The organism is Vibrio sp. 10N.222.55.C7 (assembly GCF_041473335.1).
GTDB lineage: Bacteria > Pseudomonadota > Gammaproteobacteria > Enterobacterales > Vibrionaceae > Vibrio > Vibrio crassostreae_C.
Genome location: NZ_JBFRSC010000015.1, coordinates 1,062 through 116,404 on the forward strand (window position 1 = coordinate 1,062; position 115,343 = coordinate 116,404).

89 protein-coding genes (1 of these 89 only partly in view) are annotated in these 115,343 nt (G+C 43.7%); 48 read left to right on the plus strand and 41 right to left on the minus strand.

The window, feature by feature from the left end:
• Window positions 1–17: 17 nt before the first annotated feature.
• Window positions 18–10,487: a tandem-95 repeat protein gene (locus tag AB4482_RS04700; RefSeq protein WP_372180598.1), complete on the plus strand. Its 10,470-nt coding sequence runs from the start codon at window positions 18–20 to the stop codon at window positions 10,485–10,487.
• Between the two features lie 87 nt (window positions 10,488–10,574).
• Here AB4482_RS04700 and AB4482_RS04705 read toward each other — a convergent pair whose 3' ends face one another.
• Both AB4482_RS04705 and AB4482_RS04710 read right to left on the minus strand, forming a co-directional pair.
• Window positions 10,575–11,768: a class I SAM-dependent methyltransferase gene (locus tag AB4482_RS04705; protein ID WP_017059708.1), complete on the minus strand. Its 1,194-nt coding sequence runs from the start codon at window positions 11,766–11,768 to the stop codon at window positions 10,575–10,577.
• 128 nt (window positions 11,769–11,896) lie between these two features.
• Complete coding sequence (locus AB4482_RS04710) at window positions 11,897–13,300, minus strand: methyl-accepting chemotaxis protein (protein WP_372115342.1); 1,404 nt, start codon at window positions 13,298–13,300, stop codon at window positions 11,897–11,899.
• Window positions 13,301–13,388: 88 nt separating this feature from the next.
• On the opposite strand from AB4482_RS04710, the gene yccX reads away from it, so the two are divergent.
• Window positions 13,389–13,676, plus strand: a complete 288-nt coding sequence (gene yccX, locus AB4482_RS04715; protein WP_372180600.1) for an acylphosphatase — start codon at window positions 13,389–13,391, stop codon at window positions 13,674–13,676.
• Window positions 13,677–13,735: 59 nt separating this feature from the next.
• On the opposite strand, the gene AB4482_RS04720 is transcribed toward yccX, so the two are convergent.
• The 6 genes from AB4482_RS04720 to AB4482_RS04745 all read right to left on the minus strand — a co-directional run bounded on the left by AB4482_RS04720 (window position 13,736) and on the right by AB4482_RS04745 (window position 19,365).
• Entirely contained in the window at window positions 13,736–14,065 is a 330-nt protein-coding gene (locus tag AB4482_RS04720; RefSeq protein WP_017057205.1) for a TusE/DsrC/DsvC family sulfur relay protein, read from the minus strand.
• 160 nt (window positions 14,066–14,225) lie between these two features.
• Window positions 14,226–14,891, minus strand: coding sequence for a Bax inhibitor-1/YccA family protein (locus AB4482_RS04725; RefSeq protein ID WP_017057206.1), 666 nt, complete (start codon window positions 14,889–14,891; stop codon window positions 14,226–14,228).
• A gap of 282 nt (window positions 14,892–15,173) precedes the next feature.
• Window positions 15,174–15,938: an amino acid ABC transporter ATP-binding protein gene (locus AB4482_RS04730; protein ID WP_017059704.1), complete on the minus strand. Its 765-nt coding sequence runs from the start codon at window positions 15,936–15,938 to the stop codon at window positions 15,174–15,176.
• Window positions 15,939–15,960: 22 nt separating this feature from the next.
• Window positions 15,961–17,058 (minus strand): amino acid ABC transporter permease, encoded by a 1,098-nt coding sequence (locus AB4482_RS04735; protein ID WP_017066317.1) that lies wholly within the window; start codon window positions 17,056–17,058, stop codon window positions 15,961–15,963.
• A 1-nt stretch (window position 17,059) separates the two neighbouring features.
• Window positions 17,060–18,265, minus strand: a complete 1,206-nt coding sequence (locus AB4482_RS04740) for an amino acid ABC transporter permease (protein ID WP_017063829.1) — start codon at window positions 18,263–18,265, stop codon at window positions 17,060–17,062.
• Between the two features lie 71 nt (window positions 18,266–18,336).
• Window positions 18,337–19,365 (minus strand): amino acid ABC transporter substrate-binding protein, encoded by a 1,029-nt coding sequence (locus tag AB4482_RS04745; RefSeq protein WP_017059701.1) that lies wholly within the window; start codon window positions 19,363–19,365, stop codon window positions 18,337–18,339.
• Window positions 19,366–19,845: 480 nt separating this feature from the next.
• Here AB4482_RS04745 and AB4482_RS04750 point away from each other — a divergent pair, with 480 nt between their 5' ends.
• On the plus strand, window positions 19,846–20,787 hold the full coding sequence (locus AB4482_RS04750) for a bifunctional precorrin-2 dehydrogenase/sirohydrochlorin ferrochelatase (protein ID WP_017059700.1): 942 nt from the start codon (window positions 19,846–19,848) through the stop codon (window positions 20,785–20,787).
• Between the two features lie 187 nt (window positions 20,788–20,974).
• Here the strand turns inward: AB4482_RS04750 and AB4482_RS04755 are convergent, their stop codons facing one another.
• Complete coding sequence (locus AB4482_RS04755; protein WP_017063832.1) at window positions 20,975–21,457, minus strand: YajQ family cyclic di-GMP-binding protein; 483 nt, start codon at window positions 21,455–21,457, stop codon at window positions 20,975–20,977.
• 12 nt (window positions 21,458–21,469) lie between these two features.
• Window positions 21,470–22,528 (minus strand): 3-deoxy-7-phosphoheptulonate synthase, encoded by a 1,059-nt coding sequence (locus tag AB4482_RS04760; RefSeq protein ID WP_102394015.1) that lies wholly within the window; start codon window positions 22,526–22,528, stop codon window positions 21,470–21,472.
• 207 nt (window positions 22,529–22,735) lie between these two features.
• On the opposite strand from AB4482_RS04760, the gene AB4482_RS04765 reads away from it, so the two are divergent.
• Complete coding sequence (locus AB4482_RS04765) at window positions 22,736–23,623, plus strand: putative PEP-binding protein (protein WP_017066315.1); 888 nt, start codon at window positions 22,736–22,738, stop codon at window positions 23,621–23,623.
• A gap of 159 nt (window positions 23,624–23,782) precedes the next feature.
• A complete protein-coding gene (locus AB4482_RS04770; protein ID WP_017059696.1) occupies window positions 23,783–24,268 on the plus strand; it encodes a PaaI family thioesterase in 486 nt (161 codons plus the stop codon).
• Between the two features lie 108 nt (window positions 24,269–24,376).
• Here AB4482_RS04770 and AB4482_RS04775 read toward each other — a convergent pair whose 3' ends face one another.
• The gene (locus AB4482_RS04775; RefSeq protein ID WP_017063834.1) at window positions 24,377–25,732 is read right to left on the minus strand and encodes a hypothetical protein; all 1,356 of its coding nucleotides are present in this window, start codon (window positions 25,730–25,732) and stop codon (window positions 24,377–24,379) included.
• A 28-nt stretch (window positions 25,733–25,760) separates the two neighbouring features.
• Between AB4482_RS04775 and AB4482_RS04780 the strand changes: the two genes are divergently transcribed.
• On the plus strand, window positions 25,761–26,669 hold the full coding sequence (locus AB4482_RS04780; RefSeq protein ID WP_017059694.1) for a S1 RNA-binding domain-containing protein: 909 nt from the start codon (window positions 25,761–25,763) through the stop codon (window positions 26,667–26,669).
• A gap of 299 nt (window positions 26,670–26,968) precedes the next feature.
• On the opposite strand, the gene rsmF is transcribed toward AB4482_RS04780, so the two are convergent.
• The 4 genes from rsmF to AB4482_RS04800 all read right to left on the minus strand — a co-directional run bounded on the left by rsmF (window position 26,969) and on the right by AB4482_RS04800 (window position 34,318).
• Complete coding sequence (gene rsmF / locus AB4482_RS04785) at window positions 26,969–28,390, minus strand: 16S rRNA (cytosine(1407)-C(5))-methyltransferase RsmF (protein ID WP_017063836.1); 1,422 nt, start codon at window positions 28,388–28,390, stop codon at window positions 26,969–26,971.
• Window positions 28,391–28,539: 149 nt separating this feature from the next.
• Complete coding sequence (locus AB4482_RS04790; protein ID WP_372180602.1) at window positions 28,540–31,197, minus strand: MlaD family protein; 2,658 nt, start codon at window positions 31,195–31,197, stop codon at window positions 28,540–28,542.
• Window positions 31,184–32,467, minus strand: a complete 1,284-nt coding sequence (locus tag AB4482_RS04795) for a PqiA/YebS family transporter subunit (protein ID WP_372156946.1) — start codon at window positions 32,465–32,467, stop codon at window positions 31,184–31,186. The genes AB4482_RS04790 and AB4482_RS04795 overlap by 14 nt, the downstream gene beginning before the upstream one ends.
• A gap of 54 nt (window positions 32,468–32,521) precedes the next feature.
• A complete protein-coding gene (locus AB4482_RS04800; protein WP_017059690.1) occupies window positions 32,522–34,318 on the minus strand; it encodes an ABC transporter ATP-binding protein in 1,797 nt (598 codons plus the stop codon).
• 89 nt (window positions 34,319–34,407) lie between these two features.
• Here AB4482_RS04800 and AB4482_RS04805 point away from each other — a divergent pair, with 89 nt between their 5' ends.
• The 14 genes from AB4482_RS04805 (at window position 34,408) to rmf (ending at window position 55,867) form a co-directional block, all read left to right on the plus strand.
• Window positions 34,408–34,899 (plus strand): GAF domain-containing protein, encoded by a 492-nt coding sequence (locus AB4482_RS04805; protein WP_017059689.1) that lies wholly within the window; start codon window positions 34,408–34,410, stop codon window positions 34,897–34,899.
• Between the two features lie 97 nt (window positions 34,900–34,996).
• Window positions 34,997–35,620 carry an RNA chaperone ProQ gene (proQ, locus tag AB4482_RS04810; protein WP_017057223.1) on the plus strand — a complete coding sequence of 208 codons (624 nt, stop codon included), beginning with the start codon at window positions 34,997–34,999 and terminating at the stop codon, window positions 35,618–35,620.
• Between the two features lie 17 nt (window positions 35,621–35,637).
• Window positions 35,638–37,632, plus strand: a complete 1,995-nt coding sequence (gene prc / locus AB4482_RS04815; protein WP_372146890.1) for a carboxy terminal-processing peptidase — start codon at window positions 35,638–35,640, stop codon at window positions 37,630–37,632.
• Between the two features lie 275 nt (window positions 37,633–37,907).
• On the plus strand, window positions 37,908–38,591 hold the full coding sequence (locus tag AB4482_RS04820) for a hypothetical protein (RefSeq protein WP_017630022.1): 684 nt from the start codon (window positions 37,908–37,910) through the stop codon (window positions 38,589–38,591).
• A gap of 218 nt (window positions 38,592–38,809) precedes the next feature.
• Entirely contained in the window at window positions 38,810–41,416 is a 2,607-nt protein-coding gene (gene pepN / locus AB4482_RS04825) for an aminopeptidase N (protein ID WP_102333354.1), read from the plus strand.
• Window positions 41,417–41,605: 189 nt separating this feature from the next.
• Window positions 41,606–41,824 (plus strand): DUF2835 domain-containing protein, encoded by a 219-nt coding sequence (locus AB4482_RS04830; RefSeq protein WP_004733645.1) that lies wholly within the window; start codon window positions 41,606–41,608, stop codon window positions 41,822–41,824.
• 228 nt (window positions 41,825–42,052) lie between these two features.
• Window positions 42,053–46,894 (plus strand): NAD-glutamate dehydrogenase, encoded by a 4,842-nt coding sequence (locus AB4482_RS04835; protein ID WP_372180603.1) that lies wholly within the window; start codon window positions 42,053–42,055, stop codon window positions 46,892–46,894.
• A 330-nt stretch (window positions 46,895–47,224) separates the two neighbouring features.
• On the plus strand, window positions 47,225–48,235 hold the full coding sequence (gene pyrD / locus AB4482_RS04840) for a quinone-dependent dihydroorotate dehydrogenase (protein ID WP_372132547.1): 1,011 nt from the start codon (window positions 47,225–47,227) through the stop codon (window positions 48,233–48,235).
• Window positions 48,236–48,441: 206 nt separating this feature from the next.
• The gene (locus tag AB4482_RS04845) at window positions 48,442–48,990 is read left to right on the plus strand and encodes a cell division protein ZapC (RefSeq protein ID WP_017063848.1); all 549 of its coding nucleotides are present in this window, start codon (window positions 48,442–48,444) and stop codon (window positions 48,988–48,990) included.
• 507 nt (window positions 48,991–49,497) lie between these two features.
• Window positions 49,498–51,618, plus strand: a complete 2,121-nt coding sequence (gene rlmKL, locus AB4482_RS04850) for a bifunctional 23S rRNA (guanine(2069)-N(7))-methyltransferase RlmK/23S rRNA (guanine(2445)-N(2))-methyltransferase RlmL (RefSeq protein WP_372180604.1) — start codon at window positions 49,498–49,500, stop codon at window positions 51,616–51,618.
• Window positions 51,619–51,643: 25 nt separating this feature from the next.
• Window positions 51,644–51,904 carry a glutaredoxin family protein gene (locus tag AB4482_RS04855; RefSeq protein WP_019823251.1) on the plus strand — a complete coding sequence of 87 codons (261 nt, stop codon included), beginning with the start codon at window positions 51,644–51,646 and terminating at the stop codon, window positions 51,902–51,904.
• On the plus strand, window positions 51,882–53,798 hold the full coding sequence (locus tag AB4482_RS04860; protein ID WP_108020679.1) for an ABC transporter ATP-binding protein: 1,917 nt from the start codon (window positions 51,882–51,884) through the stop codon (window positions 53,796–53,798). Before AB4482_RS04855 ends, AB4482_RS04860 begins: the two co-directional genes overlap by 23 nt.
• Window positions 53,799–53,807: 9 nt before the next feature.
• A complete protein-coding gene (locus AB4482_RS04865) occupies window positions 53,808–55,532 on the plus strand; it encodes a DUF3466 family protein (RefSeq protein WP_372180605.1) in 1,725 nt (574 codons plus the stop codon).
• A 161-nt stretch (window positions 55,533–55,693) separates the two neighbouring features.
• Window positions 55,694–55,867 carry a ribosome modulation factor gene (rmf, locus tag AB4482_RS04870; protein WP_017059676.1) on the plus strand — a complete coding sequence of 58 codons (174 nt, stop codon included), beginning with the start codon at window positions 55,694–55,696 and terminating at the stop codon, window positions 55,865–55,867.
• 252 nt (window positions 55,868–56,119) lie between these two features.
• On the opposite strand, the gene fabA is transcribed toward rmf, so the two are convergent.
• Both fabA and AB4482_RS04880 read right to left on the minus strand, forming a co-directional pair.
• Entirely contained in the window at window positions 56,120–56,635 is a 516-nt protein-coding gene (fabA, locus tag AB4482_RS04875; RefSeq protein ID WP_017059675.1) for a bifunctional 3-hydroxydecanoyl-ACP dehydratase/trans-2-decenoyl-ACP isomerase, read from the minus strand.
• 70 nt (window positions 56,636–56,705) lie between these two features.
• Window positions 56,706–58,358 (minus strand): AAA family ATPase, encoded by a 1,653-nt coding sequence (locus AB4482_RS04880; RefSeq protein ID WP_371724606.1) that lies wholly within the window; start codon window positions 58,356–58,358, stop codon window positions 56,706–56,708.
• A gap of 189 nt (window positions 58,359–58,547) precedes the next feature.
• On the opposite strand from AB4482_RS04880, the gene matP reads away from it, so the two are divergent.
• The 4 genes from matP (at window position 58,548) to AB4482_RS04900 (ending at window position 61,117) form a co-directional block, all read left to right on the plus strand.
• On the plus strand, window positions 58,548–59,003 hold the full coding sequence (gene matP, locus AB4482_RS04885) for a macrodomain Ter protein MatP (RefSeq protein WP_017059673.1): 456 nt from the start codon (window positions 58,548–58,550) through the stop codon (window positions 59,001–59,003).
• A 23-nt stretch (window positions 59,004–59,026) separates the two neighbouring features.
• Entirely contained in the window at window positions 59,027–59,335 is a 309-nt protein-coding gene (locus tag AB4482_RS04890; protein WP_017059672.1) for a DUF3634 family protein, read from the plus strand.
• Window positions 59,336–59,440: 105 nt separating this feature from the next.
• Entirely contained in the window at window positions 59,441–59,752 is a 312-nt protein-coding gene (locus AB4482_RS04895) for a hypothetical protein (RefSeq protein ID WP_017059671.1), read from the plus strand.
• Window positions 59,753–59,896: 144 nt separating this feature from the next.
• Window positions 59,897–61,117, plus strand: coding sequence for a hypothetical protein (locus AB4482_RS04900; RefSeq protein WP_372180606.1), 1,221 nt, complete (start codon window positions 59,897–59,899; stop codon window positions 61,115–61,117).
• Window positions 61,118–61,217: 100 nt separating this feature from the next.
• Here AB4482_RS04900 and AB4482_RS04905 read toward each other — a convergent pair whose 3' ends face one another.
• The 5 genes from AB4482_RS04905 to AB4482_RS04925 all read right to left on the minus strand — a co-directional run bounded on the left by AB4482_RS04905 (window position 61,218) and on the right by AB4482_RS04925 (window position 67,085).
• Window positions 61,218–61,820 (minus strand): DUF2971 domain-containing protein, encoded by a 603-nt coding sequence (locus tag AB4482_RS04905; RefSeq protein WP_372180607.1) that lies wholly within the window; start codon window positions 61,818–61,820, stop codon window positions 61,218–61,220.
• 338 nt (window positions 61,821–62,158) lie between these two features.
• Window positions 62,159–62,761, minus strand: a complete 603-nt coding sequence (locus AB4482_RS04910; protein WP_372180608.1) for a porin family protein — start codon at window positions 62,759–62,761, stop codon at window positions 62,159–62,161.
• Window positions 62,762–63,699: 938 nt separating this feature from the next.
• A complete protein-coding gene (locus AB4482_RS04915) occupies window positions 63,700–65,421 on the minus strand; it encodes an ATP-binding protein (protein ID WP_017059647.1) in 1,722 nt (573 codons plus the stop codon).
• Window positions 65,421–66,605, minus strand: a complete 1,185-nt coding sequence (locus tag AB4482_RS04920; protein ID WP_017059646.1) for an FIST signal transduction protein — start codon at window positions 66,603–66,605, stop codon at window positions 65,421–65,423. Before AB4482_RS04920 ends, AB4482_RS04915 begins: the two co-directional genes overlap by 1 nt.
• A 114-nt stretch (window positions 66,606–66,719) precedes the next feature.
• Window positions 66,720–67,085 (minus strand): hypothetical protein, encoded by a 366-nt coding sequence (locus tag AB4482_RS04925; protein ID WP_017059645.1) that lies wholly within the window; start codon window positions 67,083–67,085, stop codon window positions 66,720–66,722.
• A gap of 252 nt (window positions 67,086–67,337) precedes the next feature.
• Between AB4482_RS04925 and ccoN the strand changes: the two genes are divergently transcribed.
• The 10 genes from ccoN to uspE all read left to right on the plus strand — a co-directional run bounded on the left by ccoN (window position 67,338) and on the right by uspE (window position 76,342).
• Window positions 67,338–68,771: a cytochrome-c oxidase, cbb3-type subunit I gene (gene ccoN / locus AB4482_RS04930; RefSeq protein WP_009846707.1), complete on the plus strand. Its 1,434-nt coding sequence runs from the start codon at window positions 67,338–67,340 to the stop codon at window positions 68,769–68,771.
• An 11-nt stretch (window positions 68,772–68,782) separates the two neighbouring features.
• Window positions 68,783–69,403, plus strand: coding sequence for a cytochrome-c oxidase, cbb3-type subunit II (gene ccoO / locus AB4482_RS04935; RefSeq protein ID WP_017059643.1), 621 nt, complete (start codon window positions 68,783–68,785; stop codon window positions 69,401–69,403).
• 9 nt (window positions 69,404–69,412) lie between these two features.
• The gene (locus AB4482_RS04940) at window positions 69,413–69,586 is read left to right on the plus strand and encodes a CcoQ/FixQ family Cbb3-type cytochrome c oxidase assembly chaperone (RefSeq protein WP_004733679.1); all 174 of its coding nucleotides are present in this window, start codon (window positions 69,413–69,415) and stop codon (window positions 69,584–69,586) included.
• Window positions 69,586–70,560, plus strand: a complete 975-nt coding sequence (gene ccoP / locus AB4482_RS04945; protein ID WP_017063857.1) for a cytochrome-c oxidase, cbb3-type subunit III — start codon at window positions 69,586–69,588, stop codon at window positions 70,558–70,560. The genes AB4482_RS04940 and ccoP overlap by 1 nt, the downstream gene beginning before the upstream one ends.
• Before the next feature lie 108 nt (window positions 70,561–70,668).
• On the plus strand, window positions 70,669–71,148 hold the full coding sequence (locus tag AB4482_RS04950) for a FixH family protein (protein WP_017059641.1): 480 nt from the start codon (window positions 70,669–70,671) through the stop codon (window positions 71,146–71,148).
• Window positions 71,149–71,153: 5 nt separating this feature from the next.
• Window positions 71,154–73,526 carry a heavy metal translocating P-type ATPase metal-binding domain-containing protein gene (locus AB4482_RS04955; protein ID WP_029235846.1) on the plus strand — a complete coding sequence of 791 codons (2,373 nt, stop codon included), beginning with the start codon at window positions 71,154–71,156 and terminating at the stop codon, window positions 73,524–73,526.
• Window positions 73,526–73,762, plus strand: coding sequence for a cbb3-type cytochrome oxidase assembly protein CcoS (gene ccoS / locus AB4482_RS04960; protein ID WP_372132561.1), 237 nt, complete (start codon window positions 73,526–73,528; stop codon window positions 73,760–73,762). Before AB4482_RS04955 ends, ccoS begins: the two co-directional genes overlap by 1 nt.
• On the plus strand, window positions 73,752–74,426 hold the full coding sequence (locus AB4482_RS04965) for a sulfite exporter TauE/SafE family protein (protein ID WP_372132564.1): 675 nt from the start codon (window positions 73,752–73,754) through the stop codon (window positions 74,424–74,426). The genes ccoS and AB4482_RS04965 overlap by 11 nt, the downstream gene beginning before the upstream one ends.
• 86 nt (window positions 74,427–74,512) lie before the next feature.
• Entirely contained in the window at window positions 74,513–75,259 is a 747-nt protein-coding gene (locus tag AB4482_RS04970; RefSeq protein WP_017059637.1) for an FNR family transcription factor, read from the plus strand.
• Between the two features lie 132 nt (window positions 75,260–75,391).
• A complete protein-coding gene (gene uspE / locus AB4482_RS04975) occupies window positions 75,392–76,342 on the plus strand; it encodes a universal stress protein UspE (RefSeq protein WP_372132567.1) in 951 nt (316 codons plus the stop codon).
• Between the two features lie 103 nt (window positions 76,343–76,445).
• On the opposite strand, the gene ttcA is transcribed toward uspE, so the two are convergent.
• From ttcA to AB4482_RS04995, 4 genes are all read right to left on the minus strand, one after another.
• Entirely contained in the window at window positions 76,446–77,339 is an 894-nt protein-coding gene (gene ttcA, locus AB4482_RS04980) for a tRNA 2-thiocytidine(32) synthetase TtcA (protein WP_017059635.1), read from the minus strand.
• A 319-nt stretch (window positions 77,340–77,658) separates the two neighbouring features.
• On the minus strand, window positions 77,659–78,309 hold the full coding sequence (locus AB4482_RS04985; RefSeq protein WP_102427720.1) for a DUF2987 domain-containing protein: 651 nt from the start codon (window positions 78,307–78,309) through the stop codon (window positions 77,659–77,661).
• 122 nt (window positions 78,310–78,431) lie between these two features.
• Window positions 78,432–79,283: a glucosaminidase domain-containing protein gene (locus tag AB4482_RS04990; protein WP_102393736.1), complete on the minus strand. Its 852-nt coding sequence runs from the start codon at window positions 79,281–79,283 to the stop codon at window positions 78,432–78,434.
• Window positions 79,276–80,091 carry a membrane protein gene (locus tag AB4482_RS04995; RefSeq protein WP_017068198.1) on the minus strand — a complete coding sequence of 272 codons (816 nt, stop codon included), beginning with the start codon at window positions 80,089–80,091 and terminating at the stop codon, window positions 79,276–79,278. Before AB4482_RS04995 ends, AB4482_RS04990 begins: the two co-directional genes overlap by 8 nt.
• 329 nt (window positions 80,092–80,420) lie before the next feature.
• Between AB4482_RS04995 and potA the strand changes: the two genes are divergently transcribed.
• From potA to AB4482_RS05020, 5 genes are all read left to right on the plus strand, one after another.
• The gene (gene potA, locus AB4482_RS05000; protein WP_017059631.1) at window positions 80,421–81,536 is read left to right on the plus strand and encodes a spermidine/putrescine ABC transporter ATP-binding protein PotA; all 1,116 of its coding nucleotides are present in this window, start codon (window positions 80,421–80,423) and stop codon (window positions 81,534–81,536) included.
• A complete protein-coding gene (potB, locus tag AB4482_RS05005) occupies window positions 81,520–82,377 on the plus strand; it encodes a spermidine/putrescine ABC transporter permease PotB (protein WP_017059630.1) in 858 nt (285 codons plus the stop codon). The genes potA and potB overlap by 17 nt, the downstream gene beginning before the upstream one ends.
• On the plus strand, window positions 82,377–83,147 hold the full coding sequence (potC, locus tag AB4482_RS05010; protein WP_017059629.1) for a spermidine/putrescine ABC transporter permease PotC: 771 nt from the start codon (window positions 82,377–82,379) through the stop codon (window positions 83,145–83,147). The genes potB and potC overlap by 1 nt, the downstream gene beginning before the upstream one ends.
• 149 nt (window positions 83,148–83,296) lie before the next feature.
• Window positions 83,297–84,331: an extracellular solute-binding protein gene (locus tag AB4482_RS05015; RefSeq protein WP_017059628.1), complete on the plus strand. Its 1,035-nt coding sequence runs from the start codon at window positions 83,297–83,299 to the stop codon at window positions 84,329–84,331.
• 210 nt (window positions 84,332–84,541) lie between these two features.
• Window positions 84,542–85,579 (plus strand): extracellular solute-binding protein, encoded by a 1,038-nt coding sequence (locus AB4482_RS05020; RefSeq protein ID WP_017059627.1) that lies wholly within the window; start codon window positions 84,542–84,544, stop codon window positions 85,577–85,579.
• A 94-nt stretch (window positions 85,580–85,673) separates the two neighbouring features.
• Here AB4482_RS05020 and cobB read toward each other — a convergent pair whose 3' ends face one another.
• From cobB to AB4482_RS05075, 11 genes are all read right to left on the minus strand, one after another.
• On the minus strand, window positions 85,674–86,408 hold the full coding sequence (gene cobB / locus AB4482_RS05025) for a Sir2 family NAD+-dependent deacetylase (protein WP_372180609.1): 735 nt from the start codon (window positions 86,406–86,408) through the stop codon (window positions 85,674–85,676).
• 257 nt (window positions 86,409–86,665) lie between these two features.
• Window positions 86,666–87,886, minus strand: a complete 1,221-nt coding sequence (locus AB4482_RS05030) for an ammonium transporter (protein ID WP_137001778.1) — start codon at window positions 87,884–87,886, stop codon at window positions 86,666–86,668.
• A gap of 377 nt (window positions 87,887–88,263) precedes the next feature.
• Window positions 88,264–88,680: a hypothetical protein gene (locus AB4482_RS05035; protein ID WP_004742273.1), complete on the minus strand. Its 417-nt coding sequence runs from the start codon at window positions 88,678–88,680 to the stop codon at window positions 88,264–88,266.
• Entirely contained in the window at window positions 88,664–89,737 is a 1,074-nt protein-coding gene (locus tag AB4482_RS05040; protein ID WP_012603931.1) for a formate dehydrogenase subunit gamma, read from the minus strand. Before AB4482_RS05040 ends, AB4482_RS05035 begins: the two co-directional genes overlap by 17 nt.
• A gap of 13 nt (window positions 89,738–89,750) precedes the next feature.
• Window positions 89,751–90,359, minus strand: a complete 609-nt coding sequence (gene fdh3B / locus AB4482_RS05045) for a formate dehydrogenase FDH3 subunit beta (protein WP_004742271.1) — start codon at window positions 90,357–90,359, stop codon at window positions 89,751–89,753.
• 11 nt (window positions 90,360–90,370) lie between these two features.
• Window positions 90,371–93,226 carry a formate dehydrogenase subunit alpha gene (locus AB4482_RS05050; RefSeq protein ID WP_017063869.1) on the minus strand — a complete coding sequence of 952 codons (2,856 nt, stop codon included), beginning with the start codon at window positions 93,224–93,226 and terminating at the stop codon, window positions 90,371–90,373.
• 10 nt (window positions 93,227–93,236) lie between these two features.
• Window positions 93,237–93,437 (minus strand): twin-arginine translocation signal domain-containing protein, encoded by a 201-nt coding sequence (locus AB4482_RS05055; protein WP_008217926.1) that lies wholly within the window; start codon window positions 93,435–93,437, stop codon window positions 93,237–93,239.
• A gap of 78 nt (window positions 93,438–93,515) precedes the next feature.
• Window positions 93,516–94,154 carry a molecular chaperone gene (locus AB4482_RS05060; RefSeq protein WP_017059621.1) on the minus strand — a complete coding sequence of 213 codons (639 nt, stop codon included), beginning with the start codon at window positions 94,152–94,154 and terminating at the stop codon, window positions 93,516–93,518.
• A gap of 9 nt (window positions 94,155–94,163) precedes the next feature.
• A complete protein-coding gene (locus AB4482_RS05065) occupies window positions 94,164–95,831 on the minus strand; it encodes a 4Fe-4S dicluster domain-containing protein (protein ID WP_372180610.1) in 1,668 nt (555 codons plus the stop codon).
• A gap of 299 nt (window positions 95,832–96,130) precedes the next feature.
• Window positions 96,131–96,814 (minus strand): DUF3306 domain-containing protein, encoded by a 684-nt coding sequence (locus tag AB4482_RS05070; protein WP_102320204.1) that lies wholly within the window; start codon window positions 96,812–96,814, stop codon window positions 96,131–96,133.
• Window positions 96,804–97,265: a DUF3305 domain-containing protein gene (locus AB4482_RS05075; protein ID WP_372180611.1), complete on the minus strand. Its 462-nt coding sequence runs from the start codon at window positions 97,263–97,265 to the stop codon at window positions 96,804–96,806. Before AB4482_RS05075 ends, AB4482_RS05070 begins: the two co-directional genes overlap by 11 nt.
• A 397-nt stretch (window positions 97,266–97,662) precedes the next feature.
• On the opposite strand from AB4482_RS05075, the gene AB4482_RS05080 reads away from it, so the two are divergent.
• Both AB4482_RS05080 and AB4482_RS05085 read left to right on the plus strand, forming a co-directional pair.
• Complete coding sequence (locus AB4482_RS05080) at window positions 97,663–98,487, plus strand: formate dehydrogenase accessory sulfurtransferase FdhD (RefSeq protein WP_017063873.1); 825 nt, start codon at window positions 97,663–97,665, stop codon at window positions 98,485–98,487.
• 280 nt (window positions 98,488–98,767) lie between these two features.
• The gene (locus tag AB4482_RS05085; protein ID WP_372180613.1) at window positions 98,768–100,657 is read left to right on the plus strand and encodes a methyl-accepting chemotaxis protein; all 1,890 of its coding nucleotides are present in this window, start codon (window positions 98,768–98,770) and stop codon (window positions 100,655–100,657) included.
• A gap of 140 nt (window positions 100,658–100,797) precedes the next feature.
• On the opposite strand, the gene AB4482_RS05090 is transcribed toward AB4482_RS05085, so the two are convergent.
• Window positions 100,798–102,381, minus strand: a complete 1,584-nt coding sequence (locus tag AB4482_RS05090) for an ABC-F family ATPase (RefSeq protein ID WP_009846736.1) — start codon at window positions 102,379–102,381, stop codon at window positions 100,798–100,800.
• Window positions 102,382–102,843: 462 nt separating this feature from the next.
• On the opposite strand from AB4482_RS05090, the gene AB4482_RS05095 reads away from it, so the two are divergent.
• Together AB4482_RS05095 and AB4482_RS05100 are read left to right on the plus strand one after the other, a co-directional pair.
• On the plus strand, window positions 102,844–105,189 hold the full coding sequence (locus tag AB4482_RS05095; RefSeq protein ID WP_372180614.1) for an ATP-binding protein: 2,346 nt from the start codon (window positions 102,844–102,846) through the stop codon (window positions 105,187–105,189).
• 1 nt (window position 105,190) lies between these two features.
• Window positions 105,191–106,078, plus strand: a complete 888-nt coding sequence (locus tag AB4482_RS05100) for a mechanosensitive ion channel family protein (protein ID WP_048612067.1) — start codon at window positions 105,191–105,193, stop codon at window positions 106,076–106,078.
• A gap of 130 nt (window positions 106,079–106,208) precedes the next feature.
• Here the strand turns inward: AB4482_RS05100 and AB4482_RS05105 are convergent, their stop codons facing one another.
• The 3 genes from AB4482_RS05105 to AB4482_RS05115 all read right to left on the minus strand — a co-directional run bounded on the left by AB4482_RS05105 (window position 106,209) and on the right by AB4482_RS05115 (window position 111,582).
• On the minus strand, window positions 106,209–107,828 hold the full coding sequence (locus AB4482_RS05105; RefSeq protein ID WP_372132207.1) for a methyl-accepting chemotaxis protein: 1,620 nt from the start codon (window positions 107,826–107,828) through the stop codon (window positions 106,209–106,211).
• Window positions 107,829–108,101: 273 nt separating this feature from the next.
• On the minus strand, window positions 108,102–110,129 hold the full coding sequence (locus AB4482_RS05110; RefSeq protein WP_017059613.1) for a cache domain-containing protein: 2,028 nt from the start codon (window positions 110,127–110,129) through the stop codon (window positions 108,102–108,104).
• A complete protein-coding gene (locus AB4482_RS05115) occupies window positions 110,119–111,582 on the minus strand; it encodes a sigma-54-dependent transcriptional regulator (RefSeq protein WP_372074969.1) in 1,464 nt (487 codons plus the stop codon). Before AB4482_RS05115 ends, AB4482_RS05110 begins: the two co-directional genes overlap by 11 nt.
• Before the next feature lie 302 nt (window positions 111,583–111,884).
• Here AB4482_RS05115 and AB4482_RS05120 point away from each other — a divergent pair, with 302 nt between their 5' ends.
• The 5 genes from AB4482_RS05120 to AB4482_RS05140 form a co-directional block, all read left to right on the plus strand.
• Complete coding sequence (locus AB4482_RS05120) at window positions 111,885–112,691, plus strand: substrate-binding domain-containing protein (RefSeq protein ID WP_017071481.1); 807 nt, start codon at window positions 111,885–111,887, stop codon at window positions 112,689–112,691.
• Between the two features lie 190 nt (window positions 112,692–112,881).
• The gene (locus AB4482_RS05125; RefSeq protein ID WP_009846742.1) at window positions 112,882–113,580 is read left to right on the plus strand and encodes an ABC transporter permease; all 699 of its coding nucleotides are present in this window, start codon (window positions 112,882–112,884) and stop codon (window positions 113,578–113,580) included.
• A gap of 10 nt (window positions 113,581–113,590) precedes the next feature.
• Window positions 113,591–114,310, plus strand: a complete 720-nt coding sequence (locus AB4482_RS05130) for an energy-coupling factor ABC transporter ATP-binding protein (protein WP_017059609.1) — start codon at window positions 113,591–113,593, stop codon at window positions 114,308–114,310.
• Window positions 114,288–114,872, plus strand: coding sequence for a molybdenum cofactor guanylyltransferase MobA (gene mobA, locus AB4482_RS05135; protein WP_050634342.1), 585 nt, complete (start codon window positions 114,288–114,290; stop codon window positions 114,870–114,872). The genes AB4482_RS05130 and mobA overlap by 23 nt, the downstream gene beginning before the upstream one ends.
• Window positions 114,872–115,343, plus strand: partial view of a bifunctional molybdopterin-guanine dinucleotide biosynthesis adaptor protein MobB/molybdopterin molybdotransferase MoeA gene (locus AB4482_RS05140; protein WP_017071478.1) — the start only. Its footprint extends 1,346 nt past the window's final position; the window shows 472 of its 1,818 coding nt (coding positions 1–472); the start codon lies at window positions 114,872–114,874; its stop codon lies off the right edge, out of view. Before mobA ends, AB4482_RS05140 begins: the two co-directional genes overlap by 1 nt.

Consider the following 115,343-nt stretch of genomic DNA (forward strand, 5'->3'; position numbering starts at 1 on the left):
CCCTGAAAGAGAGCAACGTGAACGAGGGCCCAGTAGCGATTGATGACACATATGAAACTCATAGTGAGACGCTGCTCTTCTCTGAGTCCTTTGAAAACATGACAAACACAGGTCGTTGGACAGTAGTAACTGGCGACGAACTGGGTGATTGGGAAGCAACAAATGGTCTAGAGATTCAGCGTGACGGTCTCATAGCTGAAGCGACAGACGGTGACTACCTCGCTGAGCTTGATGCTCATCAAAACACCGCGATCACAACAAGTATTAATACGTCAGACCAAGATAGCGTTCGTGTTGAATTTGATTACAACCCTCGACGAGACGGTAATTCATCTTCTGACATGACGTTTAAAGTCGGTGACACGTTAGTTACTGTTCACGCCGATGGAACTCTATCGGGTGCCGACGGACTTAATGTCCAAATAGGGCAACCTGACGCAAATGGTTGGTATAAGATCACGGCTGAGTTCGAAGTCCAAGGGGACGTTACGGACCTTACATTTGCAGGCGCTGGTGCTTCAGATAGCTACGGTGCGTTGTTAGATAACATTACAGTGACAGGTATTAATCAATCTAAACTTGTTACTGCTGAAGACACGTCTATCACGATTTCTTTTGATGAATTGTTGGCGAATGATACTGACATTGATGGTGATGAGCTCTCAATTGTTGTGGGTTCAATTACCTCCGCGACTAATGGTGAGCTGTTTGTCGACTACACAAACAATACAATTACATTCACACCGGATACCGACTATAACGGGGAGGCAACTTTTAAATATAAAGTGACCGATGGGAACGGTGGGGAAGACGAAGCAGAAGTTACGCTTAATATCACTCCTGTGAACGATGCACCAGTGCTGATAGGTGATTTGTTGGGTGAAGTGGATGAAGAAGGCAGCTACACCATTACGGCTGAGGACCTAGGCTACACGGACGTTGATGATACTGACACAGGTGTGACCTTCACGGTCGGCAACGCGAGTGACGGCATAATCTTAGTCGGTGGTGTTCCGTCGAACCATTTCACTGTGGCGCAGTTGGCGGCGGGTGAAGTGACGTTCAAACATGACGGCAGTGAAACCACGTCAGCGTCGTTCGATGTGAACGTTGAAGACGGCAACGAAGATGGTAGCACACCGGTAGACAGCACTTTCAACTTGACGGTGACGCCAGTGAATGATGCGCCGGAACTAACAGGCGATTTGGCGGCGGAAGTGGATGAGGCAGGCAGCTACACGATCTCGGCAGCTGACTTGGGTTATACAGACGTTGACGATACAGACACAGGCGTGACCTTCACGGTCGGCAACGCGAGCAACGGCACAATCTTAGTGAACGGCGTCGCGTCTAGTAGTTTCACGGTGGCGCAGTTGGCGGCGGGTGAAGTGGCGTTCAAGCATGACGGCAGCGAAACCACGTCGGCGTCGTTCGATGTTAACGTTGAAGACGGCAACGAAGATGGCAGCACACCGGTAGACAGCACGTTCAACTTGACGGTGACGCCAGTGAATGATGCGCCGGAGCTGACAGGCGATCTGTTGGGTGAAATGGATGAAGCAGGCAGCTACACGATCACGGCGGCAGATCTTGGCTATACGGACGTTGACGATACGGACACAGGCGTGAGCTTCACGGTCAGCAACGAGAGTAACGGCACAATCTTAGTGAACGGCGTCGAGTCGAGCAGCTTTACGGTGGCGCAGTTGGCGGCGGGTAAAGTGACGTTTAAACATGACGGCAGCGAAACCACGTCGGCGTCTTTCGATATTAACGTTGAAGACGGCAACGAAGATGGCAGCACACCGGTAGACAGCACGTTCAACTTGACGGTGACGCCAGTCAACGATGCGCCTGTAGCCATCAGTGATTCTTACAAAAACGTTCAAGAAACCATATTGCTCACTGAGTCATTCGAAAATATGGCAAACCCAGCGGGTTGGACGGTTGTTTCTAAAGACCCATCAGAGGTATGGGACTTTACTAATGGTATAGAGATTGAGCGAGACGGCTTAATTGTTGATGCTACCGACGGTGATTTTTACGCAGAGCTAGACCCACATAAAAACACGGTGATGACGACATCAATTGATACGTCGGATCAAGACTCTTTGAGGGTAGAGTTCGATTATAACCCTCGCCAAGACGGCAACTCGTCGTCTGATATGACTTTTACTGTTGGGAATACAACTATTACGCTGCATGCGGATGGAACAGTGACTGCTCCAGAAGGCATTTCTGTAACACTAGATGGTCCGGATAACAAAGGTTGGTATCAAGCAAATGCTGAGTTTGATGTTAGTAGTGATGCTACTTTAATCGCTTTTGCTGGTGCGGGTAAATCTGATTCGCTTGGTGCGTTCATCGATAACATTACAGTTACCGGAATAGATGCACCCAAACTCATAACGGAAGAAGATCAGGCTCTTACTATTAGTGGTAGTGAGCTGCTAGCCAATGATTTCGATGTTGATGGGGATGACATAACCATTTTTTCTGTCAACGCAACCGATGCTACAAACGGTTCTGTTCAGCTGATAGATGGCAATGTCGTGTTTGAACCTAACCAAGACTTCAATGGTGAAGCGACTTTCGAATACACCATTGTTGATACTCATGGTGAAAAAAGCACTACGACAGTGACCGTTAATGTAACACCAGTAAATGATGACCCTATCGCGAACGATGATTCAAGAGAATTAGGTGATAACCTGATCGTCAATGGTAGCTTTGAAGACTATGAATCGGTATCAAATGCCGGTTGGGGTTCTCGAATCGACCAACTAGATGGTTGGTCCTACGATGCAAGAACTGGTGCTTTAGATTCAGTTCAAGAAGGCTATGCTGTTGATGAAACAGACGGCGATCGTATGATTGATATGGAAGGTAACGGTGACAATGTAACCCTTACCCAACAAATTCAAGGTGTGGAAAGCGGTACCCTATACCAACTGTCTTTTGATACGGCAATGTACGAAAGATTGCCGAGTGCTGAGCTTGAGGTCATTTGGAACGGCGAAGTCATTGCTACGATCACCCCTGAAAGCAACATAATGCAAACTCAGTTATTGGAATTATTAGGTGGTAGTGGAGATGGTTCAAATAACCTTTCATTTAGAGAAGTTGGTACTGAAGGCGACAAGAGTGGGACTTATCTAGACAATATCAAATTTCAAGAAGTGATTAAAAGCCTTCAGACACAAGAAGATATAACTCTCGATATCCCTAGTAGCGAGTTACTTTCGAATGATTCTGACGTTGATGGTGATACGTTAATTATTTTAGATAGTTTAGTGATTGATCCAACATACGGTCAGGTTGAGTTAATTGAGCTACAAGATGGTTCTCAAACCGTTCGTTACACTCCAGCGGATGACTTCAATGGTATCGCTACGTTTACTTACACAGTTTCTGACGGTAAAGGTGGTACTGATACCGCCGTGGTTACGATTAATGTCACTCCAGAAAATGATGCCCCAATATTTGTCAAAGATGGAGTGCCGATTGGCGATACTGATCAAATAAGTGTATCGACTAAAGAGGATAATTCTGTATCTGGTAAGGTTACTGCAACTGATATTGACGACACTGACCTGACTTACACGGTGAGCCAACCTACAAACGGTAGTGTTGAGATCGACCCTGAAACTGGCGAGTGGAAGTACACTCCGAACAACGAGTTTGATGGAGATGATTCATTTGTTGTTACCGTGTCGGACGGTAACGGTGGTACAGATACGGTTGTAGTGAATGTTGATGTATTACCTGTCGCCGAGCTAACTGTTAAGGCAGGCCAACCAGTGACAGAAGCAGAAGAAGCGTTCCTATCTTTTGAAATCAACCTAGATGAGCTTGTCTCTGAGAACGTTGGTCTTGCTCTTACACTAGGGGCTGCAGGGGATTCTGCAACTAAAGGTGTCGATTACGAAGACAATATTTACGTTAAAGATGGACAAGATTATAAAGCGCTTTCAGAGCAGGAGCTTGCCGATCTAATTATTGCTAGCGGCTCGGGTAGCTTAGAAGTCTTCATCAAGGTTCTTGATGATAAATTGCTTGAGGGTGAAGAGACTGTAACCCTAAAAGCTAGCTCAACTAGTGAGTTTGTTGAAAATGACAAACAGGACTCAGGTACAGCTAAGATTGTCGATGAGACAGACACAAACGACAAAGATACCGTTACAGTTGGGCTGACTGGTCCCGATTCAGTTATTGAGGGTGATAAGACAAGTCCATTTACGATTACGCTAAGTGAGCAAGTGCCTGAAGATAGTGTGGTTACTCTTCAGTACTCTTACACAAATGCGAGCAATGAAGATATTGTTGAAGTTATAACTGTAAACGTAGACGCAAATACAAATACAGCGACCTTTGAGATTCAAACTGAACAAGACAACGAATACGAAGTTGGACAAGAGTTTAACGTTAGTGTTGTATCCGTAACCCAAGATGGTACCGATGTATTTGAGAAGCTAGATACTTCTAGTGCTGATAAAAATGTAGCTATTGACGATAGCCATGATAACCCGCCAAAAGCTGAAGACTTCTCTATTTCTCTCAATGCAGATGGCTCTTCGCAAGTTATTTTCGATACCGGGATGGGGACTATCGAAGGTGATGGTACAGACCATATTTCTGATAATGAAGATGATAACGATAATGACGCAGATACAAATCTCGGCGTGATCATCACAGAGCTGCCTGATTCAGGAACTCTTTACTATGTCGATGGTAATAACAAGGTTGAAGTGGTAGTTGGGCAGACGTATGCAGATCCTAACAACATCGTTTATGAAGATGACCAAGAATCAACAGGCTTCTTCTTAGGTGTTGATGATACATCCACATTAGATAAAGGCCCTCATAGCACTGCAGAGTTTCATAACTGGGGTGATGAAGTAGATGCGTATACTCGCGAACTGAAGTTTGATAATGGTGATGTCGTCACCATTACCTCGGAAGGTCGAAATAACGTTGACGCCAAGCCTTTAGTACAGAACAACAGCCAGCAAGGCCATATGGGTTTCGGTATTGCATCGACTAATCGCGGTATTCACCAAGATGAGGTAATCAACATTGATTTCTCTTCTCGTCCAGCGGACTCAGTAACGGTTGGTCTAAGCGGTTTGGGTGGCTGGTTTGCCCCAAATGCTGATGATAGTGTTCAATCAAGAGCCGAGATTACAGTCACCTTTGATTATGGTAATGGTGTCACAGAAGACAAAACCTTCCTTTATGATGACACCCACAATAATCAAAATGTCACGATTGTCGCTCCTGAAGGTGCTGAGATTGTTTCGGTGGAAGCAAGCACACAAGGACCAGGTAACTGGGAGCTGACTTCTCTTGAAGCTAAGGCGTCAGATTCATTCGAATATAAAGCGGTAGACAGTGATGGTAACGAAAGTGAAGTTAAGACAGTTACTATCGATAAGTCTGGTGACCTGAATGCGAATAACGATCCGCAAGGCTTCGAAGTTAAACTGGGTGAGTTCAGTGAAGACAACGACTCTCCATGGTCAGCCGAAGGCGCTGAGCTAAATGCTAGCTTCAATGGCCAAGATAAAGACTTCGCACACAGCGGCATTAAGATTGGTGTTGCCGGCAAAGTAGGTGGATTGGGTGCTCAGATTGAATATGATCGTGCAGAGCAGCAATCTGAGAAGTTTGAAATCAACTTAGATAGCCCTGCTACTCAGTTTACATTTTCAGTATCTAACTTGTTTAAAAACGAAGGTAATGACGGTGATTTCACTGATAACCATGAACAAGGCAGTTGGGTAGCGTACCTCAATGGCGTAGCGGTTGCAGGTGATACGTTTATTGCTGAAGACGGTAACAATAAAGGTACTTACGAAATAACACCGCTTGGTCCTGATGGTACTCCAATCGCGTTTGATACTGTGGTATTTGAAGCAACTGAGTATTCCAACCAAGCAACGAATGATAATGATGCGTCAGATTACTTCCTAACTGGTTTTAAAGCCTCTAGTGAAGGCGCGTATGCAGTGAATCAAGGCGGCATTCTTGAGATTCCAACATCGAAGCTTGCTGGCATTATCGGTTCTGAGCTTCTAAATAACGATATCGATTCAGATGGCGACAATCTACGTATTACCTATGTATACGGTGAAACGGAAGGTAATGCGTATATCAAAGACGGCATCGTATACTTTGATTTAACTGGCGATGATTTTGTCGGTGAAACAACGTTTAAATATCAGGTTACTGATGATAATGGCCAAATCGCGAGTGCTGAAGTTAATGTTATCGTCAACCCTTTACCGACTCCTTCTAGTGTTGCGTCTGTAGACCTGCTAGCAGACTCAGTAGTTGAAGGTGATGATCTTGGCTTTAAAGTAATTCTGGATTCAAGTGCACTTGTTGAGTCTGTATTGGACGTTACTTTTGGTAAGAACACGGATGCTGCGAATGATTCGGGTGAAGAAAAAGATCTCGACTTGAGTCAGGTTCGTTTTACTAATGGCGTCACCTATGATCAGCAAAGTGGAAAACTGATTGTCCCAATTGGAGTGAAGGACTTTGCAATCTTGATTCCGACAATTGATGACAGTCTCCATGAGATCGCTGAAACCTACACCGTGACTGTTGGTGGTGAATCCTCTGTGGGTAGCATTACTGATAACGATGAAGCTCCAATTATCGATACAGTGAGCAACGCGGTTAATCTAAATAATGAACAAGTAATTGAAGGCGATATAGCCGTCTTCACCGTGAACCTAGTTAACACAAGCAGCCAAGAGACTCGATTCGACTGGTCGTTAAACTCAGGTTCTGCCGAGCTCGGTGATAACAAAGATTTCACCGACAACGTAGAGTTCACTGAGGGCGTGACGCTTGTTAATGGTCAGCTTGTTGTGCCTGCGGGAGTAACGTCGTTTGACATCAAGGTACCAACTAACGAAGACGGCATTGATGAGTTAAATGAGAACTTCACGCTCGAAGTGGATGGTAAGCAAGGTATTGCGACGATCATTGATAACGATGAAGCACCGCAAGCACAGGACTCACATGTCATTGGCGATGAGGCACAAGCCCAAGGTTCATCGATTACGTTTAAGTGGGCCGATTTCAACGTTTCTGATGCAGATTCCAGCGAATTGTCGATTGTTATCACTAGTGCTCCAGGTGCGGGTGATATGTATCTGTACAACGAATCTACTGATGAATGGGTTCTGTTAAATACTGAAACGATTGGTACAGGTGTATCAGTAAGCCAAGAGCAGGTAGAACAAGGTTTCTTGATATTCAACCCAGTAAGCTATGAATCTAGTACATCAATGTTTGATGAAGATAATGTAGTAACTGGTAATAATCAGCAAGATTATGCGGAGTTTAACTACCACAGTTCTGATGGCATCAACACCAGCTCTAGTACGACGATGTCGATTGATATTCGCCCTGATACGACACTTGCCAAGTTAGTTGTAGAATCACCAAATGTAGATTTAGATGAAGGTTTTAAGTTAGAGCAATGGGAGAACCTAGACTTTGATTACAACAATGGTAGCGGTGTCGCTCCGGACGTTGTTGAACAAGCAATCGAGTCTGCAGGTGTTGCCAACACTTCAGAAGTTACACAGACGCCAGACTTTGGCACTCAGAACTCTCCAGCTATCGAAAACATTTCGAGCAAACTTACTGGTTTGGTATTCCTAGTTGCTGGTGAGTCATACGTGTTTAGCGGTCATGCAGATGATTCATTTAGACTTGAAGTCGGTGGTGAAACCATGGCCTCTCAAACTTGGGGCGGAGGCGGTACCTATGAGTCTTCAGCCTTTGTACCATCGGCATCTGGTTGGTACACAATTACTGCATTCCACGACAACGAGGCTGGTCCAGGTAATGCCACTATCAGTGTCGCAGTTGGTGGTAATGAACCCGTAGACTTTAACACGGACAACTTCGATATTGTTCCGGATGTAAGTTCGCTTGAGGATAAAGTTAATATCGGGGCACAGGTTGAACATGAATCCTTAGAGGGTGGTTATTACCCAGCGTTCGATATTAATGAAGGGCTGGAAGATACCTTTATCAATGTCTCTAAGATCACTACGCAGCTTGTTGATACCGATGGTTCAGAGACATTGAGACTCGTCGTGTCCGGTTTGCCTGAAGGTTCAATTGTTAAACTTGGAGATCAGGAGCTTGTTGTTAATGCTGATGGTGAAGTTGATATATCTGCTTGGTTAACATCAAATGGTACTGCCGAAACAGTGCTCACTGATCTGATGATTCAGGTTGATGAGCCAGGCACTTATAGCGTTAAGATTGAAGCTATTTCAGACGAGATTGTCGGCGATACCAGTGAGATTTCGAGCGGGGCCTTCGACTTGATTGTTCATCCAGTGTCTGTTGGACCGGATGCTGAGAGTAAGGAAGCCTTTGGACAAGAAGATACTATTTTAGTGCTATCGATTGATGATTTTGGGATTGAGTCTGGCAACGATATAGTGATAACTCATCAACCACTCGATGGAGCGTTGGTGATTAACCTTGGTACTGTTCAAGAGCCAAATTGGCAGCCACTAAACTCGAGTCAGATTACATCGGCTCAATTAATTTCAGGCGTGATCGGCTTTAATCCAGATGCTAACGAATCTGGTTATGACGGCTTTAATGTTGATGGTGTAGGCAATAAATCGAATGACTACGCTGAAATTAAGTTCAAGGCTGTAAACGAGAATGGTACGTCAGAAGAGCATACGCTTACGGTAGATATTACGCCTGTGGCTGATGCCCCATTAGTAGCTGTTTCCATTGGGGATATTACCTTTTCCAACGGTATCGACGTATATCAAGAACTTGTTGGGTTCTCCCAGTTGACTACTACAGAGAAAAACACACTACTTACAGAACTTAAATTAGATGGTTTTGAGGAAGGCAGAGTACTTAACGCGGATATTCATGAGCACTTACATCAAGGCGGATCTAAGGACAAGCTTTATGTTGGTGACCAAAGTCAGGACTCGGACCACTATATAGGTGGTGCGGGCAACGATTGGTTCGTATCAGGCGCTGGAAATGACAAAATTGAAGGTGATGAAACTACCAGTGATATAGGTGTCGATGGGTATGACACTGTAATTTACTCAGGTCCAGTTTCTCAGTACATAATCACAGATCTAGGCGATCATGGTGGAGGTGTCGGCCACTGGCTAGTGCGAGATACGAAGGGGACCGATACACCTAATGATCAATATACTCCTTCTGATGAAAATGGAGACCACTTATATGAAATTGAACGATTGATTTTCTCTGATGCTATCGTTGAACTAAACAACATAGATGGAAGCTATCGTATTGTTCAACAACAGGAAATCCCTGTCGATATAAAGGTTTCTTTGCAAGATGCGGATGGCAGTGAAATCATTAAAGGTGATTCGGTTACGGTGAGTGGTATTCCGTCAGGGGCGAAACTGTATGTAGATGGAGTACTGCAAACGCCAGTCAATGGTACAAGTAATTACATACTTGCACTTGCTGTTGATGCAGCTGGAGTTGTGGGGACGGTAAGTGCTCAATTAGTATTCCCGGCGGATTATACTGGAAATCGTGATTTTGGTATTACAGTTGAAGCAGTTAGTGAAGAGCAATATGTTACGGGAGCGGACAAATTTGCAAGCTCTACGGCAACTGCAGAAATCGAGGTTCCTGAGCCCGTAACACCAACCGCGATTAGTTCTTCTGGAGATGTCACCGACACGATTACCGTAGATGGAGCTGACCTTCAATGGCAGAAGCATCAATTCTCTGCTGGGAATACAGAAAATGAGAGAACATCAACGTTTGATAATACAAACACCGATTACCTTGTTGATGTTGGCAAAGGTGGTGACTACGTTCAACTAGGAGGTGGAAACGACACGGTTTACCTTGGGGGGAGTGAGTCATTAGCCAAGAACCCTAAAGACGGTGCGGCTGAGCGTGATGATTTTGTATCGGAAGGCGATAGTTATAGACCAAGTATGAATAAGAATGACAGCATCGATATTGCTTTCACTGGTGACGGTAACGATACAGTTTACGGACAAGCAGGTATCGACGCTATCGATGGTGGTACTGGTAATGACTACTTAGATGGTGGGAGTGGTGATGACGCACTTAAAGGTGGAGTTGGTCAAGATACGCTGATTGGTGGTCTCGGAAACGATATCCTTATTGGTGGTGATGACGCTGATATATTCAAGTGGGTTGATGGTGATTTAGATGGAAGTACCGATCGAATCTCCGATTTTAGCATCGCGGAAGGAGATAAGGTTGATTTGTCTGACTTATTTGCTGATGCGCCAACTCAACAACAAGTCACTGAGTTGTTAGACAACATCGAGGTTGAAGGAGGCGAAGTTAACTCCGCCATGGTTGTAGAAAAAGATGGGCAGCAAGTTAAAATTGAATTTGATGGCCTCTCCGCTGCAGACTTGACGAATAGTTTGTCTGACATCCTAGTTATTAAAGACGATTGAGTTTGCTGATACTAATAAAAAACCGAGATTGAAGAATCTCGGTTTTTTATGAACTGTAACGCTGTTTCTTAGACTGGTAATTTGTATTTAAAGAACCTTACAAGCAAAACCTTTTAGGTAGAAGCCTTCTGGGTAAGCAGTGTCAGTTAGATGGTCAGCTGCTTGCTCGAAGCGTTCTACGAACTTAACAGTGCGGCCTGCATCTAATGCTGCATCAGCAATGATTTTTTGGAACAAATCAGTACCCATTAAGCCAGAGCAAGAGTAGGTGAGTAGAGTGCCGCCTGGTTTCAGGATTTGCATTGCAAGCATGTTAACGTCTTTATAGCCGTTGGCGCCTGAAGTTAGGTTATTCTTGCTTGAAACAAATTTTGGCGGATCCATAATCACTACGTCAAACTTAGTGCCTTGATCACGGTACTCACGAAGCAGTTTGAAAACGTCAGCGTTTAGGAATACAGCGCGCTTTTTCGAGATATCAAACTCATTAAGTTCAGCGTTGAATTTAGCGGTATCAAGAGCAAGTTGAGATACGTCAGCGTTGATAACACGCTTCGCGTCGCCTTTAAGTGCGTAAAGGCCAAAGCCACCTGTATATGAGAAACAGTTAAGGACATCTTTGCCTTTAACGTACTTCATCGATTCTTTGCGGCTATCACGTTGGTCCATGTAGAAGCCTGTTTTGTGGCCTTCCATAATGTTCACGCTGATTTTAACGCCATTTTCTTCAATCACGATAGATTTTGGTGGCTCTTCACCATGAAGAACGCCGACAACTTGTTCTAGGCCTTCTTTCTTACGAACTGCCACGTCTGAACGCTCGTAGATGTTGCAGTCAGGGAAACACTCGATTAACGCTTCAACCAATACGCTTTTGTTAAACTCAGCGCCAGCACTTAGCAGTTGGCAAACAAGAAAGTCTTGGTATTTGTCGATTGTGATACCTGGTAAGCCATCAGACTCTGCGGCCGTTAGGCGGTAGCCCGTTAGACCATCACGTTCGATAATGTCTTCTCGTAAAGACTGTGCGTCTTGAATTCGTTTTACGAAGAACGCCTTGTTGATCTCTTCTTTTTCAAATGTCCAAACACGAGCTCGAATTTGAGATTCTGGTGAGTAAGCCGCTTTTGCAAGCCACTGACCATTTTGAGCATATACGTCTACAGTTTCACCTTGTTTTGGTTCGCCTTCGACCTTATCGATACCGCGTGAAAATACCCAAGGGTGTTTGCGGCGTAGTGATTTATCTCGGCCTTTAGCTAGATGAATTGAAGGAGTCATAATTTACTCTGTTTGTTGAATTTGAAGGAGGGGTATTGTCGGGGAAGTGCAGGTGAAAAGCAAATAAGAAAGGGCTGCAGAAGCAGCCCTAGTAATGATTAATCAACACATTGTGGTGGATATCAGTATTAAGCTTTAAGACCTGTCAGCAAACCTTCCATCGTATCGCTTTGTTTACGAAGTTGGTCAACATTGGAATTACTCTTACTGATCATCTCGCAGATACTGTCTGACTGATGACGAATCTCTTCAACACTCTGTGCAATGTTGTCAGCGACTACGCCTTGTTCTTCAGCCGCGGTAGCAATTTGAGTGCTGCTATCTGAAATAGACTGGTTTTTTTCCGCTAATGAACCGATCTCGACGTTCACTTCTGACATCAGTGTTTGGCCTTCGTTAGCATTGTTCACCGTGACTTCCATCAGCTTGGTCAGTGATTGACTGTTACGTTGTAATGATTCAATCATGCTTTGGATTTCAACCGTTGCTTGCTGAGTACGACCGGCAAGGGCACGAACTTCATCGGCAACAACAGCAAATCCACGACCTTGCTCGCCAGCACGTGCGGCTTCGATAGCTGCGTTCAACGCTAACAGGTTAGTCTGTTCAGAAATACCGTTGATGGTTGTGACTACTTCATCGATCTGCGCCGCGTTGGCATCCAGTTCTTCTACTGCTTGTGAAGCGGACTGGATCTCTTGAGATAGGCTAGAGATAGACTCCAGTGTATTTGAAACCTTGACTTGACCGCTCTGAGCAACGCCGCGAGCGTCCATCGTTTGTGAGCTAGACGCATGAGCAAGGGTAGCGACTTCGCGAATGGTAGCCGCCATTTGTTCCGTTGCACTTGCTAAGCTATTCAGGTGTTCTTGTTGGTTACCTGAGATGTCTGAACTTTGTTGTGTTGACTGGTTCAAGTCCGAGCTGATCTGCTGCATGAGAGCGACAGACTCTTGGATTGATAGAACCATGTTTTGTTCACGCTCCGCAACTTTATCGATTGTAATCGCGATTTCACTGAACTCGTCACGAACTAAGAAGTAGTTCATGCGGCAAGTTAAGTCGCCATTCGCAAGCGTGTTCAGAGCTTTGTTCATAGAGAACATCGCGCCGCCAATAAAGGTCATGATGTAGTAAACACCTAGTGCGATAAGCGTTAGGGTTACAGCGATGATAGAAACCTGAGTCGTCGATAGAGCAGACCAAAGGTTTTGGTCATGGTTAGCAACTAGGCTGAACGCTCCATTCATCACTGAAACAGAACCAGCACCGTAGCCTAAAGAGATGGTTTCAGAGCTGCTGACAAGCTGAGCTACTTGATCTTTAGTGAGTTGACCCGCTTCGATAAGCCCTTTCATCAAGAGCATTTCTTCTTGATAAAGGTGAGCAAGTAAAGAGTCCGCGGCATTATCTAAAACGAGAGTTAATATAACCAGGGCGAGAAGTGGCAATAAGAAGAGTAGATAGAACTTTTCTTGGATTTTTAGGTGAATGAGATATTTGTCAATCCAACGAAATGGGATTTCTTTCATAATCGTTATACTCGAAGTAAGTCCACCAATAAGCGGTGAATGAATAGAAACTCGACTATATCATTCATATAATTTATGAGGCAACGTTATGGAAAGTTCACAATATATTTTTGTCGTGTCAGGCGTAGTTCAATGTATTGGGTTCCGTTACCACACCAGTAGGCAGGCGCAAGCTATGGGTCTCTCAGGTTATGCAAAGAACTTAAATGATGGTCGAGTTGAAGTGTTAGTTGTCGGAGAGAGTCAGCAAATTGAGAAGTTACATGCTTGGCTCTATATTGGCCCTTCGAGCGCAACAGTAGACAACGTTGTGATGCATCAAGTTAAAGATAGTGAGCGCCAAGACGTACGCATAGGGGCGTTTAAAATACTGTAGTTGTAGCACTACAGTATTTTATATTGAACGTAACTTAATGACCTAAAGCGGGTTAGGTTTTACAAGCACTTTGCTGGTTTAGGTAAACCGGCGAGCTTGGTCGCTTGTTTTGCAGGGCCTTTTTTGAATAACTTGAAAAGGTACTTACTATTGCCTTTTTCTGGGCCATGAGCTTTTTCCATTGCTTTAACGAGCATGCGAACCGCTGGTGAGGTGTTGAACTCTTCGTAAAAGCTCCTTACAAAATGTACGACTTCTAAGTGTGCATCTGTAAGTTCAATCGCCTCGTCTTGAGCAAGAATTTCAATCATGCCTTCTTCCCATTGCGTGTAATCCAATAGGTAGCCTTGAGCGTCGGTTTCGATTTGCTTGCCGTTATATTCAAACATGTTTAATCCAGAATCCAATTAACTATGCGGATAGGGTACATGACCAAGTTTGTCTTTCTCAACAGAAATTGTAGCTATCCAATGAAATATCGTACTTATAGATACAAAAAAGCCCAAGAGGTAGGCTCTTGGGCTAGATATTCTTCAATGATGGGAACGATTAGTCGTCGCTGCCCATGATGCCTAGGATGCTTAGTAGGCTGATGAAGATGTTGTAGATCGATACGTACAAGCTGATCGTTGCAGAGATGTAGTTTGTTTCACCGCCACGAATGATGTTTTGCGTTGTAAGCAAGATAACACCAGTCGAGAACAGGATGAACATACCGCTCATTGCCAATGATAGTAGAGGCATTTGTAGGAAGATGTTTGCAACCATACCTACAAGTAGTACTACGAAACCCGCTAATAGCATGCCATTAAGGAACGACAGGTCACGCTTAGTTGTTAGTGCGTAAGCTGATGCGCCCATAAACGCCAGTGCTGTACCGCCAAGTGCAGTTAGGATGACATCACCCATGCCTGCGCCAACGTACATGTTTAAGATTGGACCGATGGTGTAGCCTAAGAAACCTGTAAATAGGAATGTGAAGACTAGACCCATGCTGTTGTCACGGTTCTTTTCTGTTAGGAAAAGTAGGCCGTAGAAGCCAACTAGCATGATAATAAGACCCGGGCGAGGAAGGTTCATCGCCATGGATACGCCTGCTACAACAGCAGACCAAAGTAGTGTCATAGACAGTAATGCGTAGGTGTTACGCAACACTTTATTGGTTTGCAGAGCACTTTCTTGAGATGCTGTGCGTGAAAACATAGGGCTGTTCATAATCTTCCTCGTAAGGTGACTTCAATAGTTATTAGTACATTTATGGGGGTGAAAGTTCGAAAAATCAAGTCTCTCATTCCTCTTGTATACGTAAAATAATAATCAAAATAGTCGGTTAAGTGTTTCTGAAGGTGTAACAAAGTATTTCTTAAAGTGCAGTTAAGGTTCGTTGTTCAATTTTAATCGCACTGAATCGCTGTTTATAATCTTGAAAAACTAATTATAACACTGAAAACAAAGAGGCGACCTAAGCCGCCTCTGTAGTTTATGCATCATAACACATTAGTGGTGTAAGATTTGGCTTAAGAAGTTCTGCGTTCTGTCTGATTGTGGGTTTTCAAAGAAATCGACAGGGTTGTTCTCTTCTATGATTTCACCGGCATCCATGAAGATAACGCGATCCGCGACCTCTTTAGCAAAGCCCATCTCGTGCGTTACACAAAGCATCGTCATGCCTTCTTCTGCAAGCTCAACCATTACGTCTAACACCTCACGAACCATTTCTGGATCGAGCGCCGACGTTGGCTCATCAAACAGCATCACTTGAGGGTTCATACACAAAGAGCGAGCGATAGCTACACGCTGCTGTTGACCACCTGAAAGCTGACCTGGGAACTTGTCCGCTTGCTCAGGGATTTTTACGCGCTCTAGGTACTTCATTGCAATCGCTTCGGCTTCTTCTTTTGGCATCTTTTTGACCCAGATTGGAGCCAGAGTACAGTTCTCTAATACCGTCAGATGTGGAAACAGATTGAAGTGTTGGAAACACATGCCGACATCTCTACGCACGGCTTCGATGTTCTTTAGGTCTTCCGTTAATTCATTACCTGAAACGAAGATATGACCTTTTTGGTGCTCTTCTAATCGGTTGATGCAGCGGATCATCGTTGATTTACCAGAGCCTGAAGGGCCACAGATAACGATTTTCTCGCCTTTTTTAACTTCTAAATTGATGTTCTTAAGTACGTGGAATTCACCGTACCACTTGTTCATGTCTTTCAACTCGATCATAAGACCTTGAGAGTTGTTTTCTGTCTGCTGCGTCATAATACGTCCTTGATCTTGTTAATTATCGTTTGTGACCGGTGTGAAGTCTGTTTTCTAGCCATATCGAATATCTCGACATGCCAAAACAAAACACCCAGAACACTAACGCGACAAATACATAACTTTCTGTTGAATACCCAAGCCATTCAGGGTCGGTATTCGCGGCTTGGCCAATTCCTAGTACATCAAACATACCAATAATCAAAACAAGACTGGTATCTTTAAACAAACCAATGAAGGTGTTCACAATTGAAGGAATCGTGATTTTAAGAGCTTGAGGTAGAATGATAAGCCCAGTCTTTTTCCAGTAGCTTAACCCCAGAGCATCAGCTGCTTCGTATTGGCCTTTTGGTATTGCTTGTAGACCACCTCGAATTACTTCGGCCATGTAGGCTGCACTGAATAGAACTACCCCTACAAGTGCTCGAATGAGCTTATCGGTTTCTGTCCCTTCTGATAAAAAGAGTGGCAGCATTACTGAAGCCATGAATAGAACTGTAATGAGCGGTACGCCACGCCAAATTTCGATGTATACGGTACACATACTGCGAATGATCGGCATCTCTGAGCGGCGCCCAAGAGCAAGTGCAACACCAATAGGGAGTGACACTACAATACCAACAAGTGCGATGACCAGTGTAACCAGTAGGCCGCCCCATTTATGGGTATCAACAACTTCTAACCCAAAGACGCCACCGTATAGCAAGCCAGCAATGATAAATGGGTAGATGTTGACGAAGAACAACCAAATCCACGTACGTTTAGGTGTTTTTTCATAAGCCAGTAAGGCTACAAAAATGGCCAACGTTGCATAGAAGAGGCGAGGTCGCCACAGTTCAGCTTCTGGGTAGAAGCCATACATGAATTGGTCCCAACGAACGCTGATAAAAACCCAACAAGCGCCTTCGCTAGTACAGGCATCACGTGTGGTTCCTATCCAGTCGGCACTGATGAATGCCCAATCCGCTATTGCCCATAATAGGGTGAAAGCAAAGTAAGCAAGAATCACAGTGACGACGCTGTTAACAGGTCCATTAAATAGATTTTTTCTTAACCAACCGACTGGCCCAACGGTATTCGCTGGAGGCGGAAGATCAGGTTGAAATTGATGTGTACTCATCTTATCTCTCCACCAATGCTACTTTGCGGTTGTATATGTTCATTAGAGCGGACGTTAATAGGCTCAAGGTTAGGTAGACGCCCATTGTCATCGCGATTACTTCGATAGCTTGTCCAGTTTGGTTAAGTGTTGTTCCTGCAAATACAGAGACAAGATCAGGATAACCAATGGCCATCGCAAGTGATGAGTTTTTGGTCAGGTTTAGATACTGACTGGTTAGTGGTGGGATAATGATTCTTAATGCTTGTGGAATAATGACAAGCTTTAGAGTTCTAGAACGTGGGATGCCTAGAGACATCGCAGCCTCAGTTTGCCCATGGTTTACCGCGTTAATACCTGAACGAACAATCTCAGCAATGAACGCTGCTGTATAGATACTTAAAGCGAGCATCAATGCAGCAAGCTCAGGGATTATCGTAACACCACCCTTGAAGTTAAACCCTTTCAACACAGGGTAATCTGCAGAGATAGGCATGCCCATAACAAAGTAAGTTATCAACGGTAAGCCTAAAATCAACGCAGCGGCAATTCGCAACATCGGTGTTTGTTGGCCGGTCAGTTTCTGTCTGTTCTTAGCCCAGATGTTGATAATAAACGTAGCGATAATACCGACAATCAATGATGCGATGACAATGCTACTGCCTTGCTCAAAGACTGGAGCAGGGAAGTACAACCCGCGTACGTTCAAGAAAATTGCTTCACCTAGACTCATACTTTGACGAGCAGAAGGCAAGGCTTGTAGAACGGCGAAATACCAGAAAAAGATTTGTAATAGCAGAGGGATATTTCGGAATATCTCAATGTAGACAGCTGCAAATCGGCTAACTAGCCAGTTTGAAGAGAGCCTAGCGATACCCATACTAAAGCCCAGCACTGTCGCTAGCATGATGCCGAGTACTGAAACCAAAGCGGTATTGAGAAGACCGATAAAGAATGTACGACCGTATGAGTAGGTCTCGTCGTATTCAATCAGTGTTAAGCCGATACCAAAACCAGCTTCTTGTGAGAGAAAATCAAAACCAGTGGTGATACCACGGGAATCTAAGTTTGTGAGTGCATTATTTACAATCGTGTAAAAGAAAGCACAAAGCGCCCCGACGGCGATAATTTGGAAAATGATGGAGCGAAAAGTGGGGTTGTAAAATAAGTTGGCACTTTTGGGCTGTGGCTTTGCCTGAGCTGGAGAAATAGTTTCATTAGGTTTCATACTACTATAACCTCAAATCCATTTAATAAATAGGGCGGAAAACTCCGCCCTAATTGATGCTTGAAAATTTATTAACGGATTGGTGGAGCGTACATAAAGCCGCCCGCATTCCATAATGCATTTACACCACGAGAGATTTGAAGTGGAGAACCTGTACCAACAGTACGCTCAAAACTCTCACCGTAGTTACCAACTTGCTTAATTACTTGGTAACCCCAGTCGTCGCGAATGCCAAGGCCTTTACCTTTAGGACCGTCTACACCAAGAATACGTTTGATGTTTGGATCTTTTGACTTAAGCATTTCGTCTGCATTTTTAGAAGAGATGCCGTATTCTTCCGCGTTAATCATTGCTGAAAGTGTCCACTTAGCAACGTTAAACCATTGATCATCATCTTGACGAACAACAGGGCCTAGAGGCTCTTTAGAGATGATTTCAGGAAGTACTTCTGCAGATTTAGGATCAGCTAGGTTTAGGCGAAGTGCGTATAGACCAGATTGGTCAGTTGTTAGTACGTCACAACGACCTGCGTCGAAACCTTTCGATGTTTGTGCTGCCGTATCGAATACCACTGGCTTGTAAGACATGCCACTGTTACGGAAGTAATCGGCTAGGTTAAGTTCAGTTGTTGTACCTGATTGAACACATACAGAAGCGCCATCAAGCTCTTGAGCACTTGTTAGGCCAAGTTCTTTCTTAACCATGAAGCCTTGACCATCGTAGTAGTTAACGCCTACGAAGTTCAGACCTAGAGCAGTGTCACGATGTAATGTCCATGTTGTGTTACGAGATAGTACGTCGATTTCGCCAGATTGAAGCGCAGTAAAACGCTCTTTTGCTGTTAGAGGTACATACTTAACTTTAGTCTTGTCACCGAGTACAGCCGCTGCAAGAGCTTGACAATACTCAACATCAATTCCTTCCCATTCACCTTTTGAGTTAGGGTTAGAGAACCCTGGAAGACCGGTACTTACACCACAAGTTAGAAAACCTTGAGATGTGACTTTGTCCAGAGTGCTTTCTGCCGCTGATGCCGATGTTGCCATCATCGCAGTTGATGCAGCTACTACTGAAGCAAGAAGTGTTAGTTTATTTGTCATTTGTATCCTTCCTTGTTAACCAGGTGACACCTGATACTCGTGCTCGTTTGAGTTTCTCTTATGTGTTGCGTTTTCTATGACCTTGTTGTTCAAATTAAACGAGTTGCATTTTGCAAATGAAACTGTGTGCGATTTAAACAACTGTTTATAAGGTTAGGAAAGGATCCGTAGTTTCACAAATGTATAATTTAAAAAGAATTTTGAATGAAATCACAAATCCGAACACAATTAGAATGACCAAATGTTAAGTGAATGTAAATAGTGCAACGGTTCACACTGTTGGTGCAACGAGATTTAGATTTTTATATTGATAATCGACTAGATAAATATTCTGAATAAACATCACAATGATGAAATATTAAACTTAAGAAATGTTGAAATTTGGTCAATAAATATTTTTATTACACTTCGATAGTTATGAATATGCTCCAAATTTGGTAGCATGGCTGAATAGTTATTGAAGTAGTCTCAAGGAAGAACATGCGTTATTTCCCAATGTTTTTGGATGTAGAAAATAAGCCAATCTTAGTGGTTGGTGGGGGTGAGGTTGCTTGCCGTAAAGTCGATAGCTTACTACGAGCGGGAGCGGATGTGACTTTGGTGTCTCCCAAGGTAGCGCCTTACTTAAAGCAGCTTGTGGACGAGAACAAGCTTCACTGGGTTCAAAACTTTTACTCGTCACAGATCATATCGAAAAATTACTTGCAGGTTTGGGCCACAACAGACAACCCAAGCTTGAATCACCAAGTGTATAATGATGCGAAAAAACTGGGCATTTTAGTCAATGTGGTTGACGATCTTCCTTACTGCGACTTCATCACACCTTCGATGATAAATCGCGGCAGAATCCAAATTGCCATCTCTAGTGGCGGGGCATCACCTGTTTTAGTAAGAAATATCAGAGAAAAACTCGAAACGGTATTGCCACAAAACATAGGTTTGATAGCAGACTTCGGTGCATCAAAACGCAATTCAATCAAAGAGTCATTCCCAACCGTCGACGAGCGTCGTAAATTTTGGGAGCGTTTCTTGTCATCCAGCTTTATCGAGCAGGTGAATGACAGAGAGCAGTTAGAGTCTTACTACCAGCAAGCGCTAACCGAAGGCATTGATAGCGAAGGGCAGGTCACTTGGATTGAATTCGAGCAAGATGTCGAGCTGTTGTCTATGAAGGCTTTACGTTTGATGCAGGAGGCAGAGCTCGTACTTTCACCGAGCGATTGTCCATTTGAATTTATCGACCTGTGCCGCCGAGATGCAGAAAGAGAGAGCTACGCCAACAGCGGAGAGCTATCAACAAAGCTTGAGCAAGCAAGAGCAGAGAAATTACGAGTGTGTGTGTTTATTCCACCAGCAAGCGTAGAGTTTAATCTGTTGGTCGGCAAAGACCTAAAATTGTCAGCAGCCCAAGTACTCAGTTGAGGCTGTTGCTTCTAGTTGAAATGAGAGCTTTCTGGTTGTTTTAAATCGGCTAGAGGCTCGGAATAAAACTAAAGCTGGACCAGATAAATAAAAAGCCACTTCAAAAGAAGTGGCTTTTTGCTATTTCAAACACGACATTGTGCTGATGAATGAGCAACCCAAATAGGCGGTCACTCAAACTCAAAAATTAGTCGCGGAAGTTGTCAAACTGGAAAGGTTGGCCAAGTTCACCGCCGCGAACTAGAGCCATAACAGCTTGTAGGTCATCACGCTTCTTACCAGTAACACGAACTTTGTCGCCTTGGATAGAAGCTTGAACTTTAACTTTGTTGTCTTTGATTAGCTTAACGATCTTCTTAGCGACATCAGTTTCAATGCCTTGCTTAAAGATAACCGTTTGGTGCCAAGTGCGACCTGTTTGGTCTGCCGCTTTCGCTTCCATCGCGTTAGGATCAACATTACGCTTCGTTAGGTTGCTGCGAAGGATATCGCGCATTTGCTTCAGTTGAAAATCGTCTTGAGCAGTCAATTTTACTGATTCATCTTTGTAATCAAAGCTTGCGTCAACGCCGCGGAAATCGAAACGAGTCGATAGTTCACGGTTTGCGTTGTCTACTGCGTTACGCAGTTCTACTGCTTCTACTTCAGAGATAATGTCAAATGATGGCATTGTGTTGTTTCCTTAAGCTAAGTTTCTATCTTTAATTGCTGTTGCAAGCATGTCTAGCATTGTTGCAGTATCTTCCCAGCTTAGGCATGGGTCAGTAATCGACTTGCCATATTCTAGGTTGTTAATGTCTGTCATTGGCTGGTTGCCTTCAATAATGAAGCTCTCTGCCATAATGCCTGCAATTTGGTTCTTGTTAGATTTAATTTGCTCACAAATGTCTTGTGCAACTTCTAACTGCTTACGGTGTTGCTTCTGACAGTTAGCGTGGCTAAAGTCTACAACCAAACGTTGAGGTAGATCGAATTCAGCCAGTTGCTTACATGCAGTATCTACAGATTCAGCGTCGAAGTTAGGGCCTTTATCGCCACCACGTAGAATAACGTGACCGTATGGGTTGCCAGAAGTACGGTAAACCGTCATGCGGCCGTTCTTATCTGGAGAGTAGAAGTAGTGTGAAGCATGTGCTGCACGAATTGCATCGATAGCAATCTTGATGTTGCCGTTGGTCGCGTTCTTGAAGCCAACAGGGCAAGACAGTGCAGAAGCCATTTCACGGTGAATCTGAGATTCAGTTGTACGAGCGCCAATCGCACCCCAAGTGATAAGGTCTGCAATGTACTGACCTGTGATCATATCAAGGAATTCAGTCGCGGTAGCGAGGCCAAGCTTGTTGATATCTAGCAGAAGCTTACGAGCTTTGCTCAAGCCTGTTTCAAGTGCGTATGAACCATCAAGGTTAGGATCTGTAATCAAACCCTTCCAACCTACAACAGTACGAGGCTTCTCGAAGTAGGTTCTCATTACAACGAACAGTTCATCTTTGTACTGGTCTTGAATTTTGCTTAGGCGCTCAGCGTAATCAAGTGCCGCATCTGTATCGTGAACAGAGCAAGGGCCTACGATAACTAATAGGCGGTTATCACGACCAGTTAGGATATCTTCGATTTGGCGGCGAGAATTTTTAATGCGCTCAGCAACGTCGTCAGTAATAGGGTGTGCATTGCCTAGTTCGGCAGGAGTTGGCATAGGACCCAGAGCTTGGGTTCTCAACTCATCAGTTTTTAATGGCATGTGATAGCTTTTTTATTCTATTGCGGAGTGGTTAAGATAACGGAATTGAACAGAGGAATAAACTCTATTGAGTCAAAGTTATCTCAGTTATTGCTAATATTCTTATTTTTATCAGCAGGCCAGCGTCAAATAAGGGATTTTCACTTGTATTAACAGGCAGCTATCGGTATTTTCGTTTGAACACAACATAAAAATGCTGGAGCAGCAATGACTCAAGAAAATCAAAGCACTTTGCACCCAGAACTCGTCTTAGGTGATGTGCTGCCTTCTTACAACGATAATAATAATTCTAACCACTTATACGTTTCATTATCAGAATTAGTGATGGATCGTGTCTTCTACCACCCAAGTATCGAGAGTCACTTAGATACTTTGACTGATATTGAAAAAACGTCTTTAGAAGCGATCCTTGGCGATAAAACAGTCGATGAGCATTTTGTTTCGACCTTAGTGATTGCCATTCAAGCTGCCGTTCAGCCAAATCACACTTCTGTTCGTATCGCATTAAGCAGTGCAGACAGCTATGGATTCCGTTCGCTGCTTGGCGGGAACTGTGAAGCAGAAGAGATTAACCCTGCACTAGGTGTTCGTGGCGTTGCTCGTTACGCGACACCAGAATACAGCAAGGCTTTCGCTTTAGAATGTCAGGTTATTAAGGCATTACGTGAGCAGGGCATCAACGTTGAAGTAGTTGTGCCTTACGTTCGTGCGTTAAGCGATGCCGCTAAGATTATTGACCTGCTTGCCGAGCAAGGGCTACCACGCGGCCTTAACGGTTTGAAAGTACTGTTCTCGTGCGATGTGCCGTCTGCAGTGCTACTGAGCGAACGTTTACTGCATTACTTCGATGGTGTAGTGGTAAACGTTGATAGCTTAGCGTCTTTCACTTTAGGCGTAGACAAACACAATGAAGCTCAGCAGCACGCTTTTGATCCACAAAACGAAGCGGTTATTACCTTGTTGGATATGATTGTTAAAGCAACCCTGAACGCGAAGAAGCCAGTGCTGCTAGTAACTCAAGGCTTAGTGGATTACCCACGTCTACAAGGTTACATAGCTGATCTTGAATGCGTAGAAACGGTCGTGACTGCGTAAATCGATTAGCTTGCCTGATAAGCCGACTTAAGGCGCTAATGCTTTGAGAATGAAAGAGATATCATTGTGCGATGATATCTCTTTTTTGTAACATTTTTTTGACATTCTTATCGCTAGTCGATTAACTGGTCTGATGACTAACTTGGCTAGGTAATTCGAATGTTGACCCCTCTACAAAAAGCAAATTTCTACTTAAGCATGTTTGGCTTTTTCAAAGTCCCACTTATCTGGTTGTGCCGACCAAAACTACTCGCGTTGGACAACCAACATGTTGAAGTGAAAATCCCGCTTAGAAGGCGTACTAAGAATCACCTTAACAGTATGTACTTTGGCGTTTTGGCTGTAGGTGCGGATGTCGCGGGTGGGTTTCTTGCGATGAGCAAATCTCAGCAGCAAGGTGAAAAGATCTCGTTGGCTTTTAAAGAGGTGACGGGTAACTTTTTGAAGCGCCCTGAAGGTGATGTGCATTTCACTTGTAACGACGGTGAGCTGATCAACACTATGCTGGCAGAAACCATGTCGACCGGAGAACGGGTCAATCAACCCGTAACCATTATCGCGACTTGCCCATCTTTACATGGTGACGAGCCGATGGCGGAGTTCACGCTTACGCTTTCAATTAAGAAAGTCCCTTCAAGAAAATAGCGATTAAATAATAGATTTTGGTTTAGAAGTCATGGGTAACGTTGAAGAGATAAAACAACGGTATGTGAATGGTTTCCACATACCGTTATAGAGAACTTTATAACGGCTCTATGACTCTTGAGTGATCTGCTCAATATCAACTATTTTTGAACGGTTCATAACGATCTTCCAACGGTAGTAGGTTGGTTCGTTATCATGGTTGTTCTCTTTAATGATCAGGTTGAGAAGATGACGCTTTTCTACTGATTCGCGGCTCACTTGTCCTTCATTCAAGCGGTAGATCTTGTTTGAGCCTTTATCCATCAACCGTGTCAGCGCTCTTAGGCTGATCGATAACGTTTCACGAGTCTCCTCATAACCACTCATAAAGGTCGATGTCGACATCTCAGTATGAGAGCGGTAATGCAAGATTTGCTCTTCACGTTGTACCACACGCTTTTTACGGATCGACTGAATGCGATCTGCAAGCTTAGAAAAATTTGCGTAGTCCAACCATTCCAGTTTATGGCCTACTGACTTGTTGGTCGTTGGATCATAGTAACGACGCTTCCATTTTGGCTTGCCTTTACGCAGCCAGCGCCAAAGGATGTCTCTCAAGTCATCTTTAAAGATCTCACGCAGTGCGTAAATGAAAGACATTGCCACGATGAAAGAGGCGGTAATCTCACCAAGAAAGTCACGAGCCAAGATCACAGTAGTGGTCACGACAACCATCACCAAACCGGTCGCGATGCCTTTCACGGCACGCTTAACGTTCTTACCCATCGACGTTGTCTTTTCTTTAAGCACGATAGGGTGTTCAATCAAACGACGCAGCAAACGCATCTTGTTACTCAAGCGGGTAACGTCCTCTCGAACTCTTGCTGAGTTGTAGCGGTTCAGTTTACGGTGCGCGGTCTCTTTATCACAAAGCGTTAAGAGTCGTTCTTTAATCGTTGAATACTCACTACCTCGTGGCATGTGTGAAACTAGCGATAGGAACTTTTGCTCGGTATACCAAGATAGGTAGTTATCGATATTAGCGTAGTAGCGCTTGAGATTTTCTTCGTAAGGGATGCTTCGGCGTAGCTTCTTCAAGATATCTAAAGCCAATTCAATGACTTCATCTACTTCATCAGCCGTTACGTCGTCACTATCAGTTTTATTTAAGCTGCTGACTGCTTTATCTAACGCGATAACATATTGGTAGGCAAACAGACTCAAACTGACACGATACTGTGTTGTAGATAAGCGTCCACGTTTTGCCAAGCGACTGTGTACCAAAGGTAAAAGTGTTTTGTCACTATAGTAGGCACGTTTTTGAGTGATTGAGCTGTAGAAAAAGGCACTTTCAGAAAGCACTTCAGGAGTCAGTCCAAGTTCACCGGGAATGAATAGATAAACGTCCATGTCGAGCTTTTTGGTCTTAGCCATGGCATGGTTAATTTTAAGTGTTATCGCATCTTGTTTATCAACGGTGATCAACGATGTCTCCTAGAATGTAAAAATATGAATGAAACTAGCGAAAGCATATCAGAGATCACGTATAATCTCCGCCAAATTTAAAGTAGAGACAACCTTGATGATTAATATTGGTCAAATAAACAACTTAGAAGTAGTAAAACAAGCAGACTTCGGTGTATTCCTTGACGCGAGCGACTATGGAACCGTGTTGCTGCCGAAACGATTTACTCCTGAAGGTGTTGAAATTGGTCAAAAGCTAGATGTTTTCTTATACATAGATTCTGACAACCAGATCGCTGCAACGACTGAAAAACCAATAGCTCAAGTAGGCCAGTTTGGTTTGATGACGGTTGAAGGTGTTAACAGCACTGGTGCATTCATGAGCTGGGGCGTGAAAGGTAAAGACCTTCTTGTTCCTTTCAGCGAGCAGCGTGGCCGTTTAAACGAAGGTCAGTCAATCTTAGTATATGTGTATATCGATAAAGCATCGAGCCGTATCGTTGGTACAACGAAGTTCAACAAATGGTTAGACAACACGCCTGCGACTTATAAGCAAAATGAGCAAGTCGATCTCATTATCGCTGAGCGCAGCCAGTTAGGTTACAAAGCGATCGTGAACGGTGAACACTGGGGTATGATTTTCCCATCTGACATCATCGGTAAGCTGTTCATTGGTAAAACACTAAAAGGCTACATTAAAAACGTTCGTGAAGAAGACGGTAAGATTGATTTGTCTCTTCAGAAGGTTGGTGTGGCTAAGATGGATGACCTAAGCACTAAGGTTCTTGACCTGCTTGAGAAGAAAGGCGGTTACCTGCCTTTGAATGATAAGTCTTCTCCTGAAGTTATTTTCTCTGCATTCAGAACCAGCAAAGGTACGTTCAAGAAGACAATTGGTGGTCTATACAAATCTGGCAAGATCACTATCGACAAAGAAGGTATCAGCTTAGTTAAGTAAGCGGTCCTTTCGGTCAAAAAAAAGCCCAAACCTTCCTGTTTGGGCTTAGGGGAAAGGGCTCCGAAGAGCCTACGCTAATCGTTTTAATCTTTTGACTGTTAGATTGAAGTCTAGTTTAGATTCTCTAAAATGCGATTTTTCTTTTTGGAAATAGTGACTTGAATTGATATTTATATAATTAGCTGTTGATTTACAAGCGCTCGCACACTGACTTATATGGCCGATAGAATAGAAAAAGCCCAAACAATTAACGTTGTTTGGGCTTTTTGTTTATTAAGGTGTACTCAGTGCGAACGCTTTTAGAAAAGGTTCTTATCGCGCACGAGTTCGCGTGGTAAACCGTTCTTCACTCGGTTGCCAACCCACTTACCAAGGCCGATGATTGCACCATTGTACTTCACTAGTACTTCACCTTTTCCTGACAAGTTTTCAGGGCGAACATCGCGGCCCATGAACCATTCACGAGCATCTTCAATACTAAGCTCTACAACATTAGCTTCATTACCTGTTGCGAGCGTTGTCGCTACTTGGTGCTGCCAGCGGTAACCTTTTTTATGGGTTTCAGCGATCTTGATTCCCATGCGAGAAAAACGGAACTCACCGATCATCGGCTCTAGCGCTTCTGGGAATAGCCAAACGTCTTTGTCGCGAATCCAAACCTGAGTATCGCTTGGCAATTCGATATCGAGAGTACTCATTAGTTGTTCAGCGACTTCTTGCTGAGTTTTCTTTGATGCTTTTTCAAATGGGAATTTACCCATACGTTTTTTAACTTCTGGTGGAGTAACAGACGCTAGTTTACGGATACGTGCAACAAAGAAACCTTCAGAGTCATAGACCTGTGGGAAGATGTGAAGAAAGCCTTCTTCTGTCGTGGTTGCTTTTGCGTTGTCGAATAGTGATTCCAGAGATTCGAATTCAACCGCATCACCAAAGGTTTCTTTTAGGTGATGACACACTTGTTGGTTCTCTTCGGTGCTAAGCGTACACGTTGAGTAAACCAAAACACCATTAGGTTTAAGAGCATGGAATGCACTTTCAATCAGATCTTTTTGCGTGTCGGCAATATCGACCACAGATTGATACGTCCAGTTCTTCATCGCATCGGCGTCTTTACGAATGGTACCTTCGCCAGAGCAGGGTGCGTCTAGCAACACAGCATCAAACTGTTCTGGTAACCAACCACCAAAAACTCGACCGTCAAAGTTACTTAGAGCGGCATTACGAACGCCACAACGTTCGATGTTAGCGTGAAGGACTTTCACACGGCTTGCTGCATACTCATTGGCAACCAATACACCGCGATTATTCATTAGCGCAGCGATTTGCGTTGTTTTAGAGCCGGGTGCAGCCGCAGTGTCTAGCACCGCTTGGTAATCAGCTTCGCCTTGGAAAAGTGCCGAGGGTGGCATCATCGAGCTGGCTTCTTGGATGTAGAAAAGACCAGACATGTGTTCTGCCGTATTACCTAGTGGCGCTTCACTTTCGTCCGCTGTAATCCAAAAGCCCGTTTCACACCAAGGTACAGGTTCCAGTTCCCAGCCTTTCTCTTTTGCTCGTACTAGGAAGTCTTCAACACTGATTTTCAATGTGTTGATTCGAATACTTTTACGAAGTGGTTTTTGGCATGACGCAACAAAAGAAGCCATATCTAGATGACTAGGCATGATTGCTTCGATGTGCGTTAGGAATTCTTCAGGAATATATACGTTAGCGTGCAAAAGAGTATCTCGATTTATTGCATTAATGCGGGGAGTTTAAAGCAAAATGAGGCCGTCCTAAACCATATTTGCAGCAAACAACAAAAATGCAGCCTAATGGCTGCATTTTGATGAAGAATTAATCTTCCAGAAACGTCAGAGAGTTCACTCTATGGACGAGGAATTGCGGTTCTCCATGATTTCCACTCATCTTCGGCTTGAGGATAGAGGTAGAAAGACTGATCTTCGCTTGCTACTGGTTGAAGTTCATTTGTCGGTGGCGTTGAGAATGTAATACCACCTCTTAACAAGCTGTCTACCGTTCCGGCTTTGATGTTTGCGCCTGACAGGCCGATAGAGACATCGACGCCCGACACGTTCCAGAACACGGTGTTTGCGCGGATTAGATACGCGTAGTCAGGTTCTATTTGAATCGTAGATATGATGCGATCAGCAAACTCGCCCAGCTGAACATCTATAACACTGCCAATTTCTAGTTCACGGAATAGGATAGGTGTACCTTCAGATACTGAGCCGCGCGTTTCGCTTTGCAGTTGGAATATCTTGCCTTCAGGCTGCACAGGTCCTTTGCTAAGCTCAAATTTCGTGTTTCTTTCACCTTTGCCCGGGTCTACGTTGATGTGTTTAGAGAGCAGCGCAGAGACGTTTTTGATGCCATTAAGGCCAATCTCAGGTTCTGCCAACCAGAAGTGACTGTTCGTCACGGCAATCTTGTCGACGTACTCAGGTAAAATACGCGCAGTAATTTCAATGCCGCCCTTGTTGAAGTTCGGAATCACCAAAGTAACCTCACCAACAGTGACACCTTGATATTTGATCGCCATGCCCTTGTTGACTTCTTGATCGCCAGAAGAGGTGATAGTAATCGCGCGGCCAAATTTTCGAGCAGATTTTGAATCTTTGTAAAGCTTCCACACGTCACCAAGTTTGTTGTCGATTCCCGGCAGAGAGTCAAAAGCAATACCGCCTTGGATAAGGGTTTTAACTGGTGCCGCTTTAATGCTGATACCCGATAGCGACGCATCAACCTCAACGCCTGATCGGTTCCAGAAAACAGTGTGCTTGTTGAGTAAGTGCGTGTAACGATTTTCGATTGTGACTTTGATTCTTACGCCACCGTCGGCAAGCTGAAAATCAGAAATACTACCCACTTGTAGGTTGCGGTAGAGGAGTGGACTGCCTTTAGAAATTGAAGGTAACTCACTGGCAAACAAAGAAAGTGTCTTTGAACCAGACTGATTAAACTTAGCAATTTCTGCTAACGACTTACTTTGGAAAAGTTGGTAGTCCGTTCGAGCTTCAGATTTACCTTCACTCACAAAGCTAATCGAGCCGGTAAGAAGCTGTTTTGCTGGTGGGACCGTAACACTCAAGCCTGATTCGGTTAGCTCTGCAGTCGCACTACCTGTCACAAAGAAACGGTTGTGGCTTTTGATAAGGTGCGCGTACTCATTATCGATAAGTGCATCCATGAAGACTTCGTGTTTATCAGAGCCCGTACCAACACCATCAACTAATCCCACATGGATAATAGAGCCAACGGCAATGCCTTTGTAGAGAAGTTGTGTACCGACATCTAACCCGAACGAATTGTTCGACGTTAAGCGAATCGCAACGGATTTCTGTTGTTCCTGACTGAATTCATTTTTTCGGATTGCAGTAAATCGACGCGCCTTTTCACCTTCACCCGGTACCAAGGTTAAAAAGTTACCTGTCACTAAATTGGCAATGTTTTTCATGCCAGTAAGCGACAGTTCAGCCTCTTCTAGAACGAATTTACTGCCGCTGTTTAAAAAGTCACTGAATGCCGGTTGGATAGCGGCAGATGCAACGACGTTTTCACGCCCTTCACTTAGCGATAAATCAGTGATTTGACCGATTTCAATGCCGCGATACATGATCGGAGCACCCGTTGCACTGATTTTATTATCATCGGGAACGGCGATCTTGATAGAGATACCTCGACCCGCTGTCTTCAAATCTGGGTAGAGCTTGAACTTGGTATTCATCTCTACGGGTTGGCCTTCTCCCGGAGAGTCGACCGCAATTGAACCGCCAAGCAATGCACTTAGGCTCTCTAAGCGAACATCAACACCAGAAAAACCAATACTGGCACCTAAACCACTGACATTCCAAAAACGGCTTTGGTCGGTAATGATATGGCTGTATTCATCTTTAATTGACGCTTGAATCGTAACGGATTTCGCGTTGTCGTTTAACTGGTAGTTGTAAACCTCACCAATTGGGATTTTACGGTAAACGATTTGAGAGCCAACAGACACGCCGCCCAGATCTTTGGTCGTCAGTGAAATATTCAAACCTTCAGAAGCCAGTAAATCAGAAGGGGAGGATTCTAACGCTTGGAAAATGGTTTCTGGGTCTTGTTTGGTTTCGCTCGGGTGGATAGCAATATAGTTACCTGAAACAAGTGCGTCTAATCCTGAGATACCCGACAAACTTGCTGTCGGTTTTACAAGCCAGAAACGAGTGCCTTTTGAGAGTAGCTTCTTCGCTTCAGGGTAGATGTCTGCATCGACATAGATGCTCGATAGATCTTTGGATAAAGTGATGTCGCGCACCATACCCACCTCTAAGCCTTGGTAACGAATCGTTGTTCGACCTGCGACTAAACCAGCGGCATCTGAGAAGTATATTTGCACACGTTGCCCAGCATCGTGTATTGATTTCATGACCAACCAACCGGCTAAGGCGACGGTTAATATCGGCAGAATCCACAAAGGGGAGATGCCTTTGTTTTTCCTTACTTCTGGTGAATATGACGTTTGTGATTGGTTATCGTTGTTCATTCACTGACTCATCTTTAGAGGTGTAGTTATCCCAAATTAGCCTAGGATCTAAGCTTTCCGCTGCTAGCATCGTGAGAACAACTACGACGCCAAAAGCGACTGCACCATAACCTGGTGTAAAGTTTAAAATTTGCCCGCGGTCGACCAAGGTCATCATGATCGAAATAACGAACAGATCCATCACCGACCATTTCCCCACCCATTTCACAATGAAATAGATGGTCATGCGTTGTCTGTGGTAAACGGCGCGCTTCATCTTGATACAGATTAAGATGTACGCGAGGCCGAGTATTTTCGCGACGGGCACGACGATACTGGCAATAAAAATGATCGCTGCAATGCCGTACATATCGCTATTTATCAGCGACGCGACACCAGAAATTATGGTGTCTTCTAGCCTTTGTCCGTTTGTTATAAGGATAGAAATCGGAATAACGTTGGCTGGCACAATAGCCACTGATGCGGCAAACAGCAGAGCCCATGTCTTCTGTATAGAGTAGGGCTTGCGGTGGTATAAGTCATGGTGACAACGCACGCAAGTATGTCCATCCGGTTGAGATAGGTGGCAGTTGTGACAGTGTATGTTCTTACTTTCAGCAAAAGAGTAGTCAGATTCTTTTGCCCAAGCTTCCCAGTAGCGACGCACACTGATACGGCTTACCAATAATACGCTGAAAAGTTGCAGAAGAATCAAGCCAACCAATCCTGGGCCTACAAAAATATCTGAGTAATCTTGCAGTTTGAAACATGAGACCGCCAAACTTACCAGAAACACATCCAACATCATCCAATGTTTGAGGGTCTGAATAATGGCTAATGCATAGCGAAAGGGTGTGAAGATCTTAAGACGCAGTGATGCATGAGTGATGAGTACCGAGGTGCACACGAGCAACGGAGCGATCGAACTGCAGAACAGGATCAGCAAACCAAGTAGAGGAAAGCCTTCGCCCATTAAGGTAAAAACACCCGATGGTAACGTCGCGGGTATCATGACGCCAATCAGGCGAATACTGATGAATTCAAAAAAGTGCGATGGGATAAACAGCAATAAGCAGGTAATTGCGATTGCTAGGTTTCCAGAGAGGCTAGGGGTACCGCCTCTATAAAGCTGAGTTCCGCATCTTGGGCAGTAAGCTGATTTCCCTAAAGGGATGTCCATTTTATCTACGGGAAGTTCGCAGCCCTGGCAAAGACGCACTGAGCTGCTGTCGCATTGGTGTTTTGTTGATAAAGGGTTGGTTACGGATGGGGAGGTCACGCGACCTCCCAAGTTGAAACGTAAGTTAGGTTAGCAACCCGACTTAAAGACTCAGAGCCACAAACATCAGGCGTGCGATTGCACACTGCCGTAGAGTGTTTGATAGAGTCCTTGTTGTTCAACCAATTCACCATGTGTTCCCGTCTGTGTGACTTGTCCATCTTCTAAAACATAGATTAGATCGGCTTGTTTCACCGCTGATAATCGATGAGCCACTATCAAAGTTGTGCGATCTTTCAAAAACTCGCTCAACGCTTTATGCAGTGCTGACTCTGTTGCTGTATCGAGTGCAGATGTCGCTTCATCAAGAATAACAAACTTAGGATTGCTCAGCACCATACGAGCTATTGCTAAGCGTTGTCGTTGACCACCAGACAGTCGAACGCCATTCCTACCAATTTGTGTATCTAAGCCATTGCTCAGTTGCTTGATGACATCTTGCATTTGAGCGACTTCAAGCGCACGCCACAACGACATTTCGTCGTATTCAGCACCAAGGGTCAGATTATGCCTTAATGTATCGTTAAAGAGTATAGGTTGTTGTAAAACAACGGCAATTTGATTGCGTATTACATCAAAGCTGATGTCATCGGTTGTTTCACCGTTATAGCGAATGCAACCTGAGTCTGCTTGGTAAACCCCAATCAGCAACTGGATTAACGTAGATTTACCCCCTCCACTCGCACCGACCAAAGCGACTTTTTTACCTGCAGGGATGTGCAGCGATAGCCTATTTAAAACAGTGTTTTCTAATGTGTAAGAGAATGTAACGTCTTCGATGTCAACTGTCACTTCTTGATCTTCAGTAAATGGGTTCACTTTACTGATAGGGCGCTTCTCTTCTTCTAACTGAAGAAGATCGTTGATGCGTTGCAGTGCCGCTTTCGCGCTATACCAAGAGAATTGAATCCCTAGTAGCTCTTGAACTGGGCCTAACATGAACCACAAGTAGCCAAATACCGCGAAAATCTGACCAATGGTTAAGTCACTGAATAACACCATTAGCATCGCGACGGCACGGAAAAGCTCGAAACCTAATAAGAAGAGTAGAAACGAAACACGGCCAGCAGCTTCAGATTGCCAAGCGTATTTGTCGGCATCGATTCTTACTTGGTTTGCTTGAACCTTAAGCTCATCGAGAAAGATACGCTCTTTATTCGCCGCGCGCAGTTGGTAAATGCCATCTAAGGTTTCCACCAAACGGTTTTGAAAGCGCTCAAAAGATTGGTTTTCGTATTTCTTAAGGTGTTTGACCCTGCTGCCTAGTTTACGGGAGAAATAAATCACAACAGGATTGACCAGTAAAATGAACAACCCTAAACGCCACTCTAGCCACAACAGCACGATCGCTGTACCGAACACGGTCAGGAAGCTGATGATAAATTTAGAAAGAGTCGAGCCAATGAACTTATCTATTGTCTCTATGTCTGTTATTAGGTGGGCGTTGATACCGCCGCTGCCTTTGGTTTCGTATTGTCGAATACTGATTCGGCCAAGCTTATCTATCATCTTGCTGCGCATTTGATAGGTAATTGTTTTGGACACAAGCGTAAACTGGCGCCCTTGCAGAATGTTCAGCGCTTGGCTAACGGAGCGCATGATAATCACTAACAACAAAGTTAGTGCTATATAGCCAGTCGGTGTTTGTAATGAAGATGGAAGTAGGTGGTTCATCATCTCTAAGCCTGAAGCGGGCTTATCAAGTAATACTTCATCAACCATTAATGGCATGAGCAACGGGATAGGGACACTAATGAGAGTTGCAAATATGGCAATAATGTTAGCAAACAGTAATTTGGACTTGTGTTTTTTTACTTGAGTTATTAACCAAGAACGGCTAATAGTGTCTTCTGAATTGTTCATTGTAATGAGAATAAGTCCTATTTAGTTTGATGGCCGCATTCTACTGCGTTCTCTTGATAATGGAAGTCTCAATTTAATTGGAAGTTAATATGAAAATAGAACATTACCAACGCTTAACCAAACAAGCCGTTGCATTAATTGAATCAGAAACCGATCTAACTGCTAATCTTGCTAATATCAGTTCATTATTATTCATGGAATTGGATGACTTGAATTGGGCGGGTTTCTATTTAATGAAGCAGGATTTAGCTAAGGAAAAAGACGAACTTGTACTGGGCCCTTTCCAAGGTCAACCTGCTTGTGTGCGAATTCCGGTCGGGCGTGGTGTGTGTGGAACTGCGGTTGCGACGAATACAGTTCAGCGCATTCATGATGTTCATGAGTTCGAAGGTCACATCGCTTGTGACGCTGCAAGTAACTCAGAAATCGTTATTCCGTTCTCTATTGGCGGAAAAATCGCGGGCGTTCTTGATATTGATAGCCCAAATGTTGGTCGTTTTTCTCAAATTGACGAGGACGGATTGACATTTTTCATGGCAGAAGTGGAAAAGCTGCTTAATTCGCACGCGAACAAGGCATAAATTATTCTCTTACTGTGGTTTTTCCCAAGCATCTCTCTATAATACGTAAAAATATTTTCTTAATGCTCGCGGAAAACCGCAAAAACCAGGAACCCACATGGAAAACACTGAAAAGTTAAAAAACAGCAAAGAAGTTATCGCATATATTGCTGAATGTTTCCCTAAATGCTTTACTCTAGAAGGTGAAGCGAAGCCACTTAAAATTGGTATTTTTCAAGATCTTGCTGAACGTCTAAATGAAGACGAAAAAGTAAGTAAGACTCAGCTTCGTGCAGCGTTAAGACAGTACACATCATCATGGCGTTACCTGCACGGCGTAAAAGCTGGCGCAGAACGTGTTGACCTAGACGGCAACGCGTGTGGCACACTAGAAGAAGAGCACGTTGAACACGCTAAAGCTACACTTGCAGAAAGCAAAGCGAAAGTTCAGGCTCGTCGTAAAGAACAAGCACAAAAAGCTCGTGAAGAAGGCAAAGCGAAACCTAAGGCGAAGAAAGCTCAACAGCCTCGTCGTCAAGCGCCTAAAGCACCAAAAGTAGAAAAGCCTGTAGAAACACGCGCTTTGAACGCTGACGAATTCATCGCTGGCAAAGAAGTAAATGTGAACATGGGTAAAGGAAACATGGCTGCGACCATTGTTGAAATCAATAAGGAAGATGTGCGTGTTCAGTTAGCAAACGGCCTACAAATGGTTGTTAAAGCGGAGCACTTGCGCGCTTAAAGGAGATACTCCTACGCATGAAATGCCGTTCAAAATTGACACTGATTGCTGCTAGCTTTTGGCTAGCAGCTTCAGCTCAGGCTCTTGAAGCCAAATTAGATCAGGACGATTTACCTCTACTCGCTCCTGAGGTCCAACACGAAACTGCTAGTAAACGTGTTACTTCTCGATTTACTCGTTCTCACTATAAACACTTCAATCTCAACGATGATTTCTCTCAAGCTATCTTTAATCGTTACTTAGAGATGCTGGATTATAATCGTAATATCTTCACTCAAGCTGATATTGACTCTTTCGCTGCGTCATCTACACAAATTGATGATCAACTGAAAGCAGGCAATAACCAGATTGCATTCGATGTTTATAATTTGTCTATGCAGAAGCGTTTTGAACGTTTTCAATATGCATTGTCTTTGCTAGATACAGAGATTAAGTTTGATACCGATGAAAGTATTGAGCTCAATCGTAGTGAAGCGGAATGGCCAAAAGATATCGCTGAAGTGAATGAGCTTTGGAGAAAACGCGTTAAATACGATGCGTTGAATCTAAAACTTACTGGTAAAGAGTGGCCAGAGATTCAAGAAGTTTTGGAAAAGCGTTACAACAATGCGATGAAGCGTATTACGCAATCGCACAACGAAGATGCTTTCCAAATCTACATGAACGCATTCGCGCGTGAAGTTGATCCGCACACCAGTTACCTTTCTCCAAGAAATGCAGAACAATTCCAATCTGAGATGAATCTATCTCTAGAAGGTATTGGCGCTGTACTTCAGATGACAGACGACTACACCGTTATTCGTTCTTTAGTGGCTGGTGGCCCTGCTTCAAATAGCAAACAATTGAGCGATGGCGACCGTATTGTTGGCGTTGGTCAAGATGGCGAAGAGATTGTTGATGTTATCGGCTGGCGTTTAGACGATGTAGTGCAATTAATTAAAGGACCGAAAGGGACTAAAGTTAAGCTACAGATCTTGCCAGACGGTAAAGATGCAAAAAGTCACGTTGTCACAATTGTACGTGATAAGATTCGTTTAGAAGACCGCGCTGTTAAATCAGAAGTTATCGAGAAAGATGGCAAGAAGATTGGTGTACTCGAAGTACCTAGTTTCTATGTTGGTCTTTCTAAAGATACCGATAAACTGATCACCGAGCTTAAAGAGCAAGGTGTTGAAGGTATTATTGTTGATCTGCGAAACAATGGCGGTGGTGCACTCACTGAAGCAACTGAACTCTCTGGTTTGTTTATCAAAGAGGGACCCGTTGTTCAGGTGCGTGATAGCTACGGTCGTGTCAAAGTGAACAGTGATACTGATGGCGAAATTAGTTACCAAGGTCCACTAACGGTATTGGTGAATCGCTACAGTGCTTCAGCGTCTGAAATCTTTGCAGCAGCGATGCAAGATTATGGCCGTGCAATCATCCTAGGTGAAAACTCTTTCGGTAAAGGTACGGTGCAACAGCATCGCTCTTTGAATCATATTTATGATTTGTTCGATAAAGAGTTAGGCTACGTTCAATACACAATCCAAAAATTCTACCGAATCAATGGTGGTAGTACGCAAAACAAGGGTGTAGTACCTGATATTGCTTACCCAACGCCAATTGATCCTGCAGATACTGGTGAAAGTGTTGAAGACAACGCTCTTCCTTGGGACAGCATCGACAAAGCGAAGTACTCAGTGTTACAGCGTAACGATGAGCAGATCGCAGCGTTGACGGCTAAACACGAAGCTCGTATCGCAACAGACATGGAATTTGGCTTTATCGCGCAAGATATTGAAAAATATAAGGCAGATAAAGACGACAATGACCTTTCTCTTAATGAAAAGGTTCGTCAACAAGAGAGTGATGATGCGGATGCGCTTCGTCTAGAGCGTATTAACCAACGTCAAAAAGCCGCTAAGTTAGAGGCATTTAAAACGTTGGATGATATTCCAAAAGACTACGAAGCCCCGGATGCTTATCTTGATGAATCAGTTGCTATCATGCTGGATATGATCAAGAAATAAACAAAATACCTGTTATAAGGTGATTGTTTAAAGACGTACTATTTGAAAAGCGAGCTTAGGCTCGCTTTTTTTGTGTCTATGATTTGACAGGAATATCTGATTGTAACCGTTTAGGTTGGCGCAAATAACACTCAATATTCAGGGTAATTTAGCTCTGTTTTGTGTTGAATAATGACACTTAAGTTACTTCGCACTTAAAATTTAGTGACTTAGATCATATTTTTTCGCTTTCTATTCATTACGTGCCTAAGCTTAAAGAAAACGAGGGGACGCTTATGAAATGGATTCTACTATTTTTATCTTGTTTAAGTTTTGTGGCTTTTGGGAGCGAGGTCGCTTCTAGCAGCCAACAATCAAAAAGTGATAGTAATCTATCTCATTTTGACCTTCCTCTGTTGCTTGGTGATTGGTATTTGATGAATCCAGATCCTGAGCAAGGTACTGAAAACTTTAGAGCAATCAAACTTACTCTCGATTCAAATTACTCATTCACTATCGATATCCAAAAGAAAGACTACAGTGTGGATCATTGGGAAGGTTTGTATAACGCCAATGAAGACACGATTATTTTGGGTTTGAATACTTCTGAGCCTCAGGTTTACGCGTACAGTAGTAATCATAATATGCTGAATCTTAACGGTGTTATGTTCACCAAAGCCTTGCCTAACGCCCTAGCTGGAATATGGTCAAGCGCCGAACTGTCTGGAAGCGATTTGCGTGCCAGCAACATTCAAAAAATGGATTTAGTGCTTCAACCAGATTTTATCTTCATGTTCCGAGTGTCCGATGAAGAAGGCGGAGAAGTCATTCGTCGCGGTGTGTATTACACAGAAGGCGATCAACTAGTGTTACTTTATGAGAACGGTGAACACGGCACTCGATATACACTGAACAGCGATGTGTTAACGCTGCAAGGTGAAGAGGGAGATATGTTTGCGGTACTCAATCGCATTCGATAATCGTGAGTTTTAGCAGTAACGGCGTACTCGTTGATAATATTGTGCACAGTTCATTTCTTAGGCGTTCCTGTCTGATTTGATTGATAAAATAGCAAAACATGGAGGCATTTTCTTACAATGCCTCCTTTTTTTAATATTCCCCTTGTTTTATTGGCGCTCAACCTTTAGATATATACAGTTAAAAAATAATTACGTATAACGATCAAAAGGAACCCGTCATGGCACATACACCTCAAGCCAAGTATCGTAAAGATTATCAATCACCATCTCACACGATTTCTGAAATCGATCTTACTTTCGATTTGTACGACTCAGCATCCATTGTTACGGCTGTTTCTAGTGTTAAGCAGGAGAAAGACAGCACGACATTAGTACTTGATGGTGAAGGCTTGAAGTTGGTTTCTGTTTTGGTTGAAGGCAACGAATGGACTCAGTACGAGCAGTCTGAAACTCAACTTACGCTGAATGACCTTCCAAAAGAATTTACTCTAACCATCGTTACCGAAGTTAACCCTGAAGGGAACAGTGCACTTGAAGGCTTGTACAAGTCGGGTGGCGCGTTCTGTACTCAATGTGAAGCTGAAGGTTTCCGCCGTATCACTTACTACATGGATCGCCCAGATGTGTTGGCGAAATTCACTACAACGGTAATTGCAGATAAAGCAGAGAACCCATTCTTATTAAGTAATGGTAACCGTGTAGATGAAGGTGAAGCTGAAAACGGTCGTCATTGGGTGAAGTGGCAAGACCCACATCCAAAACCAGCGTACTTGTTTGCTTTAGTAGCGGGTGACTTTGATGTACTTCGTGACGCATACACTACACAATCGGGTCGTAAAGTTGACCTAGAAATCTTTGTTGATAAAGGCAATCTAGACCGTGCGAGCCACGCGATGGTTTCTTTGATTAACTCAATGAAGTGGGACGAAGAACGTTTCAATCTTGAATACGACTTAGACATCTACATGATCGTAGCCGTTGATTTCTTCAACATGGGTGCGATGGAAAACAAAGGCTTGAACGTATTCAATTCGAAGTTCGTTCTAGCAAACGACCAAACTGCAACGGATACAGATTACCTAGGTATTGAAGCAGTAATCGGCCATGAATATTTCCATAACTGGACCGGTAACCGAGTGACTTGTCGCGATTGGTTCCAGCTGAGCTTGAAAGAAGGCTTAACCGTATTCCGCGATCAAGAGTTCTCATCTGATCTTGGCTCTCGCGCAGTAAACCGAATCAACAATGTTCGTATTATTCGCGGGCCACAATTCGCTGAAGACGCAAGTCCGATGTCTCACCCAATTCGTCCAGAAAAAGTGATAGAAATGAATAACTTCTATACTTTGACCGTGTACGAAAAGGGCAGTGAAGTGATCCGTATGATCCACACATTGTTGGGCGAAGATGGTTTCCAAAAAGGCATGAAGCTGTACTTCGAACGTCACGATGGTACGGCTGCAACATGTGAAGACTTCGTCGCGGCAATGGAAGATGCGTCGGGCGTTGACTTATCTCAGTTCCGCTTATGGTACAGCCAGTCTGGTACGCCGACGCTGTCTGTTGAAAGTAAGTACGACGCAGAGAAGAAACAGTACACGTTAACAACTCGCCAAGTAACAGCGCCAACTCATGAGCAAACGGAAAAGCAGGCTCTGCATATTCCTCTTGATATCGAGCTGTACACAGCTGCGGGTGAAGTTGTTGAGTTACAATGTAACGGTAAGCCAGTTCATAATGTATTAGATGTGAAAGAAGCAGAGCAAACGTTCGTGTTTGAAAACGTTTCTGAGCAACCGATCCCATCATTACTTCGTGAATTTTCTGCGCCAGTGAAATTGGAATATGACTACTCAGATGAAGAACTGATCTTCTTGATGGTGAATGCTCGCAATGAATTCTCTCGTTGGGATGCGGGTCAAATGCTATTAGCGAAGTACATCCGCAGTAACGTGGAGAAAGTTCAGCAGGGTCAAGCGTTTGAGCTTTCTGATTCTGTTGTTGATGCATTCCGTGGCGTACTGCTGAGTGATTCACTAGAGCCTGCGTTTATTGCAGAAATGCTTTCTCTACCAAGCCACAATGAAGTATCGGGTTGGTACGAGCGCGTTGATATTGATGCGGTCGCATCGGTTCTTAACTCAATGAAAGTCACACTAGCTGCAGAACTTGAAGACGAGTTAGCGGCGGTTTATCACAGCCACGCACTAACAGAATACACGGTCGATCACGATTCGATTGGTAAGCGTACTCTACGTAAAGTTTGCCTAAGTTACTTAGCACATACAGAGCAGGGTAATGACTTGGTTGTTGCGATGTACCAGCAAGCAAACAACATGACAGATACGATGGCAGCAATGGGCGCGGCAAACAGTGCACAACTACCATGTCGTGAAACCTTGATGGTGGATTACAGTGACAAGTGGAAACACGATGGTCTTGTTATGGATAAGTGGTTTGCATTGCAAGGTACAAACCCAAGTTCAAACGCACTTGAAGTGATCAAAGCGTCGATGTCGCACCAGGCGTTCAGTTTGAAGAACCCGAACCGTACCCGTAACTTGGTCGGTTCATTCTTAAACATGAACCCGGTTCAATTCCACGACAAGTCTGGTCAAGGCTATGCATTTGCAGGCGAGATCTTACGTGAACTGAACAGCAGCAACCCGCAAGTGGCTTCACGTCTGATTGATCCACTTCTTAAATTCCGTAAGTACGACGATGAACGCCAAGCTCTGATCAAAAAAGAACTAGAGACGTTAAAGAACATGGACAACCTAGCAAAAGACTTGTTTGAGAAAGTGACGAAAGCACTAGAGGCTTAAGTCAGCGCGCATTCAGGTAACTGTTTGCTACAACGAAAGGTCATCAGTGGTAGAGAATATCTGCCACTGATTTTTTGTTTCTGGTTCATCGAATTTTCGATAAGCTAGAGCAGCTTCAAGTTCAGTTTCACCGTCAGACATCTAAAAGTGCCAAAAAACACTGGAACTGTATATTTATACAGGTATCGTATGAATCGCTATATTTTCCAACTTAACATCTCATATCAGCAGTTTTTGGCCAGCTATTCTGGCGCCGCAAGTAAAGTTCAAGTGATAACAACAACAGGTTTACGCTTACAGTTACCTGCAACTCGGTTCAGACCATTTCTTACACAAATAGGGGTTAGAGGGCAGTTTAGGCTGACAACTGACCAAAAAAATAAGTTTATTAAGTTAGAAGCTCTGTAAACCTTGGCGTGCCTAGTGAGTTAAAAGGAATCTTAATCACATAATCAAACATTTCACCTCTTACCACCTCCAAAACAATTAACTATTTTTCAATAATGCTTTTACAATAAATGAATGCATTACCTTTGCTTAACTCGTTAGTAGAAAAGAGCTCAACGGCACGTTTCAAACACCAGATTAAGTGATCCCCCTAATAATAAAATACAATTCTAATTGTGGAGTGTGACTATGACCGCACGTGAAACTGTGGTTCCAGTTTTACTTGAAAAAGTTTACAAGCTGATTCAAGACAAACTTGACCTTGCTCATCGACCTCTCGTAACTCAACTTGCTCAACACTTGTTTAGTAACGTTTCTCACGACGATCTGACTCAGAGAAACGAATCCGATTTATACGGTGCTGTAGTTAGCTTATGGCATCACATCAATGAAAAGAAAGCCGACGAAATCTCTGTACGCGTTTTCAACCCGACGGTAAGTCGTCAAGGTTGGCAGTCTACTCATACTATCGTTGAGATAGTCGTTCCAGACAGCCCATTCCTTGTTGATTCCGTAAAAATGGCACTTACTCGCCTAGACCTTTCTTCTCACCTTATGCTTCATAACCCAACACAAATCTCTCGCTCAGATAAGGGCAGTGTTGTCGGTGTAAGCAATAACGAAGGTGCATTCCAATCGCTTTTCCATATTGAGGTTGACCGTCTGAGCAGTAAAGCTGAAATGACAGCTCTTAAAACGGAGCTACTGGATATCTTTACTGATACTGGCCTTGTTGTTAATGACTGGCTAAAAATGGTTGAAAGACTGAAAGAAGTCACCAACCAAGTTGAAAAGCAAAAAGAGACGATTCCGGTAGACGCTCAACGCTTCGATGAAACGCTGGCTTTCCTTCGTTGGTTAGGCGAACACAACTTTACGTTTATGGGTTACAAGGAATACGATCTTGTGTCTGTAAATGGTGACACTGAACTGCAACCGACCAAGGAGCAAGGTCTTGGTTTGTTTGCGAACTCAGATCGTGTACGTAACGTTAAGCTATCTGAGTTTTCTGATTCGGCACGTCTTGAAGCGAAAAAGCCTTATGTGCTTATCGTAACCAAGGGCAACACGGCTTCACGCATTCACCGCCCAGCTTACAACGATTACATTGGTATTAAGAAGTTCGATAAGAACGGTAAGGTCATTGGTGAGCACCGCTTTACTGGTCTTTACACATCTGCCGTTTATAACCAAACCGTTGAAACGATTCCTCTTGTTCGCGAGAAAGTAGAACGTATTTTGGATGCGAGTGGTTACCGTGAAGGTTCATACTCTTACAAAGCGCTGCACAACATTCTTGAAAACTACCCACGTGATGAACTGCTGCAAGCTCGAGAAGAAGAGCTACTAGAAGTCGGTACGGGCGTAGTACAAATGCAAGATCGCGATCTCCTGCGTTTGTTTGTTCGCAAAGACCCGTTTGGTCGTTTCTTTAGCTGCATGGTTTACGTAACAAAAGATCGTTACAACACTGAGCTTCGTCGCCAAACACAGCGCATCTTGAAACAGTACTTTGGTTGTGAAGAAGAGGTTGAATTTACAACGTACTTCTCTGAAAGCCCGCTAGCAAGAACGCACTATATTGTTCGTGTTGATAACAACAACATGGATGTGGACGTGAAAACAATTGAGCAAAATTTAATGGAAGTATCGTCTACGTGGGATGACCGTCTGTCTGAATCTATCATTGCAAACTTCGGTGAAAGCAAAGGTCTTCCATTGTCGAAAGAGTACATGCGTGCATTCCCACGTTCGTACAAAGAAGACATGATGCCAGGTTCTGCTGTTGCCGACATTGAACGTTTAGAAGCGCTAAGTGAAGACAACAAACTGGGTATGCTTTTCTACCGTCCTCAAGAAGAAGCGGCAGATTCAAAAGCCGTTCGTTTGAAGTTGTTCTATCACAGCGATGAGCCAATTCACCTTTCTGATGTTATGCCAATGCTTGAAAACTTTGGCCTACGCGTTATCGGTGAATCTCCATATGAAGTGCGTAAAACCAACGGTGTGACCTATTGGATCCTTGATTTCTCTATGCTGCACAAGAGCGATAAGACCATTGATCTTCGTGAAGCTCGCGATCTTTTCCAACAAGCCTTTGCGGCAATCTGGGCGGGTGAGTTAGACAGCGATGGTTTCAACCGCTTAGTACTTGGCGCTGGTCTTTCTGGCCGTGAAATCTCAATCTTACGTGCTTATGCTCGTTACATGCGTCAAGTTGGTTTCCCATTCAGCCAACAATACATTGAAGACACATTGTCTCATTACCCAGAATTAGCGAAAGGGCTAGTGAGCCTATTCGGCAAGCGTTTTAACCCGAAACTGAAGGGCAGCGTAAAAGGCCAACAAGATCTTATTAAGAATATCACTGAACAGTTGGATCATGTAGAAAGCTTGGATGATGATCGTATCATTCGTCGCTACATGGAAATGATCACTGCAACGCTTCGTACTAACTACTACCAAGTAGACGAGAATAAGCAGTCTAAACCTTGGTTGGCTCTGAAAATGAGACCAAGCGAGATTCCAGATATCCCTGCGCCGGTTCCTGCGTTTGAGATCTTCGTTTACGCACCAGACATTGAAGGTGTGCATTTACGTGGCGGTAAAGTAGCACGCGGTGGTTTACGTTGGTCAGACCGTCAAGAGGACTTCCGTACTGAGATTCTAGGCCTAGTTAAAGCGCAACAAGTTAAGAACACGGTTATCGTACCGGTTGGTGCTAAAGGTGGTTTCGTTTGTAAGCGTCAACACATGATGTCTGGCCGAGACGAGATCTTTGCTGAAGGTCAACGTTGTTACAAGCGCTTCATCCGTGCATTGCTAGACGTTTCAGACAACATCATTGAAGGTGAGGTTATCCCACCTAAGAGCGTTGTTCGTCACGATGAAGATGACCCATACTTGGTTGTTGCAGCCGATAAAGGCACCGCGACATTCTCAGATCTAGCGAACTCAGTAGCTGAAGAGTACAACTTCTGGCTAGGTGATGCGTTTGCATCGGGTGGCTCTAACGGTTACGACCACAAAGCCATGGGTATCACGGCGAAAGGTGGCTGGGAATCGGTTAAACGTCACTTCCGCGAAATGGGTATTAACTGTCAAAGCACAGACTTCACTGCCATTGGTGTGGGTGATATGGCGGGTGACGTATTTGGTAACGGTATGCTGCTATCTAAGCACATTCGCTTGCAAGCTGCGTTTAACCACATGCACATCTTCATTGACCCGAATCCAGAATCAGCATCAAGCTGGGTAGAGCGTGACCGTCTGTTTAATCTGCCTCGTTCAAGTTGGGAAGATTACAATAAAGACCTGATTTCTCAAGGTGGTGGCATCTTCTCTCGCCGAGCGAAGTCTATCTCTTTGACACCTGAAATTCAGAAAATGCTGGGTACCAAGAAAGCATCAATGGCACCAAACGACTTGATCAAAGCGATCTTGTCTATGAAAGTTGATCTACTTTGGAACGGCGGTATTGGTACTTACGTTAAGTCTTCTAGTGAGACTCATACCGATGTGGGTGACCGTGCAAATGACGTGCTACGTATCGATGGCCGTGACCTGAAAGCTAAGGTTGTTGGTGAAGGCGGTAACTTGGGTATGACTCAATTGGGTCGTATTGAATACGCTCTAACGGGCGGTCGAGTTAATACTGACTTTGTCGATAACGTTGGTGGTGTAGATTGCTCGGATAACGAAGTTAACATTAAGATCTTCTTGAATGGCTTGGTGTCTAATGGTGATCTTACCGTTAAGCAACGTAACCAAGTTCTTGAATCTATGGAAGATGAAGTAGGTGAAATCGTACTAGACGACGCTTACTGCCAAGCTGAGTCTATCTCTGTTACTGAGCATCAAGGTGTAGGCTTAGTGAAAGAGCAAATCCGCTTTATCCACACAATGGAAAAAGCCGGGTACTTAGACCGTGGTTTGGAATACATCCCAGATGACGAAACGCTGCTAGAACGTGAGAAGCAGGGCCAAGCACTAACAAGACCAGAGCTATCAGTATTGATCGCTTACGGTAAAATGGTTCTAAAAGAAGATCTTGTGAGTGATGACATTGCGAATGATGAGTTCCATACTCAACAACTGATGCAATACTTCCCAACAGAGTTACGCCGTAACTACTCTCAGCACATGGATAACCATCCACTTCGTGCAGAGATCATTGCGACTGCGCTTGCTAACCAAATGGTTAACGAGATGGGCTGTAACTTCGTGACTCGCTTGCAAGAAGAGACGGGCGCGAACATTGTTGATATTGCGAATGCTTACGCGGCATCACGTGAAATCTACGGCCTGGGTAAGGTATTGAAGAGCATCCGTGAACTGGACAACATCTCAAGTTCTGAAGCTCAATACGAATTGCTTTACCATGTACGTCGTACGCTTCGTCGTCTAGCACGCTGGTTGCTAAGAAACCGTACCGGTAAACAGTCAGTGAATGCATTGATTGAGCTTTACCAAGGTGATGTCGTCGCAATTACTGAGAAGCTGGATGAAAACCTAGTGGCTTCAGAAGTAGAAGAGCATCAAGCAATGGCTCAAGTATGGATTGACCAAGGTGTAAACGCTGAGCTGGCTAATTCAGTGGCTCGTTTGTCTAGCCTGTACTCAGCACTGGATATATCTACAGTGGCTCGTGAAACAGGTAAAACAGTACAGCAAGCGTCTAAGCTTTACTTCAACCTAGGCGACCGTTTGTCACTGCACTGGTTCTTGAAGCAAATCAATGGCCAAGCTATAGACAACAACTGGCAAGCACTGGCGCGTGCAGCATTCAGAGAAGATCTGGATTGGCAGCAACGCCAGTTAACTGGTCAAGTACTTAACTGTGGTTGTGCTTCAGATATCGATGTGATTAAAGCGCTTGATGACTGGATGGAAAGTAACTCTGTTTCTCTACATCGTTGGGAAAGCATCCTAAACGAATTCAAAGTAGGTTCTGTTCATGAGTTTGCTAAATTCTCAGTAGCACTGCGTGAATTGATGCTGTTGAATCTAAACTGCATGTCAAAAGACTAGTTACTAGATAAGACGAAAAAGTATAAGGGCAGGCCAAAAGGTCTGCCTTTTTCGTTTCGGTAAAGTGGAAACAATAGGCCTAACGACTTTTGAAGAACAAACTTCGACGCAAACGTTGTTTGTTGTTAAGTGACCTGATGGCTGTACTAAGGTTGAGATTAGAAATGGCTTAATAACTTGAAGAAACGATAACGTTTGCTTAATAATGAACCTCATTCGTTAGCAAACTTGATTATCTTACCCTTACAGACAGTAATAGATTGAATAGTTGGGTAAATAAGTAAATAATAGCGCCCCGTTTACACGGGGCTTTTTTCTATCGGAGGCACAATGCTTTACCGTCTAGCCAGAACTGGCTTTTTCCAACTTGATGCCGAAAAGGCACATGATCTTGCAATTCAAAATTTCAAGCGCTTCACAGGCACACCTATTGATCTTTTGTATCGCCAACAATTACCTCACCGACCTGTAGAGTGCATGGGTCTTACTTTTAAAAACCCAGTTGGCCTTGCTGCTGGCCTAGATAAAAACGGCGAATGTATTGATGCATTTGGCGCAATGGGTTTTGGTTTCGTAGAAGTAGGAACAGTGACTCCACGCCCGCAAGCGGGTAACGACAAACCTCGTTTATTCCGTCTTGTTGAAGCTGAAGGTATCATCAACCGCATGGGTTTTAACAACCTAGGCGTCGACAACCTTGTTGAGAATGTTAAGAAGTCGAACTACGATGGCATCTTAGGCATTAACATTGGTAAGAATAAAGACACACCAATTGAAAAGGGCGCTGAAGATTACTTGATCTGTATGGAGAAGGTATATCAATACGCTGGTTACATTGCTGTGAACATCTCTTCACCAAACACTCCAGGACTTCGTTCTCTACAATACGGCGAAGCTCTAGACGATCTATTGTCTGAACTTAAAACGAAACAATCTGAACTGGAAGAGAAGCATGGTAAATATGTTCCTCTTGCTCTTAAGATTGCTCCGGATCTAAGCGACGACGAAATTCGCCAAATTTGTGAATCATTGATCAAAAATAAGATCGATGGTGTGATCGCAACAAACACGACATTGGATCGTTCAATCGTTGAAGGTATGAAACATTATGATGAAGCGGGTGGCCTAAGTGGACGTCCTGTTCAATCTCGTAGTACTGAAGTAGTTCGTAAACTTTATCAAGAGCTTGGTGACCAACTGCCGATCATCGGGGTAGGTGGTGTTGATTCGTATGTTGCTGCAAAAGAGAAAATGATGGCAGGCGCTAAGCTTGTACAAGTTTACTCTGGTTTCATTTACAAAGGTCCAGGCCTTGTAGGTGACATCGTTAAAAATCTTTAAACGGCAAGACGCTTTTATTTCTGAAAAGCGACAATCTGGCATCGTCTTAATAAAAGAGACACTGTAGCTCACTGAGTTGTAGAGAAAAGCGACAAGAAAGAGGAATTCATTTCCTCTTTTTTTTTGCCTATTGCTCAGTAAAATTACTGTAATTGAAGGTAATTTTGCGTTTTACCTAATGGAATGGTTCAACAGTGTGAGACGAAATGATGCTTAAACCTAGCGATACATGGAGTTGGTATTACGATGAGCAGCAATGTTCATTAATGCTAAACCTCGGAGAGGATATGATTTTCAAAACGAATCTGGTCCGCAATAAGCTGGTGGACTGCGCGTTTCGAGATAATGAATTCACCGTTGATGACGCATCTTCATACCAAACCTTCAAAGAACAAATTTCTGGCTTAGAACTGTCTGAGCCTCGTCAAGCTGAATTAGCACTCTATTGTGTGGCAGCAAAGCGTTTCCATAAGCCTGTACAGCCTAAGAGTTGGTTCTTCGACTCACAAGGTACTGGCCATGAATACCCTCAAGAAGGGGATATTGTACAAATGAATAACGAGCATAGCTTAGGGTATTTCATTGTATTAGAAGTGGGAGAGTGTGCGAGCCTATGTGCATTTGTTGACCTAGAAGAGTTCCTGTTAACGCCTTCAAAAGGACTGCGATTTGGAGACTCAATCAAGGTGATGCACGATAGAATGGTAGACGCGAACGCTATCCTTCATCAGACACACATAGCGATGGTAGGTTAACCTCTAATCTAGCACATCATTTCAACCACGCATCGCAGCACACAAACGTATAAACCTTCCTCAGAATCGGCTCATTAGCCGATTTTTTTGTGCCTAAAAAACCTCATCCTGATAAATACATCACGGCTTAACCATTTAAATAGTGAACTTACGACTATTTTTTCACCTTAATTTCTGCCCGTTTTCATCGCCAGAAGAGTAAATCTACCGTCTTTATTCCCTGTTTTTGGTCTTTTGTAGTTAAATTTCATCAATAAATCTCATTTGGTGTATACCAGTTTTGAGGTGAATATAAATTCACATTGCTACTTTGGTTAATAAGTGGTCAGAAATGAAGTTGGTTTGATAGGTCTTATGTTCTAAGGGGATGTGGGTAAGCGATCGCTTCAAGACTGTGCATTTGCTAGCCAGTTAGTCGAAAGATTCAATGAAAAGACGTGTTTAGTGTGATGCTCTAGTTACAAATTCAGGTATAATCGAACTCATTTTTATCAATAAAAGAACACTATGAATCAATATCTAGCGGTTACCTCAAACGGCCTTGAGAATTTATTAGTTGAAGAACTAACCCAACTAGGGATTACAAACGCAAAACCTGTTCAAGCAGGTGTTAAATTCAAAGCGACCAATGAGCAAATTTATCGTTGTTGTTTGTGGAGCCGTTTGGCTTCTCGATTTGTACGTGTCCTTTCTGAATTCACTTGTATGGACGACATGGATTTGTACCTATCAACCACTGCGGTTAACTGGGTAAATCAATTCCATAGCTCTAAGCGTTTTGTTGTTGACTTCAATGGTACGAACAACGAAATCCGTAATAGCCAATACGGTGCGATGAAAGTAAAAGATGCCGTTGTTGATTGCTTTGAGAAGAAGTCTTTACCTCGTCCTTCTATTAGCAAAGAGAACCCAGACATTCGTATCCACGTTCGTTTACACCGTGATAAAGCGATTCTTGGTGTTGATATGGTAGGTAGCGGTCTTCACCAACGTGGTTACCGTCCTGAATCAGGTCGAGCACCACTACGTGAAACTCTTGCTGCCGCGATTCTTCTTCGTAGTGGTTGGGACGCAACTAAGCCTTTCCTAGATCCAATGTGTGGTTCAGGTACGTTAGTGATTGAAGCGGCGATGATGGCTGCAAACATGGCTCCAGGTGTTAAACGTCAGAAGTGGTGTTTTGAATCACTAGAAGATTTCGAGCCTGAGCTTTGGGCTGAAGTTAAAGCAGAAGCGAACGTCCAAGGCCGTCGTGGCGTTAAGAAAGTAGAATGTAAGTTCTATGGTTACGACAACGATGAGCGCATGATCAAAACAGCGCGCGATAATGCTCGCCGTGCTGGTGTAGAAGATTTGATTGAATTCGAAGTAGGTGATGCAGCAAAACTTAAACGCCCTACGGAATTTACGGATGGTGTGATTGTGTCTAACCCACCTTATGGTGAGCGTTTAGGGACAGAGCCTGGTCTTATTGCACTTTACACCGCATTCGGTGCACAGCTTAAAGCTGAATTTGGTGGCTGTAACGCATCTATCTTCTCTAGCTCAGACGAGCTACTAAGCTGCTTACGCATGCGTGCAGATAAACAGTTCAAGTTGAACAACGGTGCGTTACCGTGTCACCAAAAGAACTACTCAATTTCAGATCGTCCGATGTCAGAGCGTCCATCAGGCGAGCAAGAACAATTGATTGCACCTGATTTCGCGAACCGTCTTAAAAAGAACATCGGTAAAATTGGCAAGTGGGCTAAGAAAGAGCAATTAGATTGCTACCGTATCTACGACGCTGACCTACCAGAATACAATGTAGCGATTGATGTATACCCAGGTCACCTTGTGATTCAAGAATACGCAGCGCCTAAAGATGTACCGGAAGAGAAGGCAAAACGTCGCTTAACCGATATCATCCGTGCTTCTATTCAAGTAACAGGCGTAGAAGCAAACAACGTTGTGCTTAAAGTTCGTCAGAAACAGAAAGGCCGTTCTCAATACCAGAAATTGGCTCAAGACTCATCGAACTTAGAAGTGAACGAGTATGGCGTTAAGCTGATTGTTAATCTTCATGATTACCTAGATACCGGGTTGTTCCTAGATCATAAGATCACTCGTCGTCGTATCGGTGAGATGGCCGCAGGTAAGGATTTCCTAAACTTGTTTGCTTATACAGGAAGTGCATCTGTTCATGCTGCTGTGGGTGGTGCTCGTTCTACAACTACTGTTGATATGTCTAATACCTACCTAGAGTGGGCGAAAGAGAACATGGAGCTTAACGGTCGTGTTGGTCGTCAACATCAGTTTGTTCAAGCTGACTGTCTACAATGGCTAGCTAAAGAGCAGGGTTCTTATGATCTGATCTTTATCGATCCACCTACGTTCTCTAACTCAAAGCGTATGGATCAATCTTTCGATGTTCAACGTGATCACATTCAGCTGATGGAAAACCTTAAACGTCTTCTTCGTGAAGAAGGCACGATTGTGTTCTCTAACAACAAGCGTCACTTCAAAATGGACTTGGAAGCTCTAGATGAGTTAGGTCTTAAGGCTCAGAATATCTCAGCGAAGACACTTCCATTGGACTTCTCTCGCAATAAGCACATTCATAACTGCTGGTTGATTACACATAAGTAGTTAAGAGATCGTATAAGGATATATAGTGCTGACTCTCTACAGTACAGAAGGGTGCCATCTATGTGAGATGGCATTCCAACTCACGGAACAGTTAAACATTAGCCATCACGTCAACGTTGTTGACATTGCATTTGATGATGAGCTCTTTTCCCGTTACGGGGTCACTATTCCGGTGCTCAAATTTGAAAGCTCTGACCTTTCTCAAAGCTCAGAGCTTAACTGGCCATTTGGCTTGTTAGAACTTAATGATTGGTTAAAGAAGAATGGCATTACTTACAATTCATAATGGGCAATTAGCGTTTGGCGATCACCCGTTATTAGATCGTGCGGACTTCGCACTGCAAGAAAACGAACGTGTGTGTTTAGTAGGGCGCAATGGCGCTGGTAAGTCTACGTTGATGAAAATCCTGTCTGGGAACATCATCATGGACGACGGCAAGATGCAAATCACACAAGATGTGGTTGTATCTCGCCTTGAGCAAGATCCACCGCGCAATGAGCAAGGTACCGTTTATGATTACGTTGCTGGTGGCCTAGCGGAAATCGGTGAACAGCTGAAGATCTATCATGATCTTCTGGATCTCATCGGTACTGACCCTAGTGAAAAGAACCTAAATCGTCTTACTCGTGTTCAAGAGCAATTGGATCATGCGAATGCATGGCGCTTTGAAGATCGCGTAAGCAACGTATTGGCTGCACTTAAGTTGACAGCTGAAACAAAGCTGACTGATTTATCTGGTGGTTGGCAACGTAAAGCGGCGCTTGCTCGTGCGCTTGTATGTGACCCTGACGTGCTTCTACTTGACGAACCGACTAACCACTTGGATGTTGCGACCATTGAATGGTTAGAGGGTTTCCTGAAAGACTTCCGCGGTTCAATCATCTTTATCTCGCATGACCGTGCGTTCATTAAATCGATGGCAACACGTATTGTCGATCTTGATCGCGGTAAATTGAGCTCTTTCCCGGGTGATTACGAAAACTATCTTGTTGAGAAAGAAGAAGCGCTTCGTGTTGAAGAGATGCAGAACGCTGAATTTGATAAAAAGCTCGCTCAGGAAGAAGTATGGATTCGTCAAGGCATTAAAGCTCGTCGAACTCGTAACGAAGGCCGTGTACGTGCGCTTAAGAAGCTACGTGAAGAACGTTTGAACCGTCGTGAAGTGCAGGGTAAAGCTGTTATCCAAATCGACGATGGCCAGCGTTCAGGCAAGATTGTATTTGAAGCTGAGAACATTAACTTTGGCTTCGAAGGCAAAGAGATTGTTAAAGACTTCAGCTTCAACATCATGCGTGGTGATCGTATCGCTCTGATTGGTCCTAACGGTTGTGGTAAGAGTACGGTACTTAAGCTGCTGCTTGACCAGCTTAAGCCTGATTCAGGTCGTCTACATTGCGGTACTAAGCTTGAAGTCGCTTACTTTGACCAATATCGTGAAATTCTAGATCCTGAGAAGTCTGTAATCGATAACTTAGCGGATGGTAAGCAAGAAGTCACTGTAGGTGGCCGTGAGCGTCATGCACTAAGCTACTTACAAGATTTCTTATTCTCTCCAAAACGTGCTCGTACTCCTGTTAAAGCACTATCTGGTGGTGAGAAAAACCGTCTGTTACTAGCTCGTATCTTCCTTAAGTCGAACAACTTATTGATTCTCGATGAGCCAACCAACGATCTAGATATCGAAACTTTGGAACTTTTAGAAGATTTGCTTGCCAACTATCAGGGTACGCTTCTTTTAGTGAGCCACGATCGTCAGTTTGTTGATAACACGGTTATGACAAGTTGGATCTTTGAAGGTAATGGCGTTATTGAAGAATTTGTTGGTGGTTACCACGATGCTCAGCAGCAAAGAAAACAAGCATTAGAGTACCGACAGGTTGAAAAGCCATCAAAGCCTGAGAAAGTAGTTGAGGAAACTCCCAAAACTGCGCCAGTTAAGGCTAAACCTAAGAAGTTATCGTATAAGCTACAACGAGAACTAGAAGCGCTACCAATGCGTTTAGAAGAATTGGAAACTCAAATTGAAACTCTTCAGGAAGAAGTCAACGATCCAAGCTTCTTTTCAAAATCTGTAGAGCAGACACAACCAGTATTAGATAAGCTATCTGCAGCAGAGCAGGAGCTTGAAGTTGCTTTTGAGCGCTGGGAAGAGCTCGAGGCACTACAACAGGAAAGTTAAGAAGTAATAATGACTTGTACTAAATTCAAATTAACAACTGTTGCAGCCCTAGTTTTGGCTGCAACTAATGCCAACGCTGCGCTTTACAAGGTAGTTGAAGTAACGCCTTCAATTACTGGTGCGTCAGAGATATTTGGTGTCGCGATTCAGCCTGGTGTTGCAAAGGATGCTGGTGGTGTAGTACTTGCGAAAGGGTGTTTTGACGCTACCGCAACTAACTGTGCTGATACGACATTTAAATTAGCTGGTGAAACTCGCAATACGGTCGAGGCTGTAAGTTATCGCGAAGAAGTGCCTTTTGCCATGGATGCTCCGTTCCAATACATTCAAGAGTTCGATGATTTCGAAAACTATTGCTACCGAGAACTAGGATATTCTACATGTGAAAGCTGGGCGCAAAACCGTTGGAACGATACTTGGAGTAAGGAAAGAAATGACCTTACTTACGTCAATGCAAAAGCATTTGTAGAAGGTGGTGATACTTTTGACACTCGTAATACGGTAATTAACTCTCTAGATGATAATGCTCAACCGCTAGGTGTTAAATCTGAAGGCGACATTCGCAATAACGCGTTGTTTACGACGACAGCGAAACCTACCGGATCTTCTGAAACGCGTGCATGGCGAGCGATAACGGTAAGCGGTACTGTTTATAACGTAGGTAGTGTATCTACGGAAGGGCCTAAGACAGGCACATCGGATACAACATTTAGTTCAAAAGCAGCAATCTGGGATGGAACTGATACAAAGGAAATCGATTGGGTTAGAGGTGGCAACGCCCAACAAGGTGACTACTTTGCCCAAGGCAGCATGCGGTCAATTGCAATTGATACGTCAAGCTCTGTTTTTTATGGTGTAGGCTATAACACAGTTGATGGTAGTGGCGATCTTCAAGACATGAACGCTAGTGTCTTTGTGAGTGACTCATTAGATATTTCAGGTTCTTGGACAACGAAAGTTATTAGTGGTGCAGAAGTTAAGTCAGGCTCGTCTAACGATGATGCTAGATACAGTAACTCAGTAGCAACCGATATTAACGACAACTTGTTTGCAGTTGGATATTCAAAACGTAACGGTTATGTTCCTGAAAATGGTAGTGCCGGTAATAAGCCTTTTATTGTAACGGATGCTAAAAACCCAACAGCAACGTATTTGTCTGGCGGTATCTTCTTCAGTGGCTCAAGCGGTGAAGCTAAAGCGGTAAATAATTACAATGAACTTGTTGGCCAGATCGATGCGGAAACGACGCGTGAAGTCGATGGCAGCGAAAGAAGACACAGAGGCTTTATTTACCCTTACGATCTCCCGTCTTCAACTGATGAACGCCGTGTTGATATTTTTGGTGGTAAAGCATGGTGGTTAGATGACTTAACAAATGATGGTGATGCGTCTAGTCACAATAACCAATTTAGAATCATTGATGCGACGGATATCAATGATGCTGGCGTGATTTCAGCAACGGCTATCAAATGTACAGTCGACGGTAATGATAAGCCTTATGACACAACATCACACAACTCATACTGTGGTGGTGCCTCATCTAACGCAGTCGAAAAGGTTGTAGCTGTTAAGCTTATCCCAATCAAGGGAGCAAGGTATGACACTGGCTCTGACATTGATAGCGTAGTAACTCGTAGCACCGACACCGAGAAAGTTGAGCGCCAAGGTGGTAGCCTAGGTTGGTTAACTTTGACTGTGCTTGGTCTATTAGGGTTCCGCAGAAAATTTAAATAATTTTATCTCCTGAGCCCGAGTTCACAATTCTGAACTCGGGCTTTTTTTCACCTTGAGAAAAGTGAAAATTTGACCGATTCTTAAAGTTGGAGTCACAAAAACTCCGTAAAGTTGTAATCATTGTATGTTAGTAAATGTAACACCCGTATGAGGACTGCACTATGAAGAGACAAAAGCGTGATCGACTAGAACGAGCACAATCTCAAGGCTACAAGGCTGGTTTAAATGGACGGTCGCAAGAAGCTTGCCCATATAGCCAAATGGATTCTCGGTCTTATTGGTTAGGTGGATGGCGTGACGCCAAAGATGACAAGCAATCAGGTCTCTATAAGTAGATAGGGCGTAAAGAATTCAAGGTCAGGGCTCCATTGTCTGTTGATTACAACGGCTGGAGCCTTGTTAGTTTCAGAACAACACAAAGACTCCCAGAGCTATGTAGCATTCTAGTTTCGCTATCATAAGCGTATCGCTGGTGGATTTATCCTGTTTCAAGCTTAATACGGGATACTTTAATGCACTATAACTAAATTTATTGGAACGAAAATAAAGCAGCCATGGGCTGCTTTACTAAAAATCTAACTATTAGATTAGAATGCTGACGTATCTTGGAAAAGGCCAACTTTCAAATCTTTAGCAACGTAGATCTCTTTACCATCAACAAGTACGCGACCATCCGCAAGGCCCATAACTAGACGACGGTTAACAACACGCTTCATGTGGATCTCGTAAGTTACTTTTTTCGCAGTAGGTAGAATTTGACCAGTGAATTTCACTTCGCCAACACCTAGAGCACGGCCTTTACCTTCGCCGCCAACCCAACCAAGGTAGAAGCCAACAAGCTGCCACATTGCGTCAAGACCTAGACAACCAGGCATTACTGGGTCACCCGGGAAGTGACAATCGAAGAACCATAGGTCAGGAGTAATATCCAGCTCAGCAAGAACTAAACCTTTACCGTAATCACCTTCAGTTTCAGACATCTTAGTGATGCGATCCATCATTAGCATGTTCGGTGCTGGTAGTTGAGGGCCTTGTGGCCATAGTTCGCCTTGGCTTGATGCTAGAAGCTCTTCGCGAGTGTAAGAATCACGTTTGTTTTGCATTATCAATTACTCCGATTTTTGATAGGTGCATATTAGTGAACAGGTGTACGCTAAACAAGTCCGATCAGTACTAGACAAACCAGTTTTTAATGCGTCCAACGATTCCAATAGGGTGCTCATGTCTTTCAAAGTTTTCAATACGTTCCGCGATTTTACTCAGAACGCTTTCTTGTTCATCGTCTCTAAATGGTTTGTTCATAATGAGAGGAATTGCTTCGTCTACATTAGACACAGACCAAATATGGAATTCTTCATTCTTAATGCTTTCAATAAGGTCAGGCTTTAGTGCAAGATGCCTTAAGTTCGATCTTGGAAGGATCACACCTTGTTCGCCTGTTAAGCCGTTGTGCTTACACACATGGTAGAAGCCTTCGATTTTCTCGTTTAGCCCGCCAACAGCTTGCACACGTCCAAATTGGTCAACTGCACCTGTAACCGCAATTTGTTGATTGATAGGGTATTCAGACAAAGCACTAACCAGAGAACACAACTCCGCAAGAGAAGCACTATCGCCATCTACTTCGCAGTAAGACTGCTCAAATACTACGGAAGCTGCGTATGGTAATGGATCTTCAAGGTTTAGTGCGCTGCTCACAAATGCTTGCATGATCATCATGCCTTTAGCATGAAGATTACCACCCAGCTCGGCTTTGCGCTCAACATCGGCAATATCACCATCACCAAAGTGAATAACACAGGAAATTCGTGCAGGTTCACCATACGATATTGGGTGTCCCGGTACATCGATGACCGTCAATCCATTAACTTGACCAACTTGTTCACCTTCAGTTTCGATAATGACTTGGCCATCACGAATATCATCAAGGGCGCGTTCTGGTAGATAAGATTCACGGTTGTATTTGTGCTGTTGAGCTTGCTGGATATGGTGAATATCAATCTCACCATTGTCGGCTTCAATCAAAGCTTCGTTCAATAACGCGTTGTGCCAAATAGGGCACAGTGGGATATAGCTTTGATCTTCGGTTTCTCTTGCTCCGGCAGTAAGAATGCCAGTCAACGCTTGTTGCGTGATGTTTGGTAATTCATAGCGTTGTTGAAGCCACTTAAGGTAACCAAGATATTGAGTCAGAGTGTCTTCTGAGAGCTTAATGTCCTGTTCAATTTCGCTGAATAGGCAAAAACCGGTTTGAATATCGCTGTCTAGGTAATCAAGGTCACCTAGTTGAGCTCTGTCTCCAACCACAATCAACTTAATGTTGTAAGTCAAAGGCAAAGTCGGGGATTGGTTCAAGTGCTCTGGATTACTGCTGATTGGTTCTACGGCTTCACCAAGCAGTGCTGATTTAAGCAGTAACCAGCTTCCTGGGTTGGCCAAGATCAAGTTTGCTGAAACGATCAGATAGCCGTTGTTTGCTCTAGCCAGTAGGCCGGGCTTTGTCGCTACAACCTTACCGTCTTTTGACTGAACTTGGTCAAACAGAGAGACAGCATTTAAAGACTCAGTTTTTATAACCGGTAGAGTGTGATCATCTAAAGCAGTGACTAGAGATTCAACAATCATTTGACGATAGATCGAATTGTCTGGAGCGTTTACCAGTAAAACGCGCGAAAGGTTAGACAAGCGAACAAAGCGGGTTAGCGCATCTTTGAATCTATGTTGAATATCTGAAAACGGGAAAGGCGAGATGTCAGGGAATTGCTCTAATTGAGCGCTATATTCGTCGTACTGAGGCGTAACATGTCGCCAATCTACTTGAGTCATTTAAGTTTCTGATTATGATAATGAGGTAGGGAGTATATAGAAAAACCGATCTCGCTTGTAGCTCTATGTTGTAGTTACTAATCACTAAGCTAATATAAGTATGATCTTGGTCTATTCTTTCAAGATCATAATTGTTAAATAGCCTATTTTGGGTTACGCTGTCACTAGGATTAACTCTCGAGATTAGACATGAAATATCAGCAACTTGAAAACTTGGAATGTGGTTGGAAATGGAACTATCTGGTCAAAAAATGGAAAGAAGGCGAGTCGATCACCTGCCACATAGATTCAAGTGAAGCTGATGTTGCTGTTAAAGCCTTATTGAAGCTTGAACACCAACCTACAGGTGTCCTTGAGTGGATATCTAACAACATGTCTCCTGAGCTCGATAACAAGCTTAAACAAGCGATCAGAGCTAAGCGAAAACGCCACTTCAATGCTGAACAAGTTCATACAAAGAAGAAATCAATCGACCTTGATTACCGTGTATGGGAAAAGCTATCTCAACGTGCGAACGAGCTAGGTTGTACGCTCTCAGATGCCATCGAGTATTTGGTTAGCGAAGCGTCTCGTAGTGAGCAGGCCAGCAAGACGGTGACTAGCCTCAAAGAAGACTTAAGCAAGCTCCTTTCTGACGATAAATAACCATCAACAGTAGTGGTGACATTATGATGTACGTAATCTTAATCGGTGCGGTATTAGTTTTTTGGTTAGTAGCAGTCGACCGACCGGTATTGAAAATTAAATTTAGCGACGGGGCGATCGAACAAGTTAAAGGGCATCTTCCACCGAGCTTTAAGCACAACCTTCAAGAGATTGGTCATAACAATACCTTTAAAGGCGAGCTAAAAGTGTATGCAAAACGTTCTGGTTACAATCTCAAGTTCACTAAAGATGTTCCTAAAAACGTACAGCAACGTATTCGTAACGTGTTCCCGCATAATGGTTTTAAGTCTAAAGGCTCAAAGAAAGCGTAATCGTTGAGAGTTACGCGTTAGCTGGTCAATCCTCATACTAAGTTAATCCTTCATTTCTCTTAAATCTCCGCATACTGTTCTCACCCTCAACAAAGAGAGAGCAGTATGAGATATCTAGTATTACTATTATGTTTTTTATCCCCAGTCGCTTTTCCCGACGATGCATTGGTTAATCCTGTAGCTAAAAAGATAAAAGTCACCGTCATGAAAGGGCTCAACAAGAGTAATGTTGATTTCGAGGGTTATTGCGATCTGATGATTGAGATGAAGCACTCTAAAGGTTACGCAAGAATCAAAAAGGTGAGAACGTCTGGAGATAGTAAAGTTTGCAAGCAGGCGAAAAAACACCTACCGACGAAGAAAAGGTTCAAATACAGCTTTCCAGAAAAGTATATCCGGCTACATATCACACACTAGCCACTCTCAACGCACTATAACTAAATATCCTTAATTTTATTGAAACAATTTCGTGAACCAATCTCTAATTTCTATTAATATTAGTTTTGTTATAAAGGCAGGATATGCCGATACAAGAGCATTTACGGCAAAGGAAAGTCACGGTTGTTGTTAGCAAATAAAAGTTATACCTCTGAAGTAGTTGAGATCTCAAGGAAGGTCTCAATCAATGTTGAAGCTCGCTTTAATCGATGGTTAATCTCACCTGAATATAAGCTCGCACAATCTACAGTAGACACGTTACTAAGTTTGGAAAATAGGTATTGTGATAGTGTCATATTTGATGAATCTGACCGCATATCTCACAATCAACGTATTTTATTGCGCTGCGAGCAGGATAGAGTCAATGCTCATCGTGAAAAAGTCGACGCGAAGCAACAAACCTTACGATACGTTATCGATGATGTCAGCAATGCCGCTTCTGCGCTAATGCTTGAGAAGCTTCAAGGTACCTTAATAAGTTCGTTGTTTTCAGACTTACCCGATTACAATCAGTTCGCTAGTGTTGCGTATTCGCCATCTTTAAACTTTTCCAAACTCCATGAAATATCCGCGAAAAGTAGGCCATTGAGCTCAAGTTTAATCGAGTTTGTTTCCAATCAAGAGTTTTCAGAGAAATATGGAAAGAAATCTAAGGTAATTCTCGATCCAAAAGTTGCAGCACGACAAATAGGAATAGAAAATTGTCGTTTATTGTTCCCATTGTTAATGAGTCAACAGCTGATTAAGTGGAATGATGGCAACATTAAACACATCACACCTAAGGTTTGGCAACACTTGGTCGTGACGTCAAATGCGACTCGAATTCGACTTCAAGAAACGTCGGTTAAAGATCCTAACGTAGGCATTTTACTTGGTGTGTTGAGAGTTCTGCCTTTGTTTTTAATTTGTAACCACTTTTCTTCAACGTTTGAAGACGCATTGGTAAAAACGATGCTTGGTTATCGTGAAGCAAGTGACAAGCATGACGAATATTATGCTTGTACTGAGGTGATGCCAAACACACAGTTTCTTGAATCAATGGTCGAGCAGCTAGAGCTTAAGCTACTAAAAAACCTCGTTGAATTTATAGATTGGAGCCCTGGAAATCAGTTCATCAAGAGGGCACTTCTAGAGGAAGTGAATGACATTCCAGTACTTGAGCGAACGGTTTATGGTGCAGCTTTGGCTCAAGGTAGAAAATATTCTGTTTTCGAGGCGTTAGATAATAGTGAACTATTTAACGTTAAGCACCGACCTTATTGGTTTTCAACTGTTCAAATGTCTATCGCGACGATTGAGCAGATGCAAGATAAAGGATTGGGAAAGCTTACGGTGAACATGTAATAAAAAGAGAGAGTCTCATTAATGTCGCTCTCTTTTTTGTTGCGCTGTAACTTTATGTGAATGTCTTGTTTTGGCGCTAAACAGTAGGATTACACTCTACTTAACTGACCACTTCGAAGGTAAACGACTCTTGCTTTGCTATTGCGTGTTTAACAGGGATACCAAGGCGCTGGCAAGTCATCAGAACTTTCAATTTCCTGTCGGCAGGAGCGTGCTCTGACAGAATCACCGAGCTTAGGCACTCTCTATTAAGGTAGAGTTTATTTCCGATCATCTCGTCATCAGGTAATACCCAGCGGTATTCCTTTTCATAACGCCAATTAGAATGCTTAATTTTGAATATCTCAGCTCCCAGTCTTGATGTTTGTAAACCTCTTAGCGATGCCGGGCGGAACATATTCGGTTCGTCTTCATACTGGACTTCAAAACAGTTGAGATTGGCCTCGCCGTTATAGCAGTTGAGATCATACTCGATACACATGCCTTTAAAGTTGTCACCATACTGGGACCATAGTATTGGGTGGTCGCTCGACTGAGAGAAACACATGATCTTAAAGTTTTGTTGAAGCTCTTTGTTGAACACGTGGTTAGATTCAAAAGGGTTATTAAAAGTTTTAGCGTAATCGAACCACAGCGAACACTCGGCAATCGACTGTATGTTTCTATCATGGAGGGATCTGAACTTATAAAGTTTAGGCAACATATCAAACACCTAGTTTACAAAATTGCCTGATGTTAACACTTTAATTCATAGCTGATACCTGAATGCATAGCATTTGATTGCCTAATCACCAAGTTTATTCGTATAACTGTTTGATAGATCAAAATTTAAACACGAAATAGTAGCCTGTTAAAGTGGTTTATTTTGCGTTAGGGCAAAGCTTTCAAGTTGTAACTTTTTACAGAAGATACAACGTAACTTTATTTATGGTTGAATTGTCTTGTCAAAGTAGAGGTCGAGTAGGGAAATAGGTGATCAAAATTAAAGCCGAGCTTTAAAAGGACGGCTTTAGTAGTATTGAGCCTACGAGTGAATCAAGTTTAGAAGTGGTACCTTGCACCTAGGTAAGCGGTTTGAGGTGACACATCGATGGATTCAATTTCAACGTTTGCATAGCGGTAACCAATATGGATATCGATGTTGTCTGTTACCATCGCACCAAGCTCAGCACCAACTTGGTAGGCTGCTTCAGACTTAGAGTCTGATACTCCAAAAGCTTTCGCTTCCATATCCATAGAGCCAACACCGGCTAATAAAGATACATACAGATCTAATACGTCACCTTCAACAATAAACTTTGGTTTAATGTTTACGAAGAAAGCATGGCCTTCAATATCCATTAAGTCGTTATAGCTAACTTTTCCGATTTTTCGGTACTCGGCTTCTAGCCCCAGTTTGACGACATCATGTGTATTGAATTCGTAGCCTCCAACCAAGTTATAGCTAAAGTCTGATAGATCAGATAAATCTTCAATGGCGCTGCCACGATATTCTAATTCAGTTTCATTATAAAAGCCGATATCAACACCAGCATAAAAATGACCATGCTCTCTAGGTGAGTTTTCGTTTTCACTAGCAAGCGCCTGCGAGCTAATGCCAAAAAAAGCGGTGAATAGCGATAGGGCGATTGTACTGATTTTCATGTAAAGCCTTCTAAGATAATAAGTTATTCTGTTCCAGAATATGTTAACAAACAAAAGATACTCTAACTAATTGAGAACTAGCCTAAAGATCTGATTTTAAAGACTTGTTGGTAATAGAAGTGTCATTATCGCAGTTATGAGACAAGTTAATATAGTCCAGACAGAGGTTAATAGAATTTATGTTGCACTGTAACTTACGATTAGCCAAGTCGTTTATAGAAGTTCGTTTTGGATGGCAACGCAGTTTGGTAACAATGACCGTTGGGCATCAGAAAATTCAAAGTTAGTGGTTTGAAAAACGAGTACGGATGTTACTGATGACGTTGATAGTTGATTCAATTTGGTGAAGAACAAGCCAACATAGGTAAACAAGACTAGATGATTCGGGAGTTCGCTTGGTCTTTTGGGACCGTTAAATCTAGCGAACAAGAGTAACCAAGTCTTTTCAGTTTATTGGTAGTACGGACAATAGACCGAGAGTTAGTGGAAGCGTTAATCATCTAGGTTCTTTTGGTAAGCAAAATCAGGGTAATAGCTTTTAACACTCAACCAGCAGAGACTCTGGACTAACTTTGGAGAGGCATCCGTAATTAGAAGTCTTAATTAAGTTTGAGCAGACATGTGATAAAGCCATCACGATTTAATCCAATTAACGCGGAGTCAAAGCCAGCCAGTAATTAAATAGATAGATTCATGCGGCGCTGTACGTAAAATTACGCGAGTAACAGGCCCTGAAACCTCTCAGATTTCAATCTCATTTTTGGTGCGTATTATGTATATTATGTTAAATGGTGTTTGGTGTTTATAAGGCAGGTATCTTTGTGCGATGCCCTGCCTCTTGTTTATCTACCAAATCGATGTTCTATTTAACAGTAAGGCTATTTACCATAAAATACCTAATAAACATATTTCCTAATCTTCGATTAAGAATACGTTTATTAGACTTCAAGCATTAATCGATCAATTGCTTCTGTGATCTCTTTAGTTCTTACTGGCTTGGTCACGAAATCATTCATGCCGACATCTAAGCACGAACATTTGTCTTCTACTGATGTGTGTGCTGTTAGCGCAACGATTGGTGTTTTGATGTTTGCGTCTCTCATGTATTTGGTTGTGGTTAATCCATCCATGACCGGCATCGACACATCCATTAAGATAATGTCTATTGATTCGTTGCCTCTTTCAATAAAGCCAATCGCTTCTTCACCATTACTTGCGATGAAAACCTCGTGGCCTTGTCTTGTAAGGATTAACTTTATCACCATTTGATTCGTTGGATTGTCTTCGACAACTAACACTGAATAACGGCTTCTTAACTCTCGTGAAGATTCGTCTTCTTTGTTAGCCAGATTATTCGTAACTCTAGTAAGCACTGGCAACTGTACTTCGAATTTGGAGCCTTTTCCAGGCTCACTCTTTACCGATATGCGCCCGCGCATCAGTTCAACCAGTCTTTTAGTGATGGCCAAGCCTAAACCTGTGCCACCAAATCTACGTGTGATTGTGCTATCAGCTTGCACAAATGGACTGAACAGCGACGAAAGTTGTTGCGAGCTAATGCCAATCCCTGTGTCTTCCACCGTTATATAGAAAGAGCTCTGCTGGTACTTTATAGAAACATGGACATGCCCACGCTCAGTGAACTTAATCGCGTTACCGATCAAATTAAATAGGATCTGTGCCAAGCGACTTGGGTCGATGTAATGAAGTTCACCTTCAGGGATATCGCTAGTTACTGTTAGCGGCAAACCTTTATCGTCTGCTGTCTTCTTTTGTTCAGATAATACAAAAGTTACAGTGTCTCTTACGTTGCTCCATTGAGGAGCCAACGAGAAACACCCAGATTCAATCTTAGAAAAATCCAATACGTCACTGATAATTGCCAGCAATAGCTCAGATGATGTGCTCATATTAAGCAGTATAGACTGTTGTTCTTCGTTCAATGATGTGGATTTTAGGGTGTCTATTAGGCCAATTATGGCATTTAGCGGTGTTCTTAATTCATGACTCATCATCGCGAGGAATTCAGACTTGGCCTTGTTGGCTCTTTCTGCGTCTTTTCTTGCTGTGACAAGCTCTGCGGTACGTTCTCGAACGGTTGCTTCAAGCTTTTCTTTGTTCTCAATATCGAAAACAGCACGCTCTATCAACGGTCGAAAACGGTTTAGTGTGGCCTTAGTTTCAATACTAAAGTGCTTGGTATTCGAGTGGATAAAGATGATGACGGATTGTGTTAGTCCGCTATCGATACCAGTAATTAGAACAGAGTTGATTTGATCGAGGATAATGGGATGTAAGGAATTGAATTCACCCAGAGACTTGGGTTCAAAAAGGATGGCGCATTCTCCATTGATCACTCGAGATAACTTGCCACAATCACTCCAATTCATCTGTTCGAAGACTTTGTTATTGCTTAGCAGGGTTTTGAAACTGCCTTCGTTCCCTACCCTTGATACCACGATAAAGTCATCAAACTTAATGTATTTTTTGAGCACGAACTCGAGACTGGAGAATATCTCAGATATGTTACTTGCCTTACTGATCGCAGAGATGGTTGATAAGATCACCCTGTTCTCTTCAGCCAGCTTTCGCTCACGGGCTTTTAGTTTTTGCAGTTCAATACGTGCTTCTTGCAGCGCTTCTTGACCTTCAGAACCCATTACTTTTTCAACCTATAAAACGTTGCAGACGATACCATTAAATTCCCGTGTGCATTCTCGCCACCAGAGAGCCTGCCTTGTTCACCAAACGTAAACGGACATATGTATGGTAGCCCATTAAGTGCTTGATTTATTTGGTCACAAACCTCATCCATATCTTGTTTAAGGTTCAACATTGGGCCTGCACAAAAGATATTGATCGCCCCTAGTTTCTCTTCAAGATCCATGTCGTTGTAGTATGAGGAGTGAATGATATTCGCGGCGCGGCTAATCAACTGCTGCTTAGACCCTTGCATCAGGTAGATGGTGTCGCCTTCACTGATGTCTGTGAACAGCTCAATCCCATTACACTCCGTCTCTCTGATCGAATGAGACAATTTGAAATATGGGTAATCGTAAGAAGAGCCGACTTTCCTGCCTAATGGGTAGACTGACGACTTTTCGAATATGTAGCCATCATCACTGCCATCTAAGTGGAAATTAGTCCATTCGTTGTAAACGGTGACGGCTGGCCTGTGGTCTATCTCCAACAAAATTCGGTTTCTTACTTTGGTCACGGTGCCTGAATACCGCGTAGGCGTATGACCCGCGCTGAAAGAGGAATAGATGGACTGAGACGCAAACACTACCGTTAAAGACACACCATTTATAGACAGCGACTCTTCGGTGAAGATACTCCAATTTCCGGAAACCTGGTTGTCTGCAGCACTGCCACCAATAATTGGCACTTCAGTACCAAATTTCTTATCGATAGCCGCCATCACCTTTTCTTCGTTACCCGGTGTGGAATGCAGCAAGATAAGATCAGGAATTTCACCTTCTCGGTTGGCGTTCTTGAGTGCTTTGTCTATCGCGCTGAAGGTACTGCGGTCTATGGAGTCACTGAAATGTTCGATTCCCGTACCATAGGCGTTGATCCCCGAGTCATAAATAATGAGGACGCCAATGACTGGACCAGAATGAAAACCAGTTTCGGTCATAATGCCGTGACAAGTAGTACAGCCATGTATGGGAGTGTTCGGGAGAGCATCTACGAAATATCTCTGCACAGCGAGTGTCGAATACTCTTCTGTGCAGTAGCAAATAAGACAAGCAATATCGTCAGGGTTTTCCACCCCGCTGAGCAACTCATCTACTGCGATTTTATCGTCTAGGGAGTAAGAGACTTTTGATAGAAATTTCATAGATTCTGGGTAACTTTATTAATGCTCTCTTTATAACACTTTAATGCATTGTGTTTCACTGATTTGGTACATGTTTCTATCAAAAGAACCGAGGTGTGCCCCAGTTTCTCTCTGTTACTCCTTAGAAAGGTTTACAGAAAACGTGCTCACCTGTTGTGGAAATGTAACCGTTATTGAGGAGGTCTTATCACTAGTTTGTAACAGCCAATTTGATGGTCCTTTTTCTTCCAGAATTCCGCTTTCATTATAGCTAATGATAAATTTGCCAGTTTTAGATGTTTCGATCGAATACCCTAGGTTATTGCTTGAAACTGAAACATTATGATTATCAATACCAAATTTACAAGGTTTTGAAACTATACAGTTTACTGTTTCGTTATTATCGTATGTTACTGTTCTCCAAGTAAATGCAGCTATTAAAATAACCAACATGACGATAATTTGAACAAGCCTGCCTTTTGTTAGCTTTTGTGCCGCCATTATAATCTTTACTCCTTGTTACAAAGTTCAAAGTTTTTAAATAAAAATCCAATTCCAGACCAAGCGTAAGGTTACTACTCTGTCATTGATTTGTTAATTCAAGTATAGTGTCGCGTTGAAAATGCCACTTTTTTTTAAAATCAGCAAGTGGAAATAAAGCCCTGAATAGGCTGAATTTCCTTTTCTAATTTGGGTGGCATTACGACGTGAGTCGTGTTGGAAGTAAAGTGTAGTAAATAAGAAATTGGAAGCATGCAAATGAGCCAAGAAAAGCAGCTTGAACAAAACTACAACTATACGGTCGTCCGTCAATTTACCCTAGTTACAATTTTGTGGGGTATTGTCGGTATGGGCGTTGGTGTTTTGATTGCCGCTCAATTAGTTTGGCCACAGCTAAACTTTGATACGCCGTGGTTGACGTACAGTCGTTTACGTCCCCTGCATACTAATGCGGTTATTTTTGCGTTCGGTACAAGTGCGCTGTTTGCAACATCATATTATGTTGTACAACGTACCTGTCAGACGCGTCTCTTTGGTGGCCCTCTCGTAGCCTTTACCTTTTGGGGTTGGCAAGCGATTATCCTGTCCGCTGCAATTACTTTACCGTTAGGTTTAACCTCTGGTAAAGAATACGCAGAACTTGAATGGCCAATCGATATTGCTATTACTCTTGTGTGGGTAGCTTATGCGGTCGTGTTCTTCGGAACCATGATTAAACGTAAGACATCGCACATTTACGTAGCAAACTGGTTCTTCGGAGCCTTCATTATCACGGTTGCCGTGTTGCACATCGTTAACAGCCTAGCTGTTCCTGTCTCTGCGTTTAAATCGTACTCGATTTATTCCGGAGCGATCGATGCAATGGTGCAATGGTGGTACGGACACAATGCGGTAGGCTTCCTATTGACAGCTGGTTTCCTAGGCATGATGTACTACTTCGTTCCTAAACAAGCTGGTCGCCCTGTTTACTCTTACCGTTTGTCGATTGTTCACTTCTGGGCTCTCGTGTCTCTGTATATCTGGGCTGGTCCTCACCACCTACACTACACTGCACTTCCTGACTGGACTCAATCTCTAGGTATGGTTATGTCTTTGGTTCTGTTTGCTCCATCTTGGGGTGGCATGATCAACGGTATTATGACTCTATCTGGTGCGTGGCATAAGCTTCGCTACGACCCAATCCTACGTTTCCTAATCGTTTCTCTATCATTCTACGGCATGTCGACTTTCGAAGGCCCAATGATGGCAATCAAAACGGTTAACGCACTATCTCACTACACGGACTGGACTATCGGTCACGTTCACTCTGGTGCGTTAGGTTGGGTTGCAATGGTTTCTATCGGTTCGGTTTACCACTTAGTTCCTAAACTATTTGGTCAAGAGCGTATGTACTCTGTATCTCTAATCAATGTTCACTTCTGGTTAGCAACGATTGGTACGGTTTTCTACATTGTTGCAATGTGGATCTCTGGCGTGATGCAAGGTCTAATGTGGCGTGCAGTTAACTCTGACGGTACATTAACTTACAGCTTCGTTGAATCTGTAGAAGCATCTTACCCGTTCTACTTTGTACGTTTCTTAGGTGGTTTCATCTTCCTATCTGGTATGTTCTTAATGGCATACAACACGTACAAAACTGTTTCTGCACCTAAAGATAGCCTTAAAGCTATCCCTCAACCGGCTTAAGGAGATTTAGAATGAGCTCAAATTCAAATAATCGCCATGAGTTGGTAGAGAAGAACGTTGGCCTACTAGCGATTCTTATCGTTATTGCTATCAGTTTTGGTGCTTTAGTAGAAATTACCCCACTTATTTTCCAAAAGCAGACTACTGAACCTGTAGAAAATCTACGTGTTTACTCTGCTCTGGAAATGGAAGGTCGTGATATCTACATTCGCGAAGGTTGTAACGTATGTCACAGCCAAATGATTCGTCCTTTCCGCTCTGAAACTGAACGTTACGGTCACTACTCTGTAGCTGGCGAAAGTGTTTGGGAACACCCATTCCTATGGGGTTCTAAGCGTACTGGTCCTGATCTAGCGCGTGTTGGTGATCGTTACTCTGATGAGTGGCACCGTGTTCACCTTATCGACCCTCGCGAACTTGTTCCTGAATCAAACATGCCTGGTTTCCCATGGCTTGCTGAGAATGTACTTGATGGCAAATTGACTAAACAGAAGCTTGAAATCTTCCGTAATCAATTTGGTGTTCCTTACACAGACGAACAAATTGCTAACGCTAAACAAGATGTTGAAGGAAAAACAGAGATGGATGCAATCATCGCTTACCTTCAATCGCTTGGCCACGCAATGAAATAAGGAATAATTATGGACATTATTACATTTCAAAGTGTTTGGACTGTTACTGTTTTTGCTTGTTTCATCGGCATCGTTTGGTGGGCTTTCGGTAAAAATCGTAAGTCGCGCTTCGACGAAGATGCAAACCTAGTGTTCGCTGATGAAGCACCTGCGAAAGATAAAAATCAAGGAGTGACGAAGTAATGAGTACATTCTGGAGTATTTGGGTAACAGTAATCACAATCGGTACATTGATTGGCTGTGCAGCCTTACTTCGTTGGTGTTCCAACGATAAAACAGGTGTAGAAGAAGGTCAGGATATGGGCCATGAATACGATGGTATTCGTGAGCTTAATAACCCGCTACCTAAATGGTGGACATACCTTTTCGTTAGCACAATTGTGTTTGCAGCTGTTTATCTAGCTCTATACCCAGGCCTTGGCAACTTTAAAGGTCTACTAGGTTGGACGAGTTCAAACCAAACAGTTCGTAGCGTAGAAGAGTCTCGCTCTGCAATCGCTGCTGCGCAAGCAAACAAACAGTTAGACGCATACGCGAAAGAACTTGATGATGCTGACACCTACTTTGGTGAAGCTTTCAGAAAGCTAGCTCACGACGAAAACGGTCTACGTTCTGTCCCTGACATTGCATCAGATGCCGATGCAATCAAAGTGGGCCAACGTTTATTCCTACAAAACTGTTCTCAGTGTCACGGCTCTGATGCACGTGGTCAGAAAGGTTTCCCGAACCTAACTGATGACGCATGGCTATATGGTGGTGAACCACAAGCTATCGTTACTACCATCATGCATGGTCGTGTCGGTCAAATGCCAGGTTGGAAAGACGCTCTTGGCGAAGAAGGCGTAAAAGAAGTAGTTAGCTACACGCTTAGCCTTTCTGGTCGTAGCGTAAACGCACGTGAAGCAGAGGCTGGTAAAGCGCGCTTTGTAGTGTGTGCAGCCTGTCACGGTACTGATGGTAAGGGTAACCCTGCTGTTGGCGCACCTGACTTGACTGACCGCGACTGGCTATTTGGCGATTCTCGCGCTGATGTGACGGAAACAGTCATGTACGGACGTTCTGGTGTAATGCCGGCTTGGAAGGACATCCTCGGTGAGGATAAGGTTCAGCTCGTCTCTGCCTACGTCTGGAGCCTCAGCAACTCAGATAAAGAGTAACATAATAATAACAGCCCCTTCTTAAGGGGCTGTCTTTCTTTTACAGTTATAACCTTAAGTGTTTGTAAAAATTAGTTTTATTTCATTGTATATATTGAGAATAATAATATGGAACAACCTTGGTATAAGCAGTTTTGGCCGTGGTTTTTGATCTTCCTAACCGTTGGCGTTTCTATGCTAACATTGGTTCGAGTCGCGATACTTACCAACCATTCAGTTAACGTTGTCACTGAAGATTACTATAAAAAAGGTAAAGGTATTAATGTCGACATTTCGAAAGTAAATGTTGCTAAAGAGCTTGGCTTATCAGCTTCAGTTAGCGAGAAAGGTAACTCAGTTATCATTACTCTCGACAAAGGCAAACTAGACCACTTCCCTGCTATTAGCGCAATGTTCGTGCACCGAACGCTGCCTGACCGTGATTTTACTCAGCTACTGACCGCTGATGCGAGAGGCAACTACACGTTGACTCTGGATCATGAAATGCAAGGTCCATGGTTTATCGAGCTTTCTCCGCATGATTCTGAATGGTTAGTGCAAGGTCGCATGAACTTCCCTATTGATACTCCTACTCAACTAACGAACTAAATCTTATGTGTGAATCCTGTTATCACTGCGGTGAAGATGTACCAGCGGAAACGGATTTTAAAGTAGAAATCTTAGGATCGGTACGACCTATGTGTTGTCCGGGTTGCGAAACCGTAGCCCAGACAATCGTTGATAGCGGTCTGGTCTCTTACTACCAATATCGTACCGCTCCAGCTGAAAAAGCGGATCTCGTGCCAGAGCAACTTCTGGCACTCAGTCATTACGACAACGAAGATGTTCAATTGGAGTTCGTCCGTAACTCTGAAAACACCTCTGAAGTGACATTGTCACTAGAAGGTGTCTCTTGTGCTGCTTGTGCTTGGCTTATTGAAAAGCAAGTCTCTTCAAAGTTAGGGGTTGTTAGTATTCGTGTTAATACCACGACTAACCGCGCCCTGCTCAGTTGGGACAACACTCAGACGAAACTGAGCGAGCTGTTGTCTGCAATCCATACCTTAGGCTACAAAGCCGCACCTTTTGAGGCTGATCAACAAGAAGCCGCCTATCATCGATCGATGAAGAATTATCTCTATCGTCTTGGCATTGCTGGTTTAGCAACCATGCAGGTCATGATGCTGGCTGTTGCGCTTTATCTTGAAGTCTTTGGTAACCTTGAGCCCGAATTCAAAAGCTACTTCCGTTGGGTGAGCTTAATCTTTGCAACACCGGTTCTGCTCTACTCTGCATTGCCTTTCTATATCAACGCGTGGCGTAGCCTCAAAGGTCGAACATTGGGTATGGATGTACCTGTGTCGATCGCTCTTTTGTTTGCCTACGTTGCAAGTTTGGTCGCAACGGTGACAGAGAAAGGTGAAGTATTCTTCGAATCTATCTCGATGTTTACCTTCTTCCTACTGCTTGGTCGTTTCCTTGAAATGCGCGCTCGTCGTAAAGCCGCCGCTGCTAGTGGTAACCTGCTTAAGCTCGTTCCTGCTATGGCAACAACGTTAGATGGCGAACAAGTTCCAGTCAAAACCTTAAAAGTTGGCGACCAAATTCGCGTTCTACCGGGTGAGCACATTCCTGCCGATGGCAAAGTATTGTCTGGCAGAGTTCATATCGATGAATCGATGCTGACTGGCGAATCTATCCATGTGGTCAAAAACGAAGGCGATACCGTCTTTGCTGGTACATTGAATGGTGATGAATCATTTGAATTGGAAGTAATGACGTCAAAAGCGGATTCGGTTATTTCCAATATCGTTCGCCTGCAAGACGAAGCGCAATTGTCTAAACCCCGCATTGCAGAAATTGCTGATGTTGTGGCTCGATACTTTGTTGCGGTGATCTTAATCATCTCATTCGGTACTTGGTTTTACTGGCACCAAACACGACCAGAAGACGCTTTCTGGATCATGCTTTCGGTATTGGTAGCAACGTGTCCTTGTGCTCTGTCACTGGCAACACCGACGGCGATTACTTGTTCAACGTCTCGCATGGGTAACTTCGGTATTTTGCTGCGCAAAGGCCACGTATTCGAAACCTTGTGCAAAGTGAATCACTTGATCATCGATAAAACAGGTACATTGACTGAGGGTGATATTCGTATCAGCCAAGTTGAAACCTTCGCTGAACTTGATAAAGACACTTGTCTCAAAGTAGCGGCGAGCCTGGAACAACACGCTAACCACCCTATCGCTAAAGCGTTCAAGACTCATCTTTCTGATGAGATCGAAGTAGAGTCAGTTAATAACGTGATTGGTTCAGGTATCACTGGTGAGTGGAATGGCCAAGAAGTTGCGATTGGTAGTAGTGAATTCATTCTAGGTGAAGCTCAACCATCGGAAAGCAACGGCATTTACTTGTCGATGGCGGGTCGTCATATCGCGACATTCACTTATGAAGATCCCATTCGTAAAGAAAGCATAGAGTTTATTAAGCAATTTAAAGAAGCAGGCATCAAAACAACTCTGCTTACTGGCGATTCTTTGATTAACGCGAAGCCTGTTGCTGAAGAGATCGGTATTACAGACATTGTTGCTAACGCAAAACCTGAAGATAAGCTTGCTTACCTGAACTCTCGAGATGCAAGTGATATTACCATGATGGTTGGCGATGGTATTAACGATGCCCCTATTCTTGCGGGTGCCCACCTTTCAGTTGCTATGGGCGGCGGTACGGATGTCGCGAAAGCTTCTGCGGATATGGTGTTACTGGGTGATAAGCTCGATAGATTACTTAAGTCGCGTACTTTGGCGTTAAAAACACGTAAGATAATTCGTGAAAACCTAGCTTGGTCATTAGGATATAACTTACTTATCCTTCCATTGGCTGTCGCGGGTTTGGTTGCTCCATACATTGCCGTTGTGGGCATGTCTGCCAGCTCTATTATTGTTGTGTCTAACTCGTTAAGGCTTTTAAAAGAGCAAGGTAAATAATGGAAAGTTTATACATCCTGATCCCCATTGCGATTGTACTGGTGTGCATCGCTGTTGGTATTTTTCTATGGGCGGTGAAGAGCGAACAGTTTGAAGACCTAGAACGTCAAGGTCACAATATACTGTTTGATGAAGACGCAAAGGCTCACAACCATTCTGATAGTAAACCTGTCAAGAATGAGAAAGCTAACAGCGAAAACCAAACTAACGTAGACAAAAAGAACGATGACGCCTGATTGGATCGGAGCCTTTGTTGTTGGATTGATCGGCGCAGGCCATTGCATGGGAATGTGTGGTGGTATTGCGTCGCTTCTTTCGATTGGCAACAGTAAACCTTCCCCTGTTATTCCCCTACTTTATAACCTAGGGCGCTTGCTGAGTTATGCCGTGATTGGTGGTGTGATTGGCGGTGCAATCTCTTCGATAGGTCAGCTAAGCGATTTTAACGCTCTGCTAGGTTGGCTGCGATTATTTGCTGCTGCCTTTATGATCGTCTTAGGTTTGTATATCGGTAAATGGTGGTTCGGCTTGTTGTTCTTTGAAAAAGTCGGACAGAAGCTATGGCGTTATATCTCTCCTTTAGGTAAATCATTTCTACCCTTGAAGCACCCTAGCCACGCTTTGCCGTTTGGCTTTATTTGGGGTTGGCTACCATGTGGCTTAGTTTACTCAATGCTTACGTGGGCGGCCGTATCAGGAAGTTGGTACAACGGTGCAGGTATTATGCTTGCTTTCGGTTTAGGGACGCTCCCAGCGATGCTGACGGTTGGTATGGGTGCTAATTTCCTCAAGAAACTGCAACAAGCTGACTTATTTCGCCAACTAGGCGCAATTTTAATCCTCATTTACGGTTTCTATACCGGTTATATGGCACTACAGCTCATTATTTATACCGTATAGCCATTCTTTAAATCCGGTTTTTTTACTACCCAACTGGATAAAGGAATGCTAAAATATTGACGTATATCAAATAGTGAAAGATTGTTATGATTTCTGAAAAGCCTGTGACGAAACGTGTTCAGTCTGGTGGCTGTGCGATCCATTGCCAGGATTGTAGTATTAGCCAGCTCTGTATTCCGTTTACTTTGAATGAATCTGAACTCGATCAACTTGATCAGATCATTGAGAGAAAAAAGCCTATTCAAAAAGGCCAAGAGTTATTTAAAGCCGGTGACGAGCTTAAATCTCTATATGCTATTCGCTCTGGAACGATCAAGAGCTACACGATTACCGAGCAAGGTGATGAGCAGATTACTGCATTCCACCTAGCGGGCGATCTTGTTGGCTTCGATGCGATTACTGGTGACCAACACCCTAGTTTTGCACAAGCGCTAGAAACTTCTATGGTATGTGAAATCCCATATGAGATTCTTGATGACCTATCAGGAAAAATGCCTAAATTGCGTCAGCAAATTATGCGCCTGATGAGTAACGAGATTAAAGGTGACCAAGAAATGATTCTGCTTCTGTCTAAGAAGAACGCGGAAGAGCGTCTTGCTGCATTCCTTTACAACCTTTCGACTCGCTTCTCTCAACGTGGCTTCAGCCCGCGTGAGTTCCGCCTAACGATGACTCGTGGCGATATTGGTAACTACCTTGGTTTGACTGTTGAAACAATCAGCCGTCTTCTAGGTCGCTTCCAAAAAGCAGACATCTTGAGCGTTAAAGGCAAATATATCACTATCGAAGATCACGATGCGTTGATGGAACTTGCTGGCGTTTCAAAAGAATAGTCTAGATATCAATGATGTAGTTCAATAATGAGCTACATCATGTTTCTCTCTTAAAACCTCTTATATTTCTCTTAATCTCTCCATAACTACGCTACATTATTTATATGTTCGGTCTGAAAAGTAGGCTTAGTTATGAGTATCTATAACAAAATTTTAGTTGTCGCAGACATTAATCACGATGAGCAACCTGCTCTAGTTCGTGCTATCCAACTTGCTAAGAAAAGCACCTCAACAAGCCACATCACTTTCTTTTTGTCGATATACGACTTCTCGTATGAAATGACATCTATGCTCTCTATCGATGAAAGAGACGCAATGCGCAAAGGCGTAATTCACCAACGCGAAATTTGGATGAATAAAGTCGCAGAACCTTACCTAGATGATTCTATTGAATTTAATGTACAAGTGGTTTGGCATAACCGCCCGTACGAAGCGATCATTGCTGAGGTTTACAGCGGCGAGCACGACATCTTAATCAAAGGTACGCGTAAACACGATACTTTGGAATCTGTCATCTTCACTCCAACCGATTGGCATCTGTTGAGAAAGTGCCCTAGCCCAGTGCTATTGGTTAAAAACGATTTCTGGCCAGATCACGCGAAGATTTTTGCTTCAGTTCATGTAGGTTCTGAAACAGAAGCTCATTTAGAGCTTAACGATACGATGGTCGACAGATTGCTAGAGATCACCGGTCGTTTGGATGCGGAACCGTTCTTGGTGAATGCCTACCCTGTGACACCTGCGAATATTACCATTGAACTGCCAGAGTTTGATCCAACGTCTTATACCGATGCGGTTCGTGGCCATCACTTAACGGCAATGAAAGCATTGCGCCAGAAGCACGGTATGTGTGAAGAAAAAACTGTGGTTGAACAAGGCTTGCCAGAAGATGTTATTCCTCGCGTCGCTTCTGAAAATAACGCTGCGATGGTGATTCTGGGTACAACGGGTCGTACTGGCTTGTCTGCCGTGTTTATTGGTAATACCGCGGAACATGTTATCGATAAGATTAACTGTGATGTGTTGGCTCTTAAACCGTCTGGTTACGTCAGCCCACTAGACCCTAACCTTTCGAAAGGTTAGGTCAGGGATAGTTTAACTTATAAAAAAACGCCTCAAGCATTGCTTGAGGCGTTTTTGTTTGTCTGTTGTAGGCGCATCTATTGCTCTACAACGATTATTCTTATTATACGTTCGTTACGTCGATGAACATTGACTCATCGATGTTAGAAGATGAAATTTCAGCTTCTTCGAATTCGTACGCTTTGCGGTCTTCACTACGGTCTAGTGGAAGGTTCACGAAGTCAAACAGCTCGCGGTCAGCCAGTTGGCTTGGACTTACGTTCTGGATTGACTTGAAGATCTTCTCAACACGACCTGGCGTTTTCTTATCCCAATCAATTAGCATCGCTTTAATGTTCTGACGCTGTAGATTCTCTTGAGAGCCACATAGGTTACAAGGAATGATTGGGAACTCTTTATGTTCTGCGTATTTGATTAGGTCCGTTTCACGACAGTAAGTCAGTGGACGAATAACAACGTTACGACCATCATCTGAACGAAGCTTTGGTGGCATAGCCTTTAAGCGTGCACCGTGGAACATGTTTAGGAACATGGTCTCAACGATGTCGTCTAGGTGGTGACCCAGAGCGATCTTAGTTGCACCAATCTTCTCTGCGAATGAGTACAAAGTACCACGACGAAGACGAGAACATAGGCCACACGTTGTTTTACCTTCTGGCACTTTCTCTTTAACCACTGAATACGTGTCTTTATCTACGATGTAGTAAGGAATGTTCAGCGTTTCAAAGTACTCAGGAAGAATGTGTTCAGGGAACCCAGGTTGTTTTTGATCTAGGTTTACTGCCACAACATCAAATTTGATCGGTGCTGCTTCACGTAAACGTAGCAAAATATCTAACATCGCAAATGAATCTTTACCGCCACTAATACATGCCATTACTACGTCATTCTCTTCGATCATGTTGTAGTCGATGATGGCATTTCCAACATTTCTTCTCAGACGTTTCTGAAGTTTGTTGAATTCAAGTGTTTCTTTTCTATTATCGTTTTGGTTCATTGCGACTCTCACACCGTCGTATTACCGACTGTAGATTGCTAGTGGGACTGTTTTAGGGCGTGGATTATACGGATTTTTATTTGATGTTGAAATAGTAACGGCCGGATAAACAAGCTGAGTAATAGAAAGATTCTGCTTTTATTGTTCGATAAGCGCCTAAACGGCAGAGAAACGCGGCTTCACAAGCTCTCGGTTGGTATCATAGATAAAGAAAAGCAGCCTGATCTTATTCGATGAGGCTGCTTTAAGATATGTCGCAAAAACTTAGGGGGATGATTTCGCTAAGCTTTTACTTCACTAACAATGATTCTGTTAAAAATTATTGCGCGGGAATGTACGGCAATACGCGAACTGTTGGTTCTGGCAACGTGATGCTGTCACTTCCATTCAGTTCTTCTAAGGTGAATTTCGCACGTCCTTCTTTGATTGGTAGTTGCTTGCCATTTGAAAGCTCGATGTTGCCTTCCAGCTTATTAGCGAACTCTAGCGTTAACCCTTGGATATCTGGCGTGAACCAACCAGAGAACATACCGCTGACGTCTTCAAGCATCGCCTGCATCTGTGGCAATAGGTTTTCTATCTGTGCAACTTCTACTGTGCCAGCTAAAGGCTCTTGAGTCATCACCACAAAAGAATATGCACATTCCTGTTCTTGAGTTTGTACAAAGATAAGAGGGTTTGCTGAGCGTAGGTTTTGATCTACCGGTAGAAGCAGTTCATTGGCTGGAGAGACTTTTAGCTCTTCGTAGTGCTCTTCTTTTTCCATCCAAGCTTTGCTGATGTGACAGGTTTGCTGAGCTTGTTGATCAACAAAGAAGACCGCAACTTTGACATCATCATGCCCTTCTTTGGTGTTGTTTTTCAGCTGAGTATAAAGCTTAGAATACGTGAACATGTATTCTTGCGCTGTAGCAGGAAGAGAAACCCCAAGGCTTAATGAGGCTAATAAAGCGAGTGCTGTCTTTTTCATTATTATAATCTTGTCGAAGTTGAGCGTTTATAAATAGAAAGAGCAGCCAATGAGCTGCTCTTTTTGTGATATTACTGGTATAAGCCGACTATCGAAGGCAACCAAGTTGGTATCAAAATGAGTTACTTTTTCCAGTATACCTCGTTGTGACGGATCATAGCTTGTAAATCAGTCACATAGTCGGAACCTCGCTCAGAATATTTTAACAAGCCATTGGTGAGCTCTGTCGCCGTTGCGGTTGTTAAAAGATCATCACCTTGCGCATCAAGTTTTGCACGAATCACTCTTAGATCGGCGTAAGCACGATTACGATTAAGGTTCATGAAATACCGATGTACGGATTCTTGGCTTGAAGAGAATGTTGCGACTTCATGCGAGCTACCTTCGTTACGTTGTAGCGGAACAAGGCCACAACCTTTGGTGTAACACCAGTGTCCAAAATAGTTATTTGCTTTAGTGGCGAAACGAGATGTACCCCAAGCTGATTCATTGGCCGCCTGAGTTAACACAAGCGCTTCAGGTAGCACGTTTACACGATTCAACATTTCTTTCAGCCAAGCGTCATCTAAGCCCGATGAAGGTACAGGCAGGCTATACAGCTTCCCTAGTCTCTTTGCGTATGACGCGTCTTCAGAGTCAACATTGTTCAACCCCGTCTCTGAAAGCTTGGTTAGAAACGCACGTTCTTTGGTGATTCGCTTGTTTTCGATGTTGATACTTGGGCGAAGATAAGAAAAGAAGGTGTCTTTCTTTTTATTTACATCTTCAATCGCTGCGAAATCTGGCTTATCAGAAGAGACGGTCAAGTCACCAAAGTTTTGCTCTGAGTCTGAAGCCTTTTGCCCCGCTCGCCTGCGCTCTTCTTCTTGTTGGTAAAGCATTGGGCCAACTAACGAGATCGAGCCAACTAAGGCTAATGCTGTCACTTTTAGCGCAAGTGATTTACTTGCGCTTAATTTAGAGTTGTTATGCATCGAATACCTGTGGGTCTTTATTGTTGCTACCGTTGTGGTCGTCGTCGCTCTTTGGTCTGTCTGACGCGATCAGTTTGAGTTTAATGCCAAACATCTCACGGTAAAGGATGCCTTTCACGTGGAAGAAGAACGGAAGAACGAAGATTAAGCCAATGCCGTACATCATCGCAGCCACAATGAACATCAACATAACCATTAAGTAGATAGACGCGACTACGAAGATCTTCTTGTTTACCGCTCTTAATGAAAGCAGTAGCGATTGCATTGGCGGCACTTTCTTATCACAAATCAGCAGAATCGAATGGCTGAACGCAAGTGAGAAGTAGATAGACAAGAACGGCAGAATCATACCTGCGATGCCTTGAAGCATTAGGCTAAACAAAGTCACTAGAATCACCGGAACCGTAAACTGCAACCCTTTACCGATGTGGCGTACTTTGGTTTGTAGACCAGCGGCGTGGCTCATTGCCATTAAACAGATACCGGCATAGATAGGCGCACTGATCACTTCATAGCTAAAGTTCGCAATAAAAATCGATTCAACGATTTGTGGCGTAAACGACTCTGGGTCGATAACCGCATCCAAGATAACCGCAGGATCACCAAGCTGTAGTTTTAGTGCGATATAAAAGATAGCGAGCTGCACAAACATCAAAGCAATAATCGCTGGGGAAAACGAAAGAAAGTGACTTATCGTATGTTTCCAAGCTTCTTGGAATACAGCCGTTGCTTTGAGCTCATAATCGCCAGAAAGTGCACGGTTGATACTACCGCCCAAATTAAAATCTTTTTCGATGTCGTTGTTCATATTGATACCTAGGTGTGCCGATTAAGCGAAGCCACCTAACTTATTGATAAAAAATTACCTTCATTATACTCATATGTCGGATACAAACTAAAATATGAATCTGTAACAAGGCTTGCTTTTGCGTCTTAATGATTAATAATTAGACACTTGTTAGGGTGTAAACCCAGTAAATAACAGTATGGTAAAGGATGTTTACTTTTACCTGCGAAATTTTTTATCTTCGAAAGGTAAAAAATGCTTTGAATTCACGTTTTTGGTGATTATGATGCGCGCCTTAAAGGTGTATAGCAACAGGTCTCAAATAGAACCAAGGTGGAGAAAAACAGACGTTGAACGCTAAAAAATCAGTAGGAAAGCCAGTAGTACAGCTAACTGGCATCAGTAAAAGTTTCGATGGTAAGGAAGTCATCGGCAATCTGGATTTAAACGTAAATCATGGTGAGTTTCTCACGATTTTAGGCCCATCAGGTTGTGGTAAAACAACCGTGCTAAGAATGATTGCGGGTTTTGAAACGGCAGATAGTGGTCAAATACTATTAGCTGAACAAAACGTAACCCAAGTTCCTGCTGAACAAAGGCATGTAAACACTGTATTCCAAAGCTATGCCCTATTCCCGCATATGACCGTTTTCGACAATGTGGCATTTGGCTTACGCATGCAGAAAGTTCCAAACAGCGAGATTGAACCTCGTGTAATGGATGCTTTGAAAATGGTGCGCCTAGAACAAATGGCACAACGAAAGCCACACCAGCTATCTGGTGGCCAACAGCAACGTATCGCAATCGCTCGTGCTGTCGTTAATAAGCCTAAAGTTCTTTTGTTGGATGAATCTCTATCTGCTCTGGATTACAAACTACGTAAACAGATGCAAATCGAGCTGAAACAATTACAACGCCAACTTGGTATCACGTTCATTTTTGTAACGCATGACCAAGAAGAGGCGCTGTCTATGTCTGACCGTATTATTGTTATGCGTGATGGCGTGATTGAACAAGACGGAACACCAAGAGAGATCTACGAAGAGCCTAAGAACCTATTTGTAGCGCGTTTCATTGGTGAAATTAACGTATTCGAAGCGACAGCGAAATCTCGTCAAGATGAAAAACGCATTGTTGCGACAATCGAAGGTGAAGAGTCCATTATCTATCACGATAAAGACGTAACACCGGGTCAAAAACTGCAAGTATTGCTTCGCCCTGAAGATCTTCGAATCGAAGAAATTAAAGAGTCAGAGCAACGCGGTATTGTTGGCCACATTGTCGAGCGAACCTATAAAGGCATGACATTAGATTCAGTCGTAGAACTTGAATCTGGTATGCGTGTCATGGTTAGCGAATTCTTCAACGAAGATGACCCTGATGTTGATCACTCACTGGGCCAAAAAGTTGCAGTAACTTGGGTTGAGAGCTGGGAAGTGGTATTAGAAGATGAGCAAGAAGTTTAATTTACAAAACGCAATTGTTGCTTTAATCACAGGTTGGTTAGTGTTGTTCGTGATGATTCCAAACATCATGATCATTGGTACTAGCTTCTTAACTCGTGATGAAGCGAACTTGATCGAGATGACCTTCACTCTCGATAACTACGTGCGTTTGGCTGACCCGCTGTATTTTAAAGTGTTGATGCACTCTTTCTATATGGCAATTGTCGCAACCCTACTTTGTTTGATTATTGGTTACCCATTCGCTTACATCGTGGCAAAAATGCCGGCGAAGTGGCGTCCAATCATGTTGTTCCTAGTGATAGTACCATTCTGGACGAACTCTTTGATTCGTACATACGGATTAAAAATTGTACTGGGTACGCAAGGTGTCTTGAACAAAAGCTTGTTAGCGTTAGATATCATTGATAAACCGCTACGTATCATGTACTCAGAAACCGCAGTAATGATCGGTTTAGTGTACATCCTACTTCCGTTTATGATTCTGCCGCTGTATTCAGCGATTGAAAAACTGGACGATACGTATTTAGAAGCGGCTAAAGATTTAGGTGCGAACAAACTGCAAACGCTATTGAAAGTGGTACTACCACTAACAATGCCGGGCATTATTGGCGGCTGTTTGTTAGTGCTACTGCCAGCGTTAGGTATGTTCTACATCTCTGACCTATTAGGCGGAGCTAAGAACCTATTGATTGGTAACGTGATTAAGAGCCAAGTGCTCAACGCTCGAGACTGGCCGTTTGGCGCAGCGACGAGTATCGCACTGACCATGGCAATGGCTGTGATGCTGTATGCCTACTACCGAGCAGGTAAGCTATTGAACAAGAAAGTGGAGCTAGACTAATGGGGCGCACAGTTAAGTTCAGCTTTATGGCGCTGGTATACGCCTTTCTATACCTACCTATTATCGTATTGATCGCTAACTCGTTTAATGCCAATAAGTTTGGTATGAAATGGGGTGGCTTCACCACTAAATGGTATGACGCGCTTATTAACAACGACAGCCTAATGCAGGCTGCGTGGCACTCGATCAACGTAGCGGTGTTCTCAGCAACAGCCGCAACGATTGTCGGGAGCCTTACAGCAGTAGCCCTATTCCGTTACCAATTTAAAGGTAAAGGCATCGTAAATGGCATGCTGTTCATCGTAATGATGTCTCCAGATATCGTAATGGCGATTTCGCTTCTTGCGCTATTCTTGGTAATGGGTGTTCAACTTGGGTTCTTTACCCTACTTGCTGCTCACATTACCTTCTGTCTACCGTTTGTTGTAGTAACGGTATACAGTCGCTTGAATGGCTTTGATGTGAAGATGCTAGAAGCAGCAAAAGACTTAGGTGCAAGTGAATGGACGATTCTAAAACAGATCATTCTGCCTCTTGCTAAGCCAGCGGTTGCTGCGGGTTGGTTATTGAGCTTCACTCTGTCTTTGGACGATGTAATCATTAGCTCTTTCGTAACCGGCCCAACGTATGAAATCTTACCACTGAAGATTTACTCAATGGTTAAAGTGGGTATCTCTCCTGAGGTAAACGCCCTAGCAACAGTGATGTTAGTGGTGTCGTTAATACTGGTGATCATTTCTCAGTCATTAGCGAGAGAAAAAATCAAGTAAGTCTCCTACTCTATATAGAGACTGGCTTGATTAAGAAGTTAAGAGACTTCAAGTTCAAAAAAAGTGTTAATCATAAACAGAATGGTAAATTGCCATTCTGTTTTTCTATCTACTGCCTTCGGGCAACGTTTAGTTTGGAGCTAACGTCAATGAAAAAATGGGCTACTCTATTAGCTGGTAGTGCATGTGCGCTTTCAATGTTATCTGCACCATCATTTGCAAAAGATAACAAAGAATTGGTATTCATGAATTGGGGACCTTACATCAACAGTGAGATTCTAGAACAGTTCACTGATGAAACTGGTATCAAGGTGATCTACTCGACTTACGAGTCGAACGAAACCCTGTACGCAAAGCTAAAAACACACAACAAAGGCTATGACCTAGTTGTGCCGTCGACTTACTTCGTATCTAAGATGCGTGACGAAGGTATGCTACAAAAGATCGACAAAACTAAGCTGAACAACTTCAAGAATCTAGATACTAACTATCTAGATAAGCCCTACGACCCAAGCAACGACTACTCTATTCCACACGTAGTTGCGATCACAGGTCTTGCTGTTAACACTGACATGTACGATCCAGAAGATTTCCAAAGCTGGGCTGATCTATGGAAGCCAGAGCTTGAAGGTCAACTGATGATGATGGACGACACTCGTGAAGTGTTCCACATCGCACTGCGTAAGTTAGGTTACTCTGGTAACACAACCAACGAAAAAGAGATCGACGAAGCGTACGCTGAGCTACAAAAGCTTATGCCAAACGTTCTAGTATTTAACTCGGACAACCCAGGCGCGCCTTACATGTCTGGTGAAGTGGGTCTTGGTATGCTGTGGAACGGTTCTGCTGCTGCAGCGCAAAACGAAGGTCTACCAATCAAACTGGTTTTCCCTAAAGAAGGCGGTATCGGTTGGGTTGATAACTTTGCGATTAGCTCTGGTGCGGTAAACGTAGAAGCAGCTCATAAGATGATTGATTTCCTACTTCGCCCTGAAATTGCTGAGCAAATTTCTCGTGACACAGGCTACCTAACGGCCGTTAAAGCGTCTAACGAGAAGTTCAAAGATAGCCCTGCGCTATTCCCATCGCAAGAAGACCTTGATCGTGTTGAATGGCAAGCTGCGGTTGGCGATAAGACAGTGAAGTACGAAGATTACTTCATGAAACTTAAAGCAGGTCAGTAATTTAGCTTATTATCTAACTGTGGCTAAGTAACCAGTTTACTTAACAGGTCAACGTAGATAATCAATAAGTTAAAAATAAGAATATCAATGAATAGGCAGCTTAGGCTGCCTATTTTATTATATCGCTGCTATAATATAGCGCGATTTTTCGAAATCCTTTACCTTGGGTTCACTACCCAGCTCCAAATCAAACAAATGAACGGAACAGTAATGAAAAAAACACTGTATACCGGCGCATTGTGTGCTGCTACTTTACTTTCTACACCCTCTTTCGCAGCTGACCAAGAACTGTATTTTTACAACTGGTCTGAATATATTCCAAATGAAGTACTAGAAGACTTCACAGAAGAGACGGGCATTAAAGTCTACTACTCAACTTATGAGTCTAACGAAAGCATGTACGCTAAGTTAAAAACTCAAGGTACGGGTTACGACTTAGTGGTTCCTTCTACTTACTTCGTTTCTAAGATGCGTAAAGAAGGCATGCTTCAAGAGCTTGATAAAACCAAGCTAAGCCACTTTGCAGATTTGGATCCAAATTACTTAGACAAGCCATTTGACCCAAATAACAACTACTCAATCCCATACATCTGGGGTGCGACGGGTATTGGTATCAACTCAGACATGCTAGACAAGTCTTCAGTTAAAAACTGGGGCGATCTGTGGGATACGCAGTGGGAAGGTCAACTGATGATGATGGATGACTCTCGTGAGGTTTTCCATATCGCTCTATCTAAACTGGGCTACTCTCCAAACACGACTAACCCTGAAGAAATCAAAGAAGCCTACGAAGAACTTCGTAAGCTAATGCCAAACGTATTGGTATTTAACTCAGATTTCCCAGCGAACCCTTACCTAGCAGGTGAAGTGTCTCTTGGTATGCTTTGGAATGGTTCTGCTTACATGGCACGCCAAGAAGGCGCAACGATTGACATTATCTGGCCAGAAAAAGGCGCTATCTTCTGGATGGACAGCCTAGCAATTCCAGCAGGCGCTAAGAACACTGAAGCGGCTCATAAGATGATCGACTTCCTTCTTCGCCCAGAGAACGCTGCGAAAATTGCTCTAGAGATCGGTTACCCGACACCAGTTAAAACCGCTTACCCTCTTCTTCCTAAAGAATTTGCTGAAGACAAGAACGTTTTCCCACCACAATCAGTGATGGATAACGGTGTGTGGCAAGATGAAGTTGGTGAAGCGAGCGTTATTTATGACGAGTACTTCCAAAAACTTAAAGTAAACAACTAAGTTATTGTTAGTTAAGAAGTTAAGTAAATAAAGCGGCGTAAGCCGCTTTATTTTTTCAGATTCAGAAACTGATGTGTGTTATTAAAGACAAGGCTTAGGCCGTTAAAGAACCTTTCTCTGTACATAATAACTCGCCAACCAGTTTAGGCACCTCGATACTCGCCTTGCCGTAGCGCTTCTCTTCAAATTCACTTTCAACCGCACTTGGTTCGAGGTTTATCTCGATAGTATGTGCACCATGCATTTTCGCATCGTGAACAAAGCCTGCCGCTGGATAAACAACACCTGAAGTTCCGATAGAGATAAACAGATCCGCTTCTTCCAGTGCGGAATAAATGTCGCCCATTCTTAGTGGCATTTCGCCAAACCAAACAATATGTGGACGCATTTGTGCAGGGATTTGGCAGCAATGACAAAGTTCACCCGTTTCAATATCGCCTTTGTGCTCTACAACTTGATTGGATTCACTGCAACGCGCTTTTAAAAGTTCACCATGCATGTGAATAATGTTGTTGCTACCGCCTCTCTCGTGCAAATTGTCGATGTTTTGAGTAATGATGGTAACTTTGCCAGCAAGCTTGTCTTCGAGCTCTCCTAGCGCCTTGTGGGCTGAATTTGGCTGAATGCTCTCACTTTGCAGGCCGTGACGACGCTTGTTATAGAAGGCTTGTACCAAGTCAGGATCTTTTGCGAACCCTTCAGGCGTCGCTACATCTTCGATTTTGTGGTTTTCCCATAGCCCGTCTTGTGCTCGGAATGTTTGTATCCCCGACTCTGCAGAGATGCCAGCGCCAGTAAGAATTACGATATTTCGATATGGGAAATGCATATAACGTCCTTTTAGATATGTCACTTTGTAACAGCTTAGCACTGTTCAAATTCCAACAATAGTTTTGGGGATTAGACCATAGTCTTAGGCAACTGAATTCATTGGCTATTTGTGACATAACTCGCTTGATAGTTGTGGTTGTTGTTACTCAAATTCTCTGTTTTGCTATCCATAGAAACAAAAAAAGCGACCGAAGCCGCTTAGTTCTGTTCAACAGTTGTCTACTTGATGTGCTTTACCCCACCAAGTGAACAACGTTAGTCTTCGTTGATAGAAGAGATCTTATGGATAGAAAGATCCGCACCGTTGAATTCATCTTCTTCACTTAAACGTAGGCCTGTTAGTTTGCTCAACACACCATAAACAATCATTGCGCCAATCAAAGCCACAGCAATGCCCGCTAGTGTGCCAACCACTTGAGAAGCAAAGCTCACACCGCCTAAGCCCCAGAATGTTTGTGAGCCGAAGATACCTGCTGCAATGCCACCCCAAGCGCCACATACGCCGTGTAGAGGCCACACACCCAGCACATCATCGATCTGTGTTTTGTTTTGCATGTAAGTAAATAGGTAAACAAACAGCGCGCCTGCCACGCCGCCCGTCACCAAAGCGCCAAGTGGGTGCATTAAATCTGAGCCCGCACAAATAGCGACGAGACCAGCCAAAGGACCATTGTGGATGAAGCCCGGGTCATTTTTACCTGCAATTAGAGCCGCAAGAATACCGCCAACCATGGCCATGAGAGAGTTCATTGCCACGAGACCGCTGATGCCATTGATCGCTTGAGCTGACATCACGTTAAAGCCAAACCAACCCACACATAAGATCCAAGAGCCTAGTGCTAAGAATGGGATATTCGATGGTGCGAAGTTGGTGTGTTTGCCTGCACGGATTCGACCTTTACGCATCCCTAAGAAGTAAACTGCGACCAAAGCAATCCAACCACCTACGCCGTGAACCACTACCGAGCCTGCGAAGTCATGGAACACGTAACCAAACTGACCTTCTAGCCAATCTTGGAATCCAAAGTTGCCGTTCCAAATGATGCCTTCAAAAAATGGATAGATGAAACCAACCGTAAACAGTGTCGCAATCAAAATTGGATAGAAACGAGCACGCTCTGCGATACCACCAGAAACAATCGCAGGAATTGCCGCTGCGAATGTCATTAGGAAGAAGAACTTAACCAGTTCATATCCGTTGCCTTGCGAAAGTGTTTCTGCGTCTGCAAAAAAGTGTGCACCGTAAGCAACCCAGTAACCGATAAAGAAGTAAGCAATGGCGGAGACACCAAAGTCGGAAAGGATCTTAACCAGCGCGTTGACTTGGTTCTTCTTTCGAACGGTACCGACTTCGAGAAACGCAAAGCCAGCATGCATCAGGAAGACCATGATTGCGCCGAGTAATAGGAATAAAGTATCTGAACTTTGGGTAAGGGTTTGTACTGCACTATGAACTTGAGTCACCGTTTCACTCATTAAAGCATTCTCCTTCGCTTTATCTGATTTGCACTGATATCGTGCGATTCAATGTTGTAATTAATTAAAGACTCAACAGTGAACGCAAGATGCGTTCCAAGTGTGAGGGGTAATTTTCGTGCAACAGGTTTTGTTTTTAACTTATTGATTATTAAAGTCTAAATATTTAGGTGCACTTTTATGGTCCTTTACACCAAAAAAAATCGCAACGACAATTGCACCAAATAAGGGAGTTGCACCATATTGAAGCGGTCAATAAGTAGGTTCTGATGCAGATAGCGGCTGACAACTATTTACGGTTCCGGGGACTTAAAAACAAAAAGCCCAGTTCAATGAATCACTGGGCTTTCTTTAGATATGTCATTAACGTCTCAGCGTTACAGGTTTGGTCCTGTCGACGGGTTTTGCGGTAGGTTTTGACTTAAACGCTGCATGCCTTGATACATACGGATAAACCAGACCACAATCGCAACACCACCAAACAGCATGCCTACATACGGAATGTAGTAAGCGATGTCATCGATAATATGGTTTTGATACCAGTAATCGTTCACACCGATTAACACCCCGTTAGAGGTCGCTACCGTTACGATAAGAACGACGAAGAACGTCAGGTTCAAGAAGAAAGAGCGAATTAATCCGTAGTAATGAGTATCCACTACTTCACCATCTTCGCCTTTGTCTAAACGATAACCCGCGTAGATAATCGCAATCACACCAGAGATAAGACAAGTAAATGGCGTAAAGCAGCTTAGTATGTAAGCGACCCAAATACCTTTATGAGGTTTGTTCATTCTTATTCACCCCTTCCGTTTTCTCTGTTGCTGCGTTAGCGCTTTGTTCAACGCCGTTTTTCTCTTGTTCCATCACTTCTTTGTACCAAAGATCATGGTGCTCTTTAGCCCAAGTCTCATCAACTTCGCCTGTTACCATGCCTTCTAGTGCCCCTTCCATACCGAACAAGCCGATGTAGATGTGGAACACGAAACCACAGATAAGGATCAAAGCAGCCAACATGTGGACTAGGTTTGAGAGCTCCATATCTCGACGGGTTTGACCGAAGATTGGGAAGTCTAAAACCAAGCCACTGATCGCAGCCACACTACCCATAACAATCAATAGCCAGAACAGTGCTTTTTCACCCGCGTTCGAAAACTCTGCAGATGGATGAGAACCTTTATGTTTCCCGACCATACCACCCAGTTTCATGAACCACTGGATATCGACCATCTTGAAGATAGACTTACGCCACCACTTGATAAGAACAGCCATCAACAGCACATAGAAAATTGGGCCGATGTAGTTATGGTATTGCTTAGCCAGTAGAACGATGAAGCCCCAAAGGTCTGTTGGAATGTACGGCTTCAAGAAGTGCTTACCGTAAACCAACATCAAACCACTGAACGCCAGTGTTAAGAAGGTAAACGCCATACTCCAGTGCAAGGCACGGTCTAGTCGAGACCAACGTTTGATCTTACGGCCTGTTCTTGGCGCGCTTAGCATTAGCGGGCCAATCACAACGTACATCAAAGTCACGAAAGCAATACTGCCAAAGATAGCGACGGCACCGGCTGGTGACATCCACTTCTCTTTCAATATGTACCACGTTTGACCTGGAGTACTGATCAACACACCATGCTCAGCTGATTGAGATGTGGTGTAACCTTCCTCACCGTTTCTCACTTGTCGCCAAAAATCGGCGCCAGCAAGTTGTGTGATTTCTCGTTGAGCAGAGCTCGATTGAGTTTGTGATGAGTTCGTCTCAGATGCATGACTCATAGGAGAAAGCATTGTTAGTGCTGCCAACATTGGCAGCACTACAAGGAAGAGACGCTTAAACATTGTAAGCATATGTCTCTCCTACTTAGCTCTTAGTCGCATCGTAAGAAAGGTCGTTGCCGTCTGTCCAACCTGCACCTTTCGCACCACGTTCAACAACACGCTGACGGAAAACATCAGAAACTTTCTCTGCGTCACCCGCTAGCAGTGCCTTAGTTGAACAAAGCGAAGCACACATTGGCAGTTTGCCTTCAGCAATACGGTTCGCACCGTATTTTTGACGCTCTTCAACAGAACCTGGCTCTGTTTCTGGGCCGCCAGCACAGAAGGTACACTTATCCATCTTACCGCGCTCACCAAACGCTTCCTGTTTAGGGAATTGAGGTGCGCCAAACGGACAAGCAAACAAGCAGTAACCACAACCAATACATAGGTCTTTATTGTGAAGTACGATGCCGTCTTCTGTATGTTCAAAACAGTCTGCAGGACAAACTGCCATACATGGCGCATCAGTACAGTGCATACACGCTACTGAGATAGAGTTTTCACCTGGTTCGCCATCGTTCAGTGTCACAACGCGACGACGTTGAATACCCCATTCCAGAGCATCATCATTTTCATTCTTACATGCAGTGACACAACCGTTACATTCGATACAACGCTTGGTGTCACAAAGAAATTTCATTCTAGCCATTTTAAGACTCCTTACGCTTTACGAATATTACAAAGGGTTACTTTCGTTTCCTGCATCAAGGTGACAGGGTCGTAACCGTATGTGGTTGCTGTGTTAGCAGCTTCACCAATAACGTAAGGATCAGTGCCTTCTGGGTATTTAGAACGCAAATCTTCGCCTTGGAACTTACCACCGAAGTGGAATGGGATGAATGCCAGACCCGGTTTCACACGACGTGTAACCATCGCTTTCACCTTAATACGGCCCTTCTCTGCACCCTCAACCCAAACATCGTCACCGTCTTTAAAGCCGATGTCGTTTGCATCTTTCGGGTTCACTTCAACAAACATCTCTTGCTGTAGTTCTGCTAGCCAAGGGTTAGAACGGGTTTCTTCACCACCACCTTCGTACTCAACCAAACGACCAGAGGTCAGGATAATCGGGTATTCGCCAGATTTGTCTTGCTCTTGAATCGACTTGTAAAGCGTAGGAACACGGAAGATAGCTTCTTTGTCGTCCCACGTTGGGTAATCAGCAACTAGGTCGCGACGTGGCGTGTAAAGTGGCTCACGGTGCAGTGGTACACGGTCTGGGAATGTCCAAACAATCGCACGTGCTTTCGCATTACCAAATGGGATACAGCCGTGTTTAATTGCCACACGTTGGATACCACCTGAAACGTCAGTCTTCCAGTTTTTGCCTTCAGCAGCCGCTTTCTCTTCTGCAGTTAGATCATCCCACCAACCCAGTTGTTTCAGTAGTTTGTCACTGAACTCAGGGTAGCCGTCTTTGATCTCACAGCCTTTCGAGTAGCTGTCTTCTGCCAGTAGGCTTTGACCTTCAAACTCAACACCAAAACGAGTACGGAAGTTACCACCACCTTCAGCAACCGTCTTAGACGTATCGTAAAGGATGTGTGTACCCGGATGTTTCATCTCTGGTGTGCCCCAACATGGCCAAGGTAGACCGTAAGTCTCGCCATTTGCTGGACCGCCTTCTGCTTCTAGAGACGTTTTGTGGAATGTGTGCCAATTCTGTTGGTGTTCTTTCAAACGCTCAGGGCTTTGGCCTGTGTAGCCGATTGTCCACATACCTTTGTTGAATTCACGTGTAATATCTTCAATCAGTGGTTGGTTGTTCTCAACACGGATGTTTTTGAACAGCTGATCAGAGAAACCAAGCTTCTTAGAAAGCAGGTACATGATTTCGTGGTCAGGTTTAGATTCGAATAGAGGATCAACAACCTTGTCACGCCACTGTAGAGAACGGTTTGACGCCGTTACACTGCCGTAGGTTTCAAACTGAGTCGTTGCTGGTAGCAGGTAAACGCCGTCGGTACGATCATTCATTACCGCTGCAACCGTTGGGTATGGGTCAACAATAACCATCATATCCAACTTCTGCATCGCTTTTTTCATCTCTGGACCACGAGTCTGAGAGTTCACCGCGTGACCCCAGTAGAACATGGCACGGATGTTTTCGCGTTGGCGAATCTTGTCTTTGTCTTCAAGTACGCCATCAACCCAACGAGATACAGGAATACCTGCACTGTTCATTGGTTTTTGACCGCCGTATGCGTTGTCGTCGAAACGGCCTTTCACCCAGTCAAAGTCGATATCCCAAACTTTTGACCAGTGACGCCAAGAACCTTCAGACAAGCCGTAGTAGCCTGGAAGTGTGTCTGACAGTACGCCAAGGTCAGTTGCGCCCTGTACGTTATCGTGACCACGGAAGATGTTTGCACCGCCGCCTGATTTACCGATGTTACCTAGCGCAAGCTCAAGTACACAGTAAGCGCGTGTGTTGTTGTTACCAGTCGTGTGCTGAGTACCACCCATACACCAAACGATACAACCCGGACGGTTTTCAGAAAGTAGTTTCGCGGTGTGGTATACGTCTTTTTCACTAACACCAGTTACGCGTTCAACTTCTGCTGGGTTCCACTTCGCGACTTCTTCACGGATCTCGTCCATGCCGAATACACGTTGTTTAATGAACTCTTTGTCTTCCCATTGGTTTGCAAAGACGTGCCATAACACACCCCAGATAAACGCAACGTCAGAACCTGGACGAAGAGAAACGTAGTGATCTGATTTCGCAGCAGTACGCGTACGACGAGGATCCGCAACAACGATCTTACAGTTGTTCTTCTCTTTCGCGATCAAGATGTGTTGCATCGCTACTGGGTGAGCTTCTGCTGGGTTTGAACCAATGAACAGCATCGATTTACAGTTGTGCATGTCATTGAACGAGTTTGTCATTGCACCGTAACCCCAAGTGTTCGCAACACCGGCTACTGTGGTTGAGTGACAAATACGTGCTTGGTGGTCAACGTTGTTGGTGCCCCAAAGCGAAGCCATCTTACGGAATGCATAAGCTTGCTCGTTACTGTGTTTCGCACTACCTAGGAAGTAAACTGAATCAGGGCCAGACTCTTTACGAAGTTCTAGCGCTTTGTTACCGATCTCTTCAATCGCTTGTTCCCAAGAAAGCTTCTTCCACTTACCGCCTTCCAATTTCATTGGGTACTTAAGACGACGTTCACCGTGGCCGTGCTCACGAAGTGCTGCACCTTTCGCACAGTGTCCACCAGCGTTGAATGGGTGATCGAATGCAGGCTCTTGACCTGTCCATACGCCATTTTGAACTTCAGCGTAGATACCACAACCCACAGAACAGTGAGAACAGATAGTACGTTTCACTTCTGTTTTCGCTTCTGGATCGACTGATTTAGCCTGTGCTTTCTTCATCATACCTGGTGCAAATAGACTTGCGCCTACCACTGCGCCACCAGCAGCTAATGAAGTGTTTTTCATGAAGGCACGTCGAGACACACCTAGCTGATTGGTTTCTTTGCTCACACTATCGGAGCGTTTGACAAGTTTCATCCGTTATCTCCTAAAGTGTGTCGTAGTAATCGCGAATGTGTTGCGTCTCACGATACCCTGTCTTCTTCACGTCTTCTTTCGAAATTTCAACAGTTTCTGAAGCGGTTGCCACTTTAGTTGTACCAGCGACAACGGCACCAGCAACGGCTGCAGTCGTCAAGCCTTTGAGTAGATCCCTACGGCTTGTATTTATATCTTTATTATCTTTCATCATTGCTTCCTTACCTTACGGTAGATCTTTTTTTGGAGGCTTAATGCCCCTCTATCGATATAATCGCGTACTGCTCGATTACTCGTAATCAGTGACGTTTTTCACATCAATCTTTAATTTGTGCTTACTGCTTTTTGTATTCACGCTAAAACGCACTTGTTCTAACGTTAAGAATGCTTCACACAGTTGAGCGGCCGATTTGTAGAAGTTCGCGCTTTCTGCCCCTTCAAGCTGACGCGTGAAAGAGTTAAACCAAGGGCCAAGGTGCTTATTGAATACCGCCTGTTGCAGTGCTTCTTCTTCAGCCGTTAGCATCGCCATCACTTCACACAGTGCTGCGATATGATCTTCCGGCTCTTTCACTTGATCGTCACGCTCAATGCCTAAAAGCTCTAAGTCATGACGAATCTCTGCCAATGGTTTTTCCATCATGGCGCCAGTGCGATGCCAAGAACCAAATGGAACGACTTCTCCACGCCCAATACCGATGAACAAATCTTGATATTCGTCTTCAAGAGCTTCACGGTTTGATTCTGTTGCCGCTTGTTGAATGGCAATCCAAGCCTTTTGCATTGCGCTTTCAGACGCTTCAATATCGAGTGTTTTTAGAAAGTCGATCACCTCTTCAGAAGGTGCGCTGCGAAACAGTGCGGATAGAACCAAATAGATCTCAGTTCTTAGTGTCTGTTCTTGTGCCTGATCCAAATTCGTTTCCAAGGCTAACTCCTAGTATTTCAATTGTTTCAATGGGTCTTGAGCCATTGAATCGAACATATCCACCACACGGCAGTCTTCACACATAGCAATACGATTAATCGCTGCTTCATCTGAAAAGTGAGAGTGACCGCGTAACTTGTTCTGTAACATGTCAATCATAGACTGAGGTGCGAATGGTTTATGGCAACGTACACATTCCGCAGCTTTCTCTTCATGAATCACAACTGCTTTTTGACGTTCTTCTTTTACCCAGTTCATACGAGGCGTAAGAGTCAGAACATTTTCAGGACATGCCTTTTCACACAAGCCACATTGAATACAGTCTTGTTCTACAAATTTAAGTGATGGAGAAGCCCCGTCGGTATGAAGTGCACGTGTCGGACACACAGCCACACAGCTCATACATAACGTACAATCTTTGCTATCACACGAAACGTTGCCGTAAGGTGCGTTTGACGGAAGCTCAACAATATTTTCAACAGGAATACGAGCTGAAGACATCGCATCAAGTGCTGTAAATAGACGTTGGCGCTTGTTGCCTTGAAGATCGCCAAGTGCAAGGTCGAATGAATCCACACAAAGTGTTGGAGGACATTCACGTAGAGATTCTAAGTACAGAATATCGATGGTTTCTTTTGGAATACCGATTTGATCTAGTAGTTCTTGAGCAATCCCTACTTCGTTATTTAGAACACGAATGATCGTTTCTGGCATAAAGCGAGATGCGGCAAACAGAACCTGAGTTGCGCCATTAACTAAAGCTGCAAACCAAGTATCGATACCAATAGATGGCAGTTCTTCTACGACAATTGGAATCACGTTATCTGGCAGTGCTTTTAGCGCCATTACATTGTAAGTCTCATGACGAGAGCTACAGATAAGTACGATTGGATCCAGACCGCCCGCTTGCTCATAATTAGCTAGCGTACGTTCAATAAACTTTTGAGTGTCATCAGGGTTTGGCAGCGCATAGGTAATCGCTTCTGTAGGACAACTAGTTGCACAAGTACCAACGCCTTGACATAGGTAAGGGTTAATCTCAATCTTGTGACCCGTCTTATCAGAGCCTTCACTTGATAGTGCGCCAGCAGGACAAGCATCTACACAACGCTCACAGCCTTTTACGCCACGAGAACTGTGCGCGCATAGGTCTGTGTCCAAACGGAAGAACTTAGGCTTATCAAACGTGCCCATTAACGTAGGAATTTCTTCTAACGCTTCAGCCAGTTTTGGATAACCACGACCTACTGGGTAATAACCAGGAACAGGCACTTCTTCAGTCATGCAGCTATTCAGACATAAGTCCAAAACCACATCAAAACAGTCATGATTGATTGCTACTTTTGCAAGGTTATTGGTTAGGCCTTTGTTTTCGATTAGAACTTCGAACGTACCAAGGAACCCTGAAACCTGAACAGCATTTGCGTAGTAAAGCTCTGACTCAGTATTCGTTGCCTTCACACCATCTGTCGAAAGCAGTGTTAGGCTTGTTAACTGAGGTAATTGAGCCGCAGCACTTTCAATGATCGCAGTTGGACCAATAACAAGTGTATTACCACCGCTTTCATAACTGACTGTCGGTGGAATTAGGTTTGTTAACTCAACTGTATTTTCAAATGCATACAGCCTTGCTTTCGCGTTATTTGAAGTTGCTTGTTCTAATAATTGTTTAAGCATTGCTCAGTTCCATCTTTGGACATGGATAATCTGTTCAACCTTCATTGTAGTAAGCGAGAGAGAACTTGCTGAGTAATCCGTTAACAACTAACCCTTTAGCCAGTGTGCCGCTCGTCAGACCGTGAACTCGTCTATCTACAAAAAAGTTGATAATGAACGTTATTTAGCAAATGCCATGCCAATTTAATATGCCTTATATTTCAGTGGTTTAATTCTTTATAACGTTTATTGTGCGTATAAAAAAACCGCTTGGGACATTTTGTCGCAAGCGGTTCATTGAGTGTTTAGTCAAAATGTACCTATTCTTTGTGTGGTATATTTTGTCCCACCTCTTTCAGGTCTGCTTCGTCTGACATTGTAGCGTTATTATCCGATACTGTGTTTTTATACAGTTCTTTTTCTTGTTCGGTTATTTCGGCACTTTCTGACGTTTCAAGTTTATTATCAGATACCTCAAGATCGCTTTCAGAATTTTCTAAAACTTCACCTTCGTCTTTATTATCAATGATTTGCTCTTCTTCTGGCGCAGTTTCTTCTTCCGTTTTGTCTTTAACCCAATCACGCAAGGTTTCCGCAACCCCTTCAGAAAGAGACTTCAAATTACTGTAATCGTCGTCGTAATCATCTAAACCATCACGAACGTTGAATTCTTCTGAGAGGAATAATTTACGCAATGCCGCTTTTTTTACGCTTTCTGAAGCTTCTGACACCAATAATTGAGCAACAGACAAGTCTTCAGTCGTTTCTGATGCTATCTCCTGAGAGTCAATAGTTTGAGAATCGACAGCGTGTTCTGGAGACTCTTTTTCCAAAGTTCCACGTTCTAGTGACTCCGATGTTTCTGCGTCTATAGATGAAGCAGCAGACGAAGCCTCAGTGGAAGTAAGCTCAGTTTCCTCAAGCGTTTGTTGCGCTTCTAAAGGTTGGTCGGTTGATTCATCAAGCTTTCGTTGAGACCAACGGCTAAAAAAGTTAGTTGCCATTTGATCGACCCGCGCCTTTACGTTTCTTACGTCTTGCTTCTAATAACTCACCATGACGACCGATGAACGCTTCCATCCAAGCTTGTACAGGTAACGGAATGTCGTATGAAAGGACTTGGTTATCTCCGTCCATGTATTGGCCTGCGACTGTTTGTGATGCTGTCAGTAATTGAATAATAGGTTTACCGGAGTCAACATTATCCATAACTAAGAATAGCTTAGGTTGCTGAGAGCTTAGATTGAAGCGGTAGTCGGTACGTTCGTCTTTGTGCAACTGAAGCAAACATACGTCTGGGGTTTCATGTTCAGGTGATAATTCAAAACCGATGAGTTCCCATTGAGTTGTTACCCAAATGCCAGTTTTGATCTCTTTCTCTATTCTTTGGACACCGATTGGCCAAGCTGCTTCTGTTTTTTCATATTGTTCTTTGAATTCTTTTATCTCAGACATACTTCACCCAATTGATTTTCTTTGGTCTGAATGCACTTAGGACATTTTGTACTGTGTGCATTCATATACACCCCATAAAGCAATAAACACGCCAATACGGATTAACTGCGAGAGCGTATCTATAGCGTTCGTTATCAAGTTGTCACTATAACGTTAGTCGATACTGGTTATTTCAGACAACTCCACCCGGTGAACTCTCATATTTTGCGCTATTTTAATCTAATGCTTCATGTTTCCATCAATCCCCGTTATTTTGGAATGAGAATTGCTAAATGCTTGAGTTAAAGCTAAGACTGACTAAGTGACAGAGAACGCATGTATTCTAAAGAGTCGTATGATGACTCTTGCCTAACTTCTTATCCCTTATAATCGCTATCTCATTAAGTAGGACGTGACTGTGGTAAAACCAAACATAATAAAAACCAGTGAAAACCCACTTCAGACCATCGAAGTTGAAGTGTTTGATGAATATGGCGAAAAGCTAACGAAACAAATTGCGTGCGAGCGCCCTCTTACCGTTATGTTGAACTGGAAAGAGATCGTAACTCTAATGACATTGGGTTCACGCCCGGAAGCATTAGTCTTGGGTTATTTGAAAAACCAAAGCTTCCTTTCTGATCCAGAAGCCGTTGAATCAATCATCATCGACTGGGAAACCAGCTCAGCAGCGGTTATCACCAAAGAAGATACGAGCCAACTTGAGCAAGCGCTTAAGAAGAAGACAGTTACCTCTGGCTGTGGCCAAGGTACCATGTATGGCAACGTGATGAAGCAATTGGAAGATTACCAAGTGCCTCAAACCAAGATTAAGCAATCTGAAATCTATACGGCTCTAGAAGCGCTGACTCATTATAACGACACCTACAAGAAAGCGGGTGCGGTTCATGGCTGTGCTGTTTGCAAAGACGACAAGGTTCTATCGTTTGTTGAAGATGTTGGCCGACACAATGCCGTTGATACATTGGCTGGTGAGATGTGGCTTAACAAAGAGACAGGTGAAGATAAGATCTTCTACACCACAGGCCGTTTAACGTCTGAGATGGTGATTAAGGTTGCGCAGATGGGAATCCCTGTTCTACTGTCACGCTCTGGCGTTACACAAATGGGCTTAGATTTAGCGCAGAAGTTCGGCATAACAACGATTGCTCGTGCTAAAGGCTTGCGCTTCCAAGTCTTTACAGGTGCAGACAAGATAGATTTTGACGTCAAAGGCGAGCAGTAAACGTAAAGTTAACTCGTGCTTAGTTAATTTGTTAAATGGGTGCAGTATCAGCTGCACCTTTTTTATATCCTTAAGTTTCCATTCCAATTCGTCCCCGATACAGGTTTCACGCTTCAGACCATCTAAACCTACACGTATCATGTCTTAAATTAGCTTTTCCTAAAGCAAATCTTGATTTAACACTCCAATAAGCTATTAGTTACATATTCATCAATTTAATGAATCTATTAATAAAAGTTAAAGATGAATATCAACGTCACCGGCTTAAAGGGAATTAACCATGAGTAATCAATCGGAACCTCAGCGTAGACCGCTGTCTCTTTCTATTCGCAGTAAGTTTATTTTAATCAACCTCACCCTGTTTATTTCTGTTTTTATCTATGCCATCTACGAGCAGTTCAGCTTAGACAAATTGGAATCATTGGAGATCGCTGCAACCGAAAACCTCAGAAGCTCAGTCGATTTATTAACGCTTAGGCGACATGAGAAAGACTTCTTGTCTCGCCACGATCAAAAATACGCAGAGCGTTTCGATAAAACCGCCGCCACATTGAATCAAAGATTGGTAACGTTGAACCAAACCCTAACCTCGCACGAACTTCACCTGACCGATCAAATGACCAAGATCTCCGATACTCTTCATCAGTACCAGAAACAGTTCCACCAGATCGTCAATCAAGTGAACGACATTGAACGTACAACCCCACCTTTGGGTTTTGTAGCAGCTCTTGATGGAAAAAGAACAGCGCTAAAATCAGCAATCGAATCAGAATCAAGTTTGGCACTGGAACTTGCGTTGTTAGAACTGATCGAAAAAGACTTCCATTACCTCGCACATATTAATAGCCAAACGAATGCGGCGTTAACCACTGCTCTTGTTGAGTTTGAACCCTACTCCCAAACCTCGATTGCGACTGAACAAGCCTATTCCGAATATAAGGCTGCGGTTGAAACTCTGTTGGTTGCTAACAGCAATCTAGGTTTGTCTGCAGAGTTGGGGCTTAGAGGCGCCTTACGTAGCAATGTCCATAAAACGGAACAAGCCATTGAAGAAGTGCAGAATGAGATAAGCCAAGCGATTACAGCGGCAGTTAGAAACACACAAAACATGTTACATCTGTTTGGTGCCGCTATCGTCGCTCTACTTTCTCTGTTATTGGTGTTCATCGGTCGCAACATCCTGGGTCGTATCAAAGCGATAAACGTGATGATGGAGTCTATTGCAAATGGAGATGGAGACTTAACCGTCAGAATGAACGCCAAAGGTAACGACGAGCTCGCTCAACTTGCCCACTCGTTCGATACCTTCATCGATAAACTGCACGGTAACATCAAAGAGCTATCCGGCGTGATGACGGTGCTGACAGACAGTTCATGCAGCTCTGAAGAAGCGGCAGTCAAAAGCATGAGCAATGCAGAGAAACAAAAGCAGCAATCTGAATCGGTAGCGACGGCAGTTAACGAGTTAGTGATGACGAGTAATGAGGTGACGGCGAACATCGAAAATGCCGCAACCAATGCCGAGAAGATCAAAGAAAATGCCCATCAAGCGCTGCAAAAGACACAATCAACAAACGACAGTATTAATGTCTTGGTAGAAAACATTGCAGAGTCTCAGGATCTCATCGTTCAGCTCGAAGAACAGAGTCGTGAAATCAATCAGGTGGTGACGACTATTCAAGGTATTGCTGAGCAAACTAACCTATTGGCGCTTAATGCTGCGATTGAAGCAGCGCGTGCTGGCGATCATGGACGAGGTTTCGCTGTGGTTGCCTCGGAAGTGCGAGAGCTTTCGTTAATGACTAACGATTCAACCCATCAAATAGAATCAACGATTCATGGTTTAACCACTGGGATAGACAAGACTGTCGCTAAGATGACAGAGAGCTTAGAACAAACTGAGCTGGTGAAAAGCCAAACCAAAGACGTGGTGAATGCGATAGAAGGAATACACTTCCAAGTTGGCGAGATGTTCGACTTAAACAGTCAGATCTCAACAGCGTCCGAAGAGCAATCGATGGTTTCCGTTGAGATTGACCGAAACATTACAGATATCGCTCACCTTGCCAGTGATACTTATACCGTGGTTTCTGGATCAGTGCGTTGCAGTGAACAAGTCTCGAGTGTGAGTGTGAAGCTAGAGAAGATTGTGGCGCAATTTAAGTACTAGTGATTAGTGATTAACGCAAGCTAGTTGATTTATGCGGTATGGAAAAACAAAAGGCCTCTATCTGATTGCTAAGATAGAGGCCTTTCTAATTCTGAATACGTACTAACGTGTTATTACGTATTAGCTCTTGCTATACGGTATTAGCCGCGTGCTTTCAAGAACTCAGCGTAAGTACCGCGGAAATCGTTGATCTTGCCATCTTTGATTTCAAGGATACGAGTTGCAAGCGAGTCTACGAATACACGGTCGTGAGATACGAAGAACAATGTGCCTTTGTAGTTCTCAAGAGCCAAGTTAAGCGCTTCGATAGATTCCATATCCATGTGGTTTGTTGGCTCATCCATTAGCAGGATGTTTGGTTTATGCATCATGATCTTACCAAGAAGCATACGACCTTGCTCACCACCAGAGATAACCTTTACAGATTTCTTAATGTCGTCTTGACCAAATAGCATACGACCTAGGAAGCCACGAACAACTTGCTCGTCTTCGCCTTCTTGGCGCCATTGGCTCATCCAATCAAACAAGTTCATGTCTGTCTCGAAATCGTGTGCGTGATCTTGAGCGTAGTAACCGATGTTTGAGTTTTCAGACCACTTGTACTCACCTGTGCGAGGCTCAAGAGCGCCAGCTAGTGTGTTAAGTAGTGTTGTTTTACCCACACCGTTCTCACCGATGATAGCAACACGCTCACCTACTTCGAAAATACCGTCGAACTTGTTGTATAGGTCTTCTTCAAAACCTTGAGATAGGTTTTCAACCACAAGTGCGTTACGGAATAGCTCTTTAGACTGTTCGAAACGGATGAATGGGTTTTGACGGCTAGACGCTTTAACTTCGTCTAGTTGGATCTTATCGATCTGCTTAGCACGTGACGTTGCTTGCTTCGCTTTAGATGCGTTAGCAGAGAAACGAGATACGAACGTTTGAAGTTCAGCAATTTGTGCTTTCTTCTTAGCGTTGTCAGACAGTAGACGCTCACGAGCTTGAGTCGCAGCCGTCATGTACTCATCGTAGTTACCTGGGAATAGACGAAGTTCGCCGTAATCAAGGTCAGCCATGTGTGTACAAACAGAGTTTAGGAAGTGACGGTCGTGCGAAATGATGATCATTGTGCAGTTACGTTGGTTTAGCGTGTCTTCCAACCACTTGATGGTGTCCATGTCCAGGTTGTTCGTTGGTTCGTCAAGAAGCATGATATGCGGGTCTGCAAACAGTACTTGAGACAATAGAACACGAAGTTTCCAACCCGGTGCTACTTCGCTCATCAGACCGAAGTGCATTGATTCTTCAATACCTACCGCTAGAAGAAGCTCACCAGCTTTAGCTTCTGCCATGTAACCGTCCATTTCAGCGAACTGAACTTCAAGGTCAGCCACTTTCATGCCGTCTTCTTCGCTCATTTCTGGCAAAGAGTAAATGCGGTCACGCTCTTGCTTAATAGCCCAAAGCTCTTTGTGACCCATGATAACCGTGTCGATTACCGTGAATTCTTCGTAAGCAAACTGGTCTTGGTTTAGCTTAGCAACGCGCTCGTTTGGATCGTAGCTTACGTTACCAGCACTTGGCTCAAGTTCACCAGATAGGATCTTCATGAACGTCGATTTACCACAGCCATTCGCGCCGATTAAACCGTAGCGGTTGCCTTCGCCGAACTTAACTGAAATATTTTCGAAAAGTGGCTTAGCGCCGAATTGTTGGGTGATATTTGCTGTGGAGATCAATGCCATTACCTTTTTAATGTGAAAAACGCCGCAACGTTACTTGTTCAGGGCTTTAACTGCAAGTATTGATTGCAATTACTGGCCATTAAGTGAGTGATAACCTAGCCAAATCATAGTTTGAACTGACTCACATTTTTGGTTTTCTATTTATCGCCGTAAAACCGTCGATTTTAAGGAAAAACAAAATATCGAACAGCGCACCATAATGGGCGGTATATAACGTCCCAAATCATGCCAACCATTGAATATATCGTATGCTGATTGGTCACAGTAAAAGCCAACCCGATCAACGCAACAGAAGACATAATAAAGATGCTCAAATACTAGCCTAATCCCTGACAATTTCATGACAAAATCGCTCGAAACAGGAATAAAGTACTCGCCCCCGACACGGGGTTGGATTTCACAAAGTCAGATTATCTAACTATAGTAATCCTAACCTCATAATTCTAAGAGACTTTTATGCGTTCACTATCGCGCTTCTTAATCCTCACTTTGGCCATTCTCTCTTGGCCTAGTCATGCCAACTTGGAATATGACTTACAATCTCAGCCGCAGGTATCCGATTCTGCTGTTGATCTCGATGATCGAATTGATTCGTTACCCGACCCCCTCTTTATGGAACCGTCGGACAGACGCCAAGTCAATATATTGCTCGCTGAAGTGCTACAAGTTCAAAAGCAGGAAATCAAAACCTTCGAGCAACAGATAAAAGCCTACAGAGCGAACAACGACGCCGATCAATGGTTTGCCGTTCAAACCAGTTACGTCACTTTGAATAGCTTGAATGTGAGCAAGCAACACCTGTTAGAGCAGACGAATTCCGCTAATAAAGAGCGCCTAACGGGTTTTGGCCCCTACGGCGTAACTCAATTTAAGCAAGAGTGGGAATTAACCAAGCTCAACATTGAGTATCTTGTTTACTTCCAAATTCGTAGCTTTAAAGCGCTCGTTAAAGACATCTTTATTTCGCCAGTGCCTGTGATTGGTGCATCGTTAAAAGTGTTGTTTATCTATTTTGGTTTAGCGTGGTGGCTTGCCAATAGCACTCGTTTGATTGAGTTGTTCAGAATTAATTTTCTTGAAGCGAAAACGAACCCTCCATTTTTAGTACGTGTGATCTGGTACATCAGCCGCGCTGATCGTGCGATTGCTTGGTTAATTGCGATTACGCTTTCTCTAAGAGTGCTCTCCAGCATCCCTAGCCTGCAACACCTGATTTTCCTTGAGATCTTCACTTGGTGGATTCTAGGTGGTTCGATTGCTATCAGCTTTATTTTGGAATTTGCGTATCGTTTGGGCCGCACATCCAATCAAGAAGTGATTGCGCTGCGCCTATCGACCATTCGCCGTTATGTTTGGAGCTTCATTGTTGCGGGTGTGACTTTGCAAATATCGAGTATCACGCTAGGCAAAGGCACTATCTATAGCTGGATCTACAGCGCCCTATTTTTCTGGTTTGTACTGGTTACCATTTCAGTGCTTAGATTATGGCGTGCGAAAGTCTTCGATACGCTGCAACACATCTCTGATCGTCCGGTATGGGTGAACTGGGCAGTAAACCGCAAGGATACCTTCTTACTTAATATATTGGCGACGGCCATTGGCATCGTATGGTTGAGTGTTTACAACTTCCAACACCGCATCATGGCCTTACTGTCTAATTACACACTGTTTAGCCAAGCTTTGGCGTACCTGTTTAGAATTGAAGTGGCTAAGCAGTCTGACCTTGACAAGAATCAGCAAAACTTGGTTCGAATCAAAGGCGATCAAACCTATGAATACATCCTACCGGGTAATATCGACAGCACGCTGATTGATTACGCCGGTGATGAGGTTAAGCAACTGTCTCGCTACTTGATGTCAGACAGCCCTGCTATCTGTATTGTTTCAGGTGAACGTGGTGTGGGCGCAACAACGCTGCTTTATACCCTGCTGCACAAAGTCTCTAACGCTGAGCCTGTCTACGTAAGTTGCCCTTACGCGGGTTACCAAGAGCTGTTAGCACATCTAGCGGTGAGCATCGGTTTGGAAGAAAAAGCGACTGAGATTCAGATCTTGGCGCATCTTCGTAAAAGCAAGACCACGTACCTGATTGCGATCGACAATGCACAACGTCTAGTTAAGCCAATGGTTGGCGGCTTGTCTGATTTGATCCGTTTAACCAACCTATTGCGCCGTTCTAAAAAGAACCACCGTATCGTGATTTCGATTGCTAAATCGAGCTGGCGATTTGTCGATCGTGCGCGTGGTGAACGTCTGCTGTTTGATTTGGTGTGTTTTCTACCACGTTGGACTGAGAAACAAGTCGGTGAGCTTTTAAACAGCCGTATCAATACGGAGCTTGAGAAGCCGTTATCGTTTGATGGTTTAGTGGTGCCTAAACAGTGGGACCAAGATGACATGAGCGAGGAAGATCGCGCCCGCCAAGGTTTCTACCGAATCTTGTGGCATTACTCTGATGGTAACCCTACCGTTGCTCTTCGCTTCTTCCGACTCTCTTTGAATCGAAACAAAGATACCGATCAAGCAGTGGTGCGCTTGTTCCATGTTCCTGAAGCACAGGAGCTGGAAAACATGCCAAAACCTATGTTGGCTGTGCTTCGTTCTATCGTGCAATTGGAAATCGCTTCTCCGGAAGTATTGTCTGATTGTACGCAGCTAAGTACGGCTGAGATAACCGGTATTCTGCGTTACTTTGAAAGCCGTGGTTATATTGGTTGGCATGAAGAAAAGGCTCGAATTTCCGAGCACTGGTTCCGCCACATTACTAACGTTCTCGACCGTCAACATCTACTGGTGAAGTAAAATGAAGAAGTTATTTATCCTACTATTTGTTGGCTTGGCAAGTGCTGTCAGTTTCCCGACCTTTGCGACGGAAGAGTTAGCCAATGTAGAAAACATCTCAAAGATAGCTAGCCTAGTGCGATGGAGCGGCGTGTTCTTCTCCATGATCGTTATTGCTGCGATGTGGTTACTGCTCAAGTTCATCAACTCAATGGTGACCAGTTTTGGTAGCCAATTCGTGCAATACCGAATGCTGCTACAGAAACTGCAGTCGTTTACTCAGTTCTTTATCTATGTGAGCACAGGTCTTATCGTGTTCATGATGAGCTTTAGAATCAACGACCAAATACTGGCTTTGATTGGTGGTACCCTCGCCGTGTCAGTCGGCTTTGCGCTTAAAGATTTGGCAGCTTCATTCATCGCGGGCATCACGGTAATGATTGATAGGCCCTTTCAAGTTGGTGACCGCGTCACGTTCGAAGGCAACTACGGTGATATCATTACCATTGGTTTGCGTTCAGTGCGAATGAGAACCCTGAACGATGACATCATTACCATTCCGAACAACAAGTTCTTAAATGAAGTGACCACCAGTGGTAACTACGGTGCGTTGGACATGCAGGTGGTGATTCCGTTTTACGTTGGTATGGATGAAGACATCACCCTAGCCCGCGATCTGATTCAAGAAGCGGCGTCTTCAAGTCGTTATATCCACTTGCCGAAACCTGTAACGGTTTTGGTTAAACAGACGATTACCGATAACTACCTAGCAATACAGCTAACTTGTAAGGCTTACGTTGTGGATACTGCGTATGAGAAGCTGTTTGAAACCGACATTACTTTGCGTGTGATGAAAGAGTTTAAGAAGCACAACATCAACCCACCGAAAATTTCAGTAGCGGCGCATTAGGCTTGATGCTTTAGACGTTTGTTGCTTATAGCAAATGACTAGCCATAAATAAAAACACCTCCGAACTTATCGCAAGTGCGGAGGTGTTTTTTATGAGCTTTTTATCTTTAAGCTAATAGTCCTATTGATGCTAAACCTTAAAGTATTTCAATTGCTCAGTAAGGTGTTCTGTAGTGTTCGCCATTTTCTGACTGTCTTCTGCGAGCGATTGTGAGGCTTGGAGTACCTCATTTGCAGCGAGATGAATCCCAGTAACACTTTCACTCATTTCAGTGGCTACCGTGCTTTGCTGCTCCGAGGCTGCGGCAATTTGTGCCACCATGTCATTGGCGTTATGCAGTTCATTCACAATCACATCGAGTTGTTGACGAGTTTCGTTAGACGCGACAACACTGTGATCAACCTTCTCGTTACTGCTTTGCATTGCCTTAAAGGTCCGTTCTGCTTGTTGAGTCAGTTTCTCAATCGTGGATTGCACTTCGTTAGTTGAATTTTGAGTGCGGCTAGCAAGATTTCGAACTTCATCAGCAACCACTGCGAATCCTCTGCCTTGCTCTCCTGCACGTGCCGCTTCTATTGCTGCGTTGAGCGCTAACAAGTTCGTTTGTTCTGATACATCACGAATCACACCAACGACTTGGCTTATTTCGGTGACGCCTGATTGAAGATCTCTGACTAAGTTGTTCGCGGTCGAAATGTTCTCTGAAACCTGAGATATAGTCTCAGACGTTACCTGCATGTTTTGGTCGTTCTGGTTTGCGTGGTCAACAACCTTATTGGTGCTCGCTGCGGTATTCTCGGCATTCACAGCGACATCGGAAATGGTTGCACTCATCTCTGTCATTGCAGTCGATAGTAATTCAAGCTGTGCATGTTGTGAGTTAACACTGGTTGCTGCTTCTTCACTGGCTTGAGCAATGTGGCTCGCCATGTTGCTGGACAAATCCGCCGATTCATTGGCTGTGCGAAGCGTGCTTTGCAGTTTGTCGAGCATGGTATCAATTTGCTGACTCATATCGCCCAGTTCATCTTTGCGTGTCATGTTCATGCGTACACGAAGATCGCCATCAGCAATTTTGTGGGTGTTGTCGATAAGCTTGTTAAGTGGCACTAGGATATTATTTGAAATTGCGTAACCCATCGCAAACAACAAGCCTGACAATACGACCGCAACCAATCCCTCTTTGAGCGCCAATGCATAGAACGCCTCTTGGATGTCCGCAACTAGGATGCCCGAGCCAACAATCCAATTCCACTCTGGGAACAGTTGTACGTAGGAGATCTTGTCTTTGAGTTCACCTTGCGGGCTCATCCATTGGTAATCAAGAAAGCCTTTCTCTTCTGGAGTACGAGAAATGGTGACCATCTCACGCCAGTGGTGTTTCCCCGCACCATCTTTAAAGTTACCCGCGTTCTTGCCATTGAGTTCAGGCTTTAATGGATGGATAACAACGTTGAGTTGCTGGTTTAAGATCCAGAAGTAATTGGTGGTGTCATAACGAAGGGTTTCGATCGCTTGAAGTGCTTGTTTCTTTGCGACCTCTTCACCGAGCACATTACGTTGGTTGTAATAGTAGCTCGCTAAGCTGACTGCAGTTTCGACTTGAGCACTGAGCTTATCTTGGCGCTCTTGCATGGAACTCGCACGCTGCTGCATTAGATTAAAAGTGGACGCCATTACCAATAGAACAACCGATAAAATGACGATGGAGACGAGTTTTGATTTGATAGATAAGTTACTTAATTTCATAGCTGGCTGACTTTATTATTTGTTTTGATTATGGATTTTCGGCCAAGGTATCAAAATTTCGTACAGTTCAGATGATATGCATCAAGATCAAAAGATATACACTGTGTTACATAACCAAAAAGAGGTGCTCGTCAAACCGGCAGAGGTTGAGATTTGGTTTGAGATAGATTAATAGTGCGGAATTTTCGTGCTTGGGCTAAAACGTTCGTGCAATAGCCCAGGCGCGTTAGAAATATTATCAGATGATGATATCAGTGAATTGGTTCTTAGAACTTATAGGTTTGATACTAGCAATTGAGGCGTCGCTTTCTGTTGAAGATAGATACTAAAGCAACTTCCCTTACCTACCTCCGATTCAACTCGGATCTCGCCGCCAGTTTGGCTCAAGATACTCTGAGACACTGACAACCCTAAGCCTGTGCCATCACGTTTGGTGGTATAGAAAGGCGAGAAAATACGTTTCAGTTGTTCTTCCTTAATACCGCAGCCTTCATCTTGAACATGAACGATAGCGCCGTGAGACACGCCATTTTCAACCCAGTCTTCACTCGAAATGGTTAACGTGCCCTGACCGTCCATTGCATGAATCGCGTTCATTTGTAGGTTAACCAGAATCTGTAGCAATTGGTTTCGATTGACCTCGACTGAGGTTTTAGCGTTCAGCTGCGATACGTACACAATGCCTTTCTTCTTCGCACCTGTTTTTACGAGCGTAATACTTTCATCCACTATTGGGTTGATATGTTGCCACGTAATTTCGTCTTGTACGCCGCCGTGACGGCTGTATTGAAGCAGGCTTCGTGTGATATTTCGAATTCGGTCAATCTGCTCCATGATCGCGTGGACTTCCTCATCTACACGGCTCACTTCATCGCCCAGTTCAAACTTCATCAGTTCAACGTTGCCAAGAATCACGGCGGTTGGGTTATTGATCTCATGAGCAATACCTGCCGTTAATTCACCTAACGCGGCCAGTTTTTCATTGACCACCAGCTTATCTCTGGCTTGATTGAGAAGCTTGATGTGCAGTTCAAGTTCTTCAGTTTTCTCTTTCAAACTCGCGGTACGAGAATGCACTTTGCACTCTAGTTCAGACGCCGCTTGTTGAATCTCTTGATTACGCTCGTGCAGTAGATCCAACATCTTATCGAACTGTTTAGCGAGCAGTGTCAGTTCGTGTTGATCATCCAAACCTAGCGTACCAATTCGCTTGTCTTGCCCCATCTGTACTAGCTTCACCACTTTATGAATGCGTTCGATTGGGTTGAAAAGATCACGTGCGCCACGGTGAACGATCAAACCGGATGCCAACAGAAGCAACACAATGGTAATGCTAATTTCGCCAAGGTTGGTTAAGTACGTTTCTATCAGCGGCCAAATCAAATAACCGGTGTAAAGCATACCAATCACATTATTAAACTGGTCATGGATTGGTTGGTAAGCTGTGATGTACCAAGCATCGTAAACATACGCTCGATCTAGCCACTCTTTACCTTCATTCAAGACTTTCGAGTGAACCTCGTGAGAAACACGTGTACCAATGGCGCGCCCTACACTGTCTTCACTGCTCAAAGGCACGTTGGTGCTAACACGAAGATCATCAAGGAAAACCGTGACCGTTCCTATATGACGATTAAAACCTTCTCGTTGTGGATAGATAAGGTTACTGATTTGGTCAACAAGTTGAGTACTGTTATTCAGTAAGATCCCACCATCCAGAAAACCAATCACATGATCATGTTCATCTTTGATGGATACAACGGTTCGGCTTACCAATCCGCGAGTCTCGACCTCTTGCCCGTTGAGCATCGGAACTTCCGCTTTTTTAGCGAGGTCACGATCGAGATAATTGAGTTCATTACGGCTTAAGACACTGAAAAATGAAGGCTTGTGAGTTAAGTTTAGATATTCGAGTTTCTTTTCCATGCTCTCGACACTGCGCCAGCGCAGAAAATCGAGCTCATAGCGAGATTTGTTCTCAGACACCCAGCGAGTTAGCTCTTCGTGTGAAAGATCACTCGCGAGTTTGGTTCGAAAGTTATAAGACTCGGCGAACGCACGAACGTTGTATGCTTGCTGATTTTGGATCAGGTGAATACTGTTATCGGCAACATCCAAACGCTCATCGACATCAATCAGAGCGCCCTGCCACGTGTAATGTATTGACCAATACAGTGTGATAGCCACAAGCGCGCACAAGGTCAGAATGATCGGAGCAGATGTAAGGAATAATAATCGGTAGCGAACCATGGTTTTGAATCGGAACGCCCACTTTGACCACCAACGACGTCTAATCGGCATATTCAGAGCCTTCTGTGTTCCAATCTTTGTACTTACGCTCTAGCGTTTTACGTGCGACGCCAAGATCTCTTGCAGCTGCCGATTTATTGCCATCATGAAAACTAACCAGCTGTTCTATATGAGATTTTTCTACTTCTTTGAGTGTCCAAGTGTTTGGATAACCCTCGGCAGCGTCTGCATTATTCAAGTTTGGCATTTCCGCACCATGTGACACCGTCACTGAAATGCTAGCGGGAACAGGATCACCATTAATCTCGCGCCAATAGTGTGCTGGTGGCTTGTCTAAAAGAATGCATCGTTCGACTAAGTTTTTAAGTTCACGAATATTTCCCGGCCATTCGTATTCGTTCAACGCCAAGATATCTTCATGTGCCCAATTTGGAACTGGCATGCCAAGCTCGCTCGATAAAAGACGAGTAAAGTATGGAACAAGTTCAATCAGGTCTGACGGGCGTTCTCTCAATGGCACAACATCAATCTTAAGTACATTTAGTCGGTAGAACAGATCGCGACGGAAGTGGCCTTTATCGACCTCTTCTTGAAGGTTTCGGTTTGTTGCTGCGACCACACGTACGTCAACGGCAATTTCTTTCTCGCTACCGACAGGACGAATCGTACGTTGCTCTAACACACGTAACAGCGCAGCTTGCATTGGCAGTGGCATTTCACCGATCTCATCAAGGAACAAGGTGCCACCGCTTGCGACTCTGAATAGACCTTCACGGTTTTTCTTCGCACCAGTAAAGGCACCAGACGTGTGGCCAAACAATTCGCTTTCTAAAAGCTCAGGCGCAATTGCACCACAGTTAATTGGCACGAATGGCCCTGTTCGTTTGCTAGCTTCATGTACACCACGAGCTACTAACTCTTTACCCGTACCCGACTCACCTTCTATAAGAACTGATGCTCTTGACGGTGCAAATTGACTGATCAGTAATTTAAGCTGTTTAGTCTTGTCTGAATTGCCGATCAATTCGGTCTTGATATGACGGCTAACATCGCGCTTCAACGCGTACTGCATTCTTTGGTCAAGTCGCTTGTCCATACAACGCAGAACCGCTTGTATCATTTGTTCGAGGTTGAACGGCTTAAGAATAAAATCTGAAGCACCAAGCTTAAGCGCAGATATCGTCATTTCTAAATCAGCATAACCTGTCATCAAAATCACATCGGCACGTTTGTCGTTGTCGTTAAACGCCTCTTCCCACTCAATACCAGACCGACCTGGCAGGTTGATATCAAGAACAATCAGATCAAAATGCTCGCTCGAGCGCAGTATTTCGGCTTCTTCAACCGACCCCGCACTCGATACCTTGCCAAAGAACTTACCCAGTGCTTTCTTTAAGATAGCCTGCATACCCAATTCATCATCGACGACCAAAACGGAAAAGGCCTGATACTGAGTCAATGTGTTCGGGTTGAGATTGGATGCAGATGAACTAGGTAAAGACATAATGATTAGCCGGTGAGAAAAGTTGGGACAGAGTGTACCAATTAACCTTTTCTCCAACAGGGACAATGTGCGACATTTTGTCCTCGCTCATGTTTTGATTCATTTTAACGGGGTAAATGACGCAATTTTGTCCGAAATAACAGCAATTTAATGAAATCTGATGCATTATTTATTGGCATTAAGATTGCTTATAAGGTGTAGATTTCTAATTACAACAATTAGCGTCTTATGCACATGCCCTCTTTGAGCCCTTTAAAACTGAAGGCATGTCATTCATTTATAACAGAATGGACATAATAATAATGAAAGCAATTCCCCTAACTATTGCAGCTCTATCTATCGTCAGTTACACGGCTAGCAGCGCGGAAGACACCACTCATATTAAGTTGGCGACAACCACAAGTACTTATCACTCTGGTCTACTGGACTACTTATTGCCTGAGTTCGAAAAAGATTCTGGTATCAAGGTTGATGTTCTAGCTGCGGGTACCGGTAAATCACTTCGCATGGGCGAAAATGGTGATGTTGATTTGGTAATGACTCACGCACCAAAAGCTGAAGCGAATTTCGTAGAAAAAGGCTACGGCGTTTTACCTCGTAAGCTGATGTACAACGACTTTGTGATTGTGGGCCCTCAAAGTGACCCTGCAAAAATTGAATCTCAAAAAGCAGTGGCAGATGTGTTCAAAGCGATCGCGACTAATAACGTGACGTTTGTGTCTCGTGGCGACGACTCTGGTACTCATAAGAAAGAGATGGGTATTTGGGCGCAAACTAAAATGGAACCAAACTTTGGTGGTTACCGCAGTGTTGGTCAAGGTATGGGCCCTACTCTGAACATGGCGTCAGAGATGCAAGGCTACACCATGACAGACCGTGGTACTTGGTTGGCTTACCAAAATAAACTGGATCTAAAAATCCTTTTCCAAGGTGACAAGAACCTCTTCAACCCTTACCAAGTGATTCTGGTTAACCCTGAGCGCTACCCAAGCATTAACTACCAAGCAGCGAAAGTATTCAGTGATTGGTTGGTTAACCCTAAAGGTCAGAAACTGATTAACGACTTTAAACTGCATGGCAAACAACTGTTTGTTGCAAGCGCAGAATAGTTTGTAGTAAGTAAAGCGTAGCGTTGAAGATGTCGTCAAAACCAACAAACACTACACTTAACTAAATTCAGTTAATGAGCACGCTTAAAAACAATAGCTGGCCAATACAGGCTCAAATATATTGTGTCAGCTATGATTAACATCAGTCATTACCGATAAAAACCTATTATCGATTCACACGAGATACTTCATGACCCTATGGCAAACAACGATTGATGCAATGAATCTACTGGTGAGTTTTGACCACGAATTGTGGCAGATCGTCGCGGTATCCTTCAGTGTGTCTTTGTCCGCCATCTCATTAGTGATTGTTCCTGCAATCCTTATGGCTTTCTTATTGGCTTATACCGAGTTCCCCGGAAAGTGGGCTCTGCTTTCGGTGATCAATACCCTGCAAGCGATCCCTACTGTGGTTATTGGTTTGTTGATGTACATGATGCTTTCTCGCTCTGGCCCGCTAGGTGATTGGCAATTGCTGTTTACCCAGAAGGCGATGATTTTAGGTCAGATGCTGATCTGTTTCCCTATCCTAGTCGCGATGATGCACGGTGCTCTGCAGGCCAGTGATCGCCGAGCAGTAGAAACAGCGCGTACGCTTGGTGTATCAACGACACGTGTGGCGTGTACCTTGATTTGGGAAACACGTTTTCCTCTATTGGCCGCAACCATTGCAGCCTTCTCTCGTATCGTTACTGAAGTCGGTTGTTCAATGATGGTCGGTGGCAACATTATGGGGATGACAAGAAACATCCCAACAGCTATCGCTATGGAAAGCCACAAAGGCGCATTCGCTCAAGGTGTTGCCCTCGGTATGGTGTTATTAGCATTGGCATTGGCCCTCAACTTTTTCCTTTCCAGTGTGAGAGGAAAAGGCTATTTAAGAACTTAGGAACGCTGTCATGAGTATAAAAATAACAACGCAGCAAATTTCAATGCGCTACAAAGAGCGTGTTTTGTTCCATATTCCCGAATTGTCGATCGGCCCCAACGATGCCATTTATCTCAAAGGAGATAATGGTGTGGGTAAAACGACCCTACTTAAAATATTGTCTGGATTGATTCAGCCAAGCTCTGGCCGCATTCAGTCTCCAACACAAAGCTGGCAGCAGATCTTATTCCCTAGGCTCAAGTTCAAAGACATTATCTACCTGCATCAAACCCCCTATCTTTTTGATGGTTCGGTGTACCAAAATGTCGCTTATGGCATTCGCTTTAACAAAGAGAGCCAAAAAGATAAGCGAGCTCAAATAATTAATGCGCTGAGAATGGTAGGTTTAGAAACCTTGGCAGATGAACACATTTCTGTGTTGTCTGGGGGTGAGCGTCAACGCGTTGCAATGGCACGAGCCTGGATTCTTAAGCCGTCAATCTTGCTTATGGATGAACCAAGTGCTTCTTTAGACAAAGAATCTATTGAAAGATTGGTGATTATGGCCGAAGATCTTCTTCAGAGAGGCGCGAGTTTAGTCATCACCAGTCACCAAACTAACGCGTTAACCGATTTATGTAAGAAGCAGTGGTGGATCAAAGACAATACTTTGACCGAATCCCCGCTTCTGCAAGTTATTCAGAAAGATAAAGCACAAGAGAATATTTATGTTGCTTCCAACGCAAACTAGTTGGGTTATTTTGGCTGGCGGACAGGCCAGCCGTATGGGCGGAAAAGATAAAGGACTCGTTGAGCTCAACGGTTCTCCGCTTATTCAATACGTTATAAACAAGCTGTCACAACAAGATGTCAGCATCACTATCAATGCCAATCGTAACTTAGACAGTTATAAAGCATTTGCTCCGGTTGTTTCCGATTCTTTCCCTGACTACCCGGGTCCGTTGGGTGGCATTCATGCTGGCCTTAAAAACGCGAACACCGACTGGGTTGGCTTTGTCCCGTGCGACAGCCCACAAATCAGTGACGACCTTGTTGAGCGTTTTTGTTCTGCAGTTAAAGAAGACAGCGACATTCTTGTCGCGCATGATGGCGAATTTAAGCAACCTGTATTCACCCTATTCCACAAGCGTGTTCTACCAAAGTTAGAAGCGTTTTTGGAACGTGGTGATCGTAAAATCATCTTGCTATACAAAGAGTGTGTTACCGAATACGTTGATTTCAGCGATTCTCCTAACTGCTTTGTTAATCTCAACACGCCAGAAGAACTCACCCAATTCGGAACGCTTCAATAATGAAAGATTCTAAACAACGCCCTAACCTTCCTTTATTGGGCTTTGCTGCTTATAGCGGTACAGGCAAAACGACCGTACTTGAAGCCCTGCTTCCTCTTTTGACTGATGCGGGTTTAAAAGTTGGCGTGTTAAAACATGCTCACCACGATTTTGATGTCGATAAGCCGGGTAAAGACAGTTACCGCTTACGCAAAGCGGGCGCGAACCAAATGTTGATTGCTTCTCGTAATCGTCACGTGATGATGACAGAAACACCAGAAGCCGAAGCAGATTTTTATTACCTGCTGACTCGATTTGATACCAACACGCTTGATCTGATTTTGGTTGAAGGCTGTAAGAACATCGCCTTCCCTAAAATTGAACTGCACCGAGATGAAGTGGGCAAACCTTGGTTATATCCAAACGATAACAACATTATTGCTATCGCGGCAGACAGCCAAGTTGAATCAGAGCTGCCACAAATGGCGATCA

What these genes read in the sequence shown, in the direction of transcription:
- rlmKL (WP_372180604.1), top strand. Translation starts at nt 49,498, where the DNA reads ATGAATCAATATCTAGCGGTTACCTCAAACGGCCTTGAGAATTTATTA.
- AB4482_RS05115 (WP_372074969.1), bottom strand. Translation starts at nt 111,582, where the DNA reads ATGTCTTTACCTAGTTCATCTGCATCCAATCTCAACCCGAACACATTG.
- AB4482_RS04750 (WP_017059700.1), top strand. Translation starts at nt 19,846, where the DNA reads ATGCGTTATTTCCCAATGTTTTTGGATGTAGAAAATAAGCCAATCTTA.
- AB4482_RS04830 (WP_004733645.1), top strand. Translation starts at nt 41,606, where the DNA reads ATGAATCGCTATATTTTCCAACTTAACATCTCATATCAGCAGTTTTTG.
- AB4482_RS04905 (WP_372180607.1), bottom strand. Translation starts at nt 61,820, where the DNA reads ATGTTGCCTAAACTTTATAAGTTCAGATCCCTCCATGATAGAAACATA.
- AB4482_RS04865 (WP_372180605.1), top strand. Translation starts at nt 53,808, where the DNA reads ATGACTTGTACTAAATTCAAATTAACAACTGTTGCAGCCCTAGTTTTG.
- proQ (WP_017057223.1), top strand. Translation starts at nt 34,997, where the DNA reads ATGGAAAACACTGAAAAGTTAAAAAACAGCAAAGAAGTTATCGCATAT.
- AB4482_RS04800 (WP_017059690.1), bottom strand. Translation starts at nt 34,318, where the DNA reads ATGAACAATTCAGAAGACACTATTAGCCGTTCTTGGTTAATAACTCAA.
- AB4482_RS04835 (WP_372180603.1), top strand. Translation starts at nt 42,053, where the DNA reads ATGACCGCACGTGAAACTGTGGTTCCAGTTTTACTTGAAAAAGTTTAC.
- uspE (WP_372132567.1), top strand. Translation starts at nt 75,392, where the DNA reads ATGAGTATCTATAACAAAATTTTAGTTGTCGCAGACATTAATCACGAT.
- potB (WP_017059630.1), top strand. Translation starts at nt 81,520, where the DNA reads ATGAGCAAGAAGTTTAATTTACAAAACGCAATTGTTGCTTTAATCACA.
- AB4482_RS04770 (WP_017059696.1), top strand. Translation starts at nt 23,783, where the DNA reads ATGTTGACCCCTCTACAAAAAGCAAATTTCTACTTAAGCATGTTTGGC.
- AB4482_RS04995 (WP_017068198.1), bottom strand. Translation starts at nt 80,091, where the DNA reads ATGAACAACGACATCGAAAAAGATTTTAATTTGGGCGGTAGTATCAAC.
- AB4482_RS04985 (WP_102427720.1), bottom strand. Translation starts at nt 78,309, where the DNA reads ATGAAAAAGACAGCACTCGCTTTATTAGCCTCATTAAGCCTTGGGGTT.
- AB4482_RS04805 (WP_017059689.1), top strand. Translation starts at nt 34,408, where the DNA reads ATGAAAATAGAACATTACCAACGCTTAACCAAACAAGCCGTTGCATTA.
- AB4482_RS04820 (WP_017630022.1), top strand. Translation starts at nt 37,908, where the DNA reads ATGAAATGGATTCTACTATTTTTATCTTGTTTAAGTTTTGTGGCTTTT.
- AB4482_RS04720 (WP_017057205.1), bottom strand. Translation starts at nt 14,065, where the DNA reads ATGTTTGAATATAACGGCAAGCAAATCGAAACCGACGCTCAAGGCTAC.
- pepN (WP_102333354.1), top strand. Translation starts at nt 38,810, where the DNA reads ATGGCACATACACCTCAAGCCAAGTATCGTAAAGATTATCAATCACCA.
- AB4482_RS04950 (WP_017059641.1), top strand. Translation starts at nt 70,669, where the DNA reads ATGGAACAACCTTGGTATAAGCAGTTTTGGCCGTGGTTTTTGATCTTC.
- AB4482_RS05120 (WP_017071481.1), top strand. Translation starts at nt 111,885, where the DNA reads ATGAAAGCAATTCCCCTAACTATTGCAGCTCTATCTATCGTCAGTTAC.
- AB4482_RS05055 (WP_008217926.1), bottom strand. Translation starts at nt 93,437, where the DNA reads ATGAAAGATAATAAAGATATAAATACAAGCCGTAGGGATCTACTCAAA.
- rmf (WP_017059676.1), top strand. Translation starts at nt 55,694, where the DNA reads ATGAAGAGACAAAAGCGTGATCGACTAGAACGAGCACAATCTCAAGGC.
- AB4482_RS04955 (WP_029235846.1), top strand. Translation starts at nt 71,154, where the DNA reads ATGTGTGAATCCTGTTATCACTGCGGTGAAGATGTACCAGCGGAAACG.
- ccoO (WP_017059643.1), top strand. Translation starts at nt 68,783, where the DNA reads ATGAGCTCAAATTCAAATAATCGCCATGAGTTGGTAGAGAAGAACGTT.
- yccX (WP_372180600.1), top strand. Translation starts at nt 13,389, where the DNA reads ATGGAAAGTTCACAATATATTTTTGTCGTGTCAGGCGTAGTTCAATGT.
- AB4482_RS04760 (WP_102394015.1), bottom strand. Translation starts at nt 22,528, where the DNA reads ATGCCATTAAAAACTGATGAGTTGAGAACCCAAGCTCTGGGTCCTATG.
- AB4482_RS05020 (WP_017059627.1), top strand. Translation starts at nt 84,542, where the DNA reads ATGAAAAAAACACTGTATACCGGCGCATTGTGTGCTGCTACTTTACTT.
- ttcA (WP_017059635.1), bottom strand. Translation starts at nt 77,339, where the DNA reads ATGAACCAAAACGATAATAGAAAAGAAACACTTGAATTCAACAAACTT.
- AB4482_RS05075 (WP_372180611.1), bottom strand. Translation starts at nt 97,265, where the DNA reads ATGTCTGAGATAAAAGAATTCAAAGAACAATATGAAAAAACAGAAGCA.
- AB4482_RS04735 (WP_017066317.1), bottom strand. Translation starts at nt 17,058, where the DNA reads ATGAGTACACATCAATTTCAACCTGATCTTCCGCCTCCAGCGAATACC.
- AB4482_RS04895 (WP_017059671.1), top strand. Translation starts at nt 59,441, where the DNA reads ATGAGATATCTAGTATTACTATTATGTTTTTTATCCCCAGTCGCTTTT.
- AB4482_RS05125 (WP_009846742.1), top strand. Translation starts at nt 112,882, where the DNA reads ATGACCCTATGGCAAACAACGATTGATGCAATGAATCTACTGGTGAGT.
- AB4482_RS05105 (WP_372132207.1), bottom strand. Translation starts at nt 107,828, where the DNA reads ATGAAATTAAGTAACTTATCTATCAAATCAAAACTCGTCTCCATCGTC.
- AB4482_RS04970 (WP_017059637.1), top strand. Translation starts at nt 74,513, where the DNA reads ATGATTTCTGAAAAGCCTGTGACGAAACGTGTTCAGTCTGGTGGCTGT.
- AB4482_RS05095 (WP_372180614.1), top strand. Translation starts at nt 102,844, where the DNA reads ATGCGTTCACTATCGCGCTTCTTAATCCTCACTTTGGCCATTCTCTCT.
- AB4482_RS04745 (WP_017059701.1), bottom strand. Translation starts at nt 19,365, where the DNA reads ATGACAAATAAACTAACACTTCTTGCTTCAGTAGTAGCTGCATCAACT.
- AB4482_RS04710 (WP_372115342.1), bottom strand. Translation starts at nt 13,300, where the DNA reads ATGAAAGAAATCCCATTTCGTTGGATTGACAAATATCTCATTCACCTA.
- ccoN (WP_009846707.1), top strand. Translation starts at nt 67,338, where the DNA reads ATGCAAATGAGCCAAGAAAAGCAGCTTGAACAAAACTACAACTATACG.
- cobB (WP_372180609.1), bottom strand. Translation starts at nt 86,408, where the DNA reads ATGCATTTCCCATATCGAAATATCGTAATTCTTACTGGCGCTGGCATC.
- AB4482_RS04880 (WP_371724606.1), bottom strand. Translation starts at nt 58,358, where the DNA reads ATGACTCAAGTAGATTGGCGACATGTTACGCCTCAGTACGACGAATAT.
- AB4482_RS05085 (WP_372180613.1), top strand. Translation starts at nt 98,768, where the DNA reads ATGAGTAATCAATCGGAACCTCAGCGTAGACCGCTGTCTCTTTCTATT.
- AB4482_RS04730 (WP_017059704.1), bottom strand. Translation starts at nt 15,938, where the DNA reads ATGACGCAGCAGACAGAAAACAACTCTCAAGGTCTTATGATCGAGTTG.
- prc (WP_372146890.1), top strand. Translation starts at nt 35,638, where the DNA reads ATGAAATGCCGTTCAAAATTGACACTGATTGCTGCTAGCTTTTGGCTA.
- AB4482_RS04790 (WP_372180602.1), bottom strand. Translation starts at nt 31,197, where the DNA reads ATGAACAACGATAACCAATCACAAACGTCATATTCACCAGAAGTAAGG.
- AB4482_RS05030 (WP_137001778.1), bottom strand. Translation starts at nt 87,886, where the DNA reads ATGAGTGAAACGGTGACTCAAGTTCATAGTGCAGTACAAACCCTTACC.
- AB4482_RS04890 (WP_017059672.1), top strand. Translation starts at nt 59,027, where the DNA reads ATGATGTACGTAATCTTAATCGGTGCGGTATTAGTTTTTTGGTTAGTA.
- AB4482_RS04725 (WP_017057206.1), bottom strand. Translation starts at nt 14,891, where the DNA reads ATGAACAGCCCTATGTTTTCACGCACAGCATCTCAAGAAAGTGCTCTG.
- AB4482_RS05130 (WP_017059609.1), top strand. Translation starts at nt 113,591, where the DNA reads ATGAGTATAAAAATAACAACGCAGCAAATTTCAATGCGCTACAAAGAG.
- AB4482_RS05100 (WP_048612067.1), top strand. Translation starts at nt 105,191, where the DNA reads ATGAAGAAGTTATTTATCCTACTATTTGTTGGCTTGGCAAGTGCTGTC.
- AB4482_RS04780 (WP_017059694.1), top strand. Translation starts at nt 25,761, where the DNA reads ATGAAACTAGCGAAAGCATATCAGAGATCACGTATAATCTCCGCCAAA.
- mobA (WP_050634342.1), top strand. Translation starts at nt 114,288, where the DNA reads ATGTTGCTTCCAACGCAAACTAGTTGGGTTATTTTGGCTGGCGGACAG.
- fabA (WP_017059675.1), bottom strand. Translation starts at nt 56,635, where the DNA reads ATGCAAAACAAACGTGATTCTTACACTCGCGAAGAGCTTCTAGCATCA.
- AB4482_RS05015 (WP_017059628.1), top strand. Translation starts at nt 83,297, where the DNA reads ATGAAAAAATGGGCTACTCTATTAGCTGGTAGTGCATGTGCGCTTTCA.
- AB4482_RS05040 (WP_012603931.1), bottom strand. Translation starts at nt 89,737, where the DNA reads ATGCTTACAATGTTTAAGCGTCTCTTCCTTGTAGTGCTGCCAATGTTG.
- AB4482_RS04920 (WP_017059646.1), bottom strand. Translation starts at nt 66,605, where the DNA reads ATGAAATTTCTATCAAAAGTCTCTTACTCCCTAGACGATAAAATCGCA.
- AB4482_RS04740 (WP_017063829.1), bottom strand. Translation starts at nt 18,265, where the DNA reads ATGAAACCTAATGAAACTATTTCTCCAGCTCAGGCAAAGCCACAGCCC.
- AB4482_RS05065 (WP_372180610.1), bottom strand. Translation starts at nt 95,831, where the DNA reads ATGCTTAAACAATTATTAGAACAAGCAACTTCAAATAACGCGAAAGCA.
- AB4482_RS04860 (WP_108020679.1), top strand. Translation starts at nt 51,882, where the DNA reads ATGGCATTACTTACAATTCATAATGGGCAATTAGCGTTTGGCGATCAC.
- AB4482_RS04915 (WP_017059647.1), bottom strand. Translation starts at nt 65,421, where the DNA reads ATGGGTTCTGAAGGTCAAGAAGCGCTGCAAGAAGCACGTATTGAACTG.
- AB4482_RS04755 (WP_017063832.1), bottom strand. Translation starts at nt 21,457, where the DNA reads ATGCCATCATTTGACATTATCTCTGAAGTAGAAGCAGTAGAACTGCGT.
- AB4482_RS05050 (WP_017063869.1), bottom strand. Translation starts at nt 93,226, where the DNA reads ATGAAACTTGTCAAACGCTCCGATAGTGTGAGCAAAGAAACCAATCAG.
- pyrD (WP_372132547.1), top strand. Translation starts at nt 47,225, where the DNA reads ATGCTTTACCGTCTAGCCAGAACTGGCTTTTTCCAACTTGATGCCGAA.
- matP (WP_017059673.1), top strand. Translation starts at nt 58,548, where the DNA reads ATGAAATATCAGCAACTTGAAAACTTGGAATGTGGTTGGAAATGGAAC.
- AB4482_RS05035 (WP_004742273.1), bottom strand. Translation starts at nt 88,680, where the DNA reads ATGAACAAACCTCATAAAGGTATTTGGGTCGCTTACATACTAAGCTGC.
- ccoP (WP_017063857.1), top strand. Translation starts at nt 69,586, where the DNA reads ATGAGTACATTCTGGAGTATTTGGGTAACAGTAATCACAATCGGTACA.
- AB4482_RS05070 (WP_102320204.1), bottom strand. Translation starts at nt 96,814, where the DNA reads ATGGCAACTAACTTTTTTAGCCGTTGGTCTCAACGAAAGCTTGATGAA.
- fdh3B (WP_004742271.1), bottom strand. Translation starts at nt 90,359, where the DNA reads ATGGCTAGAATGAAATTTCTTTGTGACACCAAGCGTTGTATCGAATGT.
- AB4482_RS04940 (WP_004733679.1), top strand. Translation starts at nt 69,413, where the DNA reads ATGGACATTATTACATTTCAAAGTGTTTGGACTGTTACTGTTTTTGCT.
- AB4482_RS04925 (WP_017059645.1), bottom strand. Translation starts at nt 67,085, where the DNA reads ATGGCGGCACAAAAGCTAACAAAAGGCAGGCTTGTTCAAATTATCGTC.
- potC (WP_017059629.1), top strand. Translation starts at nt 82,377, where the DNA reads ATGGGGCGCACAGTTAAGTTCAGCTTTATGGCGCTGGTATACGCCTTT.
- AB4482_RS04990 (WP_102393736.1), bottom strand. Translation starts at nt 79,283, where the DNA reads ATGCATAACAACTCTAAATTAAGCGCAAGTAAATCACTTGCGCTAAAA.
- AB4482_RS04845 (WP_017063848.1), top strand. Translation starts at nt 48,442, where the DNA reads ATGATGCTTAAACCTAGCGATACATGGAGTTGGTATTACGATGAGCAG.
- AB4482_RS04705 (WP_017059708.1), bottom strand. Translation starts at nt 11,768, where the DNA reads ATGACTCCTTCAATTCATCTAGCTAAAGGCCGAGATAAATCACTACGC.
- AB4482_RS04965 (WP_372132564.1), top strand. Translation starts at nt 73,752, where the DNA reads ATGACGCCTGATTGGATCGGAGCCTTTGTTGTTGGATTGATCGGCGCA.
- AB4482_RS04910 (WP_372180608.1), bottom strand. Translation starts at nt 62,761, where the DNA reads ATGAAAATCAGTACAATCGCCCTATCGCTATTCACCGCTTTTTTTGGC.
- AB4482_RS05110 (WP_017059613.1), bottom strand. Translation starts at nt 110,129, where the DNA reads ATGCCGATTAGACGTCGTTGGTGGTCAAAGTGGGCGTTCCGATTCAAA.
- ccoS (WP_372132561.1), top strand. Translation starts at nt 73,526, where the DNA reads ATGGAAAGTTTATACATCCTGATCCCCATTGCGATTGTACTGGTGTGC.
- AB4482_RS04765 (WP_017066315.1), top strand. Translation starts at nt 22,736, where the DNA reads ATGACTCAAGAAAATCAAAGCACTTTGCACCCAGAACTCGTCTTAGGT.